This window comes from Streptomyces sp. ME19-01-6, from assembly GCF_033793745.1.
In the GTDB taxonomy this organism is placed as follows: Bacteria; Actinomycetota; Actinomycetes; order Streptomycetales; family Streptomycetaceae; genus Streptomyces.
Window position 1 is genome coordinate 71777 of record NZ_JARAXF010000010.1, and the last position, 115343, is coordinate 187119.

The window sequence follows — 115343 nt, forward strand, 5'->3', positions numbered from 1 at the left end:
TCGAGGACGGTGACGAGCTCCGACTTGCCGTCGCCGTCGAGGTCGGCGAAGTGGGTGTTGTCCTTGGTGAAGCCCTGGCCGATGACGACATCGGCGTCCCAGGGCATCTGCGCGAAACCCGCGCCGTTGCGCCACGCCTTCACATCGCCGTTGTCCAGGACCGTCACGATGTCGGCCTTGCCGTCCCCCGACACCGAGGAACCCTTGGGCCCGCCGTCGACGATGTTGCGGTAGCGGTACGGCTTGTAGTCGCCCGGGGTGCTGGAGTACGGGTACGGGATCTTGCGGTAGATGGTGCCGGTGCCGCCGGCCTGTTCGTAGCCCCAGTAGGACGTGTGGGCGGCGTCGGCCCACTTCTCGAACAGCACCGCGTGGCGGGTGTTCTCGTCTCCGTTGGCGTCGATCAGGGCGTCCCCGGTCCTCAGGTCCTCCTTGCCGATGGCGTTGCTGATCTGGGTGAGCCCGACGGTGTTGGTCCCGCCGTTGGGGTCCTGCGGCTTCCCGGGCAGTCCCCAGGCCATCGACACATAGCCGGAGCAGTCCGTGCGATAGGTGCCGTACTGGTTGGTGTGGTAGGCGGACTGGCTGTAGGGCACCGAAGGGATCAGCCAGCTCTTGGCCCGGGTGATGACCTCGTTCCGGCTGATCGGCTGGGCCGCTGCCGTGGCCGTCGGATTCTTCTGGGCGTCGATGGCTCTCTCACCACCGGCCGTCAGCGCAGCTGCAGACGCGGTTCCGAAAGCCGTCCCCCCTGTGGCCGCCTGCGCGGTGGCGGCTGTGGACATCAGCGCCGCCAGTGCCGTCGCCGTCGCGACCGCGAGTTTCACGCGGCCGGAATTCCCCCTCGCGAGCATTGGGTCTCCTCACACCATGGATCGCCCGAGGCGATGTGGTCCGTTTCGTGACAGGAAAAACACTCGCGGTCGTGGCTTCAGGAGACCTACAACGCTTCTGCAAGACCGGGCGGAGCCATCCGCGTTCCCTATAGGCCGTCTAGAAGCGGCCCAGAGAACCGCCGATTCCGCCTCGTCCGGGCTCCCGGCCGGGCTCCCGGCCGACCTCCCGGGGCCGGCCGCATAGCATTTCGACCATGAACCGTACGGCGAATCTCGTACTCATCAGCGGAAGCCTGCGCGAAGGCTCCACCAACACGGCGGTGGTGCGCACCCTGCCCGGGCTTCTCGGCGACCGGGTCCGCCCGCTGGAGTACCGCGGCATGGCGTCGCTGCCGCACTTCAACCCGGACGACGATGTCGAGCCGCTGCCCGCGGAGGTGGCCCGGCTGCGCCGGGTGGTCGCCGAAGCCGACGCGGTGTTGTTCTGCACGCCCGAATACGCGGGGGATCTGCCCGGCTCGTTCAAGAACCTGCTGGACTGGACGGTCGGCGGGATGGAGATCGTGGACAAGCCGGTGGGCTGGATCAACGCCTCCTCGTCCCCCACCGGGGCCGAGGGCGCCCATCGAGCCTTGCGCACGGTCCTCGGGTACACGGGGGCACACCTGGTCGAGGAGGCGTGTGTGCGGGTGCCGGTGTCCCGGGCCGCCGTCGACGCCGGGACCGGCACGGTCACGGACCCCGGGGTGCGCGAGGCCATCGCCGAGGTCGCCCGTGCGCTCGTCGGCCATGTGGCGGCCGGCTGGGGGTCCTCGGCCGCGGATGGGGCCGAGGAAGAGTTTGCGGACCGCGCCGCTGGGGCCTAACCGGCGTCCCATTCCCCCGTGGTGGCGAACCGCTCGACGGCCTCCGCGTACGGGCCGGGGTCGAGCCCTCGCGCGCGTGCCCACTCCGGGTCCAGGTGGGTGCCGCGGTACGGCTCGGCGTGGTCGCCGACAAGGCTGACCACGCTGCCCCGCGCGCCCGCCTCGCGCATCCGCGACACGAGGTGGCACACGCCCCACAGGCCGGTGCCGGCCGCCGGGCCGGCCGGGACGCCGGCCGTGTCGTGAAGCCACCGCAGGGCCGCGACGGACGCGGCGTCCGGGACCGGGATCACCAGGTCGATCACGGTCGGCAGAAAGCCGGGCTCGGTGCGGGGGCGGCCGATGCCGGGGATCCGGGAGGGCATGCCGGTGGCGTAGTCGCTGCAGCCGCTCGCCCATGAGGGGAAGTAGGCGGAGTTCTCCGGGTCCACCACGGCCAGCCGGGTGGGGTGGCCGTGGTGTCGCAGATGGCGGCCGATCGAGGCCGAGGTGGCGCCGGTTCCGGCGCCCGTCACGATCCACGCGGGCACCGGGTGCGGCTCCGCGCGCAGCTGCTCGAAGATCTCGTCGGCGATCGTCGGCTCGCCGCATCCGGCCAGGGCCGGTCCGGCGTCGGTGAAGTGGTCCAGGAAGTGTCCGCCGAGCCGCTCGGCCAGCTCGCGGGCCTCCTTCTGCACCGCGGCCGGCGGCTGTTCGCCCGTCTGCCACCGACCGCCCTCCCGCTCGATGCGGGCCAGGGTGTCGGCCGGGGTCTTCGCCGGTACGACGGCGCGGAACGGAAGGTCGAGCAGCCGCGCGAAGTGGGCCCCCGCGACGGCGACCGCGCCGCCGGTGGCGGCGACCACGGTGGTGTCCGCCGTGATCCGGCCGCTCGAGATCGCCTGGCAGTACATGGCCCGTACCAGGCGGTGTTTCACGCTGCCGGTGGGGTGCGCGGACTCGTCCTTGAGATAGACCTCGACGTCCCGCAGCGCGGGCAGCGGGAGCGGACGGAGGGGCGTCGGGCCGTGGGCGCGGCCTTCCGCGTGGAGGCGCCGGATCGCTTCCGCCGCCCAGGCGTTGGGGTGTTCCGAGGTCATGGGCACTGACCATACCCAGGGGCCCGGCGCGTCGTCGGTGCCGTATGGCATCGTCGTGGTTGTCAAGTACGGTGCGCGACGGGGAGTTCGGACGTGACGGTGGTGCTGGAAGGCGAGCGGCTGGTCGAGGTGGCGCGGCGGCTCAGGGGAGCCGACACCGGGGGGTGGCGGGAGCCCGCGCTGCGGGCGGTGGTCTCGTCGCTCGGGTGGGAGTGGCGCGAGGCCGCGGGCGACGCGGGCGAGGCGTGGCTGCGGCCGACGGGGCAGCACGAGTCGCCGTTCGCGCATGACGGGGAGGAGTTCGTCGGGCTCCATGTGCCGGTCGAGCTGGTGGAGGGCGGGGCCGCCGCCAAGGCGGACAGCTTCCGCAGGGCGGCGGAGGCGCTGATGCCGGCGTTCGGGCGCGCGTCCATCATGGGGGCGTACGGGGACCTCGGGCCGTTCTACGAGTCCACGCCGCTGTGGGGGAGCCCCTTTCTGCGGTGGCGCGGGAAGCCCGACACGCTGGAGCTGCGCGCGGGGGAGCGGGGGCCGGAGCTGCTGCTCCAGCCGACCGACCCGGTGGAGAACTGGTTCTGGCGGCAGGGCCATGGCGAGGACTTCGCGCTCGGCGGCTTCTTCGGCTCCCTCCCGGTCTCGGCCAACGGGGGCCTGGGCTTCCCCGGCTACTGGAGCACGGACGACTGGGACGTCTACACCACCGCGCTGAGCGACTTCCTGGGCTCGCTCCCGGCCGAGACCAGCGCTCTCGGCACCGAGCTGGATCTCGGCATCCACGCGCTGGTGCCGGGCACCTACGGGCCGGTCGTCTTCCATATCCTCTGCGGCGACCGGCTGGAGATCGTCTACAACACGGAGGAGCTGGGCAGCGCGGGTTCCGGCACCGACCCGGCCTCCCTCGGCTGGATCCCGGAGGCCACCACGCCCGCGGAGCTCTCCCACTGGATCGACTGGACGCACCACTTTGGCGTCTTCGGCCCGGATGACACCGATGGCCCCCGGCTGGCCCGGTTGCTCGTCGGCACCCTCCGCGACCTGGGGGTGGCGTCACCGAAGGACCTGAGCCTCTCGGACCACGCCCAGACCGTGGACGACTACCAGGTGGACTTCTACGGGCTGACGCTGCGGGAGAACCCCTGAGCGCCCTCCTCCGGGCCCATCGCGCCGGTTCAGGGCGCGGAGGTGAACACGAGCGAGGTGTTGTGGCCGCCGAATCCGAAGGAGTTGCTCAGTGCCGCGGCCGGTGACGCGCCGCGTCGGGGCTGCCCCGTGACGACGTCGAGCTTCACCTTGGGGTCGAGGGCGTCGACGTTCTGGGTCGCGGGGATCACCCCGTCGCGCACCGCGAGAATCGCGGAGAGCGCGCCGACCGCCCCCGCCGCCCCGAAGAGGTGGCCGGTCATGGACTTGGTCGCGGTCACGGAGGGATGGACGCCGATGGCCTCGGCGATCGACTCGGCCTCGGCGAGATCGCCCATGGGGGTGGAGGTCGCATGGGCGTGGATGTGTTCGATCGCGAGCGGGGTCAGCCCCGCGGCGGCCAAGGCCAGGCGCATGGCGCGGACCTGACCCTCCGGGTGCGCGGCGGTGATGTGGTGGGCGTCCGAGGTGACCCCGGCCCCGGCGAGCGTCGCATGGGCGCGGGCGGCGCGGGCGGCGGCGAACTCGGCGCGCTCCAGGACGACCACGGCCGCGCCCTCGCCGATGACGAAGCCGTCGCGGTCGACGTCGAAGGGCCGGGACGCTCGCTCGGGCTCGTCGTTGCGCGTGGAGTGGGCTCTGGCCTGGGCGAATCCGGCCAGCACCAGCGGGTTGACGCAGGCCTCGGTGCCGCCCGCGACGACCACGTCGGCCCGGCCGAGGCGGATCAGGTCTAAGCCCAGCGCGATCGCCTCGGCTCCCGAGGCGCAGGCGCTGACCGGGGCGTGGGCTCCGCCGCGCGCGCCGAGTTCGATGCTGACCAAGGCGGCGGGGCCGTTCGCCATCAGCATGGGGACGGAGTGCGGGGACATCCGCCGCATTCCGGAGGACTCCATGATGTCGTTCTGGCGGATCATGGTCAGCGTGCCCCCGGTGCCCGTGCCGATGGCCACGGCCAGCCGCTCCGGATCGACGTCGGGGGCGCCCGCGTCGGCCCATGCCTCACGGGCGGCGATGAGTGCGATCTGCTGGCAGCGGTCCATGCGCCGGGCCTGCACCCGGTCCAGGACCTCGGACGGATCGACCGCCAGTCGGCCCGCGATCCGTACGGGCGCCTCAGCCGCCCACTCCTCCTCGATTCTGCTGATCCCGGATCTCCCCGTCAGCATCCCGGACCAGGTCGAGGCCACATCGCCGCCGAGCGGCGTGGTGGCCCCGAGACCGGTGACCACCACCTGGTCGGTGTCAGAGCGCATCGAAAACTACCCCCGTGTAGTGGACACACAACTCCCGCATCACCATCGCGGGAGGAGATCGACTTGTCGGCCACTCTGTCAGGGGGATTCCGCTCGAATAGATGTTGTGATCCCAGCAGTCCGGCGTCGGGATTTTGTAGGGATCGGCTATTGAGCGATGGAGCGGTGACCGGGGAACCGCGGAGGGTGAAAAAGGGACCGCCCCGGCCGGACGAGTGTCCAACCGGGGCGGGAAAGGGCGGGAAGGAGCGGGCCGCCGTGTCAGACGAGGGTGGCGAGGGCCTCGTTGAAGGTCGCCGACGGACGCATCACGGCGGCGGCCTTGGCCGGGTCGGGCTGGTAGTAGCCGCCGATGTCGGCCGATTCGCCCTGGACGGCGATCAGCTCGTCGACGATCGTCTGCTCCTGGGCGGCGAGCGTCTCGGCGAGCGGGCCGAAGGCCTTGGCCAGGTCCGCGTCGCCGGTCTGCTTGGCCAGCTCCTGCGCCCAGTACAGCGCCAGGTAGAAGTGGCTGCCGCGGTTGTCGATGCCGCCGACCCGGCGGCTGGGCGACTTGTCCTCGTTGAGGAAGGTGGCGGTGGCCCGGTCGAGGGTGTCGGCGAGCACCTGGGCGCGCGCGTTGCCGGTGGTCTTCGCGTACTGCTCGAAGGACGGCACCAGCGCGAAGAACTCGCCCAGCGAGTCCCAGCGCAGGTAGTTCTCCTTGACCAGCTGCTGGACGTGCTTCGGCGCGGAGCCGCCGGCGCCCGTCTCGAAGAGGCCGCCGCCCGCCATCAGCGGGACGACCGAGAGCATCTTGGCGCTGGTGCCCAGCTCCAGGATCGGGAACAGGTCGGTCAGGTAGTCCCGCAGCACATTGCCGGTGACCGAGATGGTGTTCTCGCCGCGGCGGATCCGCTCCAGGGAGAACGTGATCGCGTCGACCGGAGCCTTGATCTCGATCTGCAGGCCCTCGGTGTCGTGCTCGGGCAGGTACGCCTTGACCTTCTCGATCAGCTGGGCGTCATGGGCGCGGTTCTCGTCGAGCCAGAAGACCGCCGGGTCGCCGGTGGCGCGGGCGCGGGTGACGGCGAGCTTGACCCAGTCGCGGATCGGCAGGTCCTTGGTCTGGCACATGCGGAAGATGTCACCGGCGCCGACGACCTGCTCCAGGACCACGTTGCCGGCCTCGTCGAGGACGCGGACGGTGCCCGTGGTGGGGATCTCGAAGGTCTTGTCGTGGCTGCCGTACTCCTCGGCCTTCTGCGCCATCAGGCCGACGTTCGGGACCGAGCCCATGGAGGCGGGGTCGAGGGCGCCGTTGGCCCGGCAGTCGTCGATGACGGCCTGGTAGATGCCGGCGTAGCTGCTGTCGGGGAGGACGGCGAGGGTGTCGGCCTCCTGGCCGTCGGGGCCCCACATGTGGCCGGAGGTGCGGATCATGGCCGGCATGGAGGCGTCGACGATGACGTCGGAGGGGACGTGCAGGTTGGTGATGCCGCGGTCGGAGTCGACCATCGCCAGCCGGGGGCCCGCGGCCAGCTCGGCCTCGAAGGACTCCTTGATCCTGTCGCCCTCGGGCAGCGACTCCACGCCCTTGAGGATGCCGCCGAGCCCGTCGTTGGGGGTCAGGCCGGCCGCGGCGAACACCTCGCCGAACTCGGCGAAGGTCTTCGGGAAGAAGGCCCGCACCGCGTGGCCGAAGACGATCGGGTCGGAGACCTTCATCATCGTGGCCTTCAGGTGCAGCGAGAACAGCACGTCCTCGGCCTTGGCGCGGGCCACCTGCGCGGTGAGGAACTCACGCAGCGCCGCCACCCGCATCACCGACGTGTCCACGACCTCGTCCGCCAGCACGGGTACCGACTCGCGCAGGACGGTGGTGGAGCCGTCGTCCCCCGCCAGCTCGATGCGCAGGCTCCCGGCCTCGGAGACGACCGCGGACTTCTCGGTGGAACGGAAGTCGTCGACGCCCATGGTGGCGACGTTGGTCTTCGACTCGGGGCTCCAGGCGCCCATGCGGTGCGGGTGCGTCTTGGCGTAGTTCTTGACCGAGGCGGGGGCGCGGCGGTCGGAGTTGCCCTCGCGCAGCACCGGGTTGACGGCGGAGCCCTTGATCTTGTCGTAGCGGGCGCGGATCTCGCGCTCCTCGTCGGTCTTCGGGTCGTCCGGGTAGTCCGGCAGCGTGTAGCCCTGCTGCTGCAGCTCGGCGACCGCGGCCTTCAGCTGCGGGATCGAGGCCGAGATGTTCGGCAGCTTGATGATGTTGGCCTCGGGCGTCTTGGCCAGCTCGCCGAGTTCCGCGAGGGCGTCGGGGATCCGCAGGCCCTCCTCCAGGTACTCGGGGAAGACGGCGATGATGCGCCCGGCCAGCGAGATGTCGCGGGTCTCCACAGCGACACCGGCCGTCGACGCGTAGGCCTGGACCACCGGCAAGAACGAATACGTCGCCAGGGCCGGGGCCTCGTCGGTGTGCGTATAGATGATGGTCGAGTCAGTCACCGGGTGCTCCGCTCCACGTCTGCAACATTGCTCGACATCAAGATATCTCGTCATCGGCCCCCTCTCGAATGGACCCTCGAAAAGCCTCATTGCATAAAGCTTCGGGCAACCGTATAGTCATGCCATCGACAGGGAGGTATCGATGGCGGTACGTGCGGCGGTGGCCGGAGCGAGTGGATACGCGGGCGGCGAGGTGCTGCGCCTGCTGCTCACCCACCCCCAGGTGGAGATCGGCACCCTGACCGGAAACTCCAACGCCGGCCAGCGCCTCGGAGCCCTGCAACCGCACCTGCTGCCGCTGGCCGACCGGGTCCTCGAGCCCACCAGCACCGAAGCCCTGGCCGGGCACGACGTGGTGTTCCTCGCGCTGCCGCACGGCCAGTCCGCCGCCGTCGCGGAGCAGCTCGGGGACGAGGTCCTGATCATCGACTGCGGGGCCGACTTCCGGCTGGAGGACGCGGGGGACTGGGAGAGGTTCTACGGCTCGCCGCACGCGGGCACCTGGCCCTACGGCCTCCCCGAACTGCCCGGGGCCCGCGACGCGCTGGAGGGGTCCAGGCGCGTCGCGGTCCCAGGCTGCTACCCGACCGCCGTCTCGCTCGCGCTCTTCCCGGCGTACGCGGCGGGGCTGGTCGAGCCCGAAGCCGTGATCGTCGCCGCCTCCGGCACCTCCGGCGCGGGCAAGGCGCCCAAGCCGCATCTGCTGGGCAGCGAGGTGATGGGCGCCATGAGCCCGTACGGCGTCGGCGGCGGCCACCGGCACACCCCCGAGATGATCCAGAACCTCTCGGCGGCGGCGGGGGAGCCGGTCTCGGTCTCCTTCACCCCCACCCTCGCCCCCATGCCCCGCGGCATCCTCGCCACCTGCAGCGCCAAGGCCCGGCCCGGGGTGACGGCCGAGTCCGTCCGGGCCGCGTACGAGAAGGCGCTCCAGGACGAGCCGTTCGTCCACCTCCTCCCCGAGGGGCAGTGGCCGTCCACCGCCGCCGTGTACGGATCGAACGCCGCGCTGATCCAGGTCGCCCACGACGCGGCGGCCGGCCGCGTCATCGCCATCAGCGCCATCGACAACCTCACCAAGGGCACCGCCGGCGGCGCGGTCCAGAGCATGAACGTCGCGCTCGGCCTCCCGGAGGAGCTGGGGCTCTCCACGACCGGGATCGCGCCATGAGTGAGCGGGACAGCGCCATGAGCCGGGCGGACACCGGCGCACACCACATGAACCGTCCCCATGGCGGGGCGAACAAGGAGTCACAGTGAGCGTTACGGCAGCCCAGGGCTTCACCGCCTCCGGCGTCGCGGCGGGTATCAAGGAGAACGGCAACCCCGACCTGGCCCTCGTCGTCAACAACGGGCCGCGACCGGCCGCCGCCGGTGTCTTCACCTCCAACCGCGTCAAGGCCGCCCCCGTCCTGTGGTCCGAGCAGGTACTGAAGGGCGGCGCGGTCAGCGCGGTCGTCCTCAACTCCGGTGGGGCCAACGCCTGCACCGGCCCGCTCGGCTTTCAGGACACCCACGCCACCGCGGAGAAGGTCGCGGAGGTCCTCGGGCACAGCGCCGGCGAGATCGCCGTCGCCTCCACCGGGCTCATCGGCATCAGGCTGCCCATGGACAAGCTGCTCCCCGGCGTGGAGAAGGCGGCGGCCGAGCTGACCCCCCACGGCGGCGACAAGGCCGCCATCGCCATCAAGACCACCGACACCGTGCACAAGACCGCCGTGGCACAGGGCACCGGCGGCTGGGTCGTCGGCGGCATGGCCAAGGGCGCGGGCATGCTGGCCCCCGGCCTCGCCACCATGCTCGTCGTGCTCACCACCGACGCCGACGTCGAGGCCCAGGACCTCGACTCCGCGCTGCGCGCCGCCACCCGCACCACCTTCGACCGGGTCGACTCCGACGGCTGCATGTCGACCAACGACACCGTGCTGCTGCTCGCCTCCGGGGCGTCCGGGATCACGCCCGCCGCCGAGGAGTTCGCCGAGGCGGTCCGCGAGGTCTGCGCCGACCTGGCGCGCCAGCTGATCGGCGATGCCGAGGGCGCCTCCAAGGACATCCGCATCGAGGTGGTGGGCGCGGCCACCGAGGACGACGCCGTCGAGGTGGGCCGCTCGATCGCCCGTAACAACCTCCTCAAGTGCGCCATCCACGGCGAGGACCCCAACTGGGGCCGGGTGCTCTCCGCGATCGGCACCACCTCCGCCACCTTCGAGCCGGACCAGCTCAACGTCGCCATCAACGGCGTGTGGGTGTGCAAGAACGGTTCCGTCGGCGAGGACCGGGAGCTGGTCGACATGCGCTACCGCGAGGTGCGCATCACCGCCGACCTGTCCGCGGGCGACGAGTCCGCCGTCATCTGGGCCAACGACCTGACCGCCGACTACGTCCACGAGAACAGCGCGTACTCCTCATGAGCCGGCCGACCGCCCGTAAACACACCGCCCTGCCCAAGGCGCGCATCCTCATCGAGGCGCTGCCCTGGCTGACCCGCCACCACGGCAAGACCGTCGTCATCAAGTTCGGCGGCAACGCCATGGTCGACGAGGAGCTGAAGGGCGCCTTCGCCCAGGACGTCGTCTTCCTGCGCCACGCGGGGCTGCGCCCCGTCGTGGTGCACGGCGGCGGCCCGCAGATCAGCGCCCAGCTCGACCGGCACGGCCTGGTCAGCGAGTTCAAGGCGGGGCTCCGGGTCACCACCGACGAGGCCATGGACGTCGTACGGATGGTGCTGGCCGGACAGGTCCAGCGCGAGCTGGTCGGGCTGCTCAACCACCACGGCCCGCTCGCCGTCGGCATGACCGGCGAGGACGCGCACCTGATGTCCGCCACCAAGCACTTCGCCGAAATCGACGGCGAGCGGGTGGACATCGGCCGGGTCGGCCAGATCACCGAGATCGACACCGGCGCGGTCCAGGCCCTGCTGGACGACGGCCGTATCCCGGTCGTCTCCTCCATCGCCCGCAGCGCCGATGATGGCCACGTCTACAACGTCAACGCCGACACCGCCGCGGCCGCGCTCGCCGCCGCGCTGGGCGCCGAGACGCTGATGGTGCTCACCGATGTCGAGGGCCTGTACGCGGACTGGCCGAACAGCGACGAGGTGATCAGCAAGCTCACCGCGAGCGAGCTGGAGAAGCTGCTGCCCGAGCTGGCCAGCGGCATGGTGCCGAAGATGGAGGGCTGCCTGCACGCCGTGCGCAACGGCGTCAACACCGCGCGGGTCATCGACGGGCGGGTGCAGCACTCCATCCTGCTGGAGATCTTCACCGACGAGGGCATCGGCACGATGGTCCTGCCGGACCCGGACAACGAGAACACCGACAACGAGAACGCGAAGGGCGAGGGGGCGGACCGGTGAGCAACGAGAAGCTGACCCAGCGCTGGCAGGGTGCGCTGATGGACAACTACGGCACCCCGCGGGTCCCGCTCACCCACGGCGAGGGCGCCAAGGTCTGGGACGCGGACGGCAAGGAGTACCTGGACTTCATCGGCGGCATCGCCGTCAACTCCCTCGGCCACGCCCACCCCGCCGTCGTACGGGCCGTGTCCGACCAGATCGCCACCCTCGGCCATGTCTCGAACCTGTTCATCGCCGAGCCCCCGGTGGCGCTGGCCGAGCGGCTGCTGCAGCTCCTCGACCGGCCCGGGCGGGTCTACTTCTCCAACTCCGGCGCGGAGGCCGTCGAGGCCGTCTTCAAGATCGGGCGGCGCACCGGCCGTACCCACATGGTGGCCACCACCGGCGGCTTCCACGGCCGCACCATGGGCGCCCTCGCGCTCACCGGCCAGCCCGCCAAGCAGGAGCCGTTCCTGCCACTGCCCGGCGACGTCACCCATGTGCCGTACGGGGACGTGGACGCGCTGCGCACGGCCGTCACCACCGACACCGCGCTGTTCATCGTGGAGCCGGTCCAGGGCGAGAACGGCGTCGTCGTGCCCCCGGCGGGATATCTCGCGGCGGCCCGCGAGATCACCCGGGCCACCGGCACCCTGCTGGTCATCGACGAGATCCAGACGGGAATCGGCCGCACCGGCCACTGGCTCGAATGCCAGGCGCAGGGCGTCGAGCCCGATGTGGTGACCCTCGCCAAGGGGCTGGGCGGCGGCCTGCCCATCGGCGCGACCGTGGCCTTCGGGCCCGCCGCCGAGCTGTTGACCCCAGGTCAGCACGGCTCGACCTTCGGCGGCAACCCGGTGGCCTGCGCCGCCGCGCTGGCCGTGCTCGACACCCTCGCGGCCGATGACATCCTCGACCGGGTCAAGCGGACCGGGGAGCGGCTGCGTGACGGGATCGAGTCGCTCGGCCACGCGTTGATCAGCCATGTCCGCGGCTCCGGCCTGCTGCTGGGTATCGTGCTGACCAAGTCCCTCGCGCCACAGGTGCAGCAGGCGGCTCAGGACGCGGGACTCCTGGTCAACGCGGTCGCGCCGGACGTGGTCCGGCTCGCCCCGCCCCTCGTCATCGGCGACGAGGAGGTGGACGCGTTCCTCGGAGCCTTCCCCGGCGCCCTGGACGCCGCCCAGGGGAGAGACGGGCACTGACGGATCCGGAGACTGACGAGACGATGACCGAGGCGCAGCACACCGAGGCGCAGGGCAACGGCAACCACAACAGCGGTGGCCCGGCCGTGCCGCAGACCCGCACCGCCCGGCACCGCCGGATCGTGGACATCCTGAACCGGCAGCCGGTCCGCTCCCAGAGCCAGCTCGCGAAGCTCCTCGCCGACGACGGGCTGTCCGTCACCCAGGCGACGCTCTCCCGCGACCTGGACGAGCTGGGCGCGGTGAAGATCCGCAACACCGGGGGCGAGCTGATCTACGCGGTGCCGGCCGAGGGCGGCGACCGTACGCCCCGGGCCCCGCTCGGCGAGTCGGCGAGCGAGGCCCGGATGGCGCGGCTGGCGGGTGAGCTGCTGATCTCGGCGGAGGCGTCCGCCAACCTCGTGGTGCTGCGCACCCCGCCCGGCGCCGCCCAGTTCCTGGCCTCGGCCATCGACTCGGCGGAGCTCCACGCGATCCTGGGCACGATCGCGGGCGACGACACGGTGCTGCTGATCAGCCGTGAGTCCACGGGCGGCCAGGCACTCGCCGACCACCTGCTCCGCCTGGCCCAGAAGGATCACTGACCCTGGGCCCAGCCCGGAGCAGCTGCGGCCAGGCCGCCGCGAGTGCGGCGTGACCGGCCGGCGTCGGGTGTACGCCGTCCGCGGCCCAGTACTCCGGCCCGGTCGTCGCGGCGAGCTCGGCGAACATGCCGTGGCGGCGAGCAGATGCGCGCCGTACTTGCGGGCGAGCTTGCGCACGACCTGGATCTTCGGGTCCAGGTCGGTGCGCCATTCCTTTCGCTCTTCCTCTCCGATGAGCGCGGCACCGGCCTCGACGACGCCGTGGATCGGCAGGAGGAACGGCTCGATGAGGATCAGCGTCGTGCCCGCCTCGGCAAGGGGCGCGAGCAGGCGGTCATAACCCGCTTCGAACCTTCGAGGTCCATCACCTTGTCGCCCCCGTTCCCGGTGTTCAACCAGGTCACCGGCCGGTCCGGGTGCCGGAGTCCGCACTCGCCCGCGACGCGCAGCGGGTAGCCGAACCCGAGACCGTCTTCGCTCTGCCGCCGTTGGCAGTCGGTGATCGAATCGCCGGTGAACATGATGGTGCTTCCCGGTCGGACAGTGATCGTCATGTGCGCTCCTTGAACTCGGGTGAGGAGGGGACCTCTCGAAAGGTGCCGGCCCCCACCGACATCGGACCGACAGTCCCCGATATGCCGGCGACACCACGGCTCATTACGCAGGGCTACACGGTCCAGCCGCACTGGTCGGGCCCGGCGTCCCGGTGTACGGTGATCGCCGCCACGGGAAGATCTGACTTGCCGGAGTGAAGGGGGTGTTGTCGATGGCTGCCGTCCTTATGCCCAGCACGCACGCATGCGTGCGGCTAGCCGTCCATTGCACCCTGCTCACCGCTTGAAACGCCGTATCGGCGCATCGGTGGGCACCTCTCTCAGGAGACCATCGTGCCCAGTCACGAAAACTTCGTCCCCTGCACACTCGTGCGACCCGGTCGGTGAAGCGCATGGTCGAGGAGACAGGGACGGAAGTCCGTTCCTCTGTCGCGGCTTCAACCGTGCGGTCCCTGAGGCGGCTGCGGCCGTATGTGCGGCCATATCGCTGGAGGCTGCGGATGGCAGCGGCGTTGGCTGCGCTGGCCTCGCTCTTGGCGCTGCTGATGCCTCAGGTACTGAAGTGGATCGTCGACGGACCGGTGGCACAGCGGAAGCCGTCCGAGGTGGTCCTCGGAGGGCTGGCGCTCCTGCTCATGGGAGCCGCCGAGGCGTTGATCTTCGGCGTCCGGCGGTGGGTGATGGCCGGGCCTCTCGCCGACATCGAAGCGGGGATGCGTGCCGACTTCTACCGGCACGTACAGCGGCTGCCGATCGCTGTTCATGACGGCTGGTCCAGCGGGCAGCTGTTGTCGCGGGGGACGTCGGATCCGCAGGTCATCCACATGGCCATCGCCGGGCCGCTGACGTTCCTGCCGGTGCACGCGTCCACGCTCGTCATCGGTGCGGTGATCCTGATCTCCCAGCAGTGGCTGCTCGCCGTCATCCTGCTGTCACCTGTTCCCCTGCTGATCTTCCTGTCCTATCGGTTCGAGTCCAGGTACGCGGGTGCGACCCGCCGGGCGCGGGATCTGTCGGGTGACCTGACGACGACGGTCCTGGAGTCAGTGACAGGTATCCGCGTGATCAAAGGCTTCCGCCGGAGCGACCACCGGATCGCCCGGTTCCGTGACCAGGTCAGGAGGGCGCGCGAGGCCGAGTTGCACAAGGCGCGGCTGCTCGGCGGCATGGCGGTGCTCATCACCGGACTGCCGGGACTCGCCATGGTAGGCGCGCTGCTGACGGGCGCGGTCCAGGCGGCACACGGGCAGCTGTCGACCGGGACGCTGTTGGCGTTCATGGGAACGGTGGCCGCGCTACGACCGGCGATCGAGCAGACAGGGGCGCTGCTGGCCGTATGTCATGACGGGGCAGCAGCTGTGAACAGGTACTTCGAGGTGCTCGATCAACCGCGCGGTGGCTATCCACGGCTGGAGGCCGGCATGCCGGACACAGCGGTGAGCGAAGGCGGATCCGGCACGAACCGGAATACGGGCAGAGCGGCGCTTGCCTGCCATGACGCTCCCTGCTCTCAGCGGCCGGCCGAGCTCGTATTCGCTGGAGTCGGCTTCCGCTACCCCAGCGCGCCCGCCGACGATCCGCCGGCGCTGCAGGACATCAGTCTGCGTGTCGCACCCGGTGAAACACTGGCCGTGGTCGGGGCTACCGGAAGCGGCAAGACCACGCTCGCTTCTTTGGTGGCACGGCTGTACGACCCCACCGCCGGCCACATCACGCTCGATGGCGTCGATATTTCGGCCATCTCCCGTGCCGAAATGAGGTCCACGGTGGCCGTCGCTTTCGACGAACCAGTCCTGTTCTCCGGCACCATCTCGGACAACGTCCTCATGGGTGCGGAAGCCGACCCAGACGAGCTTGCTCGGGCCCTGCGGGCCACCTGCGCCGACAAGTTCGTGGACCGACTTGCCGAAGGTGGTCGAACCCGTGTCGGTGAGAACGGGATGTCGCTGTCCGGCGGTCAGCGACAGCGGATCGCGCTGGCGCGGGTCATGGTTCGCCGTCCTCGGGTCGCCGTCCTGGATGATCCGCTATCGGCTTTGGACATGCACACCGAGGCTCAGATCCAAGACGCGCTACGGGAGGTGCTGGCCTCGACGACGGCTGTGGTGATCGCCCATCGGCCGTCGACCGTGCTGATGGCCGATCGGGTCGCGGTACTGGCCGCCGGCCGGGTGATCGCCGTTGGCACTCACGAGGAGCTGCTGCACGCCAGCTCGGCATACAGGGCCTTGATGACACCGATCGAGATGACAGTTGACCCGCGGGAGGGGCTGTGATGCGCCGGTCAACACGCACATCGACATCCCAAGCGTCGAGGCCACGGCCCGATGACTCCCTCGCCGACGACGACAATCCGGACGGGCCCACGACACCCGCCGACACGGCCGCTGCGACCGGCGAGACGGCCGACCTGCTTGAGGCAACGCCACCGAGGGGGGCGGCAGGGCGCCTGCTCCGCTCGGTACTGGGATCGGACATCCGACGCTTGTGGCCGGCCGTGGTGATCGTCCTGCTCCAGCAGGCGGCCGCGCTGGCCGGGCCGGTGTTCCTCGCCATCACCATCAACCGAGCGATCCCGGCGCTGCGCGCCGACGATGCGAAACCCCTCATCGCCATCGCCATCGGCTATGCGTGCTGTGTCACAGCCGCCGGTCTGTTGCAGAACATGTTCATCCGGTTGTCCGTCGGAGTCGGGCAGAGTGTGATCAGCGAACTCCGTATGCGTCTGTTCACCCACCTTCAGACGCAGAGCGTGGCGTTCCACGACGAGCACGCTTCCGGCACGCTGGCCTCCCGGGCATCCAGTGACGTCGAGGCCGTCCGCGAGCTCTTCGAGAGCGGAATCGATCAGATCATCACCGCAGCGGTATCCCTGGTCTACATCTCCTCGGTCCTGCTGGTGCTCGACTGGCAGCTCGGCACCGCTGCGCTCGCCGCGATGGCACCGATCTACTGGACCATGCGCTCCTTCCGGGGACGCTCGCTCCAGGTGTATCACCGGCGCTCGACAGCGGCCGGCGCGGCGGCCGGCGACATGAGCGAGACCTTCGCCGGCATCCGCACCGTCCAGGCGTTTGGCCGCGAAGGCAGCAACGAGCGCCGGTTCGCACGGCTCAACCAACGACACCGCAAGGAGAACCGACAGGCCGAACTGGAAATGGCACGATACGTGACCTCCTCGCGTCTCGTAGCCAACATCGCCGTGGCGGGACTGGTGCTGTGGGGCGGATACCGTGTGGCCTCCGGCACGCTGGAGTTGGGCACCTACGCCGGCGTCGCGCTGTACCTGCGGGATCTGTACGACAAACCACTCAGACTCGGCGGCGTCCTCGACGCCTACCAGGCAGCGGCGGCATCACTGGGCAAGATCGCAGTGCTGCTGGCCATCCAGCCGACCGTCGTCGAACCTGCCCGTCCCGTTTCCCTCCCCGCGCTCTGTGGACACTCCGCCGGACGTCACGTGCGCTACGAGGACGTCTCCTTCGCCTACCACAGCGGGCATGAGGTGCTGCGCGGCTTCGAACTCGACATCCCAGCCGGCCAGACGGTCGCGCTGATCGGCCCCTCGGGCGGCGGAAAGTCCACGCTGGCCAAGCTGCTGGCACGGTTCCACGATCCAACCGGCGGCCGCATCCTCCTCGACGGTGTCGATCTGCGATCCCTCGCGGCGACCGAGCTGCGCCACGGCGTGGTCATGGTCCCCCAGGAAGGCTTCCTCTTCTCCGGCACCGTTGCCGAGAACATCGCTCTGGCGCGTCCCGACGCCACGCTCGACGAGATCCGACACGCCGCCGAGGCGACCGGGGCCCATCACTTCATCTCCGCCCTCCAAGACGGCTACCAGACCGAGGTCGGTGACCGCGGTGGCCGCTTCTCGTCGGGCGAGCGACAGCTGATCGCTTTGGCCCGTGTCTTCCTGGTGAACCCCTCCGTCATCGTGCTGGATGAGGCCACCGCGGTCATCGACATTCCGAGCGAGCGCGCGGTACAGAACGCGATGCGCACGGTGCTGCGGGGGCGGACGGCGCTCGTCATCGCTCACCGGCCCTCGACGATCCAAGTCGCCGACCGTGTATTGGTGCTGGCGGGCGGTCGCGTCATCGAGGACCGCACCCCAGCCGATCTGAAGGGCGGGAGAGCATGGCCTGTCGCCACAGGCCCGTCGGTGCCCGAGGTGCGGGCCGAGCCGAGTCCGCGCTGTCGGCGGAGTACCAGCGCATCCTGACCGCCGTGCGGGCCGCCGCCGGTCCGGCACGACCAGCGCCTGGCCGACATGGCAGGCGGCAACGACGTCTCCGCCACCACCATCCGGCGCCGGCGCGACGAGCTGATCGCCTTGCCGGCCGCGAAGGCCCCGCGGCTGGACCGAGCCCTGAAGAAGATCGTCAGTGTCGGCAGCAGCCGCAGGGGAAGCCTCCCTGATTCGCCGTCAGCTCTCCGCCGCCCGGCGTGAGCGGTGGGACATCCAGGCGGCGACCAGCGCGCCCGAGATGTTGTGCCAGACGGAGAAGATGGCGGCCGGGAGCGCGGCCAGCGGGCTGAAGTGTGCGGATGCCAGGGATGCCGCGAGGCCCGAGTTCTGCATACCGACCTCGAAGGCCATGGCCCGCCCGGCGGGCTCGCCGAGGCGGGCGGCGCGGCCCGCCGCGTAGCCGAGCGCGAGCCCAAGGCCGTTGTGCAGCACGACGGCCAGCAGCACCAGTGCCGCCGCCGACTTGATGGCGTCCGCGCTCGCCGCCACCACCACCGCCACGATCACGGCGATGGTGGCCGCCGACAGCCAGGGGAGCAGGCCCAGCACCCGCGCGAGGTAACGCCCCGCCAGCAGCCGTACGACCAGGCCACCGACGACCGGCAGCAGCACCGTCTTGAGGATGTCGGTGACCATCGACCCGGCGTCCACCGGCAGATACTCCCCGGCCAGCAGCAGCGTCAGCGGCGGGGTGACCAGCGGGGCGAGTACCGTGGAGACGGTCGCCACCGAGACGGACAGCGCCACGTCGCCGCGCGCCAGGTAGGTCACCACATTCGAGGCGGTACCGCTCGGGGCGCAGCCGACGAGGATCACACCGGCCGCCAACTGCGGTGACAGGCCGAGGGCGTGGGCGATGAGCCACCCCAGGCCCGGCATGATCACATAGTGCGCCACCAGGCCGAGCGCCACCGCCCACGGACGCTTGAGGACGCCGGAGAAGTCCTGCGGGGTCATGGTCAACCCCATGCAGAACATGATCACGCCCAGCAGATAGGGCACGTTCGGCGCCCACCCGCTGAAGGTGCCGGGCGTGGCCAGGCCCGCCGCTCCCGCGGCAAGCACCAGGACGGGGAAGACGGTGACGGCCCGTCTGGCCGCCCGGTCGGCGGTGGCGGACTGCGGCGGTGTCGGCGGCGCTGTGGCGTCCGCCCTGCGGCTCGTATCTTCGGATCGCACCGCGTGATCGAACGCCCTCGGCGGGGCGCCGCGCAACACCGTCTCGTTATTTGGTACTTACATCGATCGCCGTGGCCGCCTCAGGACCGGGTGGTACCGGGCGGCAGCGGGAGCGGCAGGCCGGGCAGCCCGTCGATGCTCGAGGCCACGTGCTCCTTCTTCTCGAAGTACGCGCCCAGCGTGTCGTCGGTCTCGCGCCGGAAGCGGTCGCCGTGCAGCGTGCGGTCCTCCCGGTAGTCCATGAAGGGGACGGCGAAGCCACAGGTGTCCCGGATCAGCTCCGCTGTCACGACGACGATCGCCCGCAGCCCGTGTGCGGCCACGTCGATGTCCGGGAAGCGCTCCAGCAGGCCCGGGAAGCGCGGGTCGTCACGGAAGACGGGCTCGCCGCGGCCGTGCACACGCACGATGTTCGGCGGCCCGGTGAAGGCGCACCACATCAAGGTGATGCGGCCGTTCTCCCGGAGGTGGGCGATGGTCTCCGCGTTGCTCCCGGCGAAGTCCAGATAGGCCACCGTCAGCTCGTCGAGGACGGCGAAGGAGCCGGTCAGCCCCTTCGGTGAGAGATTCACCGTGCCGTCTCCGGCGAGCGGGGCGGTGGCGGTGAAGAAGATCTTCTGCTCTTCGATGAAGGCGCGCAGCCTGCCGTCAATGCGTTCGTAGACCTTTCCCATGAGGCGCATTATCCGGGCGGCGGGACACTCCACCGAGCTGCGCCGCTGGTACGGACACGCCCCGGAGCGGTTCGCGGAGTTCGCCGAGCGTTACCGGCCGAGCTGGCCGAACCGGAGCGCCGCGAGGCCGTCGACCACCTGCGCGACCTGGCCGCGGCCGGGCCGCTGACCCTGCTCACGGCGACCAAGGACCCGGCCCAGAGCCACCTGCCCCTGCTGGCCGAGGCGGTCGGCGGGGGCTGAGCCTCTGGGGTGTCAGACGCACATCGTCGCGTCGTACCGCGCGAAGCCGCTCGTCTGCCAGGTCGTGCCCTCGGCCGTGACGGCGAAGGCCGCCGCGTCCGGCAGCCGCTGCAGCCAGGGCCGGGCCCGCTCGGCGCCCATCGCGCACGCCGCGGTGGCCCAGGCGTCCGCGTCCGTCAGGCTCCGGCACACCACGGTGACCGAGGCGAGCGGATCCGCGGGGGGCGCGCCGGTGTACGGGTCCAGGATGTGGCAGCCGCGCTCGGCCGGGCCCGAGGTGGCCACGGCCAGCTCGTCGCAGGTCTCCACCACGGCGGCCAGCTCCCCGGGGCGCAGCGGATCGGCGATGCCCACCCGCCACGGCCCGCCGTGCGTCTGGATGTCCCCGCCGCCGTTGACACACACCGACCCGGCTCCCGCCGAGGCCAGCATCTGGGCGGCCCGTTCCACCGCCCAGCCCTTGACCAGGCCGGTCGGGTCCACCCGGCCGGCGTGGCGGGCGCTGAACCAGCCGTCGCTGCGCCGATCGGCCTCCTCGCACAGCCGCAGCACGTCCCATACGTCCGCGTCGCACCGGGACAGGTCCAGCTCGCCGCGGTGCAACCGGCTGATCTGGCTGTCCGCCCGCCAGGTGGAGAAGAGCTCGTCGACCCGGTGCAGCCAGGCCGCCGCCCCGTCCAGGGCGGCCCGCACCCGGGGCCGGGCGGTGTCGGGCACCTCACGGACGTCGAGGGAGAAGACCGTGCCCATGGCCTCCTCGACATGCAGCATCCGGTGCGGCTCGCCGTCCATCACAGACCGGCCTTGTCCAGCGCGCTCTGCAGGGACTTGCGGTAGCCCTCGCTGGTGTACGTGGCGCCGGAGACGGTGTCGATCTTCGCGCTCTGGGCGGTCAGCGCGGCCTGGTTCAGCTTGGGCACCGAATCGGCGGCGATCTGCTCGCTCTGCGGGCCGGAGTCGGGGGTCTTGACGGCCGTGGCGCCGGTGACCTTGCCGCCGCTGACGGTGACACTCACCTGGACCGGGCCGTACTGGGTCTGGGCCGCGTCGCCGGTGACCGTACGCGCACCGCCGCCACCACCTCCGCCACCGCCACCCCCGGGTGCCGCCGGTGCGGTGGCGGGCGCCTGTGGCGCCTGTGCGGGATTCTGCTGACCGGCCGCGGCGACCGGCTCCGACCCGGGCTGCTTCAGGGCGAGCAGCAGCACGACCCCGGAGACGGTGGCCGCGGTGCCCAGGATGATCCGGCGCAGCGGATGTTTCCTCTTCATGATTCCGCCTCCCTTGCGTTTCGAAGGACTACATCTCGAAGGACTACATCTCGAAGGACTCGTGGTGGATACGGCGGTCGGGCACCCCGGCCTCGCGCAGCGCCGCGTAGGCGTGCTCGGCCAGGCCGGGAGGCCCGCACACGAACACGTCGTGGCGGTCGATATCGGGCAGCACCGAGCGCAGTCGCTCGGGGGTGATCTCGGGGCGCGCGCCGTCCGGCCCGTTCACGGCGTACAGCAGCCGGGCCCCGCGCTCCTCGGCGATTCGCTGGAGCTCGTCCCACAGCGCCAGGTCCTCCATGCTGCGGGCCCGGTAGAGCAGCGTGATGTCGCTGCCTCGGCCGGGCAGTGTCTCGAACAGCGCCCGCAGCGGGGTGATCCCCGCCCCGCCCGCGATCATCAGCACCTTGCTGCGGCTGCGCCGCCCGGTGGTCATCGACCCGTACGGCCCCTCGGCCCACACCCGCGTCCCCGGCTCCAGCGTGGCGAGCGCCGTGCTGTGCCCGCCCACCGCCTTCACGGTGATCCGCAGGCGCTCCTCCTGCGGGGGCGCGGACAGCGAGTACGGGTGGGAGCCCCACCGCAGGCCCGGCGCGAGGAACCGCCAGCGGAAGAACTGCCCCGGCTCCGCGCCCAGCCGGTCGAGATTCCGCCCGCCGATCACCACCGACACCATGCCGGGCGCCTCGGGGACGACGGCCAGCACGCGCATCCGGTGCCGCAGGTTGAGCCCCACCGGGACCAGCACCCGGTACCACACCACGGCGGCGCTGACGGTGCCGTACAGCGCGTACCAGGCGGTGCGCGCCATCTCGTCGGCGACGAACTCGGCGCCGGCGGACAGCTGGTGCCAGAAGGTCAGGAACACGCCCGCGTACGTCAGCAGGTGCAGGTAGTACCAGGCCTCGTACGGCATCCGGCGGCGCACCAGCCCCGCCGAGATCAGTCCGATCAGCAGCAGGAGCCCGGTGCCGATCGCCGCTTTGATCATGTCCGGGTACTCGGTCACCACCGTCACGGTCTGGTCGACGACGCTCGTCTGCGCCTGGGCCGCGTACCCCCAGATGATCAGCACGACATGGGCGATGATCAGGCACAGCGTGTACCGGCCGCTCATGGCGTGCCACCGTGCGACCCGGTCCGACCCCACGCGCCGCTCCAGCGCCGGAACCCGCGCCATCAGCAGCACGACCAGCGCGATGGAGTACCCGCTGAGCAGCCCGGTCAGCCGTCCCCCGCCGACCAGCCACGCGGTGTTGCCGACCACGTTCGGGGTGTTCTGCCACCACAGCGTGACCACCGCCGCGGCCCCCGCCCAGCTCAGCAGGGTGAGGGGGACCGCGGGAGAGCGGCGGGGACGGATGCGCCGCATCACCTCCCGCCGGTCGGTCCGGCTGTTCGTCACCGTCGTCAACGGCCTGTCCCCTTTCCGCACGCGTCCGCGCGTCACCGGACGGCTCCGGTGACGGGGAATACGGCTCGGGGGCACCGGTGACTCAACGGCGGCAGGGATTTACGGATTTTCCCGCGGGCGGGCTGCCCGTGAGGGTGGGCTCCCGAGGCGTGCGTCTGGAAGGCATCGCATCGTGGGGTGGCTGCGACGCCCGCAGCCTGCCGGGTAGATTGATCACATGCTTCTGCTGCTGACTTCTCCGCCGCCCGCCGCTTAGGCGGGCAGCCATGATCACCCACCTCGGCGCTGCCCGGGTGGGTGTCTGAGTTGCCCACGGAGACATCGTGATGGCACTCAGTCGAGGAGATCTCAGTTGCAGTCCTCTTCCGCCCTGCCCGTCCGGCAGGGTGTTCTCTACGTCGCGATCGCGGCCACAGCGTGGGGCACCGGCGGCGGTGTGGCCGCCGAACTGTACGGCGTGGGTGGGATCGGCCCCATCTCCGTTTCCTTCTGGCGGTTCCTGACCGGACTCGGGCTGCTCCTGGCGGCTCATCTGGTCCGACGGTCCCGGCGGCCGAAGACCGCTGTCTCGCTGCGCGGAACATTCGCGCGGAACAAGCGGCGGGCCCTTGTCGCGGGCTTCGGGCTGGCCGTGTACCAGACCGCCTATTTCGCCTCCGTTCAGCAAGCCGGACTGACCCTGGCGACGGTGGTCACGCTGGGCTCGGGCCCGGTACTGGTCACCGTCGGAGGCCGCCTTCTGCTGAACGAGCGCGCCGGCGCCGGCGGAACCGCCGCCGTGACGAGCGGCGTCGCCGGGCTCGTGCTGCTGGTGGGAGGTGCCGACGGGAGTACCGGGCCGGCCCCCCTCCTGGGCATCGGATACGCGCTGCTCTCCGCCGTCGGTTACGCGGGCGTGACCCTGCTGGGGCGCGCTTCCGGCCGCAGGAACACCGGCGGCGCGTTCGAGGCGACGGTCACCGGCTTCGCCGTGGGCACCGTCTGCCTGCTGCCGATGGCTCTCCTGGAGGGCCTGATGCCCGACATGGAGCGCACCGCACGGACCCTGGGGCTGATCGTGTATCTGGGAGCGGTGCCGACGGCACTGGCGTACACGTTGTTCTTCACCGGCCTCGGTGTCGTCCGGGCGACAACGGCCTCCGTGGTCGCCCTGGTCGAACCGCTCGCCGCGGCCGTCATCGGCATGCTGGTCTTCCATGAGCGGTTGAACGCCGCCGTCTTCGTCGGCGGCGGGCTTCTGCTGTTCGCCGTACTCTTCCTCGCGGCCGGCGAAAGAACCGTGGCCGGCCGCCCCGGAGGGCGTTGACGAAACATACGGAGGAGTGCATACTTATGCCAGCTAGTGCATGACTCTATAAGGAGACCCCGTGACCGAGCGCGTCGTACTCGCCTATTCGGGCGGCCTTGACACCTCCGTCGCCATCGGCTGGATCGCCGAGGAGACGGGCGCCGAGGTCATCGCCGTCGCCGTGGATGTCGGCCAGGGCGGTGAGGACCTGGATGTCATCCGCAAGCGCGCGCTCGCCTGCGGGGCGGTCGAGGCGGAGGTCGCGGACGCCAAGGACGAGTTCGCCGACGAGTACTGCCTCCCGGCGATCAAGGCGAACGCGCTGTACATGGACCGCTACCCGCTGGTCTCGGCGCTCTCCCGGCCCACGATCGTGAAGCACCTGGTCGCCGCCGCCAAGAAGCACGGTGCGACCACGGTCGCCCACGGCTGCACCGGCAAGGGCAACGACCAGGTCCGCTTCGAGGCCGGGATCTCCTCGCTGGCCCCGGGCCTGAAGTGCATCGCCCCGGTCCGGGACTACGCGATGACGCGGGATGCGGCCATCGCGTTCTGCGAGTCGAAGAACCTTCCGATCGCGACCACCAAGAAGTCTCCGTACTCCATCGACCAGAACGTGTTCGGGCGGGCCGTGGAGACCGGCTTCCTGGAGGACATCTGGAACGCGCCGATCGAGGACGTGTACGAGTACACCTCGAACCCGGCCACCCCGCGTGAGGCCGACGAGGTGGTCATCACCTTCGACAAGGGCGTCCCGGTCGCCATCGACGGGCAGCCGGTCACCGTCCTGCAGGCCATCCAGCAGCTCAACGAGCGCGCCGGGGCCCAGGGCGTCGGGCGGATCGACATGGTCGAGGACCGGCTCGTCGGGATCAAGTCCCGGGAGGTCTACGAGGCCCCCGGCGCCATCGCGCTGATCACCGCCCACCAGGAGCTGGAGAACGTCACCGTCGAGCGCGAGCTGGCCCGCTACAAGCGCCAGGTCGAGCAGCGGTGGAGCGAGCTCGTCTACGACGGGCTGTGGTTCTCCCCGCTCAAGCGGGCCCTGGACGGCTTCATCGCCGAGGCCAACGAGCATGTCTCCGGCGACATCCGGATGACCCTGCACGGCGGCCGCGCGGTGGTCACCGGCCGCAGGTCCGAGCAGTCGCTGTACGACTTCAACCTGGCGACCTACGACACCGGCGACACCTTCGACCAGTCGCTGTCGAAGGGCTTCATCGAGATCTTCGGCCTGTCCAGCAAGATCGCGGCCGGGCGGGATCTCGAGCAGGGCTGAGCCGAGCGCGGCAGCCAGTAGCCTGCATGTCATGGCCGCCTCCTCGCCCCCGGCGGGGAGGCGGTCGCACACCCACACCCTGCAAGGAGCAAGAGCGTGAGCAACGGCAACAACGGTGACGTACGCCTGTGGGGCGGCCGCTTCGCCGACGGGCCGTCCGAGGCACTGGAGAAGCTCAGCGCTTCCGTGCACTTCGACTGGCGCCTGGCGCCGTACGACATCGCCGGCTCCCGCGCCCACGCCCGCGTCCTGCACGGGGCCGGGCTGCTCACCGAGGACGAGCTGGAGCGGATGCTGGCGGGGCTCGACCTGCTGGAGGCCGACGTCGCCTCCGGCGAGTTCATCGGCACCATCGCCGACGAGGACGTCCACAGCGCGCTCGAGCGCGGCCTGCTGGAGCGGCTCGGCCCCGACCTCGGCGGCAAGCTGCGCGCCGGGCGCTCCCGCAACGACCAGGTCGCCACGCTCTTCCGGATGTATCTGCGCGACCACGCCCGGATCATCGGCGGCCTGATCGCCGATCTGCAGGGCGCGCTGGTCGGTCTTGCCGAGGCCCACCCGGACGTGGCCATGCCGGGCCGCACCCACCTCCAGCACGCCCAGCCGGTCCTCTTCGCCCATCACGTCCTGGCCCATGTCCAGGCGCTGTCCCGGGACGCGGAGCGGCTGCGGCAGTGGGACGCGCGTACGGCCGTCTCGCCGTACGGAGCGGGTGCGCTGGCCGGATCCTCGCTGGGCCTGGACCCGCAGGCGGTCGCCGCGGACCTGGGCTTCGAGGGCGGCTCCTCGGCCAACTCCATCGACGGCACGGCCTCCCGCGACTTCGTCGCCGAGTTCGCCTTCATCACCGCGATGATCGGCATCGACCTCTCCCGGATCGCGGAAGAGATCATCATCTGGAACACGAAGGAGTTCTCCTTCGTCACCCTCCACGACGCCTTCTCCACCGGCTCGTCGATCATGCCGCAGAAGAAGAACCCGGACATCGCCGAGCTCGCCCGCGGCAAGTCCGGCCGGCTGATCGGCAACCTCACCGGCCTGCTCGCCACCCTCAAGGCCCTGCCCCTCGCGTACAACCGCGACCTGCAGGAGGACAAGGAGCCGGTCTTCGACTCCTGCGACCAGCTGGAGGTCCTGCTCCCCGCCTTCACCGGCATGATGGCGACGCTTACCGTCAACCGCGAGCGCATGGAGGAGCTGGCCCCCGCCGGGTTCTCGCTGGCCACCGACATCGCCGAATGGCTGGTCAAGCAGGGCGTGCCGTTCCGCGTGGCGCACGAGACGGCGGGGGAGTGCGTCAAGGAGTGCGAGCTGACCGGCATCGAGCTGGACCAGCTCACCGACGAGCAGTTCGCGAAGATCTCGCCGCACCTGACGCCCGAGGTCCGCACCGTCCTCGACGTGCCGGGCGCGCTCGCCTCCCGCAGCGGCCGCGGCGGTACGGCCCCCTCGGCGGTGGCCGCGCAGCTCGCCGAGGTGAAGACGGACCTGGCGGCGCAGCGGGAGTGGGCGGACGCCAAGCGCTGACGGCAGAGCGCTGCCGCACGGCACACTGACCGGACGGCCATCCGACCCAGGGAGCAGACAGATATGCCGTTCGCGCGCCTCGCGGAAGTCACCACCCCCACGGCCCGGATCGGTCTCGGCCTGGCCGCCGTGGGCCGTCCCGGCTACATCAACCTCGGCCGGGAGCGCGACCTCCCGGCCGAGCGCAGCGTCGAGGCGATGCGCGAGCGCACGTACGAGGTGCTGGACGAGGCGTACGCGCGGGGCGTGCGCTATCTGGACGCCGCGCGCTCGTACGGGCGGGCCGAGGAGTTCCTCGCCGGCTGGCTGGACCGCCGCCCCGAGGTGCGGGACGTGGTCGTCGGCAGCAAGTGGGGCTACACATACGTCGCCGACTGGCGCACGGATGTCGAGACACACGAGGTCAAGGACCATGGCGTCGCGACGTACGAGCGCCAGAGCGCGGAGAGCCGTGCCCTGCTCGGCGACCGGCTCGACCTCTACCAGGTGCACTCCGTGACCCCCGGCAGCCCCGCCCTCACCGACCCCGAACTGCAACGCCGGCTGGCCCGGCTCGCGGCCGAGGGGGTCACCGTCGGGCTGTCGACCAGCGGGCCCGCCCAGGCGGCCGCGGTCCGCGCGGCCCTCGAGGTCACGGTGGACGGGGAGCCGCTGTTCCGTACGGTCCAGTCCACGTACAACCTGCTCGAGCCCTCGGCGGGGGCGGCCCTGGCCGAGGCGCACGAGGCGGGGCGGACGGTGATCGTCAAGGAGGCCGTCGCCAACGGCCGCCTCGCGGCACCGGAACAGCTCCCGGAGCCGCTGCGCCGCGTCGCGGAGGAGACGGGCGCGGGCCCCGACGCGGTCGCCCTCGCGGCGGTGCTGCGCCGGCCGTGGGTGAGCGTCGTCCTGTCGGGCGCGGCGACGACCGCACAGCTGGACTCCAACCTGGCGGCGGCGCAGCTGAGGCTGGACGACGAGCAGAGCGCGGCTCTGACGGCCCTGGCCGAAGCCCCCAAGGCGTACTGGCGCCACCGCGCGGAACTGCCCTGGAGCTGAGAGGTGGCCCCCGGCTCCGCTGGAGCCGGGGGCCGCACGCGCTCTGCCCCTACTGCCCCGCCTCGTGTGGCGCTGTGTTCGCCGCACAGCAGCAGCGCGGGGCAGTCGGAACCGAGCCACTGAGGCCCAGAAGTCGCCGCACATGGCTCGCTGCGACTCCATCAGCTCACGCGGCGAGAACAGGGCGGGGCGACCACCTGGATTTCACGGCCGGAACCCGGATCGCGTGCGGAGGCCGGATCGCCTGCGGGCCCGGACGCCACACGCGGCTGGCGACGGCGCTCGGGGGCGGAGACGATGGGGCTGACCATGACATACCCCTGCCGCCAGGCGAGGGTCCGGTACGCCGTACGCCATCCCGAACGGGTGCCACGCTATGTGCGGCGGCTGGCCCGGCGGTGGGACGACACGGCCCGGGATCCCGAGGCGGCCGTCGGCAGCGCCTCCCACGAGCGCTGGCTCGCGCCCCGTCAGGCGGCCTTCGCCTTGGTCGCGTACATGTCCACGTACTCCTGGCCGGACAGCCGCATGACCTCGCTCATGACCTCGTCCGTCACCGCCCGCAGCACAAAGCGGTCGCGGTCCATGCCCTCGTAGCGCGTGAACTCCAGCGGCTCACCGAAGCGGACCGTCACCCGGCCCGGCCGCGGCAGCCCCTTGCCGCCCGGCTGGAGCCGGTCCGTGCCGATCACCGCGAACGGCACCACGGGGGCGCCGGTCATCAGGGTGAGCCGGGCGATGCCGGTGCGGCCGCGGTAGAGGCGGCCGTCGGGGGAGCGGGTGCCCTCGGGATAGATCCCGAAAATCCTGCCCTCCTCCAGCACCCGGCGGCCGGTCATCAGCGCGGCCACGCCGCCGTGCCCGCCGTCCCGGTCCACCGGGATCATGCCGACGCCGGTGAAGAACCAGGCCATCAGGCGGCCCTTGAGCCCCTTGCCCGTGACGTACTCGTCCTTGCCGATGAAGACGACCTGACGGTCGCAGACCAGTGGCAGGATCATCGAGTCGATGAAGGTGAGATGGTTCCCCGCCAGGATGACCGGGCCGGAGCCCGGGATCCGCTCCGCCCCCTCGACCTGCGGGCGGAACATCAGGCGCATCAGCGGACCGAGCACTGCCTTCAGGAACACGAATCGGGACAACGGGCCCTCCGGTCGGGGTCATGGGCTGGGGCGCCCGCGTACGACAGGTCGACCTAGGGTGAGTCAACCCGATACCGCACACTTGCGCCGATGAGACGATACTCGCCGGTCAGGTTCCCCCGCACACCGGGTTCACCCACCTGATACGCACTGTTGACCCACGTTTCCCACGCGTTCCGTCCAATGTCTCCCGTGCGAAAGCCGCTCCACCCTACGATCGGGCCGTCATTTGATCAGGTTCTGGCAGGTAGCGGACTCCACAACGAGGAGTGTCATGGAGCGGGAGCAACAGCCTGGACGGCGCGCCATCCTGGGGGCCGCGGCCCTCGGCGCGGGAGCGATGGCGCTGGGCGCGGCGGGCACGGCCACGGCGGCGGAGGCGTCGGGGAAGGGCCACGGGCTGCCGGTGCCCACCGTCATCGGGCACCGCGGGGCCAGCGGATACCGGCCCGAGCACACCCTGGGCTCGTACCAGCTCGCGCTCGACTTGGGCGCCGACATCATCGAGCAGGACCTGGTCCCCACCAAGGACGGCCACCTCGTCTGCCGCCACGAGAACGACATCACGGCCACCACGGACGTCTCCGCGCACCCGGAGTTCGCCGACCGCAAGACCACCAAGACCGTCGACGGTACCTCGCTGACCGGCTGGTTCACGGAGGACTTCACGCTCGCCGAGCTGAAGACCCTGCGGGCCAAGGAGCGCATCCCCGGCACCCGCCAGCGCAACACGCTCTACGACGGCCGCTGGGAGGTGCCCACCTTCGAGGAGGTGCTCCAGTGGGCCGAGCGGGAGGGCCGCGAACGGGGCCGCCGGATCTGGCTGTACGTCGAGACCAAGCACCCCACCTACTTCCGCAAGCTGGGGCTCGGCCTGGAGGAGCGGCTGGCCAAGCTGCTGCGCGCGTACGGGCGGCACCGCAAGGACGCGCCGACCTTCCTGCAGTCGTTCGAGCCGAGCAGCATCCAGCGGCTGCGCAAGCTGGTCGCCACCCCGGCGGTCGTGCTGCTGTCCACCGCGAACAGCCGCCCCTGGGACTTCGTCGAGGCCGGTGACCCGCGCACGGTCGCGGACCTGGTCAAGCCCGAGGGGCTGACGTGGATCGCGGGCTACGCCGACGGCATCGGCCCCGACCTGTCGCTGATCATCCCGCGCGACTCCAGTGGCAAGCTCACCACGCCCACCACGCTGGTCAAGGACGCGCACGCGGCCGGTCTCGTGCTGCACCCCTACACCATGCGCAACGAGAACTCCTTCCTGCCGGCCGACTTCCGGCGCGGCACCGACGCCAACGCTTACGGCGACGCCTTCGGCGCCTTCAAGAAGTACTTCGAGACGGGTATCGACGGGATCTTCTCCGACAACCCGGACACCGCGCTGCTCGCCGCGGAGGACTTCCGCACGAGCCGGTGAACGCCCGCCCCGGCGCGCGGCGGTGCCCTGCCTGCACAGGGGGACACCGCCGCGCGCCGCGGCGCTTCCGTAAACCGGGTCGGTGCCGTCAAGGCGCGTCCGCGCCGTCAACCCCGCGTCCGCGCGGTCGCCCCGTCGAGTGAGAGACCGGCGTACCGGAAACCGGCCCCGACCCGCCCACGTCCCGCTGGGCATGGACCTTCTGGAGAAACTCCGCCCGCTGCTCGCCGCCGAGGCGGCGGCCGAGGCCTACGGCGCGGGCATCGAACCCGCCGAGCTCGAACAGGCGGTGTGGCTGCGGCTGCTGGAGCGCACCCGCGCGGACGGGCCGCCGCCCGAGCCCGCGGCCTGGCTGCGCGGTGCGGTCCGGGCCGAGGTGCGCGGGGCCAGGCGCCGGGCCCGGCGGGAGGTGCCGTACGACCCGGTGGGCGACGGCCCGCCGTGCGGCCCCTATTCCCGGTCGGCCGAGCACGTCGTACTCAGGGCGGAGGCGGGCCGGGCGCTGCGCGCGGCGGTGCGCCGGCTGCCCGGCCGCTGCCCCCTTTTGCTGGGCGCGCTGCTGTCCCGCTCGGACCCGACGTACCGCGAGATCGCGGGGGAGTTGGGAATGTCACAGGGCAGCCTGGGCCCGGTACGTTCCCGATGTCTGGGTTGCCTGCGCAGAATGCTCACGGCGGAGATTGCGGCTCCTGAACTCTGGGGAAAGGAGCGTTAGACAATCGGCGCCTCGGAGGCGGACGTGCATCCTCACGACGGCTCCAGTCAGGCCAGCACCCCGGTCGCATCCTTACCCTCAGCGCGGCCGGTGGACCGATACAAGGGGAGGCATGCGCACATGGGCATGAGCGTGACCATCTCTGCGGCGACCGCGGACGACGCCGAGCAGATCCTCAAGTTGCAGTACCTGTGCTACCAGCGGGAAGCCGAGCTCTACGGGGACTACTCGATCGAGCCGCTGACTCAGTCCCTCGACGACCTCGGTGCCGAACTGGGCGAGGGCTGTGTGCTCGTGGCCCGGCTCGGCGCGGAGGTCGTCGGATCGGTCCGCGGCATGGTCGATGACAAGGGCACCGCCGCCATCGGCAAGCTCATCGTGCACCCGCGGATGCAGCGGCACGGCCTGGGCGGGCGGCTGCTCGCGGCGATCGAGGAGCGGCTGGCCGAGGAGCGGGACGCCAAGCGGTACCGGCTGTTCACCGGTCACCGCAGCGAGGGCAATCTGCGGCTGTACCGGCGGTACGGCTATGCGCAGGTGGGCACCGAAGAGGTCAACCGCCGACTGAGCCTGGTCACCCTGGAGAAGGAGGCCACGCCCTCGGCGTACGCGGCCAGCGCCTGAGGCCCCTCGTCCGAGGCCGGCTGTCGCTCTGCTGCACAGGCTCGCCGGGATCAGTCCTGGCGGGCCTTGCGCAGCCAGATCAGCCCGGTGACCGGCAGGAAGACCGGGATGAAGAGATACCCCATGCCGTAGTCCGACCACACCGTCTGGTCGGGGAAGGCGGAGCGGTCCGCGAGCGTCCAGGTGCCGATGGTCAGCACGCCCAGCAGCTCGGCGGCGCAGCAGACGAACGCCGCCTTGCGCGCCCCTTCCCCGCCGCGTACGAGCGAGACGGTGATGAACGCGTACACGACCGCGGAAACCGCGGAGAGGATGTACGCGAGCGGGGCCTCGTGGTACTGCGCGGCCAGCTGGTAGATCGAGCGGGACGCGGCGGCCACGGTGAACACCCCGTACAGCATCACCAGCAGCCGGCCCGGCCCCTGGCCGAGCCCGGTCGGGCGGGCCTGGCCGGGCTGGTCGGCCTGTACCGGCTGGTCGGGCTCGTCGGCCTGGTCGGCCGTGCTGGATTCGGGCGCTGACTCAGCCACCGGTGCCTCCCCAGATGTCGTACAGCCGCACCTCGAGCACGGCCAGCACCACGGCGGCCGCGGCCACCGTCGCCGACCCCCACCGGGTCCGCTCCGCCAGCGACATGAACGCCGCGATCGGCACGGCGAGACCCGAGCCGACCAGATACGCCACGAAGATCGCCACACTCTCGTCGGGACGCTGCCCGCGCGCCAGCTGCACGACCCCGATGACCAGCTGGGCGAGGCCCAGCAGGGTCACCACGGCCATGCCGATGAAGTGCCAGTCCTTGGTGGGCTGGTCGCGGTAGGCGGCGAAACCGCACCAGGAGGCGAGTGCGAGGGCGGTCACACCGAGCGCGACCGTCAGCGCGTCGATCAACGGGACCTCCGCGCGGTGCGGCGGCGCACACAGGGGGTGGCAAGCATGGGACGAGGGTAATCGGCCGGGGAGGGCCCCGTGTTTCCGGCCCCACGAAGGCCCCCCGTACGCTGAGCCGACATGAAGATCTCCGCTGACGCCCTGTTGTTCGACAACGACGGAACCCTCATCTCGTCCCTGGAGTCGGTCCACCGTTGCTGGAGCCGCTGGGCGAAGGAGTACGGAATCCCGGCGGAGGACTTCGCGCGGGTCGAGCTGCACGGCCGCCCCGCCTCCGACATCATCGGCGATCTGCTCCCCGCGCACCGCGTTCCCGAGGCCCGCGCCCGCATCGACGAGCTGGAGTTGGCGGACGTACCGGGCGGCGGGGTGGTGGCGCTGCCCGGCACGGTCGAGCTGCTGGAGCGGCTTCCCCTGGACCGCTGGGCCGTGGTGACCTCCGCGAACCGCCAACTGGCCGAGGCCCGCCTCGCCGCGGTCGGGGTCTCCCCGGGGCTGCTGATCAGTGCGGACGACATCACCCGCGGCAAGCCGGACCCCGAGCCCTTCCTGCTGGCCGCCGACAAGCTCGGCTTCGATCCGGCCCGTTGTGTGGTCTTCGAGGACGCCCCGGCCGGGCTCGCGGCGGGCCGGGCCGCCGGGATGCGGACCGTGGCATTGACCACAACGACCGACCGGGAGCAGCTGGTCGCCGATGTCGTCGTCAAGGACCTGTCGGCCGTGTCCGTCCAGGCCATCGAGGGCGGGCTGGACATCATGGCGGGGGAGTGAGCCGACCCTTACTGTCCACAGAGTGATCTGACAAGTCCGTTATTCGGACAAGTTTGATCGGCCCGTACATGAGTCTGCTTTACTTACGCCCATGACCACGACGAGCAGCCGCGCCACCGCGACCGAGGCGATTCAGACGCCCGGTGCTCGCTGTCTGTGTCGAATGTGTGACCGCTGAGGGCCCCTGCTTGAGCCTCGCGCCCCGAAGCGAGACCCGCTGAGCTGAGCCGCGTCCGCACCGCTCCGTGCCGGACCGCGCGCTGCCCCGCGTCACCGGACCCCCGAAGCCGCGCCCGCGCTCGCGTGCGCCTCGGGCGCTCCGCGCCGCGTTCCGCAATGAACGAACCGTGCCCGGCGGCACCATCCGCCGTGCACTCGACAGTGACGGAAACCCTGTGATCACCACGACAGGCCTGACCAAGGTCTACCGCTCACGAGGCCGCGAGATCACCGCGCTCGACGGTGTCGACCTCCATGTCCGCGAGGGTGAGGTGTACGGCGTCGTCGGACAGAGCGGCGCCGGCAAGTCCACCCTCATCCGCTGTGTGAACCTCCTGGAGCGCCCCACCTCGGGCACGGTCAGCGTGGCAGGCCAGGACCTCACCGCGCTCGCCGGGCGCGGACCGAGGGCCGGTTCGGCGCTGCGCAAGGCCCGCACCGGGATCGGGATGGTCTTCCAGCACTTCAACTTGCTCTCCTCGCGCACCGTTCGGGACAACGTCGAGCTGCCGCTGGAGATCCTCGGCGTCTCCGGCAAGAAGCGCACCCGCAAGGCCCTGGAACTGCTGGACCTGGTCGGGCTCGGCGACAAGGCCAAGGCGTACCCGGCGCAGCTGTCCGGTGGCCAGAAGCAGCGCGTCGGCATCGCCCGGGCGCTGGCCGGCGACCCCAAGGTGCTGCTGTCGGACGAGGCGACCTCCGCCCTCGACCCGGAGACCACCCGCTCGATCCTCCAACTGCTGCGCGACCTGAACCGGCAGCTCGGGCTGACCGTGCTGCTGATCACCCACGAGATGGACGTCGTCAAGTCCATCTGCGACTCGGCCGCGCTGATGCGCGGCGGGCGGATCGTGGAGTCCGGTACGGTCGCCGAACTGCTCGCCACGCCCGGCTCCGAGCTGGCACGGGAACTCTTCCCGGTCGGCGGGGAGCTGCCGGGCACCGCCCGGACCGTGGTGGACGTCACGTTTCACGGTGAGGCCGCGACCAAGCCGGTCATCTCCCAGCTGGCGCGCACCTACAACATCGACATCTCGATCCTCGGCGCCGCCATGGACACCGTCGGCGGCCGGCAGGTCGGCCGGATGCGGATCGAGCTGCCCGGCCCGTTCGAGGAGAACGTCGTGCCGATCGGGTTCCTGCGTGAGCAGGGGCTGCAGATCGAGGTGGCGAGCGGTGCCGAGGCGGCGCTCCGCGGGGCGAACGACGGCAAGCTGACCAAGGAAGGTGCCAAGTGACCTGGTCCGAGATGCAGCCCCTGCTGGAGCAGGCCTGTTGGGACACGCTCTACATGGTCGGCTGGTCGGCCCTGATCGCGGTCGTCGGCGGACTGCCCCTCGGGGTGCTGCTGGTGCTCACCGACCGCGGCGGGGTGCTGCAGAACGTCGTGGTGAACAAGGTCGTCGGCCAGATCGTGAACATCGGCCGCTCCATGCCGTTCATCATCCTCATGGTCGCGCTGATCTCCTTCACCCGCTGGATCGTGGGCACCACGATCGGCCCCGAGGCCGCGATCGTGCCGCTGGCGATCGGCGCCATCCCCTTCTTCGCCCGGCTCGTGGAGACCTCGGTGCGCGAGGTGGACGGCGGGCTCGTCGAGGCGGTGCAGTCGATGGGCGGCTCCACCTGGACCGTCGTACGCAAGGTCCTGCTGCCCGAGGCGCTGCCCTCGCTGATCTCCAGCGCCACCACCACGATCGTCGCCCTCATCGGCTACTCGGCGATGGCCGGCACGGTCGGCGCCGGCGGCCTGGGCGACCTCGCCATCCGCTACGGCTACCAGCGCTTCGAGACCGAGCTGATGTGGATCACGGTGGCGATCCTCGCGGTGGTGATCGCCATCATCCAGTTCGCCGGTGACTTCGCCGCCCGCGCCCTGTCGCATCGCGGCCGCTCCTCGGCCACGTCGCGGCTGCGGCCGGCGCGGGTTACGAAGCGGGCCGAGGAGCCCAACTCGGTGGCCGAGGTCGCCGGAGCCCCCAAGGCCCCCTGAGCCCCGGCCCTCCCGTCCGGCTCCCCTCTCAACTCCCCTTTTCTCAGAGCGTCCCGCACCCGCAGCGGCCTCGCATGCCCAAAAAGAAAGGCACTTTTCGTGCGTAACACCACAAAGACCCTCGCCATCGCTCTCACCGCCGGTGCCCTCACCCTGGGCCTCACCGGCTGCGGCTCGGACTCCGGCTCCGACAAGAACGGCGCGCTCGTCGTCGCCGCCAGTCCCGTCCCGCACGCCGAGATCCTGAACTACGTCAAGGATCATTTGGCCGAAAAGGCGGGCCTCAAGCTCGAGGTCAAGGAGTTCACCGACTACAACACGCCGAACACGGCGACCGAAGACGGGTCGGTGGACGCCAACTACTTCCAGAACCAGCCGTTCCTCGACGACTTCAACAAGAAGAAGGGCACCCACATCGTGCCCGTCGTCACGGTGCACCTGGAGCCGCTCGGCCTGTACTCGCACAAGGTGAAGAAGGCCGACGACCTCAAGAGCGGCGCGACCGTCGCGATCCCCAACGACACCGTCAACGAGGCCCGTGCCCTCAAGCTCCTGGACGCGAACGGCGTCATCAAGCTCAAGAGCGGCGCCGGCAACGAGGCCACCCCCAAGGACGTCGCCGACAACCCCAAGGGCCTGAAGTTCAAGGAGCTGGAAGCCGCCCAGCTGCCGCGCTCCCTGGACGACGTGGACGCCGCGGTCATCAACGGCAACTACGCCATCGAGGCCGACCTCAAGCCCGCCAAGGACGCCCTCGTCCTGGAATCGCCCAAGAACAACCCGTACGGCAATTTCCTCGCCGTGAAGAAGGGCAACGAGGACGACCCGCGCGTCAAGAAGCTCGCCAAGCTCCTCACCTCCCCCGAGGTGAAGAAGTTCATCAAGGACAAGTACGACGGCTCCGTCATCGCCTCGTTCTGACCACGGACCCGGACTGCGTGACCCCGGAGAAAGCCACACCATGCGCAAGATCGCGGTTCCTCTCGCCGCCGCCGCACTCGCCCTCGGGCTGACCGCGTGCGGCGCGGGCTCCGGCGGCGGCTCGGATGACGACGACACGCTCGTCGTCGGGGCCACCGCCGTCCCGGCGGGCGAGGTACTCGACTACATCAAGAAGAACCTGGCGGACAAGGAAGGCCTCAAGCTCGAGGTCAAGGAGTTCACCGACTACGTCCTGCCGAACACCGCCCTCCAGGAAGGCTCGCTGGACGCCAACCTGTACCAGAACGTCCCATTCCTGAAGAACTTCAACAAGACGAAGGGCACCGATCTGGTGTCCGTGGCGGACGCTTATCTGCCACCCATGGGCGCCTACTCCAAGCACATCAAGGACGTCTCCGGCCTCAAGACCGGTGCGACCGTCGCGGTGCCCAATGAGACCACCAACGAGGGACGTGCCCTCAAGCTGCTCGCCGCCAAGGGGCTCATCAAGCTGAAGAAGGACGCGGGGGTCACCGCGAGCCCCGCCGATATCACCGCCAACCCGAAGAAGCTCACCTTCAAGGAGCTGGAGCCGGCCCAACTGCCGCGCTCTCTCGACGATGTCGACCTGGCCGTCATCAACAGCAATTACGCGCTCGACGCCGGACTCGACCCGGCGAAGGACTCGGTGTTGCTGGAGTCGGTGAAGGGAAACGAATACGCCAACGTCCTCGCCGTGAAGAAGGGCAATGAGGACGACCCGAGGGTGAAGAAACTGGCCAAGCTCCTCACCTCGCCCGAAGTGCGGAAATTCATCCAAGAGAAGTACAAGGGGTCGGTGCTGCCGGTCACCGGCGGATAGCCGAAACCCGCGCGAAGGCTCCGTATCCGAACGCCACAAACGGATACGGAGCCTTCCGCTTGGCCACCCCGTGCTGCATTTCTCTCAGGCGATGCTGCATGCTGGGCACTTCCCGAAGCCTTGGACCCCCGGTTATGGAGCGGCGCATGACATCCACCTTCCCGGACATCTCCATCAGCACGGAACGGCTGGTGCTGCGCCCGTTCGAGGAAGCGGACGTGCCCGCGCTCACGGAGATGATGAACGACGAACTCGTCACCGCCTGGACCTCGGCGCCCCACCCCTACACCACCCGCGACGCACGTGACTGGGCGCTGCGCGCCGCGCCCGCCGAGCGCACCTCGGGCCGCGGGATCGTCTTCGCCGTCGCCGAATTCCTCACCCAGCGCCTCGTGGGCCTCGTGCACCTGAGCAACACCGACTGGCGCGTGCTGGCCGCCGAGGTCTCGTACGTCACCGCGCCCTGGGCACGCGGCGAGGGTTACGCCTCGGAATCCGCGCTGGCCGTCGCCCGCTGGCTCTTCCAGGACCAGAAGTTCGAACGTCTGGAGCTGCGCACCGCCGCGGACAACACCGCCTCCCAGCAGGTCGCCCAGAAGATCGGCTGCATCAGCGAGGGCGTCCTGCGCAACGCCTGGATAGCGCGCACCCAGACGGAGGACGGCGGCTGGACCGACCTGCGCACCGACGTCATCGTCTGGAGCCTGTTGCCGGAAGACCTCCACGGCGTGCACGGCGGCCCGATGGCGGACCCGGACGGCTTCAGCGCCTACCCCACGTACTCCGACTGGAACTGACCGCCCTTGGAGTGCCCTGTCTTTGGCGCGCCCCACCCCTGGCGCGCTCCTGACTCGGTGCGGCCTGCCTTTGGAGTGCCCCGCCCTTGGCGCGCCCCATCCGGCGGCGCGACCTGCCCCCGGCGCGCCCCGAGCCCACGCCCCGCGCCCCGCGTCAGGGCCTCGCGCCCCCGGGCGCACACGCCCTGCGTCCGGAGGTCCGGACCAGTCGGGATAATCTCTCCAGGCCCGAGCACCGCGCCCGAGCACCGCGCGCCCCCCGGCCGCGGCGAGCGCACCGGCGCCACCGATTTCCGCGGCCACCCGCCGCCCACCCGCGACACCCTGGGAGACACACGACGATGGCCGACCGCGTCACGGTGATCGGTTGGGACGGCTCCCCGCTCACGGACGTGGCCCGCTCCGCTCTCGGCGCGGCCACCCTCGTGGCCGGCGCCGCCCACCACCTGGCGCTGCCCGAAGTCCCGCCGGGCGCGGAGCGGATCAGGCTCGGCAGCGTGGACCTCGCCGCCCGCCGCATCGCCCAGCACCGCGGCTCCGCCGTGGTCCTGGCCGACGGCGACCCCGGATACTTCGGCGTCGTACGTGCCCTGCGCGCGCCCGAGCACGGCCTGGAGGTCGAGGTGGTCCCCGCGGTCTCCTCCGTCGCCACCGCCTTCGCCCGGGCCGGGATGCCCTGGGACGACGCCCAGGTCGTCGTCGCCCACAGCCGCGACCTGCGCCGCGCCGTCAACGTCTGCCGCGCCCACCCCAAGGTCGCCGTGCTCACCTCGCCCGGCGCCGGCCCCGCCGAACTCGCACTACTGCTCGGACCGGTACACCGCACCTTCGTCATCTGTGAGGCCCTGGGCACCCGGCACGAGCGGGTCACCGTGCTGACCTCGGACAAGGCCGTCGACCACACCTGGCGCGACCCCAACGTCGTCATCGTCATCGGCGGCTCCGGCGCGAACACGGTGCGCAGCGCCCCGGCCCCGGGCGCCGCGCGCGGCGCACTGCAGGGCGGAGGGTGGCTCGCCGGCCGAGAGCCGGGCTACCCAGGCCCCGTACGCGGCTGGGCGCTGCCCGCCGCCGCCTACGCGACCGTCCTCGGCGACAGCGAGTCCCCCCAGCTGCGCGCCGCCCAACTGGCCCGGCTCGGCCCCCGCGTCGGCGACCTTGTCTGGGACATCGGAGTGGGCAGCGGCGCGGCGGCGGTCGAGACGGCCGGATTCGGCGCCGCCGTCATCGCCGTGGACCGCGACCCGGATGCCTGCGAGCGCACCGCCGCCCTCGCCCGCCGCTTCGGCGTACAGCTTCAGGTCGTCCATGGCGCCGCACCCCAGGTCCTCGAAGACCTGCCCGAGCCGGACGTGGTGCGGGTGGGCGCCGGAGGCCCCGCCGTCGTCGCCGCGTGCGCCGACCGCCGCCCCGAGCGGATCGTCACACATGCCGCGACAAGGGACGAGGCGGAAGCCGTCTGCCGGGCGCTGGAGGATGGCGGCTACGCGGTCGAGTGCGCCCTCGTGCAGTCGGTGGAGCTGGACACCAGGGTGTGGGCCGAACGTGAGCGGACGGTCGCCTTCCTGGTGTGCGGTCACCGCCCGCACCTGTGATTTTCGCCTTGTGACCTTCGCCCCGACCCTCGCCCCTATGAGCGTCCTCGGGCGGCGCCCGAGGTAGGCTGGCGGATCGTTGTACTGCCTGTGCCGCTGCCCGGCGTTCGGCGCTTTATCGGCCAATGGCCGGAATGCGTCCCCCTCTTGGCGGGCCGCGGTAGGCAATGCCTCGGGCGTGCTACGTGCCGCGCACCGCGTGCGCTCGTTCTTGCCTCTGAGGCTTGCTCTAGGCGGTAGGCGGTTGGAAGGAGCACTAGCGATGGGCGAGGGGTACGCATGACCGACACCGGCCAGGTCCCGGGCGAGGGGCTGCCGGAGAACGCGGGCGGACGACTCGGGCAGCCGCATCCCGCGGATGTCCACACCCCTCCCGCCGACGCCGGCTTCATCGAGCAACCGCAGACGCAGTCCCCGTATCCCTTCCTCGACACGCACGACGCCGGTGGCGAGGAGGACGACCTGCTCCTCATGCCCGGCGCGCAGGGCGCGTGGAGCGAGCACCAGCCGCAGTACCAGGCCCCGCAGGCCCCGTACCAGCAGCCCATGACCCACCTGCCCAACGGCTACGAGACCGGGGGCTACGAGGTGGGCCCGGCGGGGGGATATGACGCGGCGCCGACCCAGGGCTACGCCCCGGCGTCGGCCGGACCATACGGCCAGGGGCAGGCCGAGCCCTATGACCAGGGCCCGGGCGGACCCTACGACCAGGTCCCCGGCAGAACCTATGACCAGGTTCCGGGCGGGGGCTACGACGCGGGGCCGGTCGAGTACGCGGACGTGGTGCCGGCTGAGTACGAGAACGCGGGACAGAACGAGTACGGGAACGCGGCAGCGGCTGAGTACCAGAACGCGGGACCGGCTGAGTACGGAGACCCGGGAGCCGCCGAGTACGGGAACGCGGGACCGGCCGCCGAGTACGCAGACCCAGGACAGGCCGAGTACGAGGACGCCGGGTCGGGCGAGTACGCCGCCGGGCCGGCCGAATACCAGGACGCGAGATCGGGCGAGTACGTGGACGCGGAATCGGGCGAGCACGGGGACGCACAACCGCCCGAACCCCATCCCCAGCCCGTCGCTCAGCCCACGCCCGACCAGGCTGCCTCCGCCCGCCCCACCACTGCCCAGGCCACCACCCTGTCACCCAGGCCGCTCGCCCACGCGGTCCCCAGCCCGCCGCGGCGCCCCCTGCACATGGGCCCGCCGGTGCCCGACCCGACCAACGGCGTCGTGCGTTCCCTCGCCGACCGCGGCCCGGCCGGAGCCCCTGCCCCGGCCCCCGCCCACGTGGCGCCCGTCCGCCAGGCCGAGCCGCTCGCCGCCGGACCCCAGTACATCGATCCGCCCGGCGACGACGCCGGACCGCTCCCCGGCCCGCAGCCCGGCAGCCCCTGGGACGCCCAGCCTCCACAGGCCGCGACCCCGGCTGAGAACGTGGCCGAGCCCGCCGAGGAGCTCCAGGCGCCGGGCCCGCACGAGCCGCAGCAGTTCGCCGAGCCCGCGGTGGAGCAGGCCGCCGTCGCCGAGGCCGTGCCCGCGGCGGCCGAAGTCCAGGGCGTGGACCCGGCTGTCGGCATTCCCGCGCAGGTCCACCCGGACGCTGCCCCACCGCAGCAGGACCCGGGGGCCGCCGCGGAGGGCTTCGTGGGCCCCACGGCGGGGATCCCGGCCCAGAGCCAGCAGCAGACCGAGCCCTCCGCGCAGCCGTCGGGGCAGCCGTCCCCTGGCATCACGATCCCGGCCCAGGCGGACGGCACCGCGACCCCGGCCGAGCCCGCCCCGCAGCCCGTACCCGTGGCCCCGGGCCACGCCATAGTCGCTGAGGCCCCCTCGCCCGACGACCCGCAGGGCCCGCCCGAGCAGCCCCAGGAGGCGGGGGAGGCGGCCGCGGCGGGTTCGGCCGCCGCCGCGCCGGAGACCCCCGCGGCGCAGGCCCCGCAGGGGCGCGCCGCACGCCGCCGCGCGGCCCGCGGCCGGACCGCCGCGCAAGGCACGGCCACAGCGGGCGAGGCTCCGGCCGAGCCCGTCGCCGACCCGGCCCCCGCGGCGCCGGCCCCGCAGGGACGTGCCTCGCGCCGCCGCGCCGCCCGGGGCCAGGGTCAGCGGACGCAGGGCCGGGGGGCGACCCCCGAAGCCGCCACCGCGCCGGTGGCGGACGGGGCAGTTGGCGAACCGTCGAATGGGAGTGCGGCCACACCCGCGTCGGCTGATGGCTCAGCGGACGCAGCCGGGACCGAGTCCGGGGCTGCGGCCGAGGGCACGCCTGCCGCGCCTTCGGTTGACGCGTCCGGCGCGGAGTCTGCTGCTCCGGCGTTGTCCGGTGACGCGGCTGGGGCCGCAGCTGTGGCTCCGGCTGAGGGTGCGGTTGTGGATGCGCCGGTCGCGGAGGGCGCGACCGTGGCGCCTGCGGCTGATGCGTCCGGCGCGGGGTCTGCTGCTTCGGCCTCGGCCGGCGCGGCGGCTGCCGTTGCGCCCGGCGGAGACGCTGCGGCGCCCGCGGACGGCGCCGCCGTCGATCCGCCGGCTGGCGACAGCACGGGCACCGAACCCGCCACTGCGCCTGGAGAAGACGTCGTGGCCGATCCGTCGGCTGGGGATGGCGCGACCGCCGCGCCGACGGCTGAGGCGGTTGCGGCTTCTGCCGTACTGGGTGGGGAAGTCGCTGCTTCGCCTGCGGCAGACGCGCCGGGCGCCGCGTCTGCTGCAGATGGCGATGCTTCTGCGGACGCCGCGATCGCCCCGCCGACGGCTGGCGCGCCTGCGGCCGCCGGCTCGGGCGCGGCGTCCGCTGATTCCGCGTCTGCTGCTGACACAGCCGGAGCCGAGCCAGCCGCTGCGGCCGACGGGACGGGCGAGGACGGCACGGTGGCCGTGCCTACGACTGCTGCCGCGGCCGACGGCGGCGCCCCCGCCGACGATGCGGTCGCTGATGCGCCGGCTGAGGAGGACGCGACCGCTGCGCCGACGGCTGACGTGCCTGCGGATGCTGCGCCCGCGGCTGTGCCGGCTGGCGACGCAGCGGATGAGGACTCGGCTGGTGCCGAGGGGCCGGTCGGGGACGTGTCGGGTGGCGACGCTGCCGCTGATGACGCTGCCGCTGATGCTGCTGTGGCGGGTGGGGGCGCGCCTGCCGCGCCTGCGCCTGAGGCGTCTGACGACGCAGCCGGTGGGGGTTCCGCTGCGGCTGAGGTCGAGGGGAACGCGCTGGGTGGCGACGCTGCCGCTGGTACTGCTGTGGCGGGTGGGGGCGCGCCTATCGTGCCTGCAGCCGATGCGCAGGGCGGCGATGCCGCCGCGGCCGCGACGTCGCCTGTGGCTGAGGCGTCTGGTGACGCAGCGGGTGAGGACTTGGCTGGCGCCGAGGGGCCGGTCGGGGACGTGCCTGCCGCGCCTGCGGTCGATGCGCAGGGCGGCGATGCCGCCGCGGCCGTGCCGACGGCTGAGGCGCCTGCCGCTGCGGCGTCGGATGATGGCCCAACCGAGGCAGACAGGGACGCTTCAGCCGCTGCGGCCGAAGCGCCGGGCGGTGATGCGGCCGTGCCTGCGGCTGCCGCTTCCGGCGCGGCGCCTGCCGCTGCGTCCGGCGGCGACACCGCCGCCGACGACGACGGTGCGTCGGCTGGGGAGGGCGTGACCGCCGCGCCGACGGCTGACGTGCCTGCAAATGCTGCGGCGCCCGATGGGGACGCGCTGGGTGACGACGCTGCCGCCGCTGCGCCTGCCGCTGTGTCGGCTGGCGACGAAGTGGGCGGGGACTCTGCTGCCGTTCCGGCCGTGGGCGAGGGTGACGTGCTGGGTGGTGAGGCTGCCGCTGCCGGGTCAGTTGCTGCCGCGTCCGGTGCATCGCCCGCCGATGCTGCTGTGCCGGATGGGGAAGCCGCTGCCCCCGTGGGTGACGTGGCCACCGCCGCGCCCACCGCCGGCGAGTCTGTTGCTGCGTCGGCGGGCGGCGAGCCTGGCGAGGGTCAGGCCGCGGTCGCGACGACTGACGCGGCGACCGTGACCGTAACGCCGGACGCGCCTGCCGCCGCCGCTGCGGCCGTGGGCGAGGGTGACGTGCTGGGTGGTGAGGCTGCCGCTGCCGGGTCAGCTGCTGCCGCGTCCGGTGCATCGCCCGCCGATGCTGCTGTGCCGGATGGGGAAGCCGCTGCCCCCGTGGGTGACGTGGCCACCGCCGCGCCCACCGCCGGCGAGTCTGTTGTCGCGTCGGCGGGCGGCGAGCCTGGCGAGGGTCAGGCCGCGGTCGCGACGACTGACGCGGCGACCGTGACCGTAACGCCGGACACGCCTGCCGCCGCCGCCGCGGCCGAATCGCAGGCGCCCGACGCCGGGTCTCAGGAGGCAGCCCCCGCCGGGGCCACGGCGCCCGCTGCCCAAGCAGCGGCCGACGCGCCTGCTGAGACCTCGGCCGCCGAGCCGACTGCCGGTGAGGGGCCTGCGGCCGACGCATCCGTGACCGACGCGTCCTCCACCGAACCGGCTGGCCCCGCGCCCGCCGGACAAGCGGGTGAGGCCGATGCGCCCGCAGCCGATGCGCCCGCCGCCGACGCGCCCGCCGGCGAATCAGTTGAAGCGCCTGAGAGCCCTGAAGCACCTCAAACCTCTCAAACCCCCGAAACCGCAACTCCGCAAGCCACCCCACCCGCCGAGGGCTACGCCGAGGCCGAGCGGGCCGCCGTCCACCGGGTCATCCGCGACCGTCGCGACATCCGTAACGGCTTCCGCTCCGACCCCATCCCGCATGAGGTGTTGCTGCGCGTGCTCGAGGCCGCGCACACCGCGCCCAGCGTGGGGCAGTCCCAGCCGTGGGACTTCGTCGTCATCCGTTCCGAGGAGACCCGCCGCACCATGCACGAGCTGGCCACGCGCCAGCGCGACGCGTACGCCAAGTCGCTCCCCAAGGGGCGGGCCAAGCAGTTCAAGCAGCTCAAAGTCGAGGCGATCCTCGAGACCCCGGTCAACATCGTCGTGACCGCCGATCCGACCCGCGGCGGCCGCCACACCCTGGGCCGACACGCCCAGCCGCAGATGGCGCCGTACTCTTCCGCGCTCGCCGTGGAGAACCTGTGGCTCGCCGCGCGGGCCGAGGGGCTCGGTGTCGGCTGGGTGAGTTTCTTCGACGAGCGCGAGATGGTGCGCGCGCTCGGGCTGCCCGAGCATCTGGAGGTCGTGGCGTATCTGTGTGTCGGGTACGTCGACGAGTTCCCCGAGGAGCCGGAGTTGATGAAGACGGGGTGGTCCAAGCGCCGCCCCCTGTCGTGGGTCGTGCACGAGGAGGCGTACGGGCGGCGTGCGCTGCCCGGCGAGGATCCGGCGAATCTGCTGCAGGAGACCCTGCGGGGCATCCGTCCGCTGGACGCGAAGGCGCTCGGCGAGGCGTGGGAGCGGCAGAAGCGCATGACGAAGCCGCCCGGCGCGCTGGGCATGCTGGAGATCATCTCGGCGCAGTTGAGCGGACTGTCCCGGAAGTGCCCGCCGCCGATCCCCGAGCCCGCCGCCGTCGCGATTTTCGCGGGCGACCACGGGGTGCACGCGCAGGGCGTGACCGCCTGGCCGCAGGAGGTCACCGGCCAGATGGTCGCCAACTTCCTGGGCGGCGGGGCGGTCTGCAACGCCTTCGCGAGCCAGGTCGGCGCGGAGGTGTGTGTCGTGGACGTGGGGGTGGCGAGCGAGCTGCCCAGTACCCCGGGGCTGCTGCCGCGCAAGGTGCGGGCGGGCACCGGTGACTTCACCGTCGGCCCCGCGCTGACCCGCGAGGAGGTGCTGCGCGCCATCGAGGTGGGTATCGAGACGGCGCGCGATCTGGTGGCCGCCGGGAACAAAGCGCTGCTCACGGGCGAGATGGGCATCGCCAACACCACCGTGTCGGCCGCCCTGATCTCCGTCTACACCGACGCCGACCCGGCCGAGGTCACCGGGCGGGGCACCGGCATCAACGACGAGATGCACGCCCGCAAGATCGATGTCGTACGGCGCGGTCTGGAGCTGCACCAGCCCGACCCGGCCGACCCCATCGGCGTCCTCTCCGCGCTCGGTGGCTTGGAGCACGCCGCCATCGCCGGACTGCTGCTGGGCGGCGCGTCCCTGCGTACCCCCGTCATCCTGGACGGGGTGAGCGCGGGCGCGGCGGCGCTGGTGGCCCGGGCCATCGCGCCCGAGGTGCTGGCCGCCTGCATCGCGGGGCACCGCAGCGCCGAGCCCGGACACGTGGCGGCGCTGAACAAGCTGGGGCTGCGGCCGCTGGTCGACCTGGATCTGCGTCTGGGGGAGGGGACGGGCGCGCTGCTGGCCCTGCCCGTGGTGCAGAGCGCCGCCCGGGCCATGCACGAGGTGGCGACCTTCGATTCCGCCGGAGTCACGGAGAAGAACTGACGTCCGCCCCCCGCCACGTAAGGTGTGCGCGGGGGCACATCCCACAGCCAGATCAGCCCCGGTCAGCCAGATCAGCCGATCAGGTGATCAGACGATCAGCCGCTCCAGCGCCGCAGCGGCAGCGCATTCGCACGAGGAGAGCCGCATCGCCATGTCCGAGAACTTTGCATACCCCGTGGGACTGCGCCTGTCCGGGCGTCGGGTCGTCGTCCTCGGGGCCGGCCAGGTCGCCCAGCGCCGACTGCCGGCGCTGATCGCGGCGGGCGCGGACATCGTGCTGATCTCGCCGTCCGCCACGGCGTCCGTGGAGGCGATGGCCGAGGCCGGCGAGGTGCGCTGGGAACGCCGCAGGTATCAGGACGGCGACTTCGAGGGCGCTTGGTACGCCCTGATCACCACCGACGACCCGGGGGCCAACGCCGCCGCGTCCGCGGAGGCCGAGGCGCGCCGGGTGTGGTGCGTACGCAGCGACGACGCCGAGGCGTCCACCGCCTGGACCCCGGCCACCGGGCGCAGCGAGGGCGTCACCGTCGCCGTGCTCACCGGCCGTGACCCGCGCCGCTCCGCCGCCGTGCGGGACGCCGTCGTCGAGGGGCTGCGTGACGGCACTCTCGCCGCGCCCCGGCACCGCGCCCGCGGGCCCCATGTCGCGCTGGTCGGCGGCGGCCCCGGCGACCCGGATCTGATCACCGTGCGCGGCCGTCGGCTGCTCGCCGAGGCGGACGTGGTCGTGGCGGACCGCCTGGGCCCGCGCGATCTGCTCGACGAACTCCCGCCGCACGTCGAGGTGATCGACGCGGCGAAGATCCCCTATGGCCGCTTCATGGCGCAGGAGGCCATCAACAACGCGCTGATCGAGCACGCGAAGGCCGGCAAGGCGGTGGTGCGGCTCAAGGGCGGCGACCCGTTCGTGTTCGGGCGCGGTATGGAGGAGGCGGAGGCGCTGGCCGAGGCGGGCATTCCGTGCACCGTCGTGCCGGGCGTCACCAGCGCGATCAGCGTGCCTGCCGTGGCCGGGATCCCGGTGACCCATCGGGGTGTCGCTCATGAGTTCACGGTGGTCAGCGGGCACGTCGCGCCCGCCGACCCCAGCTCGCTCGTGGACTGGGCGGCCCTGGCGAAGCTCCGTGGCACGCTGGTTCTGCTGATGGCCGTCGAGAAGATAGGGCCCATCTCCCGGACGCTCATCGAGCACGGCCGGGACGCGGACACGCCGGTCGCCGTCGTCCAGGAAGGCACGACCGCCACCCAGCGGCGCGTCGACGCGACCCTGGCCACGGTGGCGGAACGGGTCGTGGCGGAGGGGGTGCGGCCGCCGGCGGTCGTGGTGATCGGCGAGGTCACCGCCCTCGCCTCGGGTAACCATCGGTAACGCATCGCGTCGGCGTCATTGGCACGACCTCCAGGACAAGGCAGTATCACCCTGTGGCTGATCTCATCACCGTCGATGACCCCGATGACCCGCGGCTGCGTGACTACACGGGTCTGACCGATGTGGAGCTGCGGCGCAGGCGCGAGCCCGCCGAGGGCCTGTTCATCGCCGAGGGCGAGAAGGTCATCCGGCGGGCGAGACAGGCCGGTTACGAGATGCGTTCGATGCTGCTGTCGGCGAAGTGGGTCGACGTCATGCGGGACGTCATCGAGGACGTCCCGGCGCCGGTCTACGCGGTCAGCCCCGACCTCGCCGAACACGTGACCGGCTACCACGTCCACCGGGGCGCCCTCGCCTCCATGCAGCGCAAGCCGCTGCCCGAGGCGGAACAGCTCCTGGAGGGCGCCCGGCGCGTGGCGATCATGGAGTCCGTCAACGACCACACCAACATCGGCGCGATCTTCCGCAGCGCCGCGGCGCTCGGCATGGACGCGGTGCTGCTCTCCCCGGACTGCGCGGACCCGCTCTACCGCCGTTCCGTCAAGGTCTCCATGGGCGCCGTCTTCTCCGTCCCGTACGCGCGCCTGGAGACCTGGCCCCGCGGTCTCGAAGCGGTCCGGCACGCCGGCTTCAAGATCCTCGCCCTGACGCCCGACGAGAAGGCCACCTCCATCGACGACGCAGCCCCGCACCGCCTCGAGGGCGTCGCGCTGATGCTGGGCGCGGAGGGGGACGGGCTCTCCGTGCAGGCCCTGATGGCCGCGGACGAATGGGTGCGCATCCCGATGGCGCACGGCGTCGACTCCCTCAACGTGGGCGCGGCGGCGGCGGTCGCCTTTTACGCGGTCACGGCGGGCCGCCCGCAGGGCTGAGGGGGAGCCGCGCGACGGCGGCCCCGCCCCCGGCACCACCCGCACACCCCAGGCGCACCACCCACGCGCCGCCGGCCTCAGCCGAACAGCGGCGGTGCGGCACCCTGAGACGGCGTCGTGGGCGCGGGCGTCGGCGCACCCAGCCCATAAGGCGGCCCCTCGCAGCCCTGGGCCGCCGCGATGCCCAGCGCGACCAGCAGCGTCACCACGACGAAGACGATCAGCCGCTGGCGCATCAGCCGACGGTCCGGCCCGATGGGGCGGCGTCCGTTCGGCGGCGTACGGAGCGTACGGACGGGTGGCCGCGCCCCGCCGTTGCGCCCCGGGGGTCGCGCGGGGGTGGGGCGGGCGCCGGAATTACGGCCCGTGGACCCGGCGGACCCGGCTGACCCGGCCGAACGGCCCCCCGTGCCCGGCCCCGGCCCCGGGCGCGGCGAAGAGGCGCGCGGAGCCTGGGCCCGGGGCGCGGGGGCGGGAGTGCCACCGGTGCGCCGCTCCGTGCGCTGCCGTGCGTACTCGTCGGCGCGCCGGCCGCTCAGCCGCTCCGACGGCTGCCGCGGCCCGGAGTGGTTCCCGCCGGACGGGTGGCCCCCTGAATGCTGACCTCCCGGATGCTGACCTCCGGAGTGGTGCCCGTCGGACTGCCCGGACCCAGCGGGGCCAAGCCCTCCGTGCCCACCCGGGCCGGAGTGCCCACCAAGACCACCGTGCCCCCCGTGCCCACGCTCGGGGCTCCCATGTCCGTGCCCCCCGTGCCCGTGCGCCTCCCGCGCCGCGATCTCCTTCAGACGCAGGGACAGCTGCAGCGTGCTCGGCCGGTCCTCGGGGTCCTTAGCGAGACACGCGTGGAGCAGCGGCGCCAGCGCGTCCGGCACCCCGGCCAAATGCGGCTCCTCGTGCACCACGCGGTAGAGCATCACCTCGGAACTCCCCTGTCCGAACGGGGAGTCCGCCATCGAGGTGTAGGCGAGGGTCGCGCCCAGCGCGAAGACGTCGGTCGCGGGGGTCACCGTCGCCCCGCGCACCTGCTCGGGCGCGAGAAAGCCGGGGGAGCCGACCGCCGTGCCGACGTGCGTCAGCGTGCTGGCCCCGGTCGCCCAGGCGATGCCGAAGTCGATGATCCGCGGGCCCTTGGGCGACAGGAGGATGTTCGACGGCTTGAGGTCCCGGTGCACCACGCCCGCCTCGTGCACCGCCAACAGGCCCTCGGCCAGCGCCGACCCGATGGCGGCGACCTGCGCGGCGGGCAGCGGGCCCTCTTCGTTCACCTTGTCGTGCAGGGACGGCCCGGGTACGTACTGCGTCGCGAACCACGGCCGGTCGGCTTCCAGGTCGGCGGCCACCAGCCGCGCCGTACAGCCCCCGCGGATCCGCCGCGCGGCCGAGACCTCGCGGGCGAACCGGGATCTGAACTCGCGGTCCTCGGCCAGATCCGGCCGGATCACCTTCAGCGCCACGCGCTGCCCGCGCCGGTCGGAGCCGAGGTAGACCACCCCCATGCCGCCCGCGCCGAGCCGCCGGTGAAGCCGGAAGGAGCCGACGACACGCGGGTCCTCGCGCCGGAGCCGCATCATCGCCATGTCCGTCCCCTACCTCCGGTGGGTAGGCCCCTGCCCAGTACCCCTGGCGGGGAGGCCCCATCCGCTGCCGCCGTCTGACGTGCACAGCTTACGGATTGACGGCCCGGCGCGCTGAGAGGCCGCGCATGCGTCGGCAGATGGATTGTCAGTGGTGGGTGGAATCCTTGGAGAAGTGGGGCGGAATCGCGGCAATCCGCGCTCCGGTCCACGATGCGAGATCTCAAGGGACCGTCGCAGAAGGGGGATTGAGCCCGTGAAGGGTGATCGTGTGGAGATAGTCGTGGACGCCGGCGACACGACGCGGACATATGAAGTGGTGGCGAGCCGGGCGGGCCGCAGGGTGGAGACGGCGGTGCGTCGAGGCGTGGTGGAAGTGAGCGAAGTCACCCGGAGCGGCTCGGTGGTCCGCACCGCCCGCTTCATGGCCAACAGGGTGCTGGCGCTGGTCGAGCAGCCGGTGCCGCGGATCGACGACGGGGAGCGCGAGGAGAGCCCCCTCCGGGAAGACCCCAAGTCCTGACGCCGGGTCTCCACCCAGGGGAGTAGTCGCCCGCGCGGGACGTCATCCTCCGGGAGGCCCGGCATCGATACGAAGGCATGACGCCGTCCCCGGTCCCCGCGCCTAATGTTGGGGTCAAGCGGCGGGCGCAGCACTCGTCCCCCGAGGTCAGACGCTCGCCGCCCCAGATGTGACAGGAGAGGGACGATGGTGGATCCGGCTGGAGGTACGGCCACCCGAGCGCGCGGGCACCGCGCGGCGGATGTGTTCGGCGACCAGCGGTCCGGCACGCGTCACCCTGTGGTCGCGGCGGCGATGGCGCTGCCGCCGGCCGCTCTCCTGGCCATCGTGTTCGGCGGCTGGGAGGCCGTCGTCACACAGGCGTCGTCCGTGGCGGGAATGCTGGGGCGCTGAGCGCCCCTGGCCCGGGAGAGCGGCCCGGGCGGGGACATCCTGTCATCAGCCCCGTGGGGACGGGGGTGCGGCGGACGGCACGAGTGCCCGGACAGCTGGGGAGCTGTCCGGGCATCGCGCCGTTCAGGGCCCTTGGCTGACGCGGCACTAGGATCCATTTCGGAAGGGCCACCGCGTTTGCGAGATGGGAAGCCGTGAGCGGAACCGTACGGGAGGACGTCGTCCCGCAGCTGCTCGATGTCGTCCACCACCGGTCCGCATCGCATCACGGACCCGTTGGCGAGGCGACCGTGTTGGCGGACCGCCACGACGCCACCGTCATACGCCACGGTTCGGTCGTCGCGAAGGCGCACGACCCCGACGCGGGCCCCGGTGAGCTGGCCGTCAGGGTGCGGGTGGCCGGGCACCCGAGGTGTGCCGGCATCCTGCTGCCGCCGCTGGGCGGGCCCGAGGTGCTGCCCGGAGGGCGGGTGGTGACCCTGTGGCCGTACGGGGAGCCGGTGTCGCCCGAGCACCCGGAGGCCGCGCCGTGGGCGGAGGCCGGGGCGCTGCTGGCACGGCTGCACGCCGTGGAGCCCGCCGCACTGCCCGGCCGGCTGCCGCCGATGCGCGGCCCCGCCAAGGCCGCCCGCGCCATCGCCCGGCTGCGCGCGAGCGCCGGAGCGGGGGCCGTCGGGCGCGCCGCCGCCGTCGGCCCGGGGGCGGCCGTCGAGGCCGTGCTGCGGGCGTGGGGCGCGTTGCCCGGCTGGGTCCGGGGCGAGGGGCCGGCGCCGCAGGGCGGCGCGTTGTGCCACGGCGATCTCCACCTGGGCCAGTTGGTGAGGTACGCCATGCGCTGGCTGCTCATCGACGTCGACGACCTCGGCCTCGGCGACCCCGCGTGGGACCTCGCCCGCCCCGCCGCCTGGTTCGCCGCCGGGCTGCTCCCCCCGGACGACTGGGAGCGCTTCCTGGGGGCGTACCGCGCGGCGGGCGGCCCGGCCGTACGGGACTGCGAAGAGGACCCGTGGACGCGGCTGGATGTGCCCGCACGCGCGCTGACCGTGCAGATCTCCGCGCTGGCGCTCGCCAAGGCGGCGGGGGAGGGGCACCCGTTGGACGAGGCGGAGGAGTTGATGGTGGAGGCCTGTATGCGCATCGCGCGGCTTGCCGGAGCGTAGGGTGAAGTCAACGCCGCCGGACGGCCGTTCCGGCAGCGCTTTTGTCTGAAAGTTGAGGAGTTGAGCGGACCATGCAGTGTCCCAAGTGCCATGCGTCGATGCACACGTACAACCGCAATGGTGTCCAGATAGAGCAGTGCAGCGGCTGCCGGGGGATCTTCCTGGACTACGGGGAGTTGGAGGCACTGACCCGGCTCGAGTCGCAGTGGTCCACGCAGGCTCCGCCCGCGCCCCCGGCACCGCCGGCCGCTCAGGCGTACCCGGCCGCCCCTGCCTGGGGCGCCCCGCAGCACGGGCACCACGGGCACAACAAGCATCACCGCGGCTTCGGGCACATGCTTTTCTCCTCCTGAGCGCACACGGCCTCTGGGCGCATACGACTGAGGGCCGGGGCGAGATGCCCCGGCCCTCGGCCGATCATGTGGACGATACTGGGATTGAACCAGTGACCTCTTCCGTGTCAGGGAAGCGCTCTCCCGCTGAGCTAATCGTCCTGGGGAACCACGACGAAGATCGCAGAACCACAGTGTGCGCGATACTGGGATTGAACCAGTGACCTCTTCCGTGTCAGGGAAGCGCTCTCCCGCTGAGCTAATCGCGCGAGTGGGCCCGCAAGGGCCCGAGTGGACGATACTGGGATTGAACCAGTGACCTCTTCCGTGTCAGGGAAGCGCTCTCCCGCTGAGCTAATCGTCCGAGGTGGAGACGGGATTTGAACCCGTGTAGACGGCTTTGCAGGCCGTTGCCTCGCCTCTCGGCCACTCCACCAGACGCAGGGGCCGAAACCCCCACTCCGAGCGGACGACGAGATTCGAACTCGCGACCCTCACCTTGGCAAGGTGATGCTCTACCAACTGAGCCACGTCCGCAGGTGTCGTTCCTCCGGGGCGCTCCCGCGTCCCGGCGACGTGTTGAACTCTAGCGGATTCCGGGGCCAGCTCAAATTCCGTTTGCGCACCGTGCTCCCTCCGTTTCCGCAGCGTGCCGCAGTAGCCCGCGGTCGGTATGCCCTCCCGCCACGCCACCGAGGCGCCCGCCATAGACTCGCCACCGTGTACGAGCTGCCTCCTCTCGCCCGCTTCGGCGGCCTCGTTGCCACCGATCTGCGTGATGTGACCAGCGACCCCGCGGCCCTGGAGTCGAAGGGCTTCTGGGCGGTGGTCGCCGACTTCGAGGGCGGTCTGGTCTGCGCCCGCTTCGCGGACGTACGGCCCGGGCCCGTGCCGGCCCCGGCACCCGGCCGGTGGTCCGGTCCGGCCCCCGAGGACTGGACCTCGTCGCTGGACCACGCCGCCTACACCGAGGGCGTACGGCGCATCCGGCGGTGGATCGCGGCGGGCGAGGTGTACCAGGCGAACCTGTGCCGGGTGCTGTCGGCTCCGCTGCCCGATCCCGACCGCGCCGATGTGGACGAGCTGAGCGCGCTGCTGGCCCTGGGCAACCCCGCCCCGTACGCCGGCACCGTCCGCCTGCCCGCTCATGGCGTGGAGGTCGCCACGGCCTCGCCCGAGCTGTTTTTGCGGCGGGACGGGCGGGCCGTCGAATCCGGCCCGATCAAGGGCACCGGGCGCGAAGCGGCGGACCTGCTGGACAAGGACCACGCCGAGAACGTGATGATCGTGGACCTGGTCCGCAACGACCTGGGGCGGGTCTGCGCCACCGGGTCGGTGACCGTCCCCGCGCTGTGCACGGTCGAGCCGCACCCCGGGCTGGTCCACCTCGTCTCCACCGTGCGCGGCGAGCTGCCGGCCGGCGCGGGCTGGCCGGAGCTGTTCGCGGCGGCCTTTCCGCCCGGGTCCGTCACCGGGGCGCCCAAGTCCAGCGCGCTGCGCATCATCGAGGAGCTGGAGACGGCGCCGCGCGGTCCGTACTGCGGAGGCATCGGCTGGGTGGACGCCGACCGCGGCACCGCCGAGCTGGCGGTGGGGATACGCACCTTCTGGATCGACCGCGCGGCCGTCGGCGGCCCCGCGCTGCGCTTCGGCACCGGGGCGGGCATCACCTGGGGCTCCGACCCGGAGCGCGAATGGGACGAAACCGAACTCAAGGCCTCCCGGTTGCTCAAGGTAGCGTCGGGGACATACCAGCCGACGGGAGGCATCGCACCATGACGCTCACCATCTGGCTCGACGGTTCGCTGCGCGAGGCCGACAGCGCACAGGTGTCCGTCTTCGACCATGGGCTGACGGTCGGCGACGGAGTCTTCGAGACGGTCAAGGCGGTCTGTGGCCGCGCCTTCGCGCTCACCCGCCATCTGCACCGGCTGGCCGGCTCGGCCCGTGGCCTCGGGCTGCCGGAACCGGACCTGGACGAGGTGCGGCGCGGCTGCGAGGCGGTGCTGCGAGCCGGCCGGAGCGAGCTGCCGCTCGGGCGGTTGCGGATCACCTACACGGGAGGGGTCTCACCCCTCGGCTCCGACCGGGGCACGGCAGGCCCCACGCTGGTCGTCGCGCTCGTCGAGACCGAGCGGCGGCCCGATACGACGGCGGTGGTCACCGTCCCGTGGACCCGCAACGAGCGCGGGGCGCTGGCCGGCCTGAAGACCACCTCTTACGGCGAGAACGTCGTGGCGCTCGCCCGGGCGCGGGAGCACGGCGCGAGCGAGGCGCTGTTCGGCAACACGGTCGGGCGGCTGTGCGAGGGCACCGGGTCCAATGTCTTCGTGGTCCTCGACGGGGAGCTGCACACCCCGCCGCTGGCTTCCGGCTGTCTCGCGGGCATCACGCGGCAACTGGTGCTCGACTGGGTGGGGGCGAAGGAGACCGATCTGCCCTTCGACGCACTGGAGCGGGCGGAGGAGATCTTCCTGACCTCCACCACCCGGGACGTCCAGGCCGTCCACCGGCTGGACGACCGGCCGCTGCCGGGCGCGCCGGGCCCGGTCACCGCGGAGGCGATGCGGATCTTCACCGAGCGGGCGGCGGACGACCTCGATCCCTGAGCCGACCCGATTCCTGAGCCGACCCGATTCCTGAGCCGGAAAAGATGGTGACGATCGTCGGCGAGCCAGGTAGAACACCATCGTGACCACCACCCTGCGGCCCACCGGGCCGGAACAGCGCACCGAGTGGGGCGGGCGGGCCCGCTCGTACGAGGTGTGCGTCAACGGCCGCCCCGTCGGCTCGCTCGACCTCACCACCGACGAACGGCTGGGCTCGGAGGTCGGGCGGATCGAGCGGCTGGACATCGACGAGCCGGACCGGCACCGCGGCCGGGGCACGGTCGCCGCGCTGGCCGCCGAGGAGGTGCTGCGCGGCTGGGGCTGTACGCAGGTGGCGGTGAGCGTTCCGGCGCAGGCCACGACCGGGCTCGGGCTCGCGGGCGCGCTCGGCTTCGGCGAGCGCGGCCGCAACATGGTCAAGGAGCTGTCCGAGGCGCCCGAGCTGCCGCCGGGCAGCGAAGTGCGGAACATGGGGGAGGCGGAGTACCCCGCCTGGTTCGAACACGAGCGAGCCGGCTACATCCGCGACTGGATGGACCGAGGGGTGGCCGAAGGGGCGGCCCGGGCCAAGGCGGACAGCGCCTACGCGACCCTGCTGCCGGACGGTCCCGCGACGCCCGGCACCCTGCTGCGCGTCCTCGCCCACGGCGGCACGGACGTGGGCACCGTATGGGTGGCGATACGCCCCGAGGAGGCGGCGGGGACAGAGGCGGCGGGGACAGGAACCGCCGACGGCCCCCCGGAGGCGTACGTCTACGCCGTCGAGGTCGCCGAGGAGTACCGCGGACGCGGTCACGGCCGCACCCTCATGCTGGCCGCCGAGCGCGACAGCCTGACGGCGGGGGCCCGCACGATCGGGCTGCACGTCTTCGGCGGCAACGCCCCGGCGCTGCGGCTGTACGAGTCGCTCGGCTACCGACCGACCCAGTACCACCTCTTCAAGCAGCTGCTCTGAGCCCCGGGGGCACCGGCTGCCGGCGCCCGGCCCGGACGTCGGCTCACCCGGCGAGCAGCCGGTCGGCGATCGCCTCGATGCGCTCGCGCAGGCCCTCCTGGCTCTTTCCGCCGTCCAGCCGCTCGCCGCCGATCACATACGTCGGGGTGCCGGTCACCCCGATCGCCTTGCCCTCGGCCTGGTCCGCGTCCACGATCAGGATGTGCCGTCCGTCGATCAGGGCGGTGTCCATCTCCTCGGCGTCAAGACCCAGCTCCCGCGCGACCTCCACCAGCAGCACCTCGCCGCGCGCGCTCAGCTCCTCGGCGCGGGCCAGGACGGCCTCGGCGTACGGCCAGCCACGGCTCTGCACCATGGCCTCCTCGAGGGCCTGGGCGGCCGCGTGGGCGTGCTTGTGCCTCTCCAGCGGGAAATGCCGTATGCGAATCTCCAGGGCGTCGCCGTAGCGGGCGCGCAGCGCGTGCAGATCGGTCAGCGAGCTTCGGCAGTCGGGGCACTGGAGCTCGCACCACACATCGAGCACGGCGGGCTCGGCGCGGTGGGCCTCGGCGCCTTCGCCGGGGTCGGCGCCGGGGGAGGGGCGGGCAGGCTGGGGGTCGCTCATGGGGCCAGTCTTCCAGCCCGGAGCCGCGTCCTCCGAATCAGCACCGGGCGCCTGCCTCGGCCCGGGAGGGCCACCGCGGGGACGTGACCCGGCGGACGCGGGCTCGGCCCAGGGGAGGAGCCGGTCCCCGGAGATGTCCCTGATCCTCGTCCGCGGGATGGTCGGCATGCCGCCGTGAGGGTGCACGATGGATACCCGGGACCTGATCCCCGGTATCCGACCGCCAGGAGGACCTCGATGCTGACCGACACCGTCTGCGCCGCGGCGTCCGCGGCGGGCCTCGCTGTCGCCTTTGTGACGGCGTACCGCAAGCGTTTCCTGGCCGCGACCCGCATCGCCGCCTACGCGCTGCTGCCGGTGGGCCTGGCGATGACGGGCGTTCTGGACTGGATCGCCGACCTGGTCTTCAAGCCGAGCGTCTGGCTGGGCTTCGGGGTGCTCGGCCTGTCCTGGCTGCTGTTCGTGGTGGGCCGGGCGGTGGAGCGCCGGGGCGGTGGCACCCGCAAGGAGCGGCGCGCGGCCGCGGCCGCGGAGCGGGGCGGGACCCCGGCTCCCGCGCTCGGCGCGGGCGGCCGGTCGCGGGGAGCCAGGGGCGCGGCCAAGTCCGGAGGCAGCTCGGGCACGGACGACTTCTCGGATATCGAGGCCATTCTCAAAAAGCACGGAATCTGACGCCCAACCGGTCAATAACAGCTCTCCGGTCGCAGGTGGGGTTCCCCTGCGCCATGATCTTCCGCGAGATGCTGCAATCACCCGGGGAGCGATCCCCTATCGAAGGACCCCCTGCACCGCCGAGCGAGAAGCCGCGAGGCTGTCTTTTCGCCCTCTCCCAGCCACCGCTGATGCTCTTCCTCGCGATCATAGGCACCTTGCTCGTCGTCACCGCCGTCCACGACCTCTACCGGTGGTGACCGGCACCGCCGCCGCCACCGCCGGCGCGGTCTCAGCCCGTGGCCGCTTCCCGGCGCCGGGCGCGATAGGCGGCCACATGCAGGCGATTCCCGCAGGTGCGGCTGTCGCAGTAGCGTCGTGAGCGATTGCGCGAGAGGTCGACGAAGGCGTGTCCGCAGTCCGGCGCCTCGCAGCGCCGCAGCCGCTCCAACTCGCCCGCCTCCACGAGGAACGCCAGCGCCATGCCGCCATCGGCGGCGAGGTGCTCGGCCAGGGACGCCCCCGGGGCGAAGTAGTGCACATGCCAGTCGTAGCCGTCGTGGTCGGTGAGCCGGGGCGTGGTTCCGGCCGCGGCGACCATCGCGTTGAGCAACTCGGCGGCGCGCCGGTAATCGGACGCGGCGAAGACCTCGGCGAATCGGGCGCGCACCGCCCGTACGGCCTTCAGGTCCCGCTCCCCGAGCGTGCCGACATCGCTGATGGCGTGCTGCGCCACGAAGCGGCGCAGCGCGGCGACATCCGCGAGGCCGTCCGGGCCCTCGCCCTCGGGCGTGGTGTTCACCAGAGCGACGACCGCGTCGAGCGCGCACCGGGTGTCGTGGTTGATCAGCACGGTTGGCTCCCTGGCCGGCCGGATCGGAGGCGTGCTCTCGCCTGCCCTTCGATCTGACCGACTCTAGCGGCGTTCACCCACATGTGTGACAACTACGGCCCGTGTGACAACCACCCATGACAACTGGTGACCACTGGCAATCGGTGACGCGTGACAACCGGTGATCGCCGTACGACACGACGGTGCCGCCGCCGCGGACCACTCCGCGGCGACGGCACCGTCGCCTGCCATATGCCGTTGTCATGCCGTTGATGTCGCTGCCTTGAAGCCGCGGCCGGGCTCGCGCCGTCTCCCCGAGTCGGACGGCCGCGCTCAGCGCTCGCCGGGGCTCAGCTCTCCGCCAGGATGTGGGAGAGCTCCGTGTCGAGGTCGAAATGACGATGCTCGGTGCCGGGTGGCACCGCGGCGTCGGTCCGCTTCAGGAACGACTCCAGGGCCCGCGCCGGGGCTTCGAGTAGAGCCTCTCCCTCCGGGGAGCTCAGGGCGATGCAGACGACGCCCTGCCCATGGCTGCGGGACGGCCACACGCGGACGTCGCCGGTGCCTGTGGGCCGGTGCAGGCCCTCGGCGAGCAGGTCGCGGGCGAAGACCCATTCGACCGTCTCTTCGGCTCCGGTGTGGAAGGTGGCGTGCACGGCGTAGGGATCGGCCGTGTCGTACCGCAGGCCCGCGGGTACAGGCAGTGAGGACTCGCTCGACACAACGAGGCGCAGGTGCAGCTCGCAGCTGACCGTGGTGTTCATAAGCGCCAGGGCCTTTCGCTCAGTGTGCGCTCGGGGATTCGCACGTCGGCGAAATCGACATGCCACCTACGGTGCCGTTGTAAACCCCTCTGCCCGTTTTGTGGGCCTTCTAGTAGCTCTAGCAGCGGAGTCTCCGGGCGGCCGGTACCGCCATTCCGGTGACTCTTTCCGATCAGGTAAGTTGGGTCACATGAACGCGGAGAGTGACGAGCGGCAGGAAGTCGCCGAATCGGCGGCCTCCCGGGCCGCGGCGGGGGAGAGCGCCTCCGATGAGCCGGCTCTCGGCTCACGGGCGCCGCAGTTCATCCAGAGGTCCCGGGCGCTGCATGTGAGCTGGCAGGTCGGGGTGTTCCTCGTCGGGCTCGCGGTGGTGGTCATCGGCATCATCATGCTGCCGCTGCCGGGTCCGGGATGGCTGGTGATTTTCGCCGGCATGGCGATCTGGGGCACCGAGTTCGTCTGGGCCCAGTTGGTGCTGCGCTGGACCAAGCGGAAGGTCACGGAGGCGGCGCAGCGCGCCCTCGACCCCCGGGTGCGCAAACGGAATCTCATCCTGACCGCGATCGCCGTGGTGATCTGCGCCGCGGCGGTGGCGGTGTATGTGTGGAAGTTCGGGATCGTCATGCCCTGGAAGATCAAGGAGTGACGGTCGCGGTCGCCCTGGGGTGTGGATGCGGCTGGCCATGGGCGCGGCCCGTGCATGGCTTGCGTCACCGGTCATGGGCACGGTGCGGCATGCGCTAATGTTGTGCGTGCGCAGGGGCGATTAGCTCAGTGGGAGAGCGCTTCGTTCACACCGAAGAGGTCACTGGTTCGAACCCAGTATCGCCCACCCTGGAACCGAGGGCCCGGAGGCTTGATGCCTCCGGGCCCTCGGTGTTGTTACGCGCAGTGACGACCGGATCGGGATGCTTTCGGTGAAGCGCTTCAATCGATCCTGTCTGAACCGTTGACGTCCGTCGAGTAGGTCCATAACTTAGCCCAGCAAGCGCTTGCCTAAAACGTTTCAAGGATCGTTGGTGTCAAGGTCGTTGGGCAGTCGGACGACCTGCCCGGGAGGGGCGTCTCATGAGTGCTCGATGGGTGCGAGGGAGCAGAACGCTGCGAGCGGCCGCGGTGGGCCTGCTCGGGCTGGGGCTGCTGGCCTCGGGATGCGGTGGGAACAGCGGAGGCTCGGGCGATGGCACGGTGACCATCCGCTACTCCTGGTGGGGTGCGAAGGACCGCGCCGAGCTGATCCAGAAGACGGTCAAGCTGTTTGAGAAGAAGTATCCGAAGATCAAGGTGAAGACGGACTTCGCCGAGTACGCCGACTTCTGGAGCAAGTTCAATACCCAGGCCGCCGGCGGAAACCCGCCCGACGTCTTCCAGAACTCGGTCGCGTTCCTGCGCAAGTACGGCGAGAAGAACATCCTGCTCGACCTGAACCAGCAGGTGAAGGCCGGGAACCTGAGCATGAAGGACTTCCGGGCCGGTCTGGAGAAGGCCGGCGAGGTGGACGGCAAGCTCTACGGCGTGCCGGTCGGCGCCAACACCTTCGCCCTGTTCTACAACCCCGCGGAGTTCAAGAAGATCGGGGTGACCCCCAAGGACGGCTGGACCTGGGACCAGTTCTTCTCCGCTGCCAAGAAGGTCAGCGAAGGCAAGGGGGACCTGTACGGCGCCAGCGACAACGGCGGGGTGATGTACCTCTACGACCTGTATCTGCGCCAGGAGGGCAAGGCCTTCTTCACCGAGGACAAGAAGCTCGGCTTCACCGAGGCCGACCTCAAGAAGTGGTGGGGCGACTGGTACGGGAAGAACAAGGACGGCGTGGTGGTGCCGGCCAAGAAGGCCGAGCAGGTCAAGCCCAAGGCCACGATCAGCGCCGATCTCGCCGCCTCCGAGTTCACCTGGGACAACTTCCTGGTCCGCTTCGCGGCCGAGACCAAGACCGAGCTCGACCTCGGCCCGATCCCGACCCTGGACGGGAAGAAGACCGGGCAGTACCTCTCCTCCCTGATGCTGAGCGGCTCCGCGCGCACCCAACACCCCAAGGAAGTCGCGAAGTTCATCGACTTCATGACCCATGACCCCGAGGTCGGCAAGATCATGGGCTACAACCGCGGGGTGCTGCCCACCAACGCGCAGTACAAGGCGTTCAAGCCCACCGGTGTGAACGCCAAGATCGCCCAGTACGAGGAGAGCGTCACCGACAAGCTGGAGCCGATCACTCCGCACCCCGCCGGCGCGGATGTCGCCGAGGCCGCCTTCCTGCGCATCTACGGCCAGGTCTCGCAGGGCAAAACCTCGGTGGACGACGCCGTCGACCAGTTCTTCAGCGAGGCGAAGACCGCGCTCGGCTCCTGAGGAGATCTCCCGTGACCCCGATCAAGACCCCTGCGGCGGACGATCTCACACGCGAGGATCCCGCGCCGCGGGAGGCCGCGGCCCCGCACTCCGCCCCCGCCGCCCTCGCGCGGCGGCGGGGGCGCCGGGAAACGCTGGCCGGGTATCTCTTCCTGACGCCGTGGTGCATCGGGATCCTGCTGCTCACCCTCGGCCCGATGCTCGTCTCGCTCTACCTGGCGTTCACCGACTACAACCTCTTCGACTCGCCCAAGTGGGTGGGCCTGAAGAACTTCCGGGAGATGTTCCAGGACGACCGGTGGTGGACCTCGGTCGACGTGACGGTGAAGTACGTCCTGATCGGCACCCCGCTGAAGCTGCTGTTCGCGCTCGGCGTGGCGCTGCTGCTGGTCAAGCCCCGTAAGGGGCAGGGCTTCTACCGCTCGGCCTTCTACGCCCCGTCCCTGATCGGCGCCAGCGTGAGCATCGGCATCGTGTGGCGGTCGATCTTCCAGGACGATGCGATCGTCGACAAGTCGATGAATCTCTTCGGCTGGGACGTGGGCGGCTGGATCGGCGACCCCGACTGGATGCTGCCCACGCTCGTCACGCTGACCGTCTGGCAGTTCGGCGCCCCGATGGTGATCTTCCTGGCCGGGCTCAAGCAGGTGCCCCGTGAGCTGTACGAGGCCGCGGAGATGGACGGCGCGGGGCGCTGGCGCCGGTTCCGTTCCATCACCCTCCCCATGATCTCTCCGGTGCTCTTCTTCAATCTGCTGCTGGAGCTCATCCACTCGTTCCAGGTCTTCACCTCGGCGGTGGTCATCGGCGGCACCGGAGGCTCCGGGGCGGGCGGTCCCGCGGACTCGCTGCTGGTCTACACCTGGTACCTGTACGAGCAGGGCTTCCGCAATCTGCGCATGGGCTACGCCTCCGCGATGGCGTGGATGCTGATGCTCGGCATCGGGCTGGTGACGGTGGTGCTGTTCAAGACCCAGCGGGGCTGGGTGCACTACGAGGAGGACGCCAGGTGACCGCTGTGAGCAGTGTGGCTCGGCGCAGGGCGCGGTCCGCGGGCTGGCACGTGGGCGCGCTCGCGCTGCTGGCCGTGATCCTCTACCCCGTGGTGTGGGTGATCGGGGCCTCGTTCAAGCCCGGGGACAAGATCATCGGCAGTCTGCAGCTGCTGCCCACCGACCCCATCACCGACAACTACCGGCGGCTGTCGGAGGGCATCGCCGACATCCCGATCACCAGCTTCTTCTACAACTCGCTGATCATCGCGGTGGGTTCGGTGGTCGGGGTGCTGTTCTCCTGCTCGCTGGCGGCCTACGCCTTCGCCAGAATCCGCTTCGCGGGGCGCAACCTGCTGTTCTCGGTCATGATCGCCACGTTGCTGCTGCCCTTCCAGGTGCTGATCATTCCGCAGTATGTGCTGTTCCAGAAGCTGGAACTGATCAACACCTTTGTGCCGCTGCTGCTCGGCAAATACCTGGCCGTGGACGCCTTCTTCGTCTTCCTGCTGATGCAGTTCATGCGCAACCTCCCGAGGGAGCTGGACGAGGCGGCCCGTATCGACGGCTGCGGCCATCTGCGCATCTACTGGAACATCGTGCTGCCGCTGTGCCGCCCGGCCCTGATCACCAGCGCGATCTTCAGCTTCATCTGGTCCTGGAACGACTTCATCGGACCGCTGCTCTATCTGAACACCCAGGACAAGTACACGGTCTCGCTCGCCCTGAAGATGTTCATCGACCAGGACAGCGTCGCGGACTACGGCGGCATGGTCGCCATGTCGATGGTGGCGCTGGCGCCGGTGCTGCTGTTCTTCCTCGCCTTCCAGCGCTATCTGGTCGAGGGCGCGGCGACCTCCGGGCTGAAGGGCTGAGGGGCGGCGCCATGGACGTACGGGAGGCGAGCGCGCGATCATCGGCCGGGCAGCGGGCGTCGCGGCGGGACTCGCGGCTGTTCCTCTTCTCGGTGTTCGCCGAGTCCCTGCTGACCGGGGTGTGGGTGGTGCTCGCCGCCCTGCCCGTGGTCACCCTGCTGCCCGCCTTCGCGGCCGGGTGCGCGCATCTGCGTCGCCACCTGGACGGCGAGCGATCCACATGGCGGGACTTCCTTTCGGGTCTGCGGGAGGCGACGCGCAGCGGCTGGCGGTTCTCCCTCCTGTGGTGGGCGGCCCTCGCGCTGCTCGCCTTCGATCTGCGGGTGGCCCGCTCCGGGGCCCTGCCCGGCGGGCCGGCGCTGATCGCCGTGAGCGTGGCGGGGACGCTCACGGTGATCGTGCTCGGGCTGCGTACGGCCGCGCGGTGGCGGCCCGGCCTCGACTGGCCCGCCGTGGCCCGGGCCGCCGTACGCCGTGGCCTCGGCGCCGACGTGGGCGGGTCGCTGCTGCTCGTCGGCGGGCTTGCGGTGGTCACCGTCGCCGCCTGGCAGCTGCTGCCTCTGGCCGCGCCCGCGGTCGGCGCCCTCGCGGCCTGTGCCGTCGCAGTTGAGTCGAAGGGGCGCGCCGCTGTCGACAGGGGCTGAAGCGCCCCGGAGGCGGGCCAACCCGGACCGCGCGGCGCGCCCGCGCCTGACGGCGGTCCGGCCGCGCCTGGCATCGGCCCCGTCGGCCTGTCAGGCGCGGCGCCCGGCCCGGCGGCCCGGACCCCGGTCACCGGGTGCCCGACCCCCTCAAGCCATTCATGTCATGCACCTGACCCCCGTTGAAAGGTTGCGCATGTCTCCGATCCCCCGACGCAACGTGCTCAAGGCGGCCGCCGTCGCCGGCGCCGCGGCCCCCTTCTCCTGGCTGCTCGCCGGCAACGCCCAGCAGGCCGCGGCCGCTGACAAGGCTGACAAGGTGGCGGACGCCCCCGTGCACATCACCTGGCTGGAGGACGGCGGCCTGGGAGCGGCCGCGGGCAGCACCTTCGGCGTGCCCTGGCCCAAGGGCGCCCAACCGGCGGACCAGAAGTTCGCGCTGGCCACGGCAGACGGCAAGGACGTGCCCGTGCAGACCTGGGCCACCGCCTACTGGCCGGACGGGTCCCTGAAGTGGACCGCGCACGCGGCGGCGGAGGGGCTCGACGGAGCCAAGACGTACCGCCTGGCGGCCGGCGAGCCCGCCGCGCCCGCCAAGAAGATCACCGTCTCCGAGAGCGGCGGCAGGATCACCGTGGACACCGGGGTGGTCAAGGCCGTGATCGGCAAGGACGGCGGGAAGCTGGTGCGGTCCGTCACCCGCGGCGGCACCGAGATCGCCCGCGACGGCCGGCTGGTCCTGCTCCGCCAGGGCGACATCGACGACGGCGACCACGGCAGCGCCAAGTGGGAGCGGTTCGACGGCGAGATCAGCGGCGCCAAGGTCGAGCAGAAGGGCCCCGTCCGCGCGGTCGTCCGCATCGACGGCAAGCACCGCAAGGGCGGCCGCAGCTGGCTCCCCTTCAGCGTCCGGCTCTACTTCTACGCGGGCGCCGATTCCTTCCGCATGGTCCACACCATCACCTTCGACGGCGATCAGGAGAAGGACTTCATCCGTGGCCTGGGTGTGCGCTTCTCCGTGCCGATGCGCGACGAGGCGTACGACCGGCACATCCGGATCGCGGGCGAGGGCAAGGGATTTCTGACCGAGGCGGTCAAGGGCATCACCGGGCTGCGCCGCGACCCCGGCGCGGCCGTCCGCAAGGCCCAGTTCACGGGCGAGAAGCTGCCCGACCCGGCGACCTGGGACCAGCGGGTGACCACCCGGCTGCACCTCATCCCCACCTGGGGCGACTACACCCTCTCCCAGCTGTCCGCCGACGGCTTCACGCTGCGCAAGCGCACCAAGCCGGGCCACGGCTGGATCCCCGCTGGCGGCGGCGGCCGGGCGAGCGGCTTCGGCTATGTGGGCGGCGTCAGCGGGGGACTGTCCTTCGGGCTGCGTGACTTCTGGGAGAAGTTCCCCGCCCAGCTGGACATCCGGGGCGCGGCGGGCGACGAGGCCGAGGTCACGCTGTGGCTGTGGTCTCCCGAGGCCCAGCCGATGGACCTGCGCTTCTACCACGACGGTATGGGCCAGGACACCTACGCAGAGCAGCTCGAGGGCCTCAACATCACCTACGAGGACTACGAGCCGGAGTTCGGCACCCCGTACGGCATCGCGCGCACGAGCGAGCTGATGTTCTGGGCCAACGCCGCCACGCCGAGCGCCGGGACGCTCGTCGCCCAGGCCGCCGCCGTGCGCACCCCGCCGCAACTGGCCGCCGGACCCGCCGATCTGGTCCGCGCCAAGGTCTTCGGCGGTCTGTTCGCCCCCGTGGACCGCTCGACCGCCGCCAAGGCGAAGATCGAGAACCACCTGGACTTCCTCTTCACCTACCACAAGGGCCAGGCCGAGCAGCGCCGCTGGTACGGCTTCTGGGACTACGGCGACATCATGCACACCTACGACGAGGACCGGCACCAGTGGCGGTACGACGTCGGCGGCTACGCCTGGGACAACTCCGAGCTGTCACCCGACCTGTGGCTCTGGTACGCCTATCTGCGCTCCGGCCGCGCCGACATCTTCCGGTTCGCGGAAGCCATGACCCGGCACACGGGCGAAGTGGACGCCTACCACCTCGGAAAATGGGCCGGCCTCGGCACCCGGCACGGCGTACAGCACTTCGCGGACAGCGCCAAGCAGCAGCGCATCTCCACCGCCGTCTACCGGCGTCCCTACTACTACCTCACCGCCGACGAGCGCGTCGGCGACATCATGAGCGCCCTCGTCGACTCCGACGAGACCTTCCTCGTCCTGGACCCGCAGCGCAAGGTCCGCACCGACCCCGACTACGAGCCGGACCCGCACGCCCTGTCCATCGGCTTCGGCACCGACTGGAGCGGGCTCGCCGGGGCGTGGCTCACCGAATGGGAGCGGCGCGGCCCCAAGGCGGAGAAGGCCGAGGCCAGGCTGCGCAGCACCATGGAGACCATCGCGGCCCAGCCCAACGGCTTCGTCCAGGGCTCCGGGCTCTACGACCTCTCCACCGGCGAGTACGCCGTCGAGACCGAGGCGAAGGTCAGCGTCTCCCATCTGTCCGCGGTCTTCGGTCTCGTCGAGATGTGCGCCGAGCTGATCGACCTCATCGACCTGCCCGAGTTCAAGGAGGCGTGGCTGGACTACTGCCGCTACTTCAACGCCACCAAGGCCGAGCAGAAGGCCCGCTACGGCACGGACTTCGGTTCCCTGCTGCTCTTCCAGGGCCACTCGCGGCTCGACGCCTACGCGGGGGCGCAGCTCGAGGACGAGGCGCTGATCAAGCGCGCCTGGCAGAAGTTCTCCGAGGGCGACGGCTACCCCGACGCCACGACCAACTGGCGGATGGTCGAGCTGGAAGGGCCCGAGGTGCTGGAGCCCGGAGTCGAGGCCGCCTGGGTGAGCACCAACTCCACCGCCCAGTACGGGCTGGCCGCGATCCAGAACCTCGCGCTGATCGGGGACAAGCTGCCGGGCTGAACCGGATGGGGGAGCGCCCGACGGCCCGACGGCCCGCCGCCCCGGCGGGTCGGCGGGCCGCTCCCGGGCCGGGTCCACCGCAGACTGGAAGCATGGACTGGTGCCGTTACCGCTTCCGGAGCCACTGGGACCTCGACGCCCCGCCCGCCGCCGTTTACCGGCTGCTCGCCGCGGGTGACGACTATCCCCGATGGTGGCCGCAGGTCCGCGCGGCGGTCAGGACCGGCGAGCGGACCGGCACCGCCCGTTTCCGCTCCGTCGTCCCGTACGACCTGGTCGTCACCGTCGGCGAGGTGCGCCAGGACCCGGCGGCGGGGGTGCTGGAACTGGCGCTCTCCGGTGATCTGGAGGGGCGGGTGCGCTGGACCGTGACGGCGCGCGGCACCGGCGCACGCGCCCTCTTCGAGCAGGAGGTGGTGGTCCGCAAGCCGCTCCTGCGCCTCTTCGCGCTCCCCGGCCGCCCCCTCTTCCGCCTCAACCACGCGCTGATGATGCGGGGCGGGCGGCGAGGGCTGCGGACGCACCTGGCCGCGCTGCCGCCCGGGGCGCATTCGGTTTGAAGGAAACCCACCACGACCTGTATTGTTCAGGTCGTTCCACCGGGGAGGACCCCACCGGGACACCCGGGGCGATTAGCTCAGTGGGAGAGCGCTTCGTTCACACCGAAGAGGTCACTGGTTCGAACCCAGTATCGCCCACCTCACGAGGCCGGGCCGCCAGCAGGCGGCCCGGCCTCGACGCGTATCCGGCGGGCCTACGCCGCGGCGGGCAGCTCCGGCCGCAGCGGCCAGGCCGGGTCACAGATCTCCTGCGAGCCGTTGAGCGCGAACCACGCCTGCAGACCGCGGGCCTGCGCCGCGTACCACACCGTCTGCCGGTCATGCAGCTCCGCGGGCGTCATCGTGCCCAGGCGGGAGGTGAAGCGGCGGCCCACCGCCCGCACCACTTCCAGGGCGGCCGTGGCGTCCGCCGCCGCCTCGTGCGCACCCGCCAACTCCACGCCGTAATGGGCGCACAGGTCGGTGAGCGTGCGGCGGCCCTTGCGATACCGGTCGAGGTGCTTGTCCAGCACCCGGGGGTCGAGGACGGCCAGCGAGCGCAGCGAGACATACGAGGACAGACTCGCATTGCGGTGGCGCTTCAACTCCCGGTCCAGCAGGGTCAGATCGAACGGCGCGTTCATCACCACGACCGGAGTGCCCCGCGCGGCCTGCTCGGCCAGTGACCGGGCCACCTCGTCCATCACCGGGGCGGGCCACCTGCCGTGGCGCTGCAGATGCGCGTCGGTCAGCCCGTGTATCGAGCTCGCCGCCTCCGGCACCGGTATCCCCGGGCTCACCAGCCAGCGCCTGACCTCCGGCAGGCTCCCGGCCCCGCGCTGGACCACCAGCGCGGCCGAGACGATCCGGTCCTGCTCCACGTCGATCCCCGTGGTCTCCGTGTCGAATGCGGCGAGAGGCCCCTCGAACCAGGACGGCATGGCCTCAACTCCTCATGCTCGCTCACCAAATGGCACCTACGAACCCCGCCCCACCTGGTGATACCCGTGGAGAGGGGCTCGAACCGCCGCCGTTTGCCGAGGTCCTGACGCGGAGACAACACCTGTGTACGGGTGAGTGAGCCGAAGGCTGGGGGAGGCTGTAGCGCCCCGAAGGCGAACGAGCCCTGAACACAGCACGGCAATACCGGAAGGCGCTCGACGACATGGCGCTCGCGCAGCCCGACCCGGCCACGCCGGCGAGCAGTCTGCTGCCCGAGCGGATCGCCCCGCCGCGAGGCTCCCTCGCCACCACCGCCTGTATGGAGACCCTGCAGGTCGGCTATCTGCACGCGGTCGCGGCCGCGGCCGGCTGCTCCTTGGCGCAGCCCTTCCCCGACCACGGCATCGACTGGCACGTCAGCCACAGCGCGCGCGGGCACGCCGTCGACGACGAAGTGACGATCAAGGTGCAGCTCAAGGCCACGTACCAGATCGCCCCCCGGCCGCCCGGGCCGACCTTCTCCTTCACCCTCGACAACGACCACCTGATCAAGCTGGCCCGCAGCCCGGTCTCGGTCCACAAGATCCTCGTGGTGATGATCGTGCCGCGCGCCCGGGACGACTGGGTGCGGGCCGGCCACGACCGGCTCGCGCTGCGCCACTGCTGCTACTGGACCAACCTGGCCGGCCACCCCGTCACGGGCAGCCGCCGGACCACCGTGCGGATCCCGACCTCGCGGATCTTCGACGACCGCGCGCTCTGCGAGATCATGACCCGGGTCGGGGCGGGAGGGAGACCCTGATGGACCGGTACCGCCCGACCGACGAGCCCGTACCCGCCGTGCCCGTCCCGTCCCCGGACGAGGTGGACCCGGCCGTGCTCGGCGCCCTGCTGGCCCGGCACGGCTGGCGGCGGCGCGGGGGAGCGACGGGGCGGTACGCGCGATGGACGCCGCCCGGCGACCTGACCGGCGGCACCAGCCTGCTGGTGCCCGGGAGCCGGGAGTTCCCCGACAGCGGTGACCTGCTCGGCGAGGCGCTGACCGCGCTGGCCCGCAGCGCCGCGCCGTCCGCCCGCGAGGTGCTGATCGGCCTGGCGGTGCCCAGCGACGAGATCCGCTGGCGGCGCGAGGTGCCCGAACCCCGTACGGGCGCCCCCGCCTGGAGCGCGCAGGAGCGGTTGCGCGCCGCCGCCCGCGCCACGCTGCTGGCCGGTGCGCTCGCCGCCCGGGGGCGGGCGGGCTACTACGGGGCGCGGCACCGCCGTGAGGCCGAGGCGTGGCTGGAGCACGTCCTGATCGGGCCGGCCGGCCCCGGCGGGCGCGAGCTGACCGTCTTCGTGCCGGTGGAGCACGGGCGGGCCGTCACCGGGACCCTGCTGCGCGCGTTGTACGCGCTCCGCGACGCGGTGGACTACCAGCGGGCCACCGGCGGTATGGAGGCCTTCGACGCCGCCGTGGAGGCGGGGGTGAGCCGTGAGCTGACCGAGGCCGTCGTCGTTCTCGTCGAGGGGACGGAGGGGGCCCGGGTGGCGCTGGAGTGGTCACCCGGGGCCGGCCCGCCGCACGGCTCGGCCATCCGGCCGGAGCCGGTGGAGTTCAGCCCCGGCGACCTGCCGGCCCTGCGGGAGGCCGGCGCCCGTTACGAACAGGCCGAGCCGTCGGTGCCGGTGCGGGTCACCGGTGCGGTGGTGCGGCTGCGCCGCACCGGGCCGGGCGGCCCCGGGACGGTCCGGCTGCGGGTGCTCGCCGGCGCCGAGGTGGCCCAGGTGCGGATCGCGCTGGAGGAGGACGACTACCGGATCGCCGGACATGCGCATCTGGTGGGGCTGCCGATCCGGGTGAGCGGCAGGCTGGAGAGCCGGGGCGGGTTCCGGCGGCTCACCGGCGCCCGGGACGTCACTCCGGTGCAGGTCGACGAGGCCGAGCGGGATCGGCTGCTGAAGTCGCTGCAGGAGCACCTGGGCGTCGCGGCCTTCTTCGAGGAGGCGTGCGGCGGGCCCGAGGAGGAGCACGGCGACGGGTGCCCCGAGCCCTGACCGCGCGCACCGGCGGTGATTGCTCCCCGTAACCGTTTCGCGGTCCGGCCCTCCGGCTCGGTACGATTCACGCTGCGCAGCAATCGCTGCCCCGAGTGATCCATCAGTCAGGAGAGACCGGTGTCAGACGTCCGTGTGAGCATCCAACGCGATTCCGAGCGGGAAGAGCGCGTGGTGACCACGGGCACTACGGCGGCGGACCTGTTCGACGGCGACCGCTCGATCGTGGCCGCGCGCGTCGGCGGGCAGCTGAAGGACCTGGCGTACGAGGTCGCCGAGGGCGACGAGGTCGAGCCGGTCGGGATCACCAGCCAGGACGGTCTGGACATCCTGCGCCACTCCACCGCGCATGTGATGGCGCAGGCCGTGCAGGAGCTCTTCCCGGAGGCCAAGCTCGGCATCGGCCCGCCGATCAAGGACGGCTTTTACTACGACTTCGATGTCGAGACCCCCTTCCACCCGGACGATCTCAAGCGCGTCGAGAAGAAGATGCAGGAGATCATCAAGCGGGGCCAGCGGTTCTCCCGCCGTCCCGTCACCGACGAGGCCGCCCGCGAGGAGCTGGCGGCCGAGCCGTACAAGCTGGAGCTGATCGGGCTCAAGGGGTCGGCCGCGGATGCCGCCGAGGGCGCGTCCGCCGAGGTCGGCGCCGGTGAGCTGACCATCTACGACAACCTCGACGCGAAGAGCGGCGAGCTGTGCTGGCGTGACCTGTGCCGTGGGCCGCATCTGCCCACCACCCGGAACATCCCGGCGTTCAAGCTGATGCGCAGCGCCGCCGCGTACTGGCGGGGCAGCGAGAAGAACCCGCAGCTGCAGCGGATCTACGGAACCGCCTGGCCGAGCAAGGACGAGCTGAAGGCGCACCTGGACTTCCTGGTGGAGGCCGAGAAGCGCGATCACCGCAAGCTGGGCTCCGAGCTGGACCTGTTCTCCTTCCCCGACGAGCTGGGCTCGGGCCTGGCGGTCTTCCACCCCAAGGGCGGGATCATCCGCCGGGAGATGGAGGCGTACTCGCGGAAGCGGCACGAAGAGTCCGGCTACGAGTTCGTCAACACCCCGCACATCACCAAGGCCAAGCTGTTCGAGACCTCGGGCCACCTGCCGCACTACATGGAGGGCATGTTCCCCCCCATGGAGTTCGAGGGGCAGGACTACTACCTCAAGGCCATGAACTGCCCGATGCACAACCTGATCTACCGGGCGCGCGGGCGGTCCTACCGAGAGCTGCCGCTGCGGCTGTTCGAGTTCGGCACGGTCTACCGGTACGAGAAGTCGGGCGTCGTCCACGGCCTCACCCGGGCCCGGGGCTTCACCCAGGATGACTCGCACATCTACTGCACCAGGGAGCAGGCGCCGGACGAGCTGGACTCGCTGCTCACCTTCGTGCTGGACCTGCTCCGCGACTACGGTCTGAGCGACTTCTACCTGGAGCTGTCCACCCGGGACGACAGCGACAAGTTCATCGGGTCGGACGAGCAGTGGGCCGAGGCCACCGACCTGCTGCGGCAGGCCGCCGAGAAGCAGGGCCTGGAGCTGGTCATGGACCCGGGCGGCGCGGCCTACTACGGGCCCAAGATCTCGGTCCAGGCGAAGGACGCGATCGGCCGGACCTGGCAGATGTCGACCATCCAGGTCGACTTCAACCAGCCCGCCCGGTTCGAGCTGGAGTACACGGCGGCGGACGGCTCGCGGCAGCAGCCGATCATGCTCCACCGGGCCCTGTTCGGGAGCATCGAGCGCTTCTTCGCGGTGCTGCTCGAGCACTACGCGGGCGCCTTCCCGGTCTGGCTCGCCCCGGTCCAGGCGGTGGGCATCCCGATCGGCGACAGCCATGTGCCGTACCTGGAGGAGTTCGCCGCAGAGGCCAGGGCGAAGGGGCTGCGGGTCGAGGTCGACTCGTCCTCGGACCGGATGCAGAAGAAGATCCGCAATGCTCAGCGCGCCAAGACTCCGTTCATGATCATTGCTGGTGACGACGACATGGCGGCCGGGGCGGTCAGCTTCCGCTACCGGGACGGCTCGCAGAAGAACGGCATCCCCCGCGATGAGGCGCTCGCGGAGATCGCTGACGCGGTGGAGCGCCGGATCCAGGTGTGACGCGGTCCCCGCTGACGCGGGGTGCGCGTTCGAGGGGCGACCCCCCAACGGGGTCGCCCCTCTCCGCATCCTCATCCGCCCTGGACGAATATGCTGGCCCGCATGACGAGTGAGCCGGAGCAGCAGATCGGAGTGGGAACGCCCGACGCGTTCCAGCGCCTGTGGACACCCCACCGGATGGCCTACATCCAAGGCGAGAACAAACCCACCGGCCCGGGTGCCGGGGACGGCTGCCCCTTCTGCTCGATTCCGGAGAAGTCCGATGAGGACGGGCTCATCCTCGCTCGCGGCCGGCATGTCTACGCCGTGCTGAACCTGTACCCGTACAACGGCGGACACCTCATGGTCGTCCCCTTCCGGCATGTCGCGGACTACACCGAGCTGGATGCCGCGGAGACCGCGGAGCTGGCGGAGTTCACCAAGGCCGCCATGGTCGCGCTGCGTACCGCCTCGGGCGCGCACGGTTTCAACATCGGCATGAACCAGGGAACCACCGCCGGCGCCGGAATCGCCGCACATCTGCACCAGCACGTCGTGCCGCGCTGGGGCGGGGACACCAACTTCATGCCCGTCGTCGGCCACACCAAGGTGCTGCCCCAACTGCTGGCCGACACCCGCCGGATGCTCGCCGACGCCTGGCCGCAGGCGTAACCTCCAGGCCTCCTACGGCGACGGCCCCAGGCCTCGGCCGCACCGCCAGGGCTTGGGGCCGCCCACCGCTCACGCGTCGTACAGGTCGGCCTTCTTCGGGGCCGCTTCCTGGACCTGGCCGCTGAGCGCCAGGGAGCGGCTGCCGAAGCGCTCGGTGTCCACGCCGTGGTTCTTCAGCACGCCGATCGCCGCCTCATGGACCACCCGCAGCACGGGGGTGGCGGCGCGCAGCGCGTCGTCCGCCATGAACCGGTGCCGCCAGGGCTTGTCCGCCCAGGCGTGGCGCAGGCCGAACGGCTCGGGCAGGACCAGCTTGCCGCCCAGGTAGTCCAGCAGCGGCGGGTACCAGGTGAGGGGGGCGCGGACGGCCAGCCGCACCACCTCCTTCGCGTCCACCAGCGGCAGCGGGACGGACTTGGTCTCCCAGAACCTGAAGGTCTTGCTGACCGTCTTGGAGGGCGCGGAGGGCTTGGTGGTGAACAGGGGGTGCACCGGCCCCAGCGCATGGCCGGTGACCTCGATCCGCATCGTCTTGTGCAGCAGGGTCACCGTGATCAGCAGCGTGATCACCAACTGGCCGTCCCAGAGGACGAACTGCACGCCCAGGTAGTGCCGGTCGCCGGCGCCGAACTGCTGCTCGTCGCAGATCCGCTGCAGCTCGACGCCCTTTATCTGGAAGCCCTCCTCCTCCGAGGTGCCGCCGCGCTCCACCGACTTGGCCCCCTCGGTGATCGGCGAGACCACCCAGTGGCGCACCGAGGGGGTGGGGAAGCCGCCGGTGTGCAGCGGGCTGCGCTCCAGCAGCCGCAGCTGGTCGTGGATCGCCCGTATCACATCCCAGCTGCGGAAGGGGTCGATCTCCTTGTCCGGGTCGGCCGACACCAGGTCCTCGGCGAGCTGCCAGCTGCCCCAGCGCGTGCCCATGCCGAGTATCCCCTTGGGGCCGGCGTAGAAGACCACGTTGCTGTACTGCTCGGCGGTGAGCTTGTGCAGCGACTTGCGCAGCACCTCGGCCGAGGTCTGGCCGGGGTGGTTCGGCACGGTCTCGGGCACCTTGGCGCCGATCCCGCCGCCCGACAGGAGGCCGCTCCAGGCCTCCCGGAGATTCTTGGCCGTGCGCTCGCTGATCTGCTTGGCCACGTACCACCCGATGAGGGGGGCGACGACCACGCCGCGCAGATAGATGCCCCAGAACCCGTGGAAGGGGAGCTTGATCAGGAAGATGAGGGTCACCACGGCGAGCGCCGCCAGCAGGAGGGTGCCCAGCAGCCCCATCCGCTTGTCCTGGGACCCGGCGATGGTGCGCCGCAGCTGGAAGGCGCCGAGCCACAGCAGCACCCCGGGGAGGAAGAGCACCCCGAAGATCACCATGACGGCGGTGAGCCGGGCGTCCCGGGTCTTGCGGATGCGGTTGGCCGCCAGGCAGTGCTCGACCACCGTCTGCGGCTCCATGCCGAAGGACTGGATCACCTGGCCACGGCCGCCGCCGAGCATCCGCAGCTGCACCGCGCGCGAGAACGCCTCGCCCAGGTTGGGCTCGAACAGAGAGATCTTCGGTGGCTTGACCTCGGAGACCGTCCACTCCGAGTTGGCGTCGAGAAGCTTGGCCACCGGGCTGTCGCGGTAGGCGGCCGAGGCGAGCGCCTGCGTCACCTCGGTCTGGCCTGCCGCGCCGGAGAGCGGGACCTGCGCCCCCGGGCTGAAGTCGAATACGTCCGCCGTCACCAACGCCCCCAATACCGCATGCCGCTTGAGCTGCGACCTCAGCGTATCGGGGGTGTGCGGTCCCTGTCGCCAGGGCGTCGCTTCCCTGTGGACAACCGGCCCCCAGCCGCCGAGAACGGCCCCGGCCGCACCGTCGGCCTGTGGACAGCCGCCCGCCCCAAGCGAGTTGGGGCGGGCGCTCGGCGAAGCCGCCTCAGGCCTCGGCCTGTTCCCGGATCCGGTCGGCCACCTGCGGGGGCATCGGCTCGTGCCGGGCGTAGGAGCGGCTGAACCGCCCCGTGCCGTGCGACAGCGACCTCAGGTCGACCGCGTAGCGGCCGATCTCGATCTCCGGGACCTCCGCCCGGATCAGTGTCTGGCCGCCGCCCGACTGCTCGGTGCCCACGACCCGGCCGCGCCGCCCCGACAGATCGCTCATCACCGCGCCGACGTACTCGTCGGACACCAGCACCGACACCTCGACCACCGGCTCCAGCAGATGGATTCGGGTGTCGGCGGCTGCCTCCCGCAACGCGAGCGCGCCCGCCGTCTGGAACGCGGCGTCGGAGGAGTCCACCGAGTGCGCCTTGCCGTCCAGCAGGGTCACCCGCACATCGACCAGGGGATAGCCCGCGGCCACCCCCCGCGCCGCCTGCGCGCGTACGCCCTTCTCGACGGACGGGATGAACTGCCGGGGCACCGCCCCGCCGACGACCTTGTCCACGAACTCGATGCCGGAGCCCTCGGGCAGCGGCTCCACCTCGATCTCGCAGATCGCGTACTGTCCGTGCCCGCCCGACTGCTTGACGTGCCGCCCGCGCCCGGCGGACCGGGCCCCGAACGTCTCGCGCAGCGACACCTTGTACGGCACCGCGTCCACCTGTACGCCGTACCGGGAGCGCAGCCGCTCCAGTGCGACGTCCATGTGGGCCTCGCCCAGGCACCACAGCACCACCTGGTGGGTGTCCTGGTTCTGCTCCAGGCGCATCGTCGGGTCCTCGGCGACCAGCCGCCCGAGCCCCTGGGAGAGCTTGTCCTCGTCCGCCTTGCTGTGGGCCCGGATCGCGACGGGCAGCAGCGGGTCGGGCATCTGCCAGGTCTCCATGAGCAGCGGCTGGTTCTTGGCCGAGAGGGTGTCCCCGGTCTCGGCGCGGCTCAGCTTGGCGACGCAGGCCAGATCGCCCGCGATGGCCTGGCCCAGCAAGCGCTGCGCCTTGCCGAAGGGCGTGGACAGGGCGCCGACCCGTTCGTCCACGTCGTGGTCCTCATGGCCGCGGTCCTCCAGGCCGTGGCCGGACACATGGACGGTCTCGTCCGGGCGCAGCGTCCCGGAGAAGACCCGCACCAGGGAGATCCGGCCGACATACGGGTCCGAGGAGGTCTTGACGACCTCGGCGGCCAGCGGGCCCTCGGGGTCGCAGGTCAGCCGCGGGCAGGGCTTGCCCTCCGGGGTGGTGACGGCGGGCGCCTCCCGCTCCAGTGGGGTCGGGAAGCCGCCGGTGATCAGCTCGAGCAGCTCGGTGGTGCCCAGGCCCTGCTTCGATCCCTCCGCGGCGGGCGCGGCGGCCAGCACGGGGTGGAAGGAGCCGCGCGCCACGGCCTTCTCCAGGTCCCCGATGAGCGTCTTGACGTCGATCTCCTCGCCGCCGAGATAGCGGTCCATGAGGGTCTCGTCCTCGCTCTCGGAGATGATCCCCTCGATGAGCCGGTTGCGGGCCTCCTCGATCAGCGGCAGCTGGTCGGGCGTGGGCGCCGCCTCGGTCCGTACGCCCGAGGCGTAGTCGTACACCTGCTGTGAGAGCAGGCCGGTCAGCCCCGTCACGGGGGCGTGCCCGGCTGCCCCTGACCCTGCCTGTGGCCCACGCTCGCCGCGCAGCGGGAGATACAGCGGGAGCACCGCGTCGGGGTCGTCGCCGCCGAAGGTCTCCCGGCACAGCTCGGTCATCTCCTCGAAGGAGGCGCGCGCCGCCTCCAGGTGCGTGATGACCAGGGCGCGCGGCATCCCGACCGCCGCGCACTCGTCCCACACCATGCGGGTCGCGCCCGCGATGCCCAGGGCGTCCTGGGACGCCGAGACGATGAAGAGGGCCGCGTCCGCTGCCCGCAGACCGGCCCTCAGCTCCCCGACGAAGTCGGCGTACCCCGGGGTGTCCAGAAGGTTGATCTTCACCCCGTCCCATTCGACGGGGACGAGGGACAGCTGGACCGAGCGCTGCTGCCGGTGCTCGATCTCGTCGTAGTCGGACAGGCATCCGCCGTCCTCGACCCTGCCCGCCCGGTTGATCGCGCCGGTCGCCAGCGCGAGGGCCTCCACCAGCGTCGTCTTGCCGGAGCCGCTGTGGCCGACCAGTACCACGTTCCGTACGGAACTGGGCCGGTCGGCCGTTGCCACCCTGCCGGCGGCCCCTGATTGCGTGCTCGTTTTGTCGCCCATGTCTCGCCTCCAGGTCGACATCTGCGATACTTCGAGCTTTCCACCGAGGTCATGGTGCGTCCATACGTCGCACATCCGGGAGTCGTCGGCCGGTGGCCCGACGCGTGCGCGGCGGCCCCTTGGGGCGTGGCTACGATGGGCCAGCCGGTGGCCCGTCGACCACCCGGCCCGTTTCGACCCCCGGGAAGGTCATGCTGAACAAGTACGCGCGTGCATTCTTCACGCGTGTTCTCACCCCGTTCGCCGCCCTGCTCATTCGCCTGGGGGTCAGCCCCGACGCGGTGACCCTCGCCGGCACGGGCGGTGTGGTCGCGGGTGCCCTGGTCTTCTACCCGCGGGGGGAGTTCTTCTGGGGCACGGTCGTCATCACCCTCTTCGTCTTCTCGGACCTGGTCGACGGCAATATGGCGCGGCAGCTCGGGCGCTCCAGCCGCTGGGGGGCGTTCCTCGACTCCACGCTGGACCGGGTCGCCGACGGCGCGATCTTCGGCGGTCTGGCGCTGTGGTACGCCGGGCGCGGGGACGACAATGCGCTGTGCGCGGTGACGATCTTCTGCCTGGCCAGCGGTCAGGTGGTCTCGTACACGAAGGCCAGGGGCGAGAGCATCGGCCTGCCGGTCAAGGTCAACGGGCTCGTCGAGCGCGCCGAGCGGCTGGTGATCTCGCTGGTGGCCTGCGGCTTCTCCGGGCTGCACAAGTTCGGCGTGCCGCATATCGACATCCTGCTGCCGATCGCGCTGTGGATCGTGGCCGTCGGCAGCGCGGTGACCTTGATCCAGCGCGTGGTGACGGTGCGCCGTGAGGCCGCCGAGGCGGACGCGGCGGACCGGACGGTGGTCCAGGGAGGCGAGACGCGGTGAGCGAGAAGCTGACCGACGCGCTGTACGGGCTCGGCTGGAGCACGGTCAAGAAGCTCCCCGAACCCGTCGCGACGGCGCTCGGGCAGCGCATCGCCGATGTGGCGTGGAAGCGGCGCGGCAAGGGCGTGCTGCGCCTGGAGGCCAATCTCGCCCGTGTCGTCCCGGACGCCTCTCCGCAGCGCCTGGCCGAGCTGTCCCGGGCCGGGATGCGCTCGTATCTGCGCTACTGGATGGAGTCCTTCCGGCTGCCGGCCTGGAGCGAGCAGCGCGTCCGCGGCGGCTTCGACCCCGAGGGCCTGCACAACCTGGTGGACGGCCTGGCGAGCGGCCGCGGGGTGGTGCTGGCGCTGCCGCACATGGCCAACTGGGACCTGGCCGGGGCGTGGGTCACCACCAAGCTGGGCGTGCCGTTCACCACGGTCGCCGAGCGGCTCAAGCCCGAGTCGTTGTACGACCGCTTCGTGGCCTATCGGGAGGGCCTGGGCATGGAAGTGCTGCCGCACACCGGCGGCAGCGCCTTCGGGACGCTGGCGCGGCGGCTGCGGGAGGGCGGTCTGGTGTGCCTGGTCGCCGACCGGGACCTGTCGGCGTCGGGCGTCGAGGTGGAGTTCTTCGGTGATTCGGCCAAGATGCCCGCCGGGCCCGCCATACTGGCGGCAAGGACGGGCGCGCTGCTGCTGCCGGTCACCCTCTGGTACGACGCGTCCCCGGTCATGCGGGGGCGGGTGCATCCGCCGATAGAGGTCCCCTCGATGGGCAGCAGCGCGGAGCAGGCCGCGGCCATGACGCAGGAGCTCGCCGACGTGTTCGCCTCCGGGATCGCCGAGCATCCGCAGGACTGGCACATGCTGCAGCGGTTGTGGCTGGCGGATCTCGAGCCCCGGCCCAAAGGCGCTTCGGGTGCCGATGACAGCTCCGGAACGGAGAAGCTGTGAGGATCGGGATCGTCTGCCCGTACTCCTGGGACGTCCCCGGCGGCGTCCAATTCCACATCCGCGACCTGGCCGACCACCTCATCCGGCTGGGACACGGGGTGTCGGTGCTGGCCCCGGCGGACGACGACACGCCGCTGCCGCCGTACGTGGTCTCCGCCGGGCGTGCCGTACCGGTGCCGTACAACGGCTCGGTCGCGCGGCTCAATTTCGGCTTCCTGTCGGCGGCGCGGGTGCGGCGCTGGCTGCACGACGGCGCGTTCGACGTGATCCACATCCATGAGCCGGCCTCGCCCTCGCTCGGCCTGCTCGCCTGCTGGGCGGCCCAGGGCCCCATCGTCGCGACCTTTCACACCTCGAACCCGCGTTCCCGGGCGATGATCGCGGCGTATCCGATCCTGCAGCCCGCGCTGGAGAAGATCAGCGCCCGGATCGCGGTGAGCGAGTACGCGCGGCGGACGCTGGTCGAGCACCTGGGCGGGGACGCGGTGGTCATCCCCAACGGCGTCGATGTGGGCTTCTTCGCCGACGCCGAGCCCAAGAGCGAGTGGCAGGGAGAGACGATCGGGTTCATGGGCCGCATCGACGAGCCCCGGAAGGGCCTGCCGGTCCTGATGCGGGCCCTCCCGAAGATCCTCGCCGCCCGGCCCCGGACAAGGCTGCTGGTCGCCGGGCGCGGTGACGAGAAGGAGGCCGTGGCCACGCTGCCGGAGCAGATGCGCGGCCGGGTGGAGTTCCTCGGCATGGTGAGCGACGAGGACAAGGCGCGGCTGCTGCGCAGCGTGGATGTGTACGTCGCGCCGAACACGGGCGGGGAGAGCTTCGGCATCATCCTCGTCGAGGCCCTGTCGGCGGGCGCCGCCGTCCTGGCCAGCGACCTGGACGCGTTCGCGCAGGTGCTGGACGGGGGAGCGGCGGGGGAGCTGTTCGCGAACGAGGACTCGGACGCGCTGGCCGAGGCCGCGGTCCGGCTGCTGGGCGACCCGGAGCGGCGCGCGGAGCTGCGGGAGCGGGGCAGTCGGCATGTGCGCCGCTTCGACTGGGAGACGGTCGGGGCGGACATTCTGGCGGTGTACGAGACGGTGACGGACGGGGCGGCGTCGGTGGCCGCCGATGAGCGCCTGGGGCTGTGGGCTCGCCTGGGGCTGGCCAAGGACTAGTGCCCGGGCGAACCTTGGCTGTCGCGGCACGGGGGGGTGTCCGCCGCCGGGTGGGCGGGGGCTTGCGTCGTAGGCGGTAGCCTGGCGCGGCGTGACCACTTTGATCTGGATCGTGGCCGTACTGGTCCTCGTCGCCGTCTATCTGAGCTGGACCGCGGGGCGGCTGGACCGGCTGCACAGCCGGCTGGACGCGGCGCGGGCGGCGCTCGACGCGCAGCTGCTGCGCCGGGCCTCGGTCGCGCAGGAGCTGGCCACCGCCGGGGTGCTGGATCCCGCGTCCTCGATCGTGCTGTACCAGGCCGCGCACGCGGCGCGGCAGGCGGAGGAAGAGCAGCGCGAGGTCGCCGAGAGCGAGCTGAGCCAGGCGCTGCGCGCGGTGTTCGCGGAGAGTGCGCAGGCCGAGGCGGTGCAGGAGGCGCCGGGGGGTGAGGCGGCGCTGGGCGAGCTGACGGAGGCCGTGCGGCGGGTGCCGATGGCCCGGCGGTTCCACAACGACGCGGTCCGCGCGGCGCGGGCGCTGCGCCGGCACCGCAAGGTGCGCTGGTTCCGGCTCGCGGGCCATGCGCCCTTCCCGATGGCCTTCGAAATGGACGACGAGCCTCCGGCGGCCATGGCGGCCCGGGTGGGCTGAAGCCACCGGCCCGCGATTGGCCCTTGCCCGGGGAGCACTCGGGCGGCTTTTGTCTATCGAACGGCCCTACGATGGGGTCATCGCATTATTCATCATCGAGTGAGGTCAAACGTGTCCATCACGCCCGCCAGCACGCCCCAGACCCCTGAGACCGGCACCGCGCGCGTCAAGCGCGGCATGGCCGAGCAGCTCAAGGGCGGCGTGATCATGGACGTCGTCACGCCCGAGGAAGCGAAGATCGCTGAGGATGCGGGCGCCGTCGCGGTCATGGCCCTCGAGCGCGTTCCGGCCGACATCCGCAAGGACGGCGGCGTGGCCCGCATGTCCGACCCGGACATGATCGAGGGGATCATCAACGCGGTCTCCATCCCGGTGATGGCCAAGTCCCGGATCGGGCACTTCGTCGAGGCGCAGGTGCTGCAGGCCCTCGGCGTGGACTACATCGACGAGTCCGAGGTCCTCACCCCCGCCGACGAGGTCAACCACAGCGACAAGTGGTCCTTCACCACGCCCTTCGTCTGTGGCGCCACCAACCTGGGCGAGGCGCTGCGCCGCATCGCCGAGGGTGCGGCGATGATCCGTTCGAAGGGTGAGGCCGGCACCGGCAACGTCGTCGAGGCGGTCCGCCACCTGCGCCAGATCAAGGGCGAGATCGCCCGCCTGAAGGGCCTGGACAACCACGAGCTGTACGCCGCGGCCAAGGAGCTGCGCGCCCCGTACGAGCTGGTCAAGGAGGTCGCCGAGCTCGGCAAGCTGCCGGTCGTGCTGTTCTCCGCCGGTGGCGTGGCCACCCCGGCCGACGCCGCGCTGATGCGCCAGCTCGGCGCCGAGGGCGTCTTCGTGGGCTCCGGCATCTTCAAGTCCGGCGACCCGGCCAAGCGCGCCGCCGCGATCGTGAAGGCCACCACCTTCTACGACGACCCCAAGGTCATCGCGGAAGTCTCCCGCAACCTGGGCGAGGCCATGGTCGGCATCAACTGCGACACCCTGCCCGAGGGCGAGCGCTACGCCAACCGCGGCTGGTAACGGACCGGCTGGTAACGAACCGACTGCTTGCCGGTGGGCGACCCGTGCGGGTCGTCCACCTCCGTCTCGCTCCATCCCGAGAGGTTCCATGTCCATCGGAGTGCTCGCCCTGCAGGGCGATGTCCGCGAACACCTCGCCGCGCTCGCCGCGGCCGGCGCCGAGGCCCGGCCGGTCCGCCGGGCCGAGGAGCTCGCCGAGGCCCAAGGCCTGGTGATCCCCGGCGGGGAGTCCACCACCATGTCCAAGCTCGCCGTCGTCTTCGGGATGCTGGAGCCGCTGCGCGAGAGGGTGCGCGCCGGGATGCCGGTGTACGGCACCTGTGCGGGCATGATCATGGTCGCGGACAAGATCCTCGACGGCCGGGAGGACCAGGAGACCTTCGGCGGCATCGACATGACCGTGCGCCGCAACGCCTTCGGCCGTCAGAACGAGTCCTTCGAGGCCGCGGTCGACGTCGCGGGCATCGAGGGCGGACCGGTCGAAGGCGTCTTCATCCGGGCGCCGTGGGTGGAGTCCGTGGGCGCCGGCGTCGAGGTGCTCGCGACGTATGGGGACCACGCCGTCGCCGTGCGGCAGGGGAACGTCCTCGCGACGTCGTTCCACCCCGAACTGACCGGCGACCACCGGGTGCACGCGCTTTTCGTGGAAATGGTGCGGTCCGCTGGCTGACGCCGTCCCGGTAGGATCTCAGGCGTTCGTACAGCAATGGGTTAAGCGAAGGAGACAGGCGGATGTCCGGCCACTCTAAATGGGCTACGACGAAGCACAAGAAGGCCGTGATCGACGCCAAGCGCGGCAAGCTCTTCGCCAAGCTCATCAAGAACATCGAGGTCGCGGCCCGCACCGGCGGCGCCGACCCCGACGGCAACCCCACCCTCTTCGACGCCATCCAGAAGGCGAAGAAGCAGTCCGTGCCGAACAAGAACATCGACAGCGCGGTCAAGCGCGGCGCTGGTCTCGAGGCGGGTGGCGCCGACTACGAGACGATCATGTACGAGGGCTACGGGCCGAACGGCGTCGCGGTGCTCATCGAGTGTCTGACCGACAACCGCAACCGCGCCGCCTCCGACGTGCGCGTCGCCATGACGCGCAACGGCGGGTCCATGGCGGACCCCGGTTCGGTCTCGTACCTGTTCAACCGCAAGGGCGTGGTGATCGTCCCCAAGGGCGAGCTGTCCGAGGACGACGTGCTGGGCGCGGTGCTGGACGCGGGCGCCGAGGAGGTCAACGACCTCGGCGAGTCCTTCGAGGTGATCAGCGAGGCCACCGACCTGGTCGCGGTCCGTACCGCGCTCCAGAAGGAGGGCATCGACTACGACTCGGCCGAGGCCAACTTCGTGCCCACCATGCAGGTCCAGCTGGAGGAGGAGGCGGCGCGGAAGATCTTCAAGCTGATCGACGCGCTGGAGGACAGCGACGACGTGCAGAACGTCTTCGCCAACTTCGACGTCTCCGACGAGGTCATGGCCAAGGTGGACGCCTGAGGCAACACCAGCGGCGCACGGGCCGGCGGGGACACACACCCCACCGGCCCGTCGCTGTCAGTGGCTCCGGATACGCTTCCCAGCAGGTGATCGAAAGCGGCGATGGGGAGGGGCGCGGTGCGGGTGCTGGGCGTGGACCCGGGGCTGACCCGGTGCGGCGTCGGCGTGGTCGACGGGGTCGCGGGCCGGCCGTTGCGCATGCTCGGGGTGGGTGTCGTACGGACTCCGGCGGACGCCTCGATCGGCGACCGCCTCGTATCGATCGAGCGCGGCCTGGAGGAGTGGCTGGAGGCGCACCGGCCTGAAGTCGTGGCGGTGGAGCGGGTGTTCAGCCAGCACAATGTGCGCACCGTCATGGGCACCGCCCAGGCGAGCGCGGTCGCGATGCTCTGCGCCGCCCGCCGTGGGCTGCCGGTCGCGCTGCACACGCCCAGCGAGGTCAAGGCGGCCGTGACCGGATCCGGGCGCGCCGACAAGGCGCAGGTCGGCTCGATGGTCACCCGGCTGCTGCGGCTCGATGCCCCACCGAAACCCGCCGACGCCGCCGACGCGCTGGCGCTCGCCATCTGCCACATCTGGCGGGCGCCCGCGATGAACCGGCTCCAGCAGGCCGTCGCCGCCCACCGCACCACGAAAGGCCGTATTTCATGATCGCGTTCGTCTCCGGCCCGGTCGCGGCCGTCGGCCCGGACATCGCCGTTGTCGAGGTCGGCGGGGTCGGCATGGCCGTCCAGTGCACTCCGAACACGCTGTCCGGGCTGCGCGTCGGCCAGCCGGCCCGGCTGGCCACCTCCCTCGTGGTCCGTGAGGACTCGCTCACCCTCTACGGCTTCGCGGACGACGACGAGCGCCAGGTCTTCGAGCTGCTGCAGACCGCCAGCGGAGTCGGCCCCCGGCTCGCCCAGGCCATGCTGGCCGTCCACTCGCCCGACGCGCTGCGGCTCGCCGTCGCCACCGGCGACGAGAAGGCGCTGACCGCCGTCCCCGGGATCGGCAAGAAGGGTGCGCAGCGCCTGCTGCTCGAGCTGAAGGACCGGCTCGGCGAGCCGGTGGGCCGCCCCGCCGCGGCGGCGGCCGCCGCCGCGGGCTGGAGCGACCAGCTCCACGCTGCCCTCGTCGGCCTCGGATACGCGCCGAGGGAGGCCGAGGACGCGGTCGCGGCCGTTGCCCCGCAGGCCGAGGCCGCCGTGGCCGCGGGCGGCAGCCCGCAGGTGGCGCAGCTGCTGCGGGCCGCCCTGCAGACCCTGAACCGGGCCCGCTGACCGCGGGCCTCCCTGCAGACAACTGACCCGGGCCCGGCGACCGCCCGGTGCGCCCGGCCGCACTGCCCGATACGACATCGCGAGGCGAGACTTCCGTGAACTGGGACGAGACCGCACCGGCCACCGCCGACGATGCCCGCACCGGTCGGCTGGTGGGCGCCGACGCCGACGGCGAGGACCAGGCGGTCGAGGCCGCGCTGCGCCCCAAGGACCTGGGCGAATTCGTCGGCCAGGAGCGGGTCCGCGAGCAGCTGGACCTGGTCCTGAAGGCGGCCCGGCAGCGCGGTGGGACGGCCGACCACGTGCTGCTGTCCGGCGCGCCCGGCCTCGGCAAGACCACCCTGTCGATGATCATCGCCGCAGAGATGGGCGCCCCCATCCGGATCACCTCAGGACCCGCCATCCAGCACGCCGGCGACCTCGCCGCGATCCTGTCCTCGCTCACCGAGGGGGAGGTGCTCTTCCTCGACGAGATCCATCGCATGTCGCGGCCCGCCGAGGAGATGCTGTACATGGCGATGGAGGACTTCCGCGTCGACGTGATCGTCGGCAAGGGCCCCGGCGCCACCGCCATCCCCCTGGAGCTGCCGCCCTTCACCCTGGTCGGCGCCACCACCAGGGCCGGGCTGCTGCCGCCCCCGCTGCGCGACCGCTTCGGCTTCACCGGCCACATGGAGTTCTACGCCCCGGCCGAGCTGGAGCGCGTCATCCACCGCTCCGCCGGGCTCCTGGACCTCGCCATCGAGCCCGAGGGCGCGGGCGAGATCGCCGGACGCTCCCGCGGCACCCCGCGCATCGCCAACCGCCTGCTGCGCCGGGTGCGCGACTATGCCCAGGTCAAGGCGGACGGCGTGATCACCCGCGAGATCGCCCACCGCGCCCTGGACGTGTACGACGTGGACGGCCGCGGCCTGGACCGGCTGGACCGGGCGGTGCTGACCGCCCTGCTCAAGCTGTTCGGCGGTGGCCCGGTGGGCCTGTCGACGCTGGCGGTCGCCGTGGGGGAGGAGCGGGAGACGGTCGAGGAGGTCGCCGAGCCCTTCCTGGTGCGCGAGGGCCTGCTGGCCCGTACGCCCAGGGGCCGGGTGGCCACGCCCGCGGCCTGGACCCATCTGGGGCTGACCCCGCCGCAGCAGGGCGGTGGGGCCCAGCAGGGGCTCTTCGAGGGCTGAGGCGGGCTGATAGCCGATTATGGCCGGGTCAGGAACCCACATGCCGTGCCGGGCGTTGTTCCATAGGCGCGGGCTCGCTTAGACTCCGCCGATGCCGTTCGTATGCCGTCCGTGCCAGGTGCGGCATGACCACCCCATAGTCCAGGCCGCGTCCCCGCGGTCATGTGAAGGAATTTCCGTCCCGTGTATATGACTCTCCTGCCGTTTATCGTGCTCATCGGGGCCATGTTCCTGATGACCCGGTCGGCCAAGAACAAGCAGCGCCAGGCCGCGAACATGCGTGACCAGATGGGGCCGGGCTCCGGTGTGCGGACCATCGGCGGTATGTACGCCACGGTCAAGGAGGTCCACGACGACGCCGTCCTCCTCGAGGTCGCTCCCGGCGTGCACGCCTTCTACGCGAAGAACGCGGTGGGAGCCGTCCTCGACGACGCCGAGTACAACCGGATCGTGCACGGGATCGACCCCGACGCAGCCGACGACGACACTCCTGTCGTCCCCGACGACGCCTCCTCGCTCACCGAAGCCGAGGCCGAGGACGAGACGGCCGACGTCGACACCGACGCTGACGTCGAGGCGGCGGACGAGGACAAGAAGACCGACCTCAGCAAGCCGTCGGCCGTGGCCGACGCGCCGAAGGAGGACAAGCGGGACGGCGAAGCCGACGCCAAGTAGTGCCGCTCCGGGAACCGCGGCGCGCCACCGCTCGGCGCGCCGCGGTTCCCGGACGGTCTAGGCTCCGGCGGGGGTTCGTCCCACAAGACTTCGTGGCCGCCCGGCGCACACCCGATGCCGGGCGGTTGGACAGGGAGATTACGAGAAGGTGGCAGCACCGAAGAAGGGCCGCAGGTCCTCCGGGTCACAGGGCAGGCCCGGGCGCGCCCTGGTCGCGATCCTGGTCGCCATCGTGGCGCTCACCGCGGGGATGTTCATCTCCGGTCACACCAAGCCACGGCTGGGCATCGATCTGGCGGGCGGCACCAGCTTCACGCTGGAGGCCAAGAACCAACCGGGCAAGCCCGACGCGATCAACTCGGACAACATGAACACCGCCGTCAACATCATCGAGCGGCGGGTCAACGGTCTGGGTGTGTCCGAGGCCGAGGTCCAGACGCAGGGCGACAAGCACATCATCGTGAACATCCCCAAGGGGATGGACGCGAAACAGGCCCGTACGCAGGTCGGCACCACCGCCCAGCTCTACTTCCGCCCCGTGGTGACCTACACCGACGGCAAGAAGACCGAGCCCACCACCAGCCCCACGCCGACCGCGACCGGCACGGGCAAGAACGACAAGGGCAAGGCGTCGTCCACCCCGACTGCCACGGGCACCCCGACTGCCACGTCCACTCCGACCGCCACGGGCACCCCGAGCGCTTCCAGTGCCTCCAGCGGCAGCCAGGGGCGGGCCGTCTCGGAGGGCCTGAAGGCCGACAAGACGCCGAGCGCCTCGCAGAGCCCGAGCGCCTCCAAGAGCCCCAAGGCGACGGAGACCCCCAAGGGCGACTCCGCCAAGGCCGACGATCTGAGCAAGCAGCTCGCGGACCTGGTGTGCACCACCCCGGCAGACCGGGCGAAGGCCCGGGAGAAGGCCGCGGGCGCCAAGCCGAGCGACTCCATCGTCGCCTGTGACCGGGACGGCTCGCGCAAGTTCATCCTCGGCCCGTCCCAGGTGGAGGGCACCGACGTCAAGGACGCCTCGTCCGTCTACGAGAGCCAGAGCGGCCAGGGCTGGATCGTCCAGCTGAACTTCACCAACAAGGGCGGTAAGAAGTTCGCCGATGTGACCGGCAAGCTGGCCACCCAGCAGCCGCCGCAGAACCAGTTCGCGATCGTGCTGGACGGCGAGGTCTACTCCGACCCCAAGGTCGACGAGTCCATCGTTGGCGGCCGGGCCACCATCTCGGGCCCCGACTTCGACCAGAAGAACACCGCGGACCTGGCCAACGTGCTGTCGTACGGTGCGCTGCCGCTGTCCTTCGACATCGCGGACGAGACCACCGTCTCCGCCGCGCTCGGCGGCGAGCAGCTGCAGGCCGGTCTGATCGCCGGTGCCATCGGCCTCGCGCTCGTGGTGATCTACCTGGTCGTCTACTACCGGGGTCTGGCGCTGGTCGCCATCGCCAGCCTCGCGGTCTCCGCCGCCCTGACGTACACGATCATGGTGCTGCTCGGCCCGGGCATCGGCTTCGCGCTGAACCTGCCGGCCGTCTGTGGCGCGATCGTCGCGATCGGCATCACGGCCGACTCCTTCATCGTGTACTTCGAGCGCATAAGGGACGAGATTCGCGAGGGCCGCTCGCTGCGCCCGTCCGTCGAGCGCGGCTGGCCGCGTGCCCGGCGCACCATCCTGGTGTCCGACTTCGTGTCCTTCCTCGCGGCCGCGGTGCTCTACATCGTGACGGTCGGCAAGGTGCAGGGCTTCGCCTTCACCCTGGGCCTGACCACGCTGCTGGACGTGGTGGTGGTGTTCCTGTTCACCAAGCCGCTGATGACGATCCTCGCCCGGCGCAAGTTCTTCGCGAGCGGTCACCCGTGGTCCGGCCTGGATCCGCAGCGCCTGGGCGCCAGGCCACCGCTGCGCCGCGGCCGTGGCACCACCGCCCCCGCCCCCGCCGACCCGAAGGAGGCGTGAGATGTCGCGACTCGGCACTCTCGGCGCCAGGCTCTACCGAGGCGAGGTCGGCTACGACTTCGTCGGCAAGCGGAAGATCTGGTACGGCATCTCGATACTGATCACCATCACGGCGATCGTGGGCCTGGCGGTGCGCGGGCTCAACCTGGGCATCGAGTTCTCCGGCGGAGCGGTCTTCGAGACCCCCAAGACCAGTGTGTCGGCCTCCGACGCGCGCCATGTGGCGGAGTCGGCGGCGGGCGGTCACACCGCGGTCGTCCAGGAGCTCGGCCGCGGTGGTCTGCGGATCCAGATCAGCGAGCTGGGCACCAAGGAGGCCCTGCCGGTCCAGGAGAAGCTCGCCAAGGAGCTGGACGTCAAGACCAGCGAAATCGAAACCCAGCTGGTCGGCCCCAGCTGGGGCGAGGAGATCGCCGGCAAGGCCTGGCAGGGGCTGGCGATCTTCATGGTCCTGGTGGTGATCTATCTCGCCATCGCCTTCGAATGGCGCATGGCGCTCGCCGCCCTGATCGCGCTGATCCACGACCTCACCATCACGGTCGGCGTGTACGCGCTGGTCGGCTTCGAGGTCACCCCGGGCACCGTGATCGGTCTGCTGACGATCCTCGGTTACTCGCTCTATGACACCGTCGTCGTCTTCGACGGTCTCAAGGAAGCGTCGAAGGACCTCACCAAGCAGACCCGCTTCACCTACGGCGAGGTCGCCAACCGCAGCCTCAACTCGACCCTGGTGCGCTCCATCAACACCACGGTCGTGGCGCTGCTGCCGGTCGGCGCGCTCCTGTTCATCGGTGGCGGGGCGCTGGGCGCGGGCATGCTCAACGACATCTCGCTGGCCCTGTTCGTCGGCCTCGCGGCCGGTGCGTACTCCTCGATCTTCATCGCCACCCCGCTGGTGGCCGACCTCAAGGAGCGCGACCCGCAGATGAAGGCCCTGGCCAAGCGGGTGCGCGCCAAGCGCGCCTCCACCGCGGCCAAGTCCGGGTCCGAGTCCGAGGTCGAGCAGAAGCCGCAGGACGCCACCCCGCCGCCCGCCGAGGAGGGCGACTCGCCCACCCCCGCGGCGGCGGGCGCGGGCCAGCGCCGCCAGCCGGCCTCGCGCAGCCGGGGCCGCGGCCGCCCGTCGGGGAAGCGCCGATGAGCGCCGGGACGACCGACCCCGCGCTCGGCGGCCTCGACGGCGAGGAACTGCGCGGGCTGCTGCTCAGCCGGATCCTGGATGTGCCGGACTACCCGAAGCCGGGAGTGATGTTCAAGGACATCACCCCGCTGCTCGCCGACGCCGCCGCCTTCGGCGCGCTGACCCACGCGCTCGCCGAACTCTGCGCCAAGCACGGCGCCACCAAGGTCGTGGGCCTGGAAGCGCGCGGCTTCATCCTGGCCGCCCCGGCCGCCGTGCGCGCCGGGATCGGCTTCGTCCCCGTGCGCAAGGCGGGCAAGCTCCCCGGGGCGACCCTGGGCCAGGCATACGAGCTGGAGTACGGCACGGCGGAGATCGAGATCCACGTCGACGCGCTGGAGCCCGGAGACCGGGTCCTGGTGATCGACGACGTGCTCGCCACGGGCGGCACCGCCGAGGCGTCGCTGCGGCTCATCCGCCGTGCGGGCGCCGAGGTCGCCGGGGTCGCGGTGCTGCTGGAGCTCGGCTTCCTCGACGGCCGTGGCCGCCTCCTCCCCACGCTCGACAGCGCGCCCCTGGAGGCCCTGATCACGATCTGAGCCGAGACGTCACGTCCCGAGGCACCACGTAAGGGTGGGGAGCCGGATTTTCTCCGGCTCCCCACCCTTACGCGTGCCGCACCGCAGGGGCTCCATGGCCGGGAGGCACGTGGAGTGGCGGGATCGATACCATGGCATCCTGGCCTCTTTGAGGCCCGGACCGCCTGAGGAGTGCCCTTGCCAGACGAGGCCCAGCCGCTCTCCGCCGCGCAACCGGCAGAGCCGACCGCCGTCACCAAGTCCACGGCGGCCCCTGACGTGCCCAAGAACAGCGGCGAGGCGCCCCCTCGGCCGGAGCCTTCCGCGCCGCGGTCCCCGGCGGAGCGTACGAGCAGCTCACGGCCGCCCGCACCGGCCCCCCGCCCGCTGCAGAGCCCCACCCCCAGGGCAGGCTCCTCCAACCGGGTCCGCGCCCGTCTCGCCCGCCTCGGCGTGCAGCGCTCCAGCCCGTACAACCCGGTTCTGGAGCCGCTGCTGCGCATCGTGCGCGGCAACGATCCCAAGGCCGACGCCTCGACCCTGCGCCAGATCGAGCGTGCGTACCAGGTCGCCGAGCGCTGGCACCGCGGCCAGAAGCGCAAGAGCGGCGATCCGTACATCACCCATCCGCTCGCGGTGACCACGATCCTGGCCGAGTTGGGTATGGATCCGGCCACCTTGATGGCCGGTCTGCTGCATGACACCGTCGAGGACACTGAATACGGCCTGGACACCCTGCGCCGCGACTTCGGCGACCAGGTGGCCCTGCTCGTGGACGGCGTCACCAAGCTGGACAAGGTCAAGTTCGGCGAGGCGGCGCAGGCCGAGACCGTGCGCAAGATGGTCGTCGCCATGGCCAAGGACCCGCGCGTCCTGGTCATCAAGCTCGCCGACCGGCTGCACAACATGCGCACCATGCGCTACCTCAAGCGGGAGAAGCAGGAGAAGAAGGCCCGCGAGACGCTGGAGATCTACGCCCCGCTCGCCCACCGCCTGGGCATGAACACGATCAAGTGGGAGCTGGAGGACCTCGCCTTCGCGATCCTCTACCCCAAGATGTACGACGAGATCGTGCGGCTGGTCGCCGAGCGGGCCCCCAAGCGGGACGAATACCTCGCTGTCGTCACCGACCAGGTCCAGGGCGACCTGCGCGCGGCCCGGATCAAGGCGACGGTGACCGGCCGCCCGAAGCACTACTACTCGGTCTACCAGAAGATGATCGTGCGGGGCCGTGACTTCGCCGAGATCTACGACCTGGTGGGCATCCGGGTGCTCGTCGACACCGTCCGCGACTGCTACGCGGCGCTCGGGACCATCCACGCGCGGTGGAACCCGGTGCCCGGGCGGTTCAAGGACTACATCGCGATGCCCAAGTTCAACATGTACCAGTCGCTGCACACGACGGTCATCGGGCCCAGCGGCAAGCCGGTCGAGCTGCAGATCCGCACCTTCGACATGCACCGCCGGGCCGAGTACGGCATCGCCGCGCACTGGAAGTACAAGCAGGAGGCCGTCGCGGGCGCCTCCAAGGTGCGTACCGACGTGCCCCGCAAGCCCGGCAAGGACGACGCCATCAACGACATGGCGTGGCTGCGGCAGCTGCTGGACTGGCAGAAGGAGACCGAGGACCCGGGCGAGTTCCTGGAGTCGCTGCGCTTCGACCTGTCCCGTAACGAGGTCTTCGTCTTCACGCCCAAGGGCGATGTCATAGCGCTGCCGGCCGGGGCCACCCCGGTGGACTTCGCGTACGCCGTGCACACCGAGGTCGGCCACCGCACCATAGGGGCCCGGGTCAACGGGCGGCTCGTGCCGCTCGAGTCGACGCTGGACAACGGCGACCTGGTGGAGGTCTTCACCTCCAAGGCGCCCGGGGCCGGTCCGTCCCGGGACTGGCTGGGCTTCGTCAAGTCCCCGCGCGCCCGCAACAAGATCCGCGCCTGGTTCTCCAAGGAGCGCCGCGACGAGGCCATCGAGCAGGGCAAGGACGCCATCGTGCGGGCCATGCGCAAGCAGAACCTGCCCATTCAGCGGATCCTGACGGGCGACTCGCTGGTCACCCTGGCCCACGAGATGCGCTACCCCGACATCTCCTCGCTGTACGCGGCCATCGGCGAGGGCCATGTCTCCGCGCAGAGCGTCGTCGGCAAGCTGGTGCAGGCCCTCGGCGGCGAGGAGGCGGCCAACGAGGACATCGCCGAGACCGCTCCGCCGATCCGCGGCCGCGGCAAGCGCCGGGCCAGCGCCGACCCGGGCGTCGTGGTCAAGGGCGTCGAGGACGTATGGGTCAAGCTGGCCCGCTGCTGTACGCCCGTCCCCGGCGACCCCATCATCGGCTTCGTCACCCGCGGCAGCGGCGTCTCCGTCCACCGCGCCGACTGCGTCAACGTCGACTCGCTCGCCCAGCAGCCGGAGCGGATGCTCGACGTCGAGTGGGCGCCCACTCAGTCCTCCGTCTTCCTGGTCGCCATCCAGGTCGAGGCCCTGGACCGGTCCCGGCTGCTGTCCGATGTCACCCGCGTGCTGTCCGACCAGCACGTCAACATCCTGTCCGCCGCCGTGCAGACCTCCCGCGACCGGGTGGCCACCTCGCGCTTCACCTTCGAGATGGGCGACCCCAAGCACCTGGGCCATGTCCTGAAGGCCGTACGGGGCGTCGAGGGCGTCTACGACGTGTACCGGGTGACCTCGGCGCGCCAGCGCTGAGATCACACGGCAGCGGCCCCCGACGCCTCGCGCCGGGGGCCGCTGCCGTCTGTGGCACACTCAGCCGCCGAACTCCTCCAGGCCCTTGAGCGCCTGGTCCAGCAGCGCCTGCCGGCCCTCCAGCTCCTTGGCCAGCTTGTCGGCCTTGGCGTTGTTGCCGGCCGCGCGCGCGGCGTCGATCTGCCCGCGCAGCTTGTCCACGGCGTCCTGGAGCTGGCCGGTCAGCCCCTGAGCGCGCGCCCGCGCCTCGGGGTTGGTGCGCCGCCACTCGGTCTCCTCGGCTTCCTGAAGGGCGCGCTCCACCGCGTGCAGCCGGCCCTCGATCCGCGCCCGGGCGTCCCGCGGGACATGGCCGATGGCCTCCCACCGCTCGTTGACCGTGCGGAAGGCCGCGCGCGCCGACTTCAGATCGGAGATCGGAAGCAGCTTCTCCGCCTCGACGACCAGCTCTTCCTTGCGGGTCAGATTCTCCCGCTGCTCGGCGTCCCGCTCGGCGAACACCTGGCTGCGCGCTTGGAAGAAGACGTCCTGCGCCCCGCGGAACCGGTTCCACAGGTCGTCCTCGGCCTCGCGCTGGGCGCGGCCCGCCGCCTTCCACTCCGCCATCAGCTCCCGGTACCGGGCGGCGGTCGGACCCCAGTCCGCGGAGTCGGACAGCGACTCGGCCTCGGCGACCAGCTTCTCCTTGGTCTGTCGGGCCGTCTCGCGCTGCGCGTCCAGCGCCGCGAAGTGCGCCTTGCGCCGCTTGGAGAACGCCGAGCGGGCGTGCGAGAAGCGGTGCCACAGCTCGTCGTCGGTGCGGCGGTCCAGGCGCGGCAGGCCCTTCCAGGTGTCGACCAGCGCGCGCAGCCGCTCTCCGGCGGCCCGCCACTGCTCGCTGGCGGCCAGCTCCTCGGCCTCGGTGACCAGCGCCTCCTTGGCCTGGCGGGCCTCGTCGGCCTGGACCGCCTTGGCCGCGCGGCGCTCCTCCCGGCGCGCCTCGACATTGCTCGTGAGCTTGTCGAGCCGCTTCCTGAGCGTGTCCAGGTCGCCGACCACATGGTGCTCGTCGACCTGATGGCGGATGTGGTCGATGGCCGCCGTGGCGTCCTTGGCCGACAGGTCCGTGGTCTGCACCCGGCGCTCGAGGAGCTCGATCTCGACGACCAGGCCGTCGTACTTGCGCTCGAAGTAGGCGAGGGCCTCTTCAGGAGATCCCGCCTGCCACGATCCGACGACCTGCTCGCCGTCGGCCGTACGCACGTACACGGTCCCCGCCTCGTCGACGCGGCCCCAAGGCTCGCTGCTCACAGCGCCTCCTCCACATGATGCCGGGGCGGGCGCGCGGCCCGCCGGCATCGTCCACAGTTTCTTCCGGCCGGGATCCACCCTGACCGGTCTCGCAGCGGGGTGCGCCGGCTGCGGCAGACACCCTGCACAACGCCAACATAGGCGAACGGTGGCCCGGCTGTCCGTATCCTGCGCGACCGAAATTTCGCAGTACGCACGCCGGCGGCGGTCAGGACTTGCCGACCGTCGCCTTGTTGATCACCACGGTGGCGTTCGGAGCGGTGTTCCCGGTCTGCGGGTCCGGCGCCTGCGCGCCCCCGTCGGCGATCTTCTTGAGGACCTGCATGCTGTCCTTGTCGAGAGTCCCGAAGGGGGTGTAGTACGGCGGGAGCTCGCTGTCCTTGTAGACCAGGAAGAACTGGCTGCCGCCGCTGTTCTTGCCCTTCTTGGTCGTGGGGTCGTACTGGTTGGCCATCGCGACCGTGCCGGCCGGGTACTTGTTCCCCTTGATGCTGGAGTCCTTCAGGTTCTCGTCCGGGATGGTGTAGCCCGGGCCGCCCATGCCGTTGCCCATCGGGTCACCGCACTGCAGGACGAAGATCCCCTGGGTCGTCAGCCGGTGACACTTGGTGTGGTCGAAGTAGCCCTTCCCGGCCAGGAAACTGAAGGAGTTCACGGTGTGCGGGGCCTTGGCCGCGTCCATGGTGACAGTCATGTCACCGCAGGTGGTCTCCAGCTTCATGGCGTACGAAGCCGACTTGTCGATGGTGACCGCCGGCTCCTTCTTCCAGGTCATGGTCTTCGGCTTCTTGTTCCCGGCCTCCTTGGCCCCCTTGGCGCACGGGTCCGGCGCCTTGGTCGTGGGGGTGGGGGTGGGCGTGGGCATCGTGGGGGTGGTGGCCTTGTCGGCCTTGTCGGACTTCTTGTCGTCGCCGCCGGACAGCGCGCTGACGGCGGTCACCACCCCGCCCGCCGCCAGGACCACGGCCAGCGTGGACGCGATCACCACATAGCGCCGGCGCTGCTTTTGCCGGGCACTCTCCCGGCGATGCTGCTGCCGAAGGTACTTCTCCCGTGCGAGCTGCCGCCGACGCTGCTCGTTACTGACCACCGGGTCGTCTCCCTCATGCCGTATGGCGTCGCTGACGTATGTGATGACTCGGCCGTACCGTATACGGGTTCGCTGTGGCGGGAGCGCCGCCGGTAGGCTCTGAACGGCCGACTTGCACTCCTGCCGGACGACTTTTAAGGACGATCGTGCTCATTGCCGGGTTCCCCGCCGGGGCCTGGGGGACCAACTGCTACCTGGTCGCCCCTGCCGCCGGTGAGGAGTGTGTGATCATCGACCCGGGCCATCAGGCGGCCCAGGGCGTCGAGGAGGCACTCGCCAAACATCGGCTCAAGCCCGTCGCCGTCGTCCTCACCCACGGCCACATCGACCACGTCGCCTCGGTGGTCCCGGTCTGCGGCGCCCATGACGTACCGGCCTGGATCCACCCGGCCGACCGCTACATGATGAGCGACCCCGAGAAGGCCTTCGGGCGTTCCATCGGGATGCCGCTCATGGGCGAGCTGACCGTGGGGGAGCCGGACGACCTCAAGGAGCTGACCGACGGCGCGCGGCTGGACCTGGCCGGTCTCGAGTTCTCCGTCGCGCACGCCCCGGGCCATACCAAGGGGTCGGTGACCTTCCGGCTGCCCGAGCGGGCGGACATCCCGTCCGTCTTCTTCGCGGGCGACCTGCTCTTCGCCGGCTCCATCGGACGCACCGATCTGCCCGGCGGCGACCACGCCGAGATCCTCGAGTCCCTGGCCCGTGTGGTCCTGCCGCTCGACGACTCGACCGTGGTGCTGTCCGGCCACGGCCCCCAGACCAGCATCGGCCGCGAGCGCGCCACCAACCCGTTTCTGCGGCAGGTGGCCGCCGGCCTCGGAGACGGCGCCCCGGCACCGGCTCCGCGACGAGGAATGTGACGAGAGACCTTCCGTGAGCACCTTCAAGGCCCCCCGGGGCACCTACGACCTGACCCCGCCGGACTCCGCGGCCTACCTCGCGGTGCGCGACGCCATCGCCGCCCCGCTCAAGCGTTCGGGCTACGGCTATGTGGAGACGCCCGGCTTCGAGAACGTCGAGCTCTTCGCGCGCGGCGTCGGCGAGTCCACCGACATCGTCACCAAGGAGATGTACACCCTCACCACCAAGGGCGGCGACCAGCTCGCGCTGCGCCCCGAGGGCACCGCCTCCGTGCTGCGCGCCGCGCTGGAGGCCAACCTCCACAAGGCCGGAAACCTGCCGGTCAAGCTCTGGTACTCCGGCTCCTACTACCGCTACGAGCGCCCGCAGAAGGGCCGCTACCGCCACTTCTCGCAGGTCGGCGCCGAGGCGATCGGAGCCGAGGACCCGGCGCTGGACGCCGAGCTGATCATCCTGGCCCACGACGCGTACCGCTCGCTGGGGCTGCGGAACTTCCGGATCCTGCTGAACTCGCTGGGCGACGCCACCTGCCGCCCCGCCTACCGGGCCGCCCTGCAGGACTTTCTGCGCGGCCTCGAACTGGACGAGGACACCCGGCGCCGGATCGAGATCAACCCGCTGCGGGTCCTGGACGACAAGCGCGAAGCGGTGCAGAAGCAGTTGGTCGGCGCGCCGATGCTCGGCGACCACCTGTGCGAGGCGTGCAAGCAGTACCACGAGCAGGTGCGTGAGCTGCTGACCGCCGAGGGCGTGGCCTTCGAGGACGACCCCAAGCTGGTCCGCGGCCTGGACTACTACACCCGCACCACCTTCGAGTTCGTCCACGACGGGCTGGGCTCGCAGTCCGCGGTCGGCGGCGGCGGCCGCTACGACGGCCTGTCGGAGATGATCGGCGGACCGGCGCTGCCCTCGGTGGGCTGGGCGCTCGGCGTGGACCGTACGGTGCTGGCGCTGGAGGCCGAGGGCGTCGAGCTCGACCTGCCGCCCGCCACCAGCGTGTTCGCGGTGCCGCTGGGCGAGGAGGCGCGCAAGGTCCTGTTCGGCGCGGTCACCGGGCTGCGCCGGGCGGGGGTCGCCACGGATTTGGCGTACGGCGGCAAGGGCGTGAAGGCGGCGATGAAGGCGGCGAACCGCAGCGGGGCGCGGCTCGCGGTCATCGCGGGGGAGCGGGACCTCGCGGAGGGCGTCGTCCAGCTCAAGGACCTCGAGTCCGGTGAGCAGACGGCGGTCCCGCTGGACGGCCTGGTCGAGTCGGTCCGCGCCCGCCTCGGCTGACCCGTCGGCGTCCGAGGCCGACTCCGGCCCGCGCCCGCGTCCGCCAACGAATCCGCGCCCGCAGTCAACTCGGCGGGCGCGGATTCACTCTGTCACATAGAGGCGATGGTGGCGGTCCGGGAGCCCTCTGCGCAGGCCCCGCTGAGGCGGCTTATGCCCACCGAACGGGGGACGGAGGAGGATGGCCGGGGCCGTGCCGCAGTTCGGCGAGGGGCGGTCCGGACGTCCCCGATGCGGCAGAATGTCCATGCCTGACGGGGGCGACACATGGACTCGGTGGGACGACGGAACGGCGATATGGCGACGACAGCGGTGGACGAGGTGCACTCCGACGAGGCGCGGCAGGACGGCGCGCGAGTCGCGGCCGGGGGCGGTCGCGCCTTCGCACTGCTGCTCGTGATCACCGGTGCGCTCGGGCTGCTCGCCGCGTGGGTCATCACGATCGACAAGAACAAGATCCTCGAGGCCAAGGCCAACGGCACGCACTTCACGCCCGGCTGCAGCCTCAACCCGATCGTGTCCTGCGGCAACATCATGGAGAGCGAGCAGGCCCATGCGTTCGGCTTCCCGAATCCGATGCTCGGCCTGGTCGCCTACGGGATCGTGATCTGCGTGGGGATGTCCCTGCTGGCCGGGGCCCGCTTCCCGCGCTGGTACTGGCTGACGTTCAACGCGGGCACCCTCTTCGGTGTCGGATTCTGCACCTGGCTGCAGTACCAGTCGCTTTACGTCATCGGCTCGCTGTGCCTGTGGTGCTGCCTGGCCTGGGTCGCCACCATCGTGATGTTCTGCTACGTCACCGGCAAGAACATCAAGCACGGATTCCTTCCCGCGCCGGACGGGCTCCGGCGCGGGCTGCTGGAGTTCCACTGGGTCGTGCCGGTGCTGTGGGTCGGTGTCATCGGCATCCTGATCCTCACGCGGTGGTGGAACTTCTGGACCGGCGGCCAGGCATGACGCGGTTCTCTCTCCGGCAGGCGGCACGCTGCCCGGCGGCGCTGTCAGTGGGGTGACATAGGCTTCCCGCGTGGAGCCAGACCTGTTCACCGCCGCCGCAGAGGAACGCCAGGAGAAGGACCCGGCCAGCAGCCCGCTGGCCGTGCGCATGCGCCCGCGCACGCTCGACGAGGTCGTGGGCCAGCAGCATCTGCTGCGGCCCGGCTCCCCGCTGCGGCGGCTCGTCGGCGAGGGCAGCGGCGGCCCGGCCGGGCCGGCTGGTCCGTCCTCGGTCTTTCTGTGGGGCCCGCCCGGCATCGGCAAGACGACCCTGGCGTACGTCGTCAGCCAGGCCACCCAGAAGCGCTTCGTCGAGCTGTCGGCGATCACGGCGGGCGTGAAGGAGGTGCGGGCCGTCATCGACGGCGCGCGCCGCTCCTCCGGGGCGTACGGGCGGGAGACCGTGCTCTTCCTCGACGAGATCCACCGCTTCAGCAAGGCCCAGCAGGACTCGCTGCTGCCCGCCGTCGAGAACCGCTGGGTCACGCTCATCGCGGCCACGACTGAGAATCCGTACTTCTCGGTCATCTCCCCCCTGCTGTCCCGCTCGCTGCTGCTCACCCTGGAGCCGCTGACCGACGACGACCTGCGCGGGCTGCTGCGCCGCGCCCTGACCGACGAGCGGGGCCTCGGCGGCGTGGTCAGGCTCCCCGAGGACGCCGAGGGCCATCTGCTGCGGATCGCGGGCGGCGACGCGCGGCGCGCGCTGACCGCGCTGGAGGCGGGCGCCGGCGCCGCGCTGGCCAAGGGCGAGCCCACGATCAGCCTCACGACGCTGGAGGAGGCGGTCGACCGCGCCGCGGTGAAGTACGACCGCGCGGGCGACCAGCACTACGACGTGGCCAGCGCCCTGATCAAGTCCATCCGCGGCTCGGATGTGGATGCGGCGCTGCACTATCTGGCCCGGATGATCGAGGCGGGTGAGGACCCGCGGTTCATCGCGCGGCGGCTGATGATCTCCGCGAGCGAGGACATCGGGCTCGCCGACCCGACCGCCCTGCAGACGGCGGTGGCCGCCGCCCAGGCGGTCGCGCTGATCGGCTTCCCCGAGGCGGCGCTGACCCTCGGCCACGCCACGGTGGCGCTGGCGCTGGCCCCGAAGTCCAACGCGGTCACGCGCGCGATAGGCGACGCCCTCGCCGACGTCCGCGCGGGGCTGGCCGGTCCGGTCCCGCCGCATCTGCGCGACGGCCACTACAAGGGCGCCGAAAAGCTCGGACACGCGCAGGGGTATCTCTACCCGCACGACCTGCCCGGGGGGATCGCGGCGCAGCAGTACGCGCCGGACAAGATCCACGGCAAGCGGTATTACGAGCCGACGCGGTACGGGGCGGAGGCGCGCTACGCGGACGTGGTGGAGCGAGTGCGCGCCCGCCTCCGCGGCGAACCCCCGCCCCCGCGCCCACCCCAGTCCGCGGCCGGGGAGCCCTCCGCGCCGCGTGCGGCGCAGCCCGCGACGGCGGAGCCCTCGCCCCCTGACCGCCCCGCGCCCACCGAGGGTTCCGCCCCGGCCGGTCCGGATGGAGCGGCACCTGGCGGCCCGGCTGCCGAGGGGGCGTCCTGACGGCACGTTCGGCGTCGGGTGTGGCTCGGCGGCTGCGGGGCTCCGTCCCGAGCGGGCGAGGCGTGGCGTCGGTTCGCGGGGAGGGGGCCCGGCTAGTCCGTCGCCGCCTCGAAAAGCGCGTGCATCGCGCGGCGGAGTTCGGAGATGCTCCGCACCGGCTCCGGGAAGTCGAAGCGCGCGTCGAAGGGGCTGCCGGGGGCGTCGGGGAAGCGGACGCGGAGGCCGAAGCGGTCCAGGGCCACGGGGATCGCGCGTCCGCGCGTGCCGCAGGCGCGGTCCGGGTGGTCGTCGAGGAGGGCGCACAGGCCGCGCATCTGGTCGCCGTGCGCCGCGTGCAGATGCTGCAGGAGTTCGGCCTCGTGCGGGGCGAGCGGGTCGGGTTCGGCCGTCGCGAAGTCCTCCGGGTCGACCGCGTCCGCGCCCCACAGGTCGTCCACGCACGCCTCGCCGACCTCCAGCCGCAGCAGCGCCCATCCGCCGCCGCCCCCGGCCAGCGCCTCGCCGATGCCGAGCAGGTCGCCGACCGGCCCGCCGCCGGGGGCCAGCAGGGCCGCGGCCGCCGCGCGGTCCCGGTCGCGTACGGGTGTGAGCCACCCGCCGACCCAGGCGCGCCCTCGGATCCGGTGGGCGACCGCGACCGGAGCGACGTCCGTGATCTCCATCACGCAGGTCACCTCGTCGTCCTGGGCGTAGGCCGCGGCGCGGGCGGCGGCCGAACCGCCCGGGACCAGCAGGAGCACATCACCGTCGGGGGAGACGGCGCGGGCGGCGGGGGCGTCGCCTCCGAGGCCGTCGACGGGCTCGATTCCGGGAATGGTGAGCGACGCCGTAGCCTTGGCTTCGACGAGAGTACGTACCCGCTCCGCCGCCGATGGCCGCGGAGCTTCTTCCCCGGGACGCGGCTGACCCTCCTCGGTGCTCTGAGCAGCGCTGGGCAGGGGGATCCCAGGTCGAAACATGCGTCCTCCTCGGCTAAGGTAAGGCTCACCTAACTTACATCGGAGGTCCGTTCCCCGTGAACCAGTCGCGTCCCAAGGTCAAGAAGTCGCGAGCGCTCGGCATCGCGCTGACCCCGAAGGCTGTCAAGTACTTCGAGGCTCGCCCCTACCCGCCGGGCGAGCACGGCCGTGGCCGCAAGCAGAACAGTGACTACAAGGTCCGGCTGCTGGAGAAGCAGCGTCTGCGCGCTCAGTACGACATCAGCGAGCGCCAGATGGCCCGCGCCTACGACCGCGCTCGCAAGGCCGGAGGCAAGACGGGCGAGGCCCTGGTCATCGAGCTTGAGCGCCGTCTGGACGCGCTCGTCCTGCGGTCCGGCCTGGCCCGCACCATCTACCAGTCCCGCCAGATGGTGGTCCACGGCCACATCGAGGTCAACGGCCGCAAGGTCGACAAGCCGTCCTTCCGGGTGCGCCCGGACGACGTGGTGATGGTCCGCGAGCGCAGCCGCAGCAAGCACCCCTTCCAGGTGGCGCGCGAGGGCGGCTATGCCCTGGACGGCGAGACCCCGCGCTACCTGCAGGTCAACCTGCAGGCCCTGGCCTTCCGCCTGGACCGGGACCCCAACCGCAAGGAGATCCCGGTGATCTGCGACGAGCAGCTGGTCGTCGAGTACTACGCCCGCTGAGCCGGCCGCACGGCCCCGGCCGTTCCGGCGTCAGCGCGTACACGCACCCCGCGGGTTCCCTTCGACATGGTCGACGGGGGCCCGTGAGGCGTTTTGGGCCGACCGTAATGCGGTTCGGGCAAGGGTGTCCGGCGCGATAAGGTCGATACCTGCCGCCCGTCTCGGTTGACGACTCACCCGCCCGTGACGGCGGCCGACGGACGACCTACCCACGACGAGCAGCAGCAGGGAGCGTGCAACGTGTCCGGTGGAGAGGTGGCCGGGATCCTCGTGGCCGTCTTCTGGGCGATCCTCGTGTCCTTCCTCGCCCTCGTACTGGTGAGGCTCGCGCAGACGCTCAAGGCCGCCACCAAGCTGGTGGCCGAGGTCACCGAGCAGGCGGTGCCGCTGCTCAGCGAGGCGTCCGCGACCGTGCGCTCCGCCAACACCCAGCTCGCCCGGGTCGACTCGATCGCGGCGGACGTACAGGAGGTCACCTCCAACGCCTCCGCGCTCTCCTCGACCGTCTCCTCGGCCTTCGGTGGACCACTGGTGAAGGTCGCCGCCTTCGGCTACGGCGTGCGGCGCGCGATCGGCCGCAAGGGGCAGCCGCACCCGGACGGCGAGACCACGCGCACCGTCGTCATCGGCAAGACCCTGCCGTCCGCCCGCCGGGGCGGCCGCCGCAACCGTGCATCGAAGGGCTGAGAGACCGGAATGTTCCGCCGTACGTTCTGGTTCACCACCGGGGTCGCAGCCGGTGTGTGGGCCACCACCAAGGTCAACCGCAAGCTCAACCAGCTGACCCCGGAGAGCCTGGCGGCGCGGGCCGCCGACCGGGCGGTGCTCGCCGGGCGGCGGATCAAGGTGTTCGCGCTCGACGTACGCGACGGCATGGCCGACCGCGAGGCGGCGCTCAAGGACGCCCTGGGCCTGAGCGCGGCGCCCGCGCATGACCCAAAGCAGCTGCCCGCCCAGCGCGGACGCGTCCAGCTCACGCAGAATTACTCGTACAACCACCCAAAAGCTGGAAATGAGGACCACTGATGGAGTCGGCTGAAATCCGCCGCCGCTGGCTGCGCTTCTTCGAAGAGCGCGGGCACACCGTCGTGCCTTCGGCGTCGCTCATCGCGGACGACCCGACGCTGCTGCTGGTCCCCGCGGGCATGGTTCCCTTCAAGCCGTATTTCCTCGGCGAGGTCAAGCCGCCCTTCGACCGTGCCGTCAGCGTGCAGAAGTGCGTGCGCACGCCGGACATCGAAGAGGTCGGCAAGACCACCCGCCACGGCACGTTCTTCCAGATGTGCGGCAACTTCTCCTTCGGCGACTACTTCAAAGAAGGCGCCATCAAGCTCGCCTGGGAGCTGCTGACCACCTCCGTCGAGGAGGGTGGCTACGGCCTGGAACCCGAGCGACTGTGGATCACCGTCTACAAGGAGGACGACGAGGCCGAGCGCATCTGGCGTGACGTCATCGGCGTCCCCGCCGAGCGCATCCAGCGGCTGGGCATGGGCCCGAACTTCTGGTCCATGGGCGTCCCCGGTCCCTGTGGCCCCTGCTCCGAGATCAACTACGACCGCGGCCCCGAGTTCGGCGTCGAGGGCGGCCCCGCCGTCAACGACGAGCGGTACGTGGAGATCTGGAACCTGGTCTTCATGCAGTACGAGCGGGGCGCGGGCGAGGGCAAGGAGGACTTCCCGATCCTCGGCGACCTGCCCTCCAAGAACATCGACACCGGTCTCGGCCTCGAGCGCCTCGCGATGATCCTGCAGGGCGTGCACAACATGTACGAGACCGACAACCTGCGCACCGTGATCGACAAGGCCACGGAGCTGACCGGCGTCGCCTACGGCGCGGGCCACGACTCCGATGTCTCGCTGCGCGTGGTCGCCGACCACATGCGCACCTCCGTGATGCTCATCGGCGACGGCGTCACCCCCGGCAACGAGGGCCGCGGCTATGTGCTGCGCCGCATCATGCGCCGCGCCATCCGCAACATGCGCATCCTGGGCGCCACCGAGCAGGTCGTGGGCGAGCTCGTCGACGTCGTCCTGAAGTCGATGGGCCAGCAGTACCCGGAGCTGCTGACCGACCGCAAGCGCATCGAGACGGTCGCCCTCGCCGAGGAGGCCGCCTTCCTGAAGACGCTGAAGGCCGGCACCAACATCCTCGACACCGCCGTCACCGACACCAGGGCCGCCGGCGGCACGGTGCTCGCCGGCGACAAGGCGTTCCTGCTCCACGACACCTGGGGCTTCCCGATCGACCTCACCCTCGAGATGGCCGCCGAGCAGGGCCTGACGGTGGACGAGGAGGGCTTCCGCCGCCTGATGAAGGAGCAGCGGGAGCGGGCCAAGGCCGACGCCAAGGCCAAGAAGACCGGCCACGCCGACCTGTCCGCCTACCGCGAGGTCGCCGACACCGCCGGCTCGACCGTCTTCACCGGCTACACCGACACCGAGGGCGAGTCCACCGTCGTCGGCCTGCTGGTCGACGGTCTGCCCTCGCCCGCCGCGACCGAGGGTGACGAGGTCGAGGTCGTCCTCGACCGCACCCCCTTCTACGCCGAGGGCGGCGGCCAGCTCGCCGACTCCGGCCGGATCCGGCTGGACTCCGGCGCCGTCGTCGAGGTGCGGGACGTCCAGCAGCCGGTGCCCGGGGTCAGCGTGCACAAGGGCACCGTCCAGGTCGGCGAGGTGACCGTGGGCTCCGGGGCGTACGCCCAGATCGACGTGAAGCGCCGGCGCGCCATCGCCCGCGCCCACAGCGCCACCCACCTCACCCACCAGGCGCTGCGTGACGCCCTGGGCCCGACCGCCGCCCAGGCCGGTTCGGAGAACTCGCCCGGCCGCTTCCGCTTCGACTTCGGCTCGCCGGCCGCCGTGCCCGGCGCGGTCCTCACCGACGTCGAGCAGAAGATCAACGAGGTCCTCTCCCGTGAGCTCGATGTCACCGCCGAGGTGATGAGCATGGAGGAGGCCAAGAAGCAGGGCGCCATCGCCGAGTTCGGCGAGAAGTACGGCGACCGGGTGCGCGTGGTGACCATCGGCGACTTCTCCAAGGAGCTGTGCGGCGGCACCCATGTGCACAACACCGCACAGCTGGGACTCGTGAAGCTGCTCGGCGAGTCCTCGATCGGCTCCGGCGTGCGCCGGGTCGAGGCCCTGGTCGGCGTGGACGCGTACAACTTCCTCGCCCGTGAGCACACCGTCGTCTCCCAGCTCACCGACCTGGTCAAGGGCCGGCCGGAGGAGCTGCCGGAGAAGATCTCCGGGATGCTGACCAAGCTCAAGGAGGCCGAGAAGGAGATCGAGCGGTTCCGCGCCGAGAAGGTACTGCAGGCCGCCGCCGGGCTGGCCGAAGGCGCCAAGGACGTACGGGGCGTGGCCCTGGTCACCGGCCGGGTGCCGGACGGCACGGCCGCCGACGACCTGCGCAAGCTGGTGCTGGATGTGCGCGGACGCATTCCGGGTGACCGCCCGGCCGTCGTCGCCCTGTTCTCCGTCGCGAACGGCCGCCCGGTGACCGTCATCGCCACCAACGAGGCCGCCCGCGAGCGCGGCATCAAGGCCGGCGACCTGGTCCGCGTCGCCGCCAAGACCCTCGGCGGCGGAGGCGGCGGCAAGCCGGACGTCGCCCAGGGCGGCGGCCAGAACCCGGCCGCCGTCGACGAGGCCGCGGCCGCCGTCGAGCGGCTTGTCGCGGAAGCCGCCTGACCGCCGTGCGACGCGGCAGGCGCATCGCGATCGACGTCGGGGACGCCCGGATCGGGGTCGCCTCGTGCGACCCCGACGGGATCCTCGCCACCCCGGTGGAGACCGTGCCGGGGCGGGACATCCCGGCTGCCCACAAGCGGCTGGCGGCCATCGTCGAGGAGTACGAGCCGATCGAGGTGGTGGTCGGCCTTCCCCGCTCGCTCAGCGGGCGGGAGGGGCCGGCCGCGGCCAAGGTGCGCACCTTCGCACGGGAACTGGCACGACGCGTCGCGCCGGTCCCCGTCCGGCTGGTCGACGAGCGTATGACGACCGTCACAGCGTCCCAGGGCCTGCGGGCCTCCGGTGTGACGTCCAAGAAAGGCCGTTCGGTGGTTGACCAGGCAGCCGCCGTCGTCATCCTCCAAAGCGCACTGGAGACCGAGCGTGCCTTGGGGCGGGCGCCGGGCGAGGCCGTCGAAGTGGTCATCTGATCGCGATACGGTAACGTTCCGCGCGGCCAAGGCAGCCGTCGCCTGGCGCATGAGACATGGGTGACACCTCGGCTGCCGCCGTGCGTCGCTAGGGGTTCGATGACTGACTACGGCCGGGGTACCGGCTCCCAACCGTGGGATCCTCAGGACCCGCTGTACGGGGATCAGGGATGGGGCGGTCACCAGACGGCGACCGGTCACGATCCGTACGCCCAAGAGGCCTACGCGCAGGACCCGTACGCCCAGCAGGGCTCCCACGGCCACGGCGGCTACAGCCAGGACCCTTACGCCCAGGACACCTACGCCCAGGACCCCTACGGCCAGGACACCTACGGCCAGGGCGGTCACCAGCAGGAGCAGTACTCCCAGCAGGGCTACGGGAACGACGGCTACGGCCACGAGGGCTACGGCCAGGACCCGTACGCCCAGGACCCGTACGCCCAGGACCCGTACGCCCACCAGCAGTACCCCCAGGGCTACCCGCAGGACACCCAGCAGCCGCAGCAGCACCAGCAGCAGCCCCACTGGGACGGCCACGACACCGGCGGCTACCCGCAGCAGCCTCACCACCCCCAGCAGCCCCAGCAGCCGTACGGCAACGGCGACTGGGACGGCTCCCAGGCTCCCCAGCCGCAGGAGCCCGTGGCCGAGCAGGCCAAGCACGACGAACCGGACGACGACCACCCCTTCTTCCGGGACGGCGACGGCGGAGGCGACATCCTCCGCGACGACCGAGCCGACCGCGGCCGCGCCGACGATGAGTACGACGACGAAGAAGACGCCGACGACGACGAGGGGCGCGGGCGCCGGAACAAGCCCCCCAAGCGCCGCAGCGGAGTCGCCTGCCTCTTCGTGACCGTGGTGCTGGTCGGCGTCGTCGGAGGAGGCGGCTACTTCGCCTACCAGTTCTGGCAGAGCCGCTTCGGCCCGGCGCCGGACTACTCGGGCGCGGGCAGCGGCGAGGCCCAGGTGGAGATCCCCGAGGGCACCGGCACCGCCGAGATCGGCAGCATCCTCGTCGACAAGGGTGTGGTCAAGAGCAGCGGCGCCTTCGTGGAGGCCGTGAAGGACAGTGGCAAATTCGTCCAGCCCGGGTCGTACACGCTGCGCAAGCACATGTCCGCGGCGGCGGCCGTGAAGCTGATGGTCGACCCGGCCAGCAGCAACGGCCTGATCGTCACGGAGGGCATGCGCAACGCGCAGATCTACGCCGCGATCGACAAGAAGATCGGCCTCAAGGCGGGCACGACCAAGAACGTCGCCATGAAAGAGGCCAAGAACCTCGGGCTGCCGGACTGGGCCGACGACAACCCCAAGATCAAGGATCCGCTGGAAGGGTTCCTCTACCCGTCCCGCTACAGCGTCGGCAAGGACGCCAAACCCGAGGACGTCCTGCGGAATATGGTCGCCCAGGCGAAGAAGAGCTACGCCAACTACGACCTCGAAGGCAAGTCCAAGGACCTGGGCCTCAAGTCGCCCCTGGAACTGGTCACCGTCGCCAGCCTGGTCCAGGCGGAGGGCGTCACCCACGACGACTTCCGCAAGATGGCCGAGGTGGTCTACAACCGGCTCGAACCCGGCAACACCGAGACCAACGGCAAGCTGGAATTCGACTCGACGTACAACTACATCAAGAACCAGAACAAGATCGATATCTCGCTTCAGGAGATCAAGAACTACGACAACCCCTACAACACGTACTTCTACCGGGGGCTGACGCCAGGGCCGATCGGGAACCCGGGGGAGGACGCGCTGAAGGCGGCCATGAACCCCACCGACGACGGCTGGTACTACTTCATCTCGCTCGACGGCAAAACGACCAAGTTCACCAAGACGTACGCCGAGCACCGGAAGCTCGCCGACCAGCTCGACAAACAGCTCGACGAGCAGCGCAAGAACGGCTGAGGAAAGAATGTCGCAAAACCGCAGGGCCGCGGTGCTCGGCTCGCCGATCGCCCACTCCCTGTCCCCGGTGCTGCACCGCGCCGCCTACGAGAAGCTGGGCCTGGCCGGGTGGGCCTACGACCGCCACGAGGTGGACGAGGCCGCGCTGCCCGGCTTCTTCGAGCGGCTGGACGCGACCGCCGGTGACCGCCCCTGGGCAGGGCTCTCCCTGACCATGCCGCTCAAGCGCGCGGTCATCCCGCTGCTCGACGGGATCAGCGACACGGCGGCGTCGGTGGAGGCGGTCAACACGGTCGTCTTCACCGACGACGGCCGCCGGATCGGCGACAACACCGATATCCCCGGCATGGTGGCGGCGCTGCGCGAGCGCGGTGTCGAGCGGGTGGCGGGCGCCGCCGTGCTGGGCGCCGGGGCCACGGCGTCCTCGGCCCTGGCCGCGCTGTCCCGTATCTGCGAGGGGGAGGTCACAGCGTACGTCCGCAGCGAGGCGCGGGCCGCGGAGATGCGGCAGTGGGGCGAGCGGCTCGGGGTGACGCTCCGTACGGCGGACTGGGCCGACGCGGCCGAGGCGTTCCGCGCGCCTTTGGTGATCGCCACCACCCCCGCGGGCACCACGGACGCGCTGGCCGCGACCGTCCCCGACCGTCCCGGCGCCCTCTTCGACGTGCTGTACGACCCGTGGCCGACCCGGCTCGCGGCCGCCTGGACGGCGGGTGGCGGCGCGGTCGTCAGCGGTCTTGACCTGCTGGTGCACCAGGCGGTGCTGCAGGTCGAGCTGATGACCGGACGGGCCCCCGCGCCCCTGGCCTCGATGCGCGAGGCGGGCGAAGCCGCCCTCGCCGGCCGCGCGCACTGATTTTCCGGCGCGCCCCCTGCTACCCCCGGCCGGGGCGCCCTCACTCCCGGTCCGCAGGCTGGACCGGCGCTCGTGGGCGTCCCCGGACGTGGGAGGATCGGAGGTGGCGGGCCGGGGCCGCGCTCCCCAGGCCATGCCGCCGTACGTCGAGGCGCGAGCATGAGGAGCACCGTTGAGCAGGTTGCGCTGGCTGACCGCGGGGGAGTCGCACGGCCCCGCACTCGTGGCGACGCTGGAGGGACTGCCCGCCGGTGTGCCGATCACCACCGACATGGTGGCGGACGCCCTCGCCCGCCGGCGGCTCGGCTACGGACGCGGCGCCCGGATGAAGTTCGAGCGCGACGAGGTCACCTTCCTCGGCGGCGTGCGGCACGGCCTCAGCCTCGGTTCCCCCGTGGCGATCATGGTCGGCAACACCGAGTGGCCGAAGTGGGAGCAGGTCATGGCGGCCGACCCGGTGGACCCGGAGGTCCTCGCCGGGCTGGCCCGTAACGCGCCGCTGACCCGGCCCCGCCCCGGCCACGCGGACCTGGCGGGCATGCAGAAGTACGGCTTCGACGAGGCCCGGCCGATCCTGGAGCGGGCCAGCGCCCGCGAGACCGCCGCGCGCGTCGCGCTCGGCACGGTCGCCCGCTCGTACCTCAAGGAGACGACCGGCATCGAGATCGTCTCGCACGTCGTGGAGCTGGCCGCGGCCAAGGCCCCGTACGGCGTGTACCCGACCCCCGCGGACGTGGAGCGGCTGGACGCCGACCCGGTGCGCTGTCTGGACGCGGACGCGAGCAAGGCGATGGTCGTCGAGATCGACCAGGCCCACAAGGACGGCGACACGCTCGGCGGCGTCGTCGAGGTGCTGGCGTACGGCGTGCCGGTGGGCCTCGGTTCGCATGTCCACTGGGACCGGCGGCTCGACGCGCGGCTGGCCGCCGCCCTGATGGGCATCCAGGCCATCAAGGGCGTCGAGGTCGGCGACGGCTTCGGCCTGGCCCGGGTGCCCGGCTCGAAGGCGCACGACGAGATCGTGCCGGGCGAGGACGGCATCAAGCGGGCCTCCGGCCGCTCCGGCGGCACCGAGGGCGGACTGACCACGGGCGAGCTGCTGCGGGTGCGCGCCGCGATGAAGCCGATCGCGACCGTGCCGCGAGCCCTGGCCACGGTCGACGTCACGACGGGCGAGCCGACCCAGGCCCACCACCAGCGCTCGGACGTGTGTGCGGTCCCGGCCGCGGGCATCGTCGCGGAGGCGATGGTGGCGCTGGTCCTCGCGGACGCCGTCGCGGAGAAGTTCGGCGGCGACTCGGTCACCGAGACCCGGCGCAACGTCAAGGGCTTCCTCGACAACCTGGCCATCAAGTGAGTGGCCAAGTGAGCGGCCCGGGGGCGGACAGGCCGGCGATCGTGCTGGTCGGGCCCATGGGCGTGGGGAAGAGCACCGTCGGGCGGGTGCTCGCCGAGCGGCTCGGCACCGGCTTCCGGGACACCGACAGCGACATCGTCGAGACGGCCGGCAAGCCGATCTCCGAGATCTTCATCGACGAGGGCGAGCCGCACTTCCGCGAGCTGGAGCGGCAGGCCGTGCGCGCCGCGGTCGCCGAGCACCGCGGGGTGCTGGCCCTCGGCGGCGGCGCGATCCTGGACGACTCCACCCGCGCCCTGCTGGCCGACCTGCCGGTCGTCTTCCTGGAGATGGGCGTCGCCGAGGCGGTCAAGCGCACCGGCCTCGACGCGCCGCGCCCGCTGCTCGCCGTCAACCCGCGGCAGCGCTGGCGTGAGCTCATGGAGCAGCGCCGTCCGCTGTACACCGAGGTGGCCCGCGCGGTCGTGTCGACCGAGGGCCGCCCCCCCGAGGACGTCGCGGACGCGGTCCTCGACGCACTGGAGCTGAAGGACGCATGAGCACGGACACACCCACCCGGATCCAGGTCGGCGGCACCGCGGGCAGCGAGCCGTACGAGGTCCTGGTCGGCCACCGGCTGCTCGGCGAGCTGCCCGGCCTCATCGGCACCGCTGCCCGCCCGTCTCCCACCACCACCCTCAACCGAGGCGCTACGCGCCATGGCCATGTTCAACGCGTCGCCGTGCTGCACCCCGAGGCGCTGGCCGAGACCGGCGAGGCCATCCGCCAGGACCTCCTCGGCCAGGGCTACGAGGCCATCGCGATCCAGCTGCCCAACGCGGAGGAGGCCAAGACCGCCGAGGTCGCCGCGTACTGCTGGAAGGCGCTCGGGCAGACCGGCTTCACCCGCAGCGATGTGATCATCGGCGTCGGCGGCGGCGCCTCCACCGACCTGGCGGGCTTCGTCGCCGCGACCTGGCTGCGCGGGGTGCGCTGGATCGCCGTGCCGACGACCGTGCTCGGCATGGTGGACGCGGCGGTCGGCGGGAAGACCGGCATCAACACCGCCGAGGGCAAGAACCTGGTCGGCGCCTTCCACCCGCCGACCGGGGTGCTGTGCGACCTGGCCGCGCTCGACTCGCTGCCGGTCCACGACTACGTCAGCGGCCTCGCCGAGATCATCAAGGCGGGCTTCATCGCCGACCCGGCGATCCTGGAGCTGATCGAGGCGGACCCGGAGGCGGCCCGCACCCCCGCGGGACCCCACACCGCCGAGCTCATCGAGCGCTCCATCCGGGTGAAGGCCGAGGTCGTCTCCTCGGACCTCAAGGAGGCGGGGCTGCGGGAGATCCTCAACTACGGCCACACCCTCGCCCACGCCATTGAGAAGAACGAGCGCTACAAGTGGCGGCACGGCGCGGCGGTCTCCGTCGGCATGGTCTTCGCCGCCGAACTGGGCCGCCTCGCCGGACGCCTGGACGACGCCACGGCCGACCGGCACCGCGCGGTCCTGGGCTCCGTCGGTCTGCCGCTGACCTACCGCGGCGACCAGTGGCCCCGGCTGCTGGAGACCATGAAGGTCGACAAGAAGTCCCGCGGCGACCTGCTGCGCTTCATCGTCCTCGACGGCCTGGCCAAGCCCGCGGTGCTGGAGGGCCCGGACCCGGCCGTGCTGCTCGCGGCGTACGGAGAGGTGTCCGCGTGACCCGGAAGGTGCTCGTCCTCAACGGCCCCAACCTGGGACGGCTCGGCAGCCGTGAGCCGGACGTCTACGGCGCGACCTCCTACGCCGGGCTGGTGGAGGAGTGCGCGAACCTCGGCGCCGAGCTGGGCTTCGAGGTGGACGTACGGGAGACCAACGACGAGGGCGAGATGATCCGCTGGCTGCACGAGGCGGCGGACGGCTCGATCCCGGTCGTCATCAACCCCGGTGCCTTCACGCACTACTCGTACGGCATGCGGGACGCGGCGGCGCAGCGCACCGCGCCGCTGGTCGAGGTGCATATCTCCAACCCGCACGCGCGGGAGGAGTTCCGTCACAACTCTGTCATCGCCGCGGTCGCCAGCGGCACCGTCGCCGGGTTCGGAATCGGGTCGTATCGCCTCGCATTGCGCGCTCTGGCGGGCGAATTGGCGGGATGACGGCGTTCGCTGGGCACACACCGTATTCCCCGGCCGTTCACACAGTGGCGGCCGGGGCGGGTACCGTTCGGTAGAACCGGCCTCACCGCCGCGTCTTCACGCGACAGTTGCCAGTCCAGACCGCCTGCACGAGACGGAGTGCCACCGGATGCAGCACTCAGTGGGAGCTCCGCTGCCACCGCCCCATCAGCCCGGGCAAGCCCCGGGCGCGGGCGGCGCCGGCTGGGCCCAGGGCACGAGCCACCACCCGGGCCCTCACCCGGCCCAGCACCCTGGCCCCCACCCGGCCCAGCACCCTGGCCCTCACCCTGTCCCTCCCGTCCCCCCGGCCCCGCTCCACCCGACGCCCGCCCCGCCGCCCATGGACCCGTCCGGGGCCACCGGCCACATCCAGCTTCCGCCCGGCGGCCCGGTGCCGCTGCCGCACCCGCCGACGGGTGGCGCGGCGGTGGCCGATGCCTCGCAGGCGGCGGTGGCGGTGCTGCTGATCGGCCCGGCCGGGGCGGGCAAGACGACCGTCGCCCGCCATTGGGCCGACCGCCGGCGGGTGCCGACCGCGCACATCAGCCTGGACGACGTCCGCGAGTGGGTCAGGTCCGGTTTCGCGAACCCGCAGTCGGGGTGGAACGAGAACTCCGAGGCGCAGTATCGTCTCGCCCGCCGCACCTGCGGCTTCGCCGCGCGTAACTTCCTGGCCAACGGGATCTCCTGCATCCTGGACGACGCCGTCTTCCCGGACCGCCCGGTCGTGGGCCTCGGCGGCTGGAAGCGCCACGTCGGCCCCGGCCTGCTGCCGGTCGTGGTGCTTCCGGGCCTCGAGGTCGTCCTGGAGCGGAACGCGGCCCGCAGCGGCAACCGCCGGCTGAGCGACGAGGAAGTGGCCCGGATCCACGGCCGGATGGCCGGCTGGTACGGCTCCGGTCTGCCGATCATCGACAACTCCACGTACGACGTGGAGACCACCGCGCGGATGCTCGACGAGGTGGTGGTCCGCAGCATCGCGAGTCCCCCCAGCTGGTAACGGGTAAGGGGGAGGCTCCACAAGGGGCAGGCTCCATCCCCATTCGGGTCGCTCGACCGGCCGTCGAGGGCTCTCCTGCGTAGGCTCGGGAGCATGTCCCAGGCGTACGCGGCCCGACGTGCCCGGCTGCACGAACAGTGCGCGGCGGCGGGCGGCGAGGCCGCGCTGGTCTCCAGACCCGCCAATGTGCGCTATCTGTGCGGCTGCGGAGTGCCGCCCGGTGCTGTGCTGCTGCTGGGGCCGGTCCAGGACGTGCTGGTGGCGCCCCTGACGCCGTTCTGGGAGCCGCTGCCCGGTGGCTCGCGCCACCCCGAGCACCTGCGGATCCTCGTGCTGCCCGGCCAGGACGGGGACCCGGCCGTGGCCGCCGCGGACCTGGCCGCCGCGGACGGCGCCGAGTCGCTGGCCGTCGAGGAGCACCATCTGACCGTCGCCCGCCACCGGGCGCTCGCCGCGGCCGCCCCCCGGCTGCGCCTGGTGGACCTGGCCCGGGCCGTGGAGCAGCTGCGGCTGGTCAAGGACGATGAGGAGATCTCCTGTCTGCGGATCGCCGCCGAGCTCGCCGACCAGGCGCTCGGCGAGCTGCTGGAGTCGATCCTGGTCGGCCGGACCGAGCGGCATCTGGCGCTGGAACTGGAGCGACGGCTGGTGGATCACGGCGCGGACGGCCCGGCCTTCCCCACCGTCGTGGCCACCGGGCCGAACTCGGGCCGGGCCGGGCACACGCCCACCGACCGGAGGGTCGAGGAGGGCGACTTTCTCACCATCGGCCTGGGCGCCGACTACCGCGGCTACCGCTGCGAGGTGGGGCGTACGTTTGTCATCGGCCCGTCTCCCGCCACCTGGCAGGTGGAGCTGTACGACGCGGTTTTCGCGGCGCAGCGGGCCGGGCGGGAGGCGCTGGTACCCGGCGCGGCCTGCCGGGATGTGGACCGCGCGACCCGGCAGGTGCTGGACTCCGCGGGGTTCGGAGAGGGGCTGGGACCGTGGATGGGACACGGCGTGGGCCTGGAAATCGACGAGGACCCTCGGCTCGCACCCTCGGCCATGGGTAAACTGGACGCTTGTGTGCCGGTCACTGTCGAACCGGGGGTCCACCTCCCGGGCCGGGGCGGTGTCCGGATCGATGACACGCTCGTCGTCCGCTCCGAGGCGGACGGCGGACCCGAGCTACTCACCATCACGACCAAGGAGCTGCTCGCGCTCTGACTCTGGCGCGTCGCATCTTTCTGGTTTCCACCAGCTGTAGTCCAGGAGATCCCGCAACCGTGGCATCCACGAACGACCTCAAGAATGGCCTGGTGCTCAAGCTCGACGGGGGCCAGCTCTGGTCCGTCGTCGAGTTCCAGCACGTCAAGCCCGGCAAGGGCCCTGCTTTCGTCCGCACCAAGCTCAAGAACGTGCTGTCCGGCAAGGTGGTCGACAAGACCTTCAACGCCGGCGTGAAGGTCGAGACGGCCAATGTCGACAAGCGTGGCATGCAGTTCTCGTACAAGGACGGCGAGAGCTTCGTGTTCATGGACATGGACACCTTCGACCAGATCTACATCAGCCCCGAGGTCGTCGGCGACAACGCCCGGTACCTGCTCGAGGGCTTCGAGGCCGTCGTGGCGATGTACGAGGGCAACCCGCTGTACGTCGAGCTGCCGGCCGCGGTCGAGCTGGTGATCGAGTACACCGAGCCGGGAGTCCAGGGCGACCGCTCCACCGGCGGCACCAAGCCCGCCAAGCTGGAGACCGGCTACGAGATCGGCGTCCCGCTGTTCATCACCACCGGTGAGAAGATCAAGGTCGACACCCGTTCCGGTGAGTACCTCGGTCGGGTGAACAGCTAACCGTGGCTGCCCGCAACAAGGCCCGTAAGCGTGCCTTCCAGATCCTTTTCGAGGCCGACCAGCGTGGTACCTCCGTGCGGACGGTCCTCGCGGACTGGATCCGGCACGCCCGGACCGACGATCGGCAGCCGCCGGTCAGCGAATACACGATGCAGCTCGTCGAGGGGTACGCCCGGCACACGGACCGGATCGACGAGCTGATCTCCACCTATGCGGTGGGCTGGACGCTGGACCGGATGCCGGTCGTCGACCGGAACATCCTGCGGCTCGGCGCCTACGAGCTGGTGTGGGAGGACGAGACGCCCGACGCCGTCGTGATCGACGAGGCGGTGCAGCTCGCCAAGGAGTTCTCCACCGATGACTCGCCGGCCTTCGTCAACGGGCTCCTCGGCCGCTTCAAGGAGCTGAAGCCGAGCCTGCGCCGGGACCAGCAGCCGACCACGGAACCTTAAGCGCACAAAGCCGCCGGGGGCGGTGGAACCACTCGGTTCCACCGCCCCCGGCGGCACGTTTCTGCTGGTCGTTGTCGCTCTCAAGAGGCCTCGCGCGGCGTCAGACGTCCTCGTGCTGGACCGCCCGGCGCGCATCCGCGCCCAGCACGCCCCAGCTGATCAGCTGCTCGGTGAGCACCGAAGGCGACTGGTCGTAGATCACGGCGAGGGTGCGCAGATCGTCCTGGCGGATCGACAGCACCTTGCCGTTGTAATCCCCGCGCTGGCTCTGGATCGTGGCGGCATACCGCTGCAGCGGCCCCGCCTTCTCGACCGGCACATGGGCCAGCCGCTCGAGGTCCAGCACCAGCTTCGGCGGCGGCTCCGCGGCCCCGGCCGGGCTGGTGCCCGGAAGCAGCTCCTGGACCGGGACGCCGTAGAAGTCTGCCAACTCGGCGAGGCGCTGCACGGTCACGGCACGGTCCCCGCGCTCGTACGAGCCGACCACGACGGCCTTCCAGCGGCCCTGGGACTTCTCCTCGACACCATGGAGGGAGAGGCCCTGCTGGGTGCGGATGGCACGGAGCTTGGCTCCGAGCTGTTTGGCGTATTCGCTGGACATAAAGCTCCCCGGACGAAGACTGGTAACTCACTGTGAGGTTACGCAGCGTAATCTCCATTCGTCAAGCCGAACGGGTCGCAGGGGGCCTCCGCCAGGGG

At 71.4% G+C, this 115343-nt stretch carries 104 protein-coding genes, 7 tRNA genes and 2 pseudogenes; 84 read left to right on the plus strand and 29 right to left on the minus strand.

Features of this window, described 5'->3' with window-relative positions; genetic code table 11:
• Nucleotides 1-827 (minus strand): annotated as a pseudogene (locus PV419_RS23295) (VCBS repeat-containing protein); the annotation flags it as partial.
• Between the two features lie 263 nt (nt 828-1090).
• Here PV419_RS23295 and PV419_RS23300 point away from each other — a divergent pair.
• Nucleotides 1091-1702 (plus strand): NADPH-dependent FMN reductase, encoded by a 612-nt coding sequence (locus PV419_RS23300; RefSeq protein ID WP_319691852.1) that lies wholly within the window; start codon nt 1091-1093, stop codon nt 1700-1702.
• On the opposite strand, the gene PV419_RS23305 is transcribed toward PV419_RS23300, so the two are convergent.
• Nucleotides 1699-2781 carry a pyridoxal-phosphate dependent enzyme gene (locus tag PV419_RS23305; protein ID WP_319691854.1) on the minus strand — a complete coding sequence of 361 codons (1083 nt, stop codon included), beginning with the start codon at nt 2779-2781 and terminating at the stop codon, nt 1699-1701. The genes PV419_RS23300 and PV419_RS23305 overlap by 4 nt on opposite strands.
• Nucleotides 2782-2874: 93 nt before the next feature.
• Here PV419_RS23305 and PV419_RS23310 point away from each other — a divergent pair, with 93 nt between their 5' ends.
• Entirely contained in the window at nt 2875-3921 is a 1047-nt protein-coding gene (locus PV419_RS23310; RefSeq protein ID WP_319691856.1) for a hypothetical protein, read from the plus strand.
• Between the two features lie 29 nt (nt 3922-3950).
• On the opposite strand, the gene PV419_RS23315 is transcribed toward PV419_RS23310, so the two are convergent.
• Both PV419_RS23315 and PV419_RS23320 read right to left on the minus strand, forming a co-directional pair.
• Nucleotides 3951-5177, minus strand: coding sequence for a beta-ketoacyl-ACP synthase II (locus tag PV419_RS23315; protein ID WP_319691858.1), 1227 nt, complete (start codon nt 5175-5177; stop codon nt 3951-3953).
• A 261-nt stretch (nt 5178-5438) separates the two neighbouring features.
• Nucleotides 5439-7658, minus strand: a complete 2220-nt coding sequence (locus tag PV419_RS23320; protein ID WP_319691860.1) for an NADP-dependent isocitrate dehydrogenase — start codon at nt 7656-7658, stop codon at nt 5439-5441.
• A gap of 142 nt (nt 7659-7800) precedes the next feature.
• On the opposite strand from PV419_RS23320, the gene argC reads away from it, so the two are divergent.
• The 5 genes from argC (at nt 7801) to PV419_RS23345 (ending at nt 12781) form a co-directional block, all read left to right on the plus strand.
• Complete coding sequence (gene argC / locus PV419_RS23325; protein ID WP_319691862.1) at nt 7801-8829, plus strand: N-acetyl-gamma-glutamyl-phosphate reductase; 1029 nt, start codon at nt 7801-7803, stop codon at nt 8827-8829.
• 85 nt (nt 8830-8914) lie between these two features.
• The gene (gene argJ / locus PV419_RS23330; RefSeq protein WP_319691863.1) at nt 8915-10069 is read left to right on the plus strand and encodes a bifunctional glutamate N-acetyltransferase/amino-acid acetyltransferase ArgJ; all 1155 of its coding nucleotides are present in this window, start codon (nt 8915-8917) and stop codon (nt 10067-10069) included.
• The gene (gene argB / locus PV419_RS23335; RefSeq protein ID WP_319691864.1) at nt 10066-11013 is read left to right on the plus strand and encodes an acetylglutamate kinase; all 948 of its coding nucleotides are present in this window, start codon (nt 10066-10068) and stop codon (nt 11011-11013) included. The genes argJ and argB overlap by 4 nt, the downstream gene beginning before the upstream one ends.
• Nucleotides 11010-12197, plus strand: a complete 1188-nt coding sequence (locus tag PV419_RS23340) for an acetylornithine transaminase (RefSeq protein ID WP_319691866.1) — start codon at nt 11010-11012, stop codon at nt 12195-12197. The genes argB and PV419_RS23340 overlap by 4 nt, the downstream gene beginning before the upstream one ends.
• Before the next feature lie 23 nt (nt 12198-12220).
• Nucleotides 12221-12781 carry an arginine repressor gene (locus PV419_RS23345; RefSeq protein WP_319691868.1) on the plus strand — a complete coding sequence of 187 codons (561 nt, stop codon included), beginning with the start codon at nt 12221-12223 and terminating at the stop codon, nt 12779-12781.
• A 293-nt stretch (nt 12782-13074) separates the two neighbouring features.
• Here the strand turns inward: PV419_RS23345 and PV419_RS23350 are convergent, their stop codons facing one another.
• On the minus strand, nt 13075-13335 hold the full coding sequence (locus PV419_RS23350) for a hypothetical protein (RefSeq protein WP_319691870.1): 261 nt from the start codon (nt 13333-13335) through the stop codon (nt 13075-13077).
• A gap of 500 nt (nt 13336-13835) precedes the next feature.
• Between PV419_RS23350 and PV419_RS23355 the strand changes: the two genes are divergently transcribed.
• Both PV419_RS23355 and PV419_RS23360 read left to right on the plus strand, forming a co-directional pair.
• Entirely contained in the window at nt 13836-15611 is a 1776-nt protein-coding gene (locus tag PV419_RS23355) for an ABC transporter ATP-binding protein (protein WP_319691872.1), read from the plus strand.
• The gene (locus tag PV419_RS23360) at nt 15611-17560 is read left to right on the plus strand and encodes an ABC transporter ATP-binding protein (protein WP_415925370.1); all 1950 of its coding nucleotides are present in this window, start codon (nt 15611-15613) and stop codon (nt 17558-17560) included. Before PV419_RS23355 ends, PV419_RS23360 begins: the two co-directional genes overlap by 1 nt.
• Nucleotides 17561-17764: 204 nt before the next feature.
• Here PV419_RS23360 and PV419_RS23365 read toward each other — a convergent pair whose 3' ends face one another.
• On the minus strand, nt 17765-18766 hold the full coding sequence (locus tag PV419_RS23365) for a bile acid:sodium symporter family protein (protein ID WP_319691875.1): 1002 nt from the start codon (nt 18764-18766) through the stop codon (nt 17765-17767).
• An 80-nt stretch (nt 18767-18846) separates the two neighbouring features.
• Nucleotides 18847-19440 carry a pyridoxamine 5'-phosphate oxidase family protein gene (locus PV419_RS23370; RefSeq protein WP_319691877.1) on the minus strand — a complete coding sequence of 198 codons (594 nt, stop codon included), beginning with the start codon at nt 19438-19440 and terminating at the stop codon, nt 18847-18849.
• On the opposite strand from PV419_RS23370, the gene PV419_RS53350 reads away from it, so the two are divergent.
• Together PV419_RS53350 and PV419_RS53355 are read left to right on the plus strand one after the other, a co-directional pair.
• A complete protein-coding gene (locus PV419_RS53350) occupies nt 19439-19609 on the plus strand; it encodes a hypothetical protein (RefSeq protein ID WP_415925371.1) in 171 nt (56 codons plus the stop codon). The genes PV419_RS23370 and PV419_RS53350 overlap by 2 nt on opposite strands.
• Nucleotides 19579-19683, plus strand: a complete 105-nt coding sequence (locus PV419_RS53355) for a hypothetical protein (protein WP_415925376.1) — start codon at nt 19579-19581, stop codon at nt 19681-19683. Before PV419_RS53350 ends, PV419_RS53355 begins: the two co-directional genes overlap by 31 nt.
• A gap of 12 nt (nt 19684-19695) precedes the next feature.
• Here the strand turns inward: PV419_RS53355 and PV419_RS23380 are convergent, their stop codons facing one another.
• The 3 genes from PV419_RS23380 to PV419_RS23390 are packed head-to-tail and all read right to left on the minus strand — an operon-like array spanning nt 19696 to nt 22326.
• Entirely contained in the window at nt 19696-20475 is a 780-nt protein-coding gene (locus PV419_RS23380; RefSeq protein WP_319691879.1) for an FAD:protein FMN transferase, read from the minus strand.
• Nucleotides 20475-20954, minus strand: coding sequence for an FMN-binding protein (locus PV419_RS23385; protein ID WP_319691881.1), 480 nt, complete (start codon nt 20952-20954; stop codon nt 20475-20477). Before PV419_RS23385 ends, PV419_RS23380 begins: the two co-directional genes overlap by 1 nt.
• 43 nt (nt 20955-20997) lie before the next feature.
• The gene (locus PV419_RS23390; RefSeq protein ID WP_319692169.1) at nt 20998-22326 is read right to left on the minus strand and encodes a ferredoxin reductase family protein; all 1329 of its coding nucleotides are present in this window, start codon (nt 22324-22326) and stop codon (nt 20998-21000) included.
• 394 nt (nt 22327-22720) lie between these two features.
• On the opposite strand from PV419_RS23390, the gene PV419_RS23395 reads away from it, so the two are divergent.
• From PV419_RS23395 to PV419_RS23410, 4 genes are all read left to right on the plus strand, one after another.
• Entirely contained in the window at nt 22721-23674 is a 954-nt protein-coding gene (locus PV419_RS23395; protein ID WP_319691883.1) for a DMT family transporter, read from the plus strand.
• A 61-nt stretch (nt 23675-23735) separates the two neighbouring features.
• Nucleotides 23736-24935 carry an argininosuccinate synthase gene (locus tag PV419_RS23400; protein ID WP_319691885.1) on the plus strand — a complete coding sequence of 400 codons (1200 nt, stop codon included), beginning with the start codon at nt 23736-23738 and terminating at the stop codon, nt 24933-24935.
• Nucleotides 24936-25031: 96 nt separating this feature from the next.
• Nucleotides 25032-26462 (plus strand): argininosuccinate lyase, encoded by a 1431-nt coding sequence (gene argH / locus PV419_RS23405; RefSeq protein WP_319691887.1) that lies wholly within the window; start codon nt 25032-25034, stop codon nt 26460-26462.
• A 63-nt stretch (nt 26463-26525) separates the two neighbouring features.
• On the plus strand, nt 26526-27500 hold the full coding sequence (locus PV419_RS23410; protein WP_319691889.1) for an aldo/keto reductase: 975 nt from the start codon (nt 26526-26528) through the stop codon (nt 27498-27500).
• A 470-nt stretch (nt 27501-27970) separates the two neighbouring features.
• Here the strand turns inward: PV419_RS23410 and PV419_RS23420 are convergent, their stop codons facing one another.
• Entirely contained in the window at nt 27971-28642 is a 672-nt protein-coding gene (locus PV419_RS23420) for a lysophospholipid acyltransferase family protein (RefSeq protein WP_319691890.1), read from the minus strand.
• Nucleotides 28643-28916: 274 nt separating this feature from the next.
• On the opposite strand from PV419_RS23420, the gene PV419_RS23425 reads away from it, so the two are divergent.
• The 3 genes from PV419_RS23425 (at nt 28917) to PV419_RS23435 (ending at nt 31395) form a co-directional block, all read left to right on the plus strand.
• Nucleotides 28917-30056 (plus strand): glycerophosphodiester phosphodiesterase, encoded by a 1140-nt coding sequence (locus PV419_RS23425; protein ID WP_319691893.1) that lies wholly within the window; start codon nt 28917-28919, stop codon nt 30054-30056.
• Nucleotides 30057-30249: 193 nt separating this feature from the next.
• Nucleotides 30250-30771, plus strand: a complete 522-nt coding sequence (locus PV419_RS23430) for a sigma-70 family RNA polymerase sigma factor (RefSeq protein WP_319691895.1) — start codon at nt 30250-30252, stop codon at nt 30769-30771.
• 120 nt (nt 30772-30891) lie between these two features.
• Entirely contained in the window at nt 30892-31395 is a 504-nt protein-coding gene (locus PV419_RS23435) for a GNAT family N-acetyltransferase (protein ID WP_319691896.1), read from the plus strand.
• Nucleotides 31396-31445: 50 nt separating this feature from the next.
• Here PV419_RS23435 and PV419_RS23440 read toward each other — a convergent pair whose 3' ends face one another.
• Nucleotides 31446-31925: a hypothetical protein gene (locus tag PV419_RS23440; RefSeq protein ID WP_415925372.1), complete on the minus strand. Its 480-nt coding sequence runs from the start codon at nt 31923-31925 to the stop codon at nt 31446-31448.
• Nucleotides 31918-32286, minus strand: a complete 369-nt coding sequence (locus PV419_RS23445; RefSeq protein WP_319691898.1) for a hypothetical protein — start codon at nt 32284-32286, stop codon at nt 31918-31920. Before PV419_RS23445 ends, PV419_RS23440 begins: the two co-directional genes overlap by 8 nt.
• A gap of 120 nt (nt 32287-32406) precedes the next feature.
• Here PV419_RS23445 and PV419_RS23450 point away from each other — a divergent pair, with 120 nt between their 5' ends.
• From PV419_RS23450 to PV419_RS23495, 10 genes and pseudogenes are all read left to right on the plus strand, one after another.
• Complete coding sequence (locus PV419_RS23450) at nt 32407-33057, plus strand: HAD-IA family hydrolase (RefSeq protein WP_319691900.1); 651 nt, start codon at nt 32407-32409, stop codon at nt 33055-33057.
• Between the two features lie 395 nt (nt 33058-33452).
• Nucleotides 33453-34514, plus strand: a complete 1062-nt coding sequence (locus PV419_RS23455; protein WP_319691901.1) for a methionine ABC transporter ATP-binding protein — start codon at nt 33453-33455, stop codon at nt 34512-34514.
• On the plus strand, nt 34511-35269 hold the full coding sequence (locus PV419_RS23460) for a methionine ABC transporter permease (protein WP_319691903.1): 759 nt from the start codon (nt 34511-34513) through the stop codon (nt 35267-35269). The genes PV419_RS23455 and PV419_RS23460 overlap by 4 nt, the downstream gene beginning before the upstream one ends.
• A 99-nt stretch (nt 35270-35368) precedes the next feature.
• On the plus strand, nt 35369-36190 hold the full coding sequence (locus PV419_RS23465; protein WP_319691905.1) for a MetQ/NlpA family ABC transporter substrate-binding protein: 822 nt from the start codon (nt 35369-35371) through the stop codon (nt 36188-36190).
• Nucleotides 36191-36230: 40 nt separating this feature from the next.
• Entirely contained in the window at nt 36231-37052 is an 822-nt protein-coding gene (locus PV419_RS23470; RefSeq protein WP_319691907.1) for a MetQ/NlpA family ABC transporter substrate-binding protein, read from the plus strand.
• A gap of 146 nt (nt 37053-37198) precedes the next feature.
• Nucleotides 37199-37849: a GNAT family N-acetyltransferase gene (locus PV419_RS23475; RefSeq protein ID WP_319691909.1), complete on the plus strand. Its 651-nt coding sequence runs from the start codon at nt 37199-37201 to the stop codon at nt 37847-37849.
• 341 nt (nt 37850-38190) lie between these two features.
• The gene (gene cbiE, locus PV419_RS23480; protein ID WP_319691911.1) at nt 38191-39444 is read left to right on the plus strand and encodes a precorrin-6y C5,15-methyltransferase (decarboxylating) subunit CbiE; all 1254 of its coding nucleotides are present in this window, start codon (nt 38191-38193) and stop codon (nt 39442-39444) included.
• A gap of 4497 nt (nt 39445-43941) precedes the next feature.
• Nucleotides 43942-45816, plus strand: a pseudogene (gene cobT, locus PV419_RS53360) (nicotinate-nucleotide--dimethylbenzimidazole phosphoribosyltransferase); the annotation flags it as partial.
• Between the two features lie 151 nt (nt 45817-45967).
• A complete protein-coding gene (cobA, locus tag PV419_RS23490; RefSeq protein WP_319691915.1) occupies nt 45968-47188 on the plus strand; it encodes a uroporphyrinogen-III C-methyltransferase in 1221 nt (406 codons plus the stop codon).
• Between the two features lie 53 nt (nt 47189-47241).
• Nucleotides 47242-48060, plus strand: a complete 819-nt coding sequence (locus tag PV419_RS23495) for an RNA methyltransferase (RefSeq protein ID WP_319691917.1) — start codon at nt 47242-47244, stop codon at nt 48058-48060.
• A 77-nt stretch (nt 48061-48137) separates the two neighbouring features.
• On the opposite strand, the gene PV419_RS23500 is transcribed toward PV419_RS23495, so the two are convergent.
• Nucleotides 48138-49640: a serine/threonine-protein kinase gene (locus PV419_RS23500; protein ID WP_319691918.1), complete on the minus strand. Its 1503-nt coding sequence runs from the start codon at nt 49638-49640 to the stop codon at nt 48138-48140.
• A 253-nt stretch (nt 49641-49893) separates the two neighbouring features.
• Here PV419_RS23500 and PV419_RS23505 point away from each other — a divergent pair, with 253 nt between their 5' ends.
• The 4 genes from PV419_RS23505 to PV419_RS23520 all read left to right on the plus strand — a co-directional run bounded on the left by PV419_RS23505 (nt 49894) and on the right by PV419_RS23520 (nt 52066).
• On the plus strand, nt 49894-50160 hold the full coding sequence (locus tag PV419_RS23505; RefSeq protein ID WP_319691920.1) for a hypothetical protein: 267 nt from the start codon (nt 49894-49896) through the stop codon (nt 50158-50160).
• Nucleotides 50161-50346: 186 nt separating this feature from the next.
• Nucleotides 50347-50553, plus strand: coding sequence for a hypothetical protein (locus PV419_RS23510; RefSeq protein ID WP_319691922.1), 207 nt, complete (start codon nt 50347-50349; stop codon nt 50551-50553).
• Between the two features lie 194 nt (nt 50554-50747).
• Nucleotides 50748-51713 carry a phosphotransferase family protein gene (locus PV419_RS23515; RefSeq protein ID WP_415925373.1) on the plus strand — a complete coding sequence of 322 codons (966 nt, stop codon included), beginning with the start codon at nt 50748-50750 and terminating at the stop codon, nt 51711-51713.
• A 71-nt stretch (nt 51714-51784) separates the two neighbouring features.
• The gene (locus tag PV419_RS23520) at nt 51785-52066 is read left to right on the plus strand and encodes a zf-TFIIB domain-containing protein (RefSeq protein WP_319691924.1); all 282 of its coding nucleotides are present in this window, start codon (nt 51785-51787) and stop codon (nt 52064-52066) included.
• Between the two features lie 69 nt (nt 52067-52135).
• Here the strand turns inward: PV419_RS23520 and PV419_RS23525 are convergent.
• From PV419_RS23525 to PV419_RS23545, 5 genes are all read right to left on the minus strand, one after another.
• A tRNA-Val gene (locus tag PV419_RS23525) sits at nt 52136-52207 on the minus strand.
• Between the two features lie 35 nt (nt 52208-52242).
• Nucleotides 52243-52314: transfer RNA gene (locus PV419_RS23530), tRNA-Val, on the minus strand.
• A 23-nt stretch (nt 52315-52337) separates the two neighbouring features.
• Nucleotides 52338-52409 (minus strand) — tRNA-Val (locus PV419_RS23535).
• Between the two features lies 1 nt (nt 52410).
• Nucleotides 52411-52481, minus strand: a tRNA-Cys gene (locus tag PV419_RS23540).
• A gap of 28 nt (nt 52482-52509) precedes the next feature.
• A tRNA-Gly gene (locus tag PV419_RS23545) sits at nt 52510-52582 on the minus strand.
• Between the two features lie 183 nt (nt 52583-52765).
• Between PV419_RS23545 and PV419_RS23550 the strand changes: the two genes are divergently transcribed.
• From PV419_RS23550 to PV419_RS23560, 3 genes are all read left to right on the plus strand, one after another.
• Nucleotides 52766-53824: a chorismate-binding protein gene (locus PV419_RS23550; protein WP_319691926.1), complete on the plus strand. Its 1059-nt coding sequence runs from the start codon at nt 52766-52768 to the stop codon at nt 53822-53824.
• Entirely contained in the window at nt 53821-54654 is an 834-nt protein-coding gene (locus PV419_RS23555) for an aminodeoxychorismate lyase (RefSeq protein ID WP_319691928.1), read from the plus strand. Before PV419_RS23550 ends, PV419_RS23555 begins: the two co-directional genes overlap by 4 nt.
• Nucleotides 54655-54736: 82 nt before the next feature.
• The gene (locus PV419_RS23560) at nt 54737-55609 is read left to right on the plus strand and encodes a GNAT family N-acetyltransferase (RefSeq protein ID WP_319691930.1); all 873 of its coding nucleotides are present in this window, start codon (nt 54737-54739) and stop codon (nt 55607-55609) included.
• A 43-nt stretch (nt 55610-55652) separates the two neighbouring features.
• Here the strand turns inward: PV419_RS23560 and PV419_RS23565 are convergent, their stop codons facing one another.
• Complete coding sequence (locus PV419_RS23565) at nt 55653-56213, minus strand: DsbA family protein (protein ID WP_319691932.1); 561 nt, start codon at nt 56211-56213, stop codon at nt 55653-55655.
• A gap of 237 nt (nt 56214-56450) precedes the next feature.
• Between PV419_RS23565 and PV419_RS23570 the strand changes: the two genes are divergently transcribed.
• Both PV419_RS23570 and PV419_RS23575 read left to right on the plus strand, forming a co-directional pair.
• The gene (locus PV419_RS23570; protein WP_319691934.1) at nt 56451-56885 is read left to right on the plus strand and encodes a hypothetical protein; all 435 of its coding nucleotides are present in this window, start codon (nt 56451-56453) and stop codon (nt 56883-56885) included.
• Between the two features lie 68 nt (nt 56886-56953).
• Entirely contained in the window at nt 56954-57124 is a 171-nt protein-coding gene (locus PV419_RS23575; RefSeq protein ID WP_319691936.1) for a hypothetical protein, read from the plus strand.
• A 32-nt stretch (nt 57125-57156) separates the two neighbouring features.
• Here PV419_RS23575 and PV419_RS23580 read toward each other — a convergent pair whose 3' ends face one another.
• Together PV419_RS23580 and PV419_RS23585 are read right to left on the minus strand one after the other, a co-directional pair.
• Nucleotides 57157-57717, minus strand: a complete 561-nt coding sequence (locus PV419_RS23580) for a CGNR zinc finger domain-containing protein (protein ID WP_319691938.1) — start codon at nt 57715-57717, stop codon at nt 57157-57159.
• A 329-nt stretch (nt 57718-58046) separates the two neighbouring features.
• Entirely contained in the window at nt 58047-58460 is a 414-nt protein-coding gene (locus tag PV419_RS23585) for an SsgA family sporulation/cell division regulator (RefSeq protein WP_003959770.1), read from the minus strand.
• A 190-nt stretch (nt 58461-58650) separates the two neighbouring features.
• Here PV419_RS23585 and PV419_RS23590 point away from each other — a divergent pair, with 190 nt between their 5' ends.
• From PV419_RS23590 to PV419_RS23630, 9 genes are all read left to right on the plus strand, one after another.
• Entirely contained in the window at nt 58651-59106 is a 456-nt protein-coding gene (locus PV419_RS23590; RefSeq protein ID WP_319691940.1) for a TIGR02611 family protein, read from the plus strand.
• Nucleotides 59107-59220: 114 nt separating this feature from the next.
• Nucleotides 59221-59292 (plus strand) — tRNA-Val (locus PV419_RS23595).
• 236 nt (nt 59293-59528) lie between these two features.
• Nucleotides 59529-60809, plus strand: a complete 1281-nt coding sequence (locus tag PV419_RS23600; protein ID WP_319691942.1) for a sugar ABC transporter substrate-binding protein — start codon at nt 59529-59531, stop codon at nt 60807-60809.
• A gap of 11 nt (nt 60810-60820) precedes the next feature.
• Nucleotides 60821-61822 carry a sugar ABC transporter permease gene (locus PV419_RS23605; protein ID WP_319691943.1) on the plus strand — a complete coding sequence of 334 codons (1002 nt, stop codon included), beginning with the start codon at nt 60821-60823 and terminating at the stop codon, nt 61820-61822.
• Nucleotides 61819-62676: a carbohydrate ABC transporter permease gene (locus tag PV419_RS23610; RefSeq protein WP_319691945.1), complete on the plus strand. Its 858-nt coding sequence runs from the start codon at nt 61819-61821 to the stop codon at nt 62674-62676. The genes PV419_RS23605 and PV419_RS23610 overlap by 4 nt, the downstream gene beginning before the upstream one ends.
• Nucleotides 62677-62687: 11 nt before the next feature.
• On the plus strand, nt 62688-63320 hold the full coding sequence (locus PV419_RS23615; RefSeq protein ID WP_319691947.1) for a DUF624 domain-containing protein: 633 nt from the start codon (nt 62688-62690) through the stop codon (nt 63318-63320).
• 193 nt (nt 63321-63513) lie between these two features.
• Nucleotides 63514-66255 (plus strand): Tat pathway signal sequence domain protein, encoded by a 2742-nt coding sequence (locus PV419_RS23620; protein WP_319691949.1) that lies wholly within the window; start codon nt 63514-63516, stop codon nt 66253-66255.
• 92 nt (nt 66256-66347) lie between these two features.
• Nucleotides 66348-66815 carry an SRPBCC family protein gene (locus PV419_RS23625; protein ID WP_319691951.1) on the plus strand — a complete coding sequence of 156 codons (468 nt, stop codon included), beginning with the start codon at nt 66348-66350 and terminating at the stop codon, nt 66813-66815.
• A gap of 66 nt (nt 66816-66881) precedes the next feature.
• Nucleotides 66882-66953 (plus strand) — tRNA-Val (locus tag PV419_RS23630).
• 56 nt (nt 66954-67009) lie between these two features.
• Here the strand turns inward: PV419_RS23630 and PV419_RS23635 are convergent.
• Entirely contained in the window at nt 67010-67735 is a 726-nt protein-coding gene (locus PV419_RS23635) for a 3'-5' exonuclease (RefSeq protein ID WP_319691953.1), read from the minus strand.
• 224 nt (nt 67736-67959) lie between these two features.
• On the opposite strand from PV419_RS23635, the gene PV419_RS23640 reads away from it, so the two are divergent.
• From PV419_RS23640 to PV419_RS23655, 4 genes are all read left to right on the plus strand, one after another.
• Nucleotides 67960-68538, plus strand: a complete 579-nt coding sequence (locus PV419_RS23640; protein WP_319691955.1) for a DUF4365 domain-containing protein — start codon at nt 67960-67962, stop codon at nt 68536-68538.
• Nucleotides 68538-69773, plus strand: coding sequence for a hypothetical protein (locus tag PV419_RS23645; protein ID WP_319691957.1), 1236 nt, complete (start codon nt 68538-68540; stop codon nt 69771-69773). The genes PV419_RS23640 and PV419_RS23645 overlap by 1 nt, the downstream gene beginning before the upstream one ends.
• Before the next feature lie 120 nt (nt 69774-69893).
• Complete coding sequence (gene thrS, locus PV419_RS23650; RefSeq protein WP_319691959.1) at nt 69894-71873, plus strand: threonine--tRNA ligase; 1980 nt, start codon at nt 69894-69896, stop codon at nt 71871-71873.
• Nucleotides 71874-71963: 90 nt separating this feature from the next.
• Nucleotides 71964-72524: an HIT domain-containing protein gene (locus PV419_RS23655; RefSeq protein WP_319691961.1), complete on the plus strand. Its 561-nt coding sequence runs from the start codon at nt 71964-71966 to the stop codon at nt 72522-72524.
• A 69-nt stretch (nt 72525-72593) separates the two neighbouring features.
• Here the strand turns inward: PV419_RS23655 and PV419_RS23660 are convergent, their stop codons facing one another.
• Both PV419_RS23660 and PV419_RS23665 read right to left on the minus strand, forming a co-directional pair.
• The gene (locus PV419_RS23660) at nt 72594-74249 is read right to left on the minus strand and encodes a hypothetical protein (protein ID WP_319691963.1); all 1656 of its coding nucleotides are present in this window, start codon (nt 74247-74249) and stop codon (nt 72594-72596) included.
• Between the two features lie 193 nt (nt 74250-74442).
• On the minus strand, nt 74443-76662 hold the full coding sequence (locus PV419_RS23665) for an elongation factor G-like protein EF-G2 (RefSeq protein ID WP_319691964.1): 2220 nt from the start codon (nt 76660-76662) through the stop codon (nt 74443-74445).
• A 191-nt stretch (nt 76663-76853) separates the two neighbouring features.
• Here PV419_RS23665 and pgsA point away from each other — a divergent pair, with 191 nt between their 5' ends.
• From pgsA to PV419_RS23740, 15 genes are all read left to right on the plus strand, one after another.
• Nucleotides 76854-77522 carry a phosphatidylinositol phosphate synthase gene (pgsA, locus tag PV419_RS23670; RefSeq protein WP_319691966.1) on the plus strand — a complete coding sequence of 223 codons (669 nt, stop codon included), beginning with the start codon at nt 76854-76856 and terminating at the stop codon, nt 77520-77522.
• Nucleotides 77519-78457, plus strand: coding sequence for a phosphatidylinositol mannoside acyltransferase (locus tag PV419_RS23675; protein WP_319691968.1), 939 nt, complete (start codon nt 77519-77521; stop codon nt 78455-78457). Before pgsA ends, PV419_RS23675 begins: the two co-directional genes overlap by 4 nt.
• Entirely contained in the window at nt 78454-79614 is a 1161-nt protein-coding gene (locus PV419_RS23680; RefSeq protein WP_319691969.1) for a glycosyltransferase family 4 protein, read from the plus strand. Before PV419_RS23675 ends, PV419_RS23680 begins: the two co-directional genes overlap by 4 nt.
• 91 nt (nt 79615-79705) lie before the next feature.
• Nucleotides 79706-80245: a hypothetical protein gene (locus tag PV419_RS23685; RefSeq protein ID WP_319691971.1), complete on the plus strand. Its 540-nt coding sequence runs from the start codon at nt 79706-79708 to the stop codon at nt 80243-80245.
• Nucleotides 80246-80356: 111 nt separating this feature from the next.
• Entirely contained in the window at nt 80357-81271 is a 915-nt protein-coding gene (gene pdxS, locus PV419_RS23690; RefSeq protein WP_319691973.1) for a pyridoxal 5'-phosphate synthase lyase subunit PdxS, read from the plus strand.
• Between the two features lie 88 nt (nt 81272-81359).
• Complete coding sequence (pdxT, locus tag PV419_RS23695; RefSeq protein WP_319691975.1) at nt 81360-81941, plus strand: pyridoxal 5'-phosphate synthase glutaminase subunit PdxT; 582 nt, start codon at nt 81360-81362, stop codon at nt 81939-81941.
• A 62-nt stretch (nt 81942-82003) separates the two neighbouring features.
• Nucleotides 82004-82756, plus strand: a complete 753-nt coding sequence (locus tag PV419_RS23700; protein WP_319691977.1) for a YebC/PmpR family DNA-binding transcriptional regulator — start codon at nt 82004-82006, stop codon at nt 82754-82756.
• Nucleotides 82757-82873: 117 nt separating this feature from the next.
• Nucleotides 82874-83407, plus strand: coding sequence for a crossover junction endodeoxyribonuclease RuvC (gene ruvC / locus PV419_RS23705; RefSeq protein ID WP_319692174.1), 534 nt, complete (start codon nt 82874-82876; stop codon nt 83405-83407).
• Nucleotides 83404-84018, plus strand: coding sequence for a Holliday junction branch migration protein RuvA (gene ruvA / locus PV419_RS23710; protein WP_319691979.1), 615 nt, complete (start codon nt 83404-83406; stop codon nt 84016-84018). Before ruvC ends, ruvA begins: the two co-directional genes overlap by 4 nt.
• A 95-nt stretch (nt 84019-84113) precedes the next feature.
• Nucleotides 84114-85190 (plus strand): Holliday junction branch migration DNA helicase RuvB, encoded by a 1077-nt coding sequence (gene ruvB / locus PV419_RS23715; protein WP_319691981.1) that lies wholly within the window; start codon nt 84114-84116, stop codon nt 85188-85190.
• 189 nt (nt 85191-85379) lie between these two features.
• The gene (gene yajC, locus PV419_RS23720; protein WP_319692176.1) at nt 85380-85865 is read left to right on the plus strand and encodes a preprotein translocase subunit YajC; all 486 of its coding nucleotides are present in this window, start codon (nt 85380-85382) and stop codon (nt 85863-85865) included.
• Between the two features lie 148 nt (nt 85866-86013).
• A complete protein-coding gene (secD, locus tag PV419_RS23725) occupies nt 86014-87825 on the plus strand; it encodes a protein translocase subunit SecD (protein ID WP_319691982.1) in 1812 nt (603 codons plus the stop codon).
• 1 nt (nt 87826) lies between these two features.
• Complete coding sequence (gene secF / locus PV419_RS23730) at nt 87827-88966, plus strand: protein translocase subunit SecF (RefSeq protein WP_319691983.1); 1140 nt, start codon at nt 87827-87829, stop codon at nt 88964-88966.
• A complete protein-coding gene (locus PV419_RS23735; RefSeq protein WP_319691984.1) occupies nt 88963-89544 on the plus strand; it encodes an adenine phosphoribosyltransferase in 582 nt (193 codons plus the stop codon). The genes secF and PV419_RS23735 overlap by 4 nt, the downstream gene beginning before the upstream one ends.
• Before the next feature lie 177 nt (nt 89545-89721).
• Nucleotides 89722-92226 (plus strand): bifunctional (p)ppGpp synthetase/guanosine-3',5'-bis(diphosphate) 3'-pyrophosphohydrolase, encoded by a 2505-nt coding sequence (locus tag PV419_RS23740; RefSeq protein WP_319691986.1) that lies wholly within the window; start codon nt 89722-89724, stop codon nt 92224-92226.
• A gap of 60 nt (nt 92227-92286) precedes the next feature.
• Here PV419_RS23740 and PV419_RS23745 read toward each other — a convergent pair whose 3' ends face one another.
• Together PV419_RS23745 and PV419_RS23750 are read right to left on the minus strand one after the other, a co-directional pair.
• The gene (locus tag PV419_RS23745) at nt 92287-93516 is read right to left on the minus strand and encodes a DUF349 domain-containing protein (RefSeq protein ID WP_319691988.1); all 1230 of its coding nucleotides are present in this window, start codon (nt 93514-93516) and stop codon (nt 92287-92289) included.
• Nucleotides 93517-93724: 208 nt separating this feature from the next.
• Complete coding sequence (locus PV419_RS23750) at nt 93725-94606, minus strand: peptidylprolyl isomerase (RefSeq protein WP_319691990.1); 882 nt, start codon at nt 94604-94606, stop codon at nt 93725-93727.
• A gap of 146 nt (nt 94607-94752) precedes the next feature.
• Here PV419_RS23750 and PV419_RS23755 point away from each other — a divergent pair, with 146 nt between their 5' ends.
• From PV419_RS23755 to PV419_RS23770, 4 genes are all read left to right on the plus strand, one after another.
• The gene (locus PV419_RS23755) at nt 94753-95469 is read left to right on the plus strand and encodes an MBL fold metallo-hydrolase (RefSeq protein ID WP_319691992.1); all 717 of its coding nucleotides are present in this window, start codon (nt 94753-94755) and stop codon (nt 95467-95469) included.
• Nucleotides 95470-95482: 13 nt separating this feature from the next.
• Nucleotides 95483-96745: a histidine--tRNA ligase gene (gene hisS / locus PV419_RS23760; RefSeq protein ID WP_319691993.1), complete on the plus strand. Its 1263-nt coding sequence runs from the start codon at nt 95483-95485 to the stop codon at nt 96743-96745.
• Nucleotides 96746-97042: 297 nt separating this feature from the next.
• Nucleotides 97043-97702, plus strand: coding sequence for a vitamin K epoxide reductase family protein (locus PV419_RS23765; protein ID WP_319691995.1), 660 nt, complete (start codon nt 97043-97045; stop codon nt 97700-97702).
• Nucleotides 97703-97772: 70 nt separating this feature from the next.
• The gene (locus PV419_RS23770) at nt 97773-99305 is read left to right on the plus strand and encodes a replication-associated recombination protein A (RefSeq protein WP_319691996.1); all 1533 of its coding nucleotides are present in this window, start codon (nt 97773-97775) and stop codon (nt 99303-99305) included.
• Nucleotides 99306-99397: 92 nt separating this feature from the next.
• On the opposite strand, the gene PV419_RS23775 is transcribed toward PV419_RS23770, so the two are convergent.
• A complete protein-coding gene (locus PV419_RS23775; RefSeq protein WP_319691998.1) occupies nt 99398-100264 on the minus strand; it encodes a DUF2470 domain-containing protein in 867 nt (288 codons plus the stop codon).
• A gap of 56 nt (nt 100265-100320) precedes the next feature.
• On the opposite strand from PV419_RS23775, the gene rpsD reads away from it, so the two are divergent.
• The 15 genes from rpsD (at nt 100321) to nusB (ending at nt 114644) form a co-directional block, all read left to right on the plus strand.
• Entirely contained in the window at nt 100321-100932 is a 612-nt protein-coding gene (gene rpsD, locus PV419_RS23780; RefSeq protein WP_319691999.1) for a 30S ribosomal protein S4, read from the plus strand.
• 240 nt (nt 100933-101172) lie between these two features.
• Nucleotides 101173-101619 carry a DUF948 domain-containing protein gene (locus PV419_RS23785; RefSeq protein WP_319692001.1) on the plus strand — a complete coding sequence of 149 codons (447 nt, stop codon included), beginning with the start codon at nt 101173-101175 and terminating at the stop codon, nt 101617-101619.
• A 9-nt stretch (nt 101620-101628) separates the two neighbouring features.
• Nucleotides 101629-101958, plus strand: a complete 330-nt coding sequence (locus tag PV419_RS23790) for a DUF6167 family protein (protein ID WP_319692003.1) — start codon at nt 101629-101631, stop codon at nt 101956-101958.
• Nucleotides 101958-104627: an alanine--tRNA ligase gene (alaS, locus tag PV419_RS23795; protein WP_319692005.1), complete on the plus strand. Its 2670-nt coding sequence runs from the start codon at nt 101958-101960 to the stop codon at nt 104625-104627. The genes PV419_RS23790 and alaS overlap by 1 nt, the downstream gene beginning before the upstream one ends.
• Nucleotides 104624-105097, plus strand: a complete 474-nt coding sequence (gene ruvX, locus PV419_RS23800; RefSeq protein WP_319692178.1) for a Holliday junction resolvase RuvX — start codon at nt 104624-104626, stop codon at nt 105095-105097. Before alaS ends, ruvX begins: the two co-directional genes overlap by 4 nt.
• A 99-nt stretch (nt 105098-105196) precedes the next feature.
• A complete protein-coding gene (gene mltG / locus PV419_RS23805; protein WP_319692006.1) occupies nt 105197-107002 on the plus strand; it encodes an endolytic transglycosylase MltG in 1806 nt (601 codons plus the stop codon).
• A 7-nt stretch (nt 107003-107009) separates the two neighbouring features.
• Entirely contained in the window at nt 107010-107858 is an 849-nt protein-coding gene (locus PV419_RS23810; protein WP_319692008.1) for a shikimate dehydrogenase, read from the plus strand.
• A 172-nt stretch (nt 107859-108030) separates the two neighbouring features.
• Nucleotides 108031-109215 carry a chorismate synthase gene (gene aroC / locus PV419_RS23815; RefSeq protein WP_319692010.1) on the plus strand — a complete coding sequence of 395 codons (1185 nt, stop codon included), beginning with the start codon at nt 108031-108033 and terminating at the stop codon, nt 109213-109215.
• 8 nt (nt 109216-109223) lie between these two features.
• A complete protein-coding gene (locus tag PV419_RS23820; protein WP_319692012.1) occupies nt 109224-109754 on the plus strand; it encodes a shikimate kinase in 531 nt (176 codons plus the stop codon).
• Nucleotides 109751-110899 carry a 3-dehydroquinate synthase gene (gene aroB / locus PV419_RS23825; RefSeq protein ID WP_319692014.1) on the plus strand — a complete coding sequence of 383 codons (1149 nt, stop codon included), beginning with the start codon at nt 109751-109753 and terminating at the stop codon, nt 110897-110899. Before PV419_RS23820 ends, aroB begins: the two co-directional genes overlap by 4 nt.
• Nucleotides 110896-111336: a type II 3-dehydroquinate dehydratase gene (aroQ, locus tag PV419_RS23830; protein WP_319692016.1), complete on the plus strand. Its 441-nt coding sequence runs from the start codon at nt 110896-110898 to the stop codon at nt 111334-111336. Before aroB ends, aroQ begins: the two co-directional genes overlap by 4 nt.
• Nucleotides 111337-111484: 148 nt before the next feature.
• A complete protein-coding gene (locus tag PV419_RS23835; protein WP_319692018.1) occupies nt 111485-112357 on the plus strand; it encodes a Pro-rich N-terminal domain-containing protein in 873 nt (290 codons plus the stop codon).
• Between the two features lie 93 nt (nt 112358-112450).
• The gene (locus tag PV419_RS23840) at nt 112451-113566 is read left to right on the plus strand and encodes an aminopeptidase P family protein (RefSeq protein ID WP_319692019.1); all 1116 of its coding nucleotides are present in this window, start codon (nt 112451-112453) and stop codon (nt 113564-113566) included.
• A 59-nt stretch (nt 113567-113625) separates the two neighbouring features.
• A complete protein-coding gene (gene efp, locus PV419_RS23845; RefSeq protein ID WP_089510370.1) occupies nt 113626-114192 on the plus strand; it encodes an elongation factor P in 567 nt (188 codons plus the stop codon).
• 2 nt (nt 114193-114194) lie between these two features.
• Nucleotides 114195-114644 carry a transcription antitermination factor NusB gene (gene nusB / locus PV419_RS23850; RefSeq protein WP_319692021.1) on the plus strand — a complete coding sequence of 150 codons (450 nt, stop codon included), beginning with the start codon at nt 114195-114197 and terminating at the stop codon, nt 114642-114644.
• A 100-nt stretch (nt 114645-114744) separates the two neighbouring features.
• Here nusB and bldD read toward each other — a convergent pair whose 3' ends face one another.
• Entirely contained in the window at nt 114745-115245 is a 501-nt protein-coding gene (bldD, locus tag PV419_RS23855) for a transcriptional regulator BldD (RefSeq protein ID WP_014056259.1), read from the minus strand.
• Between the last annotated feature and the right edge of the window lie 98 nt (nt 115246-115343).

What these genes read in the sequence shown, in the direction of transcription:
- pgsA (WP_319691966.1), top strand. Translation starts at nt 76,854, where the DNA reads ATGCTGAACAAGTACGCGCGTGCATTCTTCACGCGTGTTCTCACCCCG.
- PV419_RS23390 (WP_319692169.1), bottom strand. Translation starts at nt 22,326, where the DNA reads ATGCGGCGCATCCGTCCCCGCCGCTCTCCCGCGGTCCCCCTCACCCTG.
- PV419_RS23615 (WP_319691947.1), top strand. Translation starts at nt 62,688, where the DNA reads ATGGACGTACGGGAGGCGAGCGCGCGATCATCGGCCGGGCAGCGGGCG.
- aroB (WP_319692014.1), top strand. Translation starts at nt 109,751, where the DNA reads ATGAGCACGGACACACCCACCCGGATCCAGGTCGGCGGCACCGCGGGC.
- PV419_RS23385 (WP_319691881.1), bottom strand. Translation starts at nt 20,954, where the DNA reads ATGAAGAGGAAACATCCGCTGCGCCGGATCATCCTGGGCACCGCGGCC.
- PV419_RS23305 (WP_319691854.1), bottom strand. Translation starts at nt 2,781, where the DNA reads ATGACCTCGGAACACCCCAACGCCTGGGCGGCGGAAGCGATCCGGCGC.
- PV419_RS23600 (WP_319691942.1), top strand. Translation starts at nt 59,529, where the DNA reads ATGAGTGCTCGATGGGTGCGAGGGAGCAGAACGCTGCGAGCGGCCGCG.
- PV419_RS23410 (WP_319691889.1), top strand. Translation starts at nt 26,526, where the DNA reads ATGCCGTTCGCGCGCCTCGCGGAAGTCACCACCCCCACGGCCCGGATC.
- alaS (WP_319692005.1), top strand. Translation starts at nt 101,958, where the DNA reads ATGGAGTCGGCTGAAATCCGCCGCCGCTGGCTGCGCTTCTTCGAAGAG.
- PV419_RS23735 (WP_319691984.1), top strand. Translation starts at nt 88,963, where the DNA reads ATGAGCGCCGGGACGACCGACCCCGCGCTCGGCGGCCTCGACGGCGAG.
- PV419_RS23565 (WP_319691932.1), bottom strand. Translation starts at nt 56,213, where the DNA reads ATGAGCGACCCCCAGCCTGCCCGCCCCTCCCCCGGCGCCGACCCCGGC.
- PV419_RS23425 (WP_319691893.1), top strand. Translation starts at nt 28,917, where the DNA reads ATGGAGCGGGAGCAACAGCCTGGACGGCGCGCCATCCTGGGGGCCGCG.
- PV419_RS23840 (WP_319692019.1), top strand. Translation starts at nt 112,451, where the DNA reads ATGTCCCAGGCGTACGCGGCCCGACGTGCCCGGCTGCACGAACAGTGC.
- PV419_RS23700 (WP_319691977.1), top strand. Translation starts at nt 82,004, where the DNA reads ATGTCCGGCCACTCTAAATGGGCTACGACGAAGCACAAGAAGGCCGTG.
- yajC (WP_319692176.1), top strand. Translation starts at nt 85,380, where the DNA reads ATGACTCTCCTGCCGTTTATCGTGCTCATCGGGGCCATGTTCCTGATG.
- PV419_RS23765 (WP_319691995.1), top strand. Translation starts at nt 97,043, where the DNA reads ATGGCGACGACAGCGGTGGACGAGGTGCACTCCGACGAGGCGCGGCAG.
- pdxT (WP_319691975.1), top strand. Translation starts at nt 81,360, where the DNA reads ATGTCCATCGGAGTGCTCGCCCTGCAGGGCGATGTCCGCGAACACCTC.
- argB (WP_319691864.1), top strand. Translation starts at nt 10,066, where the DNA reads ATGAGCCGGCCGACCGCCCGTAAACACACCGCCCTGCCCAAGGCGCGC.
- PV419_RS23835 (WP_319692018.1), top strand. Translation starts at nt 111,485, where the DNA reads ATGCAGCACTCAGTGGGAGCTCCGCTGCCACCGCCCCATCAGCCCGGG.
- PV419_RS23645 (WP_319691957.1), top strand. Translation starts at nt 68,538, where the DNA reads ATGGACCGGTACCGCCCGACCGACGAGCCCGTACCCGCCGTGCCCGTC.
- PV419_RS23350 (WP_319691870.1), bottom strand. Translation starts at nt 13,335, where the DNA reads ATGACGATCACTGTCCGACCGGGAAGCACCATCATGTTCACCGGCGAT.
- bldD (WP_014056259.1), bottom strand. Translation starts at nt 115,245, where the DNA reads ATGTCCAGCGAATACGCCAAACAGCTCGGAGCCAAGCTCCGTGCCATC.
- PV419_RS23575 (WP_319691936.1), top strand. Translation starts at nt 56,954, where the DNA reads ATGCTGCAATCACCCGGGGAGCGATCCCCTATCGAAGGACCCCCTGCA.
- PV419_RS23620 (WP_319691949.1), top strand. Translation starts at nt 63,514, where the DNA reads ATGTCTCCGATCCCCCGACGCAACGTGCTCAAGGCGGCCGCCGTCGCC.
- PV419_RS23810 (WP_319692008.1), top strand. Translation starts at nt 107,010, where the DNA reads ATGTCGCAAAACCGCAGGGCCGCGGTGCTCGGCTCGCCGATCGCCCAC.
- secF (WP_319691983.1), top strand. Translation starts at nt 87,827, where the DNA reads ATGTCGCGACTCGGCACTCTCGGCGCCAGGCTCTACCGAGGCGAGGTC.
- PV419_RS23370 (WP_319691877.1), bottom strand. Translation starts at nt 19,440, where the DNA reads ATGGGAAAGGTCTACGAACGCATTGACGGCAGGCTGCGCGCCTTCATC.
- PV419_RS23500 (WP_319691918.1), bottom strand. Translation starts at nt 49,640, where the DNA reads ATGGCGATGATGCGGCTCCGGCGCGAGGACCCGCGTGTCGTCGGCTCC.
- PV419_RS23430 (WP_319691895.1), top strand. Translation starts at nt 30,250, where the DNA reads ATGGACCTTCTGGAGAAACTCCGCCCGCTGCTCGCCGCCGAGGCGGCG.
- PV419_RS23625 (WP_319691951.1), top strand. Translation starts at nt 66,348, where the DNA reads ATGGACTGGTGCCGTTACCGCTTCCGGAGCCACTGGGACCTCGACGCC.
- PV419_RS23790 (WP_319692003.1), top strand. Translation starts at nt 101,629, where the DNA reads ATGTTCCGCCGTACGTTCTGGTTCACCACCGGGGTCGCAGCCGGTGTG.
- PV419_RS23520 (WP_319691924.1), top strand. Translation starts at nt 51,785, where the DNA reads ATGCAGTGTCCCAAGTGCCATGCGTCGATGCACACGTACAACCGCAAT.
- PV419_RS23475 (WP_319691909.1), top strand. Translation starts at nt 37,199, where the DNA reads ATGACATCCACCTTCCCGGACATCTCCATCAGCACGGAACGGCTGGTG.
- PV419_RS23555 (WP_319691928.1), top strand. Translation starts at nt 53,821, where the DNA reads ATGACGCTCACCATCTGGCTCGACGGTTCGCTGCGCGAGGCCGACAGC.
- PV419_RS23585 (WP_003959770.1), bottom strand. Translation starts at nt 58,460, where the DNA reads ATGAACACCACGGTCAGCTGCGAGCTGCACCTGCGCCTCGTTGTGTCG.
- PV419_RS23640 (WP_319691955.1), top strand. Translation starts at nt 67,960, where the DNA reads ATGGCGCTCGCGCAGCCCGACCCGGCCACGCCGGCGAGCAGTCTGCTG.
- PV419_RS23435 (WP_319691896.1), top strand. Translation starts at nt 30,892, where the DNA reads ATGGGCATGAGCGTGACCATCTCTGCGGCGACCGCGGACGACGCCGAG.
- argC (WP_319691862.1), top strand. Translation starts at nt 7,801, where the DNA reads ATGGCGGTACGTGCGGCGGTGGCCGGAGCGAGTGGATACGCGGGCGGC.
- PV419_RS23300 (WP_319691852.1), top strand. Translation starts at nt 1,091, where the DNA reads ATGAACCGTACGGCGAATCTCGTACTCATCAGCGGAAGCCTGCGCGAA.
- PV419_RS53350 (WP_415925371.1), top strand. Translation starts at nt 19,439, where the DNA reads ATGAGGCGCATTATCCGGGCGGCGGGACACTCCACCGAGCTGCGCCGC.
- PV419_RS23345 (WP_319691868.1), top strand. Translation starts at nt 12,221, where the DNA reads ATGACCGAGGCGCAGCACACCGAGGCGCAGGGCAACGGCAACCACAAC.
- PV419_RS23450 (WP_319691900.1), top strand. Translation starts at nt 32,407, where the DNA reads ATGAAGATCTCCGCTGACGCCCTGTTGTTCGACAACGACGGAACCCTC.
- PV419_RS23470 (WP_319691907.1), top strand. Translation starts at nt 36,231, where the DNA reads ATGCGCAAGATCGCGGTTCCTCTCGCCGCCGCCGCACTCGCCCTCGGG.
- cobA (WP_319691915.1), top strand. Translation starts at nt 45,968, where the DNA reads ATGTCCGAGAACTTTGCATACCCCGTGGGACTGCGCCTGTCCGGGCGT.
- ruvA (WP_319691979.1), top strand. Translation starts at nt 83,404, where the DNA reads ATGATCGCGTTCGTCTCCGGCCCGGTCGCGGCCGTCGGCCCGGACATC.
- PV419_RS23665 (WP_319691964.1), bottom strand. Translation starts at nt 76,662, where the DNA reads ATGGGCGACAAAACGAGCACGCAATCAGGGGCCGCCGGCAGGGTGGCA.
- PV419_RS23775 (WP_319691998.1), bottom strand. Translation starts at nt 100,264, where the DNA reads ATGTTTCGACCTGGGATCCCCCTGCCCAGCGCTGCTCAGAGCACCGAG.
- PV419_RS23380 (WP_319691879.1), bottom strand. Translation starts at nt 20,475, where the DNA reads ATGGACGGCGAGCCGCACCGGATGCTGCATGTCGAGGAGGCCATGGGC.
- cbiE (WP_319691911.1), top strand. Translation starts at nt 38,191, where the DNA reads ATGGCCGACCGCGTCACGGTGATCGGTTGGGACGGCTCCCCGCTCACG.
- PV419_RS23355 (WP_319691872.1), top strand. Translation starts at nt 13,836, where the DNA reads ATGGCAGCGGCGTTGGCTGCGCTGGCCTCGCTCTTGGCGCTGCTGATG.
- PV419_RS23360 (WP_415925370.1), top strand. Translation starts at nt 15,611, where the DNA reads ATGCGCCGGTCAACACGCACATCGACATCCCAAGCGTCGAGGCCACGG.
- PV419_RS23635 (WP_319691953.1), bottom strand. Translation starts at nt 67,735, where the DNA reads ATGCCGTCCTGGTTCGAGGGGCCTCTCGCCGCATTCGACACGGAGACC.
- PV419_RS23655 (WP_319691961.1), top strand. Translation starts at nt 71,964, where the DNA reads ATGCTGGCCCGCATGACGAGTGAGCCGGAGCAGCAGATCGGAGTGGGA.
- PV419_RS23590 (WP_319691940.1), top strand. Translation starts at nt 58,651, where the DNA reads ATGAACGCGGAGAGTGACGAGCGGCAGGAAGTCGCCGAATCGGCGGCC.
- mltG (WP_319692006.1), top strand. Translation starts at nt 105,197, where the DNA reads ATGACTGACTACGGCCGGGGTACCGGCTCCCAACCGTGGGATCCTCAG.
- PV419_RS23510 (WP_319691922.1), top strand. Translation starts at nt 50,347, where the DNA reads ATGGTGGATCCGGCTGGAGGTACGGCCACCCGAGCGCGCGGGCACCGC.
- PV419_RS23570 (WP_319691934.1), top strand. Translation starts at nt 56,451, where the DNA reads ATGCTGACCGACACCGTCTGCGCCGCGGCGTCCGCGGCGGGCCTCGCT.
- PV419_RS23315 (WP_319691858.1), bottom strand. Translation starts at nt 5,177, where the DNA reads ATGCGCTCTGACACCGACCAGGTGGTGGTCACCGGTCTCGGGGCCACC.